At 68.4% G+C, this 113,031-nt stretch carries 100 protein-coding genes, 1 tRNA gene and 1 pseudogene (1 of these 102 only partly in view); 69 read left to right on the forward strand and 33 right to left on the reverse strand.

Features of this window, described 5'->3' with window-relative positions:
• From IHD13_RS03195 to hutI, 3 genes and pseudogenes are all read right to left on the reverse strand, one after another.
• Window positions 1-383: pseudogene (locus tag IHD13_RS03195) on the reverse strand (urocanate hydratase); the annotation flags it as partial.
• A gap of 48 nt (window positions 384-431) precedes the next feature.
• On the reverse strand, window positions 432-1,373 hold the full coding sequence (gene hutG, locus IHD13_RS03200) for a formimidoylglutamase (protein WP_195859597.1): 942 nt from the start codon (window positions 1,371-1,373) through the stop codon (window positions 432-434).
• A complete protein-coding gene (gene hutI / locus IHD13_RS03205) occupies window positions 1,366-2,583 on the reverse strand; it encodes an imidazolonepropionase (protein ID WP_195859598.1) in 1,218 nt (405 codons plus the stop codon). The genes hutG and hutI overlap by 8 nt, the downstream gene beginning before the upstream one ends.
• 332 nt (window positions 2,584-2,915) lie before the next feature.
• Here hutI and IHD13_RS03210 point away from each other — a divergent pair, with 332 nt between their 5' ends.
• Window positions 2,916-4,247, forward strand: a complete 1,332-nt coding sequence (locus IHD13_RS03210) for a YjiH family protein (RefSeq protein ID WP_326838303.1) — start codon at window positions 2,916-2,918, stop codon at window positions 4,245-4,247.
• Between the two features lie 74 nt (window positions 4,248-4,321).
• Here IHD13_RS03210 and hutC read toward each other — a convergent pair whose 3' ends face one another.
• Window positions 4,322-5,038 (reverse strand): histidine utilization repressor, encoded by a 717-nt coding sequence (hutC, locus tag IHD13_RS03215; protein WP_195859600.1) that lies wholly within the window; start codon window positions 5,036-5,038, stop codon window positions 4,322-4,324.
• A 237-nt stretch (window positions 5,039-5,275) separates the two neighbouring features.
• Between hutC and IHD13_RS03220 the strand changes: the two genes are divergently transcribed.
• The gene (locus IHD13_RS03220) at window positions 5,276-6,664 is read left to right on the forward strand and encodes a metal-dependent hydrolase family protein (RefSeq protein WP_195859601.1); all 1,389 of its coding nucleotides are present in this window, start codon (window positions 5,276-5,278) and stop codon (window positions 6,662-6,664) included.
• A 16-nt stretch (window positions 6,665-6,680) separates the two neighbouring features.
• On the opposite strand, the gene holA is transcribed toward IHD13_RS03220, so the two are convergent.
• The 3 genes from holA to leuS are packed head-to-tail and all read right to left on the reverse strand — an operon-like array spanning window position 6,681 to window position 10,851.
• Window positions 6,681-7,739, reverse strand: coding sequence for a DNA polymerase III subunit delta (holA, locus tag IHD13_RS03225; protein ID WP_195859602.1), 1,059 nt, complete (start codon window positions 7,737-7,739; stop codon window positions 6,681-6,683).
• Window positions 7,740-7,745: 6 nt separating this feature from the next.
• On the reverse strand, window positions 7,746-8,234 hold the full coding sequence (locus tag IHD13_RS03230; RefSeq protein WP_195859603.1) for an LPS-assembly lipoprotein LptE: 489 nt from the start codon (window positions 8,232-8,234) through the stop codon (window positions 7,746-7,748).
• Window positions 8,235-8,268: 34 nt separating this feature from the next.
• The gene (gene leuS, locus IHD13_RS03235; protein ID WP_195859604.1) at window positions 8,269-10,851 is read right to left on the reverse strand and encodes a leucine--tRNA ligase; all 2,583 of its coding nucleotides are present in this window, start codon (window positions 10,849-10,851) and stop codon (window positions 8,269-8,271) included.
• A gap of 195 nt (window positions 10,852-11,046) precedes the next feature.
• On the opposite strand from leuS, the gene IHD13_RS03240 reads away from it, so the two are divergent.
• The gene (locus IHD13_RS03240; protein WP_195859605.1) at window positions 11,047-11,559 is read left to right on the forward strand and encodes a zinc ribbon-containing protein; all 513 of its coding nucleotides are present in this window, start codon (window positions 11,047-11,049) and stop codon (window positions 11,557-11,559) included.
• A gap of 25 nt (window positions 11,560-11,584) precedes the next feature.
• Here IHD13_RS03240 and IHD13_RS03245 read toward each other — a convergent pair whose 3' ends face one another.
• Window positions 11,585-12,931 carry a hypothetical protein gene (locus tag IHD13_RS03245; protein WP_326838304.1) on the reverse strand — a complete coding sequence of 449 codons (1,347 nt, stop codon included), beginning with the start codon at window positions 12,929-12,931 and terminating at the stop codon, window positions 11,585-11,587.
• A gap of 198 nt (window positions 12,932-13,129) precedes the next feature.
• Between IHD13_RS03245 and IHD13_RS03250 the strand changes: the two genes are divergently transcribed.
• Entirely contained in the window at window positions 13,130-14,452 is a 1,323-nt protein-coding gene (locus IHD13_RS03250) for an acyltransferase family protein (protein ID WP_195859606.1), read from the forward strand.
• Here IHD13_RS03250 and IHD13_RS03255 read toward each other — a convergent pair.
• Window positions 14,449-15,342, reverse strand: a complete 894-nt coding sequence (locus tag IHD13_RS03255; protein ID WP_195859607.1) for a LysR family transcriptional regulator — start codon at window positions 15,340-15,342, stop codon at window positions 14,449-14,451. The two genes, IHD13_RS03250 and IHD13_RS03255, sit on opposite strands and share 4 nt — an antisense overlap.
• A 375-nt stretch (window positions 15,343-15,717) precedes the next feature.
• Between IHD13_RS03255 and leuC the strand changes: the two genes are divergently transcribed.
• From leuC to IHD13_RS03340, 17 genes are all read left to right on the forward strand, one after another.
• Window positions 15,718-17,163 (forward strand): 3-isopropylmalate dehydratase large subunit, encoded by a 1,446-nt coding sequence (gene leuC, locus IHD13_RS03260; protein WP_195859608.1) that lies wholly within the window; start codon window positions 15,718-15,720, stop codon window positions 17,161-17,163.
• A gap of 3 nt (window positions 17,164-17,166) precedes the next feature.
• Window positions 17,167-17,814 (forward strand): 3-isopropylmalate dehydratase small subunit, encoded by a 648-nt coding sequence (gene leuD / locus IHD13_RS03265; RefSeq protein WP_195859609.1) that lies wholly within the window; start codon window positions 17,167-17,169, stop codon window positions 17,812-17,814.
• A gap of 36 nt (window positions 17,815-17,850) precedes the next feature.
• Window positions 17,851-18,930: a 3-isopropylmalate dehydrogenase gene (gene leuB, locus IHD13_RS03270; protein WP_195859610.1), complete on the forward strand. Its 1,080-nt coding sequence runs from the start codon at window positions 17,851-17,853 to the stop codon at window positions 18,928-18,930.
• A gap of 91 nt (window positions 18,931-19,021) precedes the next feature.
• Entirely contained in the window at window positions 19,022-20,137 is a 1,116-nt protein-coding gene (asd, locus tag IHD13_RS03275; protein WP_195859611.1) for an aspartate-semialdehyde dehydrogenase, read from the forward strand.
• 165 nt (window positions 20,138-20,302) lie between these two features.
• On the forward strand, window positions 20,303-22,741 hold the full coding sequence (locus tag IHD13_RS03280) for a FimV/HubP family polar landmark protein (RefSeq protein WP_195859612.1): 2,439 nt from the start codon (window positions 20,303-20,305) through the stop codon (window positions 22,739-22,741).
• Between the two features lie 7 nt (window positions 22,742-22,748).
• A complete protein-coding gene (truA, locus tag IHD13_RS03285; RefSeq protein WP_195859613.1) occupies window positions 22,749-23,669 on the forward strand; it encodes a tRNA pseudouridine(38-40) synthase TruA in 921 nt (306 codons plus the stop codon).
• A 5-nt stretch (window positions 23,670-23,674) separates the two neighbouring features.
• A complete protein-coding gene (locus IHD13_RS03290) occupies window positions 23,675-24,319 on the forward strand; it encodes a phosphoribosylanthranilate isomerase (protein ID WP_442786559.1) in 645 nt (214 codons plus the stop codon).
• Window positions 24,320-24,329: 10 nt separating this feature from the next.
• Window positions 24,330-25,544, forward strand: a complete 1,215-nt coding sequence (trpB, locus tag IHD13_RS03295; protein ID WP_195859615.1) for a tryptophan synthase subunit beta — start codon at window positions 24,330-24,332, stop codon at window positions 25,542-25,544.
• A 10-nt stretch (window positions 25,545-25,554) separates the two neighbouring features.
• Window positions 25,555-26,358, forward strand: a complete 804-nt coding sequence (trpA, locus tag IHD13_RS03300; RefSeq protein ID WP_195859616.1) for a tryptophan synthase subunit alpha — start codon at window positions 25,555-25,557, stop codon at window positions 26,356-26,358.
• A gap of 74 nt (window positions 26,359-26,432) precedes the next feature.
• Window positions 26,433-27,389 carry an acetyl-CoA carboxylase, carboxyltransferase subunit beta gene (gene accD / locus IHD13_RS03305; protein WP_195859617.1) on the forward strand — a complete coding sequence of 319 codons (957 nt, stop codon included), beginning with the start codon at window positions 26,433-26,435 and terminating at the stop codon, window positions 27,387-27,389.
• 3 nt (window positions 27,390-27,392) lie between these two features.
• Window positions 27,393-28,670 carry a bifunctional tetrahydrofolate synthase/dihydrofolate synthase gene (folC, locus tag IHD13_RS03310; RefSeq protein ID WP_195859618.1) on the forward strand — a complete coding sequence of 426 codons (1,278 nt, stop codon included), beginning with the start codon at window positions 27,393-27,395 and terminating at the stop codon, window positions 28,668-28,670.
• Window positions 28,671-28,737: 67 nt separating this feature from the next.
• Entirely contained in the window at window positions 28,738-29,418 is a 681-nt protein-coding gene (locus IHD13_RS03315) for an SPOR domain-containing protein (RefSeq protein WP_195859619.1), read from the forward strand.
• Window positions 29,419-29,422: 4 nt separating this feature from the next.
• Entirely contained in the window at window positions 29,423-29,986 is a 564-nt protein-coding gene (locus IHD13_RS03320) for a CvpA family protein (RefSeq protein WP_195859620.1), read from the forward strand.
• 82 nt (window positions 29,987-30,068) lie between these two features.
• A complete protein-coding gene (gene purF / locus IHD13_RS03325; RefSeq protein ID WP_195859621.1) occupies window positions 30,069-31,592 on the forward strand; it encodes an amidophosphoribosyltransferase in 1,524 nt (507 codons plus the stop codon).
• Window positions 31,593-31,602: 10 nt separating this feature from the next.
• Window positions 31,603-32,796 carry an O-succinylhomoserine sulfhydrylase gene (locus IHD13_RS03330; RefSeq protein WP_195859622.1) on the forward strand — a complete coding sequence of 398 codons (1,194 nt, stop codon included), beginning with the start codon at window positions 31,603-31,605 and terminating at the stop codon, window positions 32,794-32,796.
• 189 nt (window positions 32,797-32,985) lie between these two features.
• Entirely contained in the window at window positions 32,986-33,531 is a 546-nt protein-coding gene (locus IHD13_RS03335) for a cytochrome b (protein WP_195859623.1), read from the forward strand.
• 70 nt (window positions 33,532-33,601) lie between these two features.
• Window positions 33,602-34,183 (forward strand): YceI family protein, encoded by a 582-nt coding sequence (locus IHD13_RS03340; protein ID WP_195859624.1) that lies wholly within the window; start codon window positions 33,602-33,604, stop codon window positions 34,181-34,183.
• A gap of 67 nt (window positions 34,184-34,250) precedes the next feature.
• Here IHD13_RS03340 and IHD13_RS03345 read toward each other — a convergent pair whose 3' ends face one another.
• The gene (locus IHD13_RS03345) at window positions 34,251-35,042 is read right to left on the reverse strand and encodes a 2OG-Fe dioxygenase family protein (protein WP_195859625.1); all 792 of its coding nucleotides are present in this window, start codon (window positions 35,040-35,042) and stop codon (window positions 34,251-34,253) included.
• Window positions 35,043-35,330: 288 nt separating this feature from the next.
• Between IHD13_RS03345 and IHD13_RS03350 the strand changes: the two genes are divergently transcribed.
• The 3 genes from IHD13_RS03350 (at window position 35,331) to IHD13_RS03360 (ending at window position 40,121) form a co-directional block, all read left to right on the forward strand.
• The gene (locus IHD13_RS03350) at window positions 35,331-37,274 is read left to right on the forward strand and encodes a putative bifunctional diguanylate cyclase/phosphodiesterase (protein ID WP_326838305.1); all 1,944 of its coding nucleotides are present in this window, start codon (window positions 35,331-35,333) and stop codon (window positions 37,272-37,274) included.
• Between the two features lie 129 nt (window positions 37,275-37,403).
• Complete coding sequence (locus IHD13_RS03355; protein ID WP_195859715.1) at window positions 37,404-38,690, forward strand: MATE family efflux transporter; 1,287 nt, start codon at window positions 37,404-37,406, stop codon at window positions 38,688-38,690.
• 171 nt (window positions 38,691-38,861) lie between these two features.
• Window positions 38,862-40,121, forward strand: a complete 1,260-nt coding sequence (locus IHD13_RS03360) for a D-amino acid dehydrogenase (RefSeq protein WP_195859626.1) — start codon at window positions 38,862-38,864, stop codon at window positions 40,119-40,121.
• Window positions 40,122-40,209: 88 nt separating this feature from the next.
• Here IHD13_RS03360 and IHD13_RS03365 read toward each other — a convergent pair whose 3' ends face one another.
• The 4 genes from IHD13_RS03365 to phhA all read right to left on the reverse strand — a co-directional run bounded on the left by IHD13_RS03365 (window position 40,210) and on the right by phhA (window position 44,347).
• On the reverse strand, window positions 40,210-41,712 hold the full coding sequence (locus IHD13_RS03365; RefSeq protein ID WP_195859627.1) for an NCS2 family permease: 1,503 nt from the start codon (window positions 41,710-41,712) through the stop codon (window positions 40,210-40,212).
• Between the two features lie 268 nt (window positions 41,713-41,980).
• A complete protein-coding gene (locus IHD13_RS03370) occupies window positions 41,981-43,168 on the reverse strand; it encodes an amino acid aminotransferase (RefSeq protein WP_195859628.1) in 1,188 nt (395 codons plus the stop codon).
• Window positions 43,169-43,507, reverse strand: a complete 339-nt coding sequence (locus IHD13_RS03375; protein ID WP_195859629.1) for a 4a-hydroxytetrahydrobiopterin dehydratase — start codon at window positions 43,505-43,507, stop codon at window positions 43,169-43,171.
• 30 nt (window positions 43,508-43,537) lie between these two features.
• Window positions 43,538-44,347 (reverse strand): phenylalanine 4-monooxygenase, encoded by an 810-nt coding sequence (gene phhA / locus IHD13_RS03380; RefSeq protein WP_195859630.1) that lies wholly within the window; start codon window positions 44,345-44,347, stop codon window positions 43,538-43,540.
• Window positions 44,348-44,636: 289 nt separating this feature from the next.
• Between phhA and IHD13_RS03385 the strand changes: the two genes are divergently transcribed.
• Both IHD13_RS03385 and IHD13_RS03390 read left to right on the forward strand, forming a co-directional pair.
• Window positions 44,637-46,223, forward strand: a complete 1,587-nt coding sequence (locus tag IHD13_RS03385; RefSeq protein ID WP_195859631.1) for a sigma-54-dependent transcriptional regulator — start codon at window positions 44,637-44,639, stop codon at window positions 46,221-46,223.
• A 31-nt stretch (window positions 46,224-46,254) separates the two neighbouring features.
• The gene (locus tag IHD13_RS03390) at window positions 46,255-46,845 is read left to right on the forward strand and encodes a hypothetical protein (RefSeq protein ID WP_195859632.1); all 591 of its coding nucleotides are present in this window, start codon (window positions 46,255-46,257) and stop codon (window positions 46,843-46,845) included.
• Between the two features lie 151 nt (window positions 46,846-46,996).
• On the opposite strand, the gene IHD13_RS03395 is transcribed toward IHD13_RS03390, so the two are convergent.
• A complete protein-coding gene (locus tag IHD13_RS03395; protein ID WP_195859633.1) occupies window positions 46,997-48,964 on the reverse strand; it encodes a RecQ family ATP-dependent DNA helicase in 1,968 nt (655 codons plus the stop codon).
• Window positions 48,965-49,073: 109 nt separating this feature from the next.
• Between IHD13_RS03395 and IHD13_RS03400 the strand changes: the two genes are divergently transcribed.
• From IHD13_RS03400 to IHD13_RS03420, 5 genes are read left to right on the forward strand one after another with little or no spacing between them, the layout of a single operon-like run.
• Complete coding sequence (locus IHD13_RS03400) at window positions 49,074-50,501, forward strand: hypothetical protein (protein WP_195859634.1); 1,428 nt, start codon at window positions 49,074-49,076, stop codon at window positions 50,499-50,501.
• On the forward strand, window positions 50,502-51,335 hold the full coding sequence (locus IHD13_RS03405; protein ID WP_230086117.1) for a hypothetical protein: 834 nt from the start codon (window positions 50,502-50,504) through the stop codon (window positions 51,333-51,335). It begins immediately after the preceding gene.
• A complete protein-coding gene (locus tag IHD13_RS18415) occupies window positions 51,332-56,212 on the forward strand; it encodes a hypothetical protein (protein WP_195859635.1) in 4,881 nt (1,626 codons plus the stop codon). Before IHD13_RS03405 ends, IHD13_RS18415 begins: the two co-directional genes overlap by 4 nt.
• Window positions 56,209-57,342: a Wadjet anti-phage system protein JetD domain-containing protein gene (locus tag IHD13_RS18530; RefSeq protein ID WP_195859636.1), complete on the forward strand. Its 1,134-nt coding sequence runs from the start codon at window positions 56,209-56,211 to the stop codon at window positions 57,340-57,342. The genes IHD13_RS18415 and IHD13_RS18530 overlap by 4 nt, the downstream gene beginning before the upstream one ends.
• Window positions 57,339-57,734 carry a group II truncated hemoglobin gene (locus IHD13_RS03420; RefSeq protein ID WP_195859637.1) on the forward strand — a complete coding sequence of 132 codons (396 nt, stop codon included), beginning with the start codon at window positions 57,339-57,341 and terminating at the stop codon, window positions 57,732-57,734. The genes IHD13_RS18530 and IHD13_RS03420 overlap by 4 nt, the downstream gene beginning before the upstream one ends.
• 114 nt (window positions 57,735-57,848) lie before the next feature.
• Here IHD13_RS03420 and IHD13_RS03425 read toward each other — a convergent pair whose 3' ends face one another.
• The 3 genes from IHD13_RS03425 to cfa all read right to left on the reverse strand — a co-directional run bounded on the left by IHD13_RS03425 (window position 57,849) and on the right by cfa (window position 60,668).
• A complete protein-coding gene (locus IHD13_RS03425; RefSeq protein ID WP_195859638.1) occupies window positions 57,849-58,775 on the reverse strand; it encodes a sensor domain-containing diguanylate cyclase in 927 nt (308 codons plus the stop codon).
• A 582-nt stretch (window positions 58,776-59,357) separates the two neighbouring features.
• Entirely contained in the window at window positions 59,358-59,492 is a 135-nt protein-coding gene (locus IHD13_RS18420; RefSeq protein ID WP_268246209.1) for a hypothetical protein, read from the reverse strand.
• Window positions 59,493-59,516: 24 nt separating this feature from the next.
• Window positions 59,517-60,668 (reverse strand): cyclopropane fatty acyl phospholipid synthase, encoded by a 1,152-nt coding sequence (cfa, locus tag IHD13_RS03430; RefSeq protein WP_195859639.1) that lies wholly within the window; start codon window positions 60,666-60,668, stop codon window positions 59,517-59,519.
• A 127-nt stretch (window positions 60,669-60,795) separates the two neighbouring features.
• Here cfa and IHD13_RS03435 point away from each other — a divergent pair, with 127 nt between their 5' ends.
• Entirely contained in the window at window positions 60,796-61,098 is a 303-nt protein-coding gene (locus IHD13_RS03435; RefSeq protein ID WP_195859640.1) for an MTH1187 family thiamine-binding protein, read from the forward strand.
• Between the two features lie 81 nt (window positions 61,099-61,179).
• Here the strand turns inward: IHD13_RS03435 and IHD13_RS03440 are convergent, their stop codons facing one another.
• Entirely contained in the window at window positions 61,180-62,100 is a 921-nt protein-coding gene (locus IHD13_RS03440) for a LysR family transcriptional regulator ArgP (protein WP_195859641.1), read from the reverse strand.
• 95 nt (window positions 62,101-62,195) lie between these two features.
• Between IHD13_RS03440 and IHD13_RS03445 the strand changes: the two genes are divergently transcribed.
• The 28 genes from IHD13_RS03445 (at window position 62,196) to IHD13_RS03575 (ending at window position 95,056) form a co-directional block, all read left to right on the forward strand.
• Window positions 62,196-62,804 carry a LysE/ArgO family amino acid transporter gene (locus IHD13_RS03445; protein WP_195859642.1) on the forward strand — a complete coding sequence of 203 codons (609 nt, stop codon included), beginning with the start codon at window positions 62,196-62,198 and terminating at the stop codon, window positions 62,802-62,804.
• 232 nt (window positions 62,805-63,036) lie between these two features.
• Window positions 63,037-64,143 carry a 4-hydroxyphenylpyruvate dioxygenase gene (hppD, locus tag IHD13_RS03450; protein WP_195859643.1) on the forward strand — a complete coding sequence of 369 codons (1,107 nt, stop codon included), beginning with the start codon at window positions 63,037-63,039 and terminating at the stop codon, window positions 64,141-64,143.
• A 159-nt stretch (window positions 64,144-64,302) separates the two neighbouring features.
• Window positions 64,303-65,763, forward strand: a complete 1,461-nt coding sequence (locus IHD13_RS03455) for a sodium-dependent transporter (RefSeq protein ID WP_195859644.1) — start codon at window positions 64,303-64,305, stop codon at window positions 65,761-65,763.
• Window positions 65,764-65,943: 180 nt separating this feature from the next.
• Window positions 65,944-66,810 (forward strand): uroporphyrinogen-III C-methyltransferase, encoded by an 867-nt coding sequence (gene cobA / locus IHD13_RS03460; RefSeq protein WP_195859645.1) that lies wholly within the window; start codon window positions 65,944-65,946, stop codon window positions 66,808-66,810.
• Between the two features lie 112 nt (window positions 66,811-66,922).
• Complete coding sequence (locus IHD13_RS03465; RefSeq protein WP_195859646.1) at window positions 66,923-68,647, forward strand: ATP-binding protein; 1,725 nt, start codon at window positions 66,923-66,925, stop codon at window positions 68,645-68,647.
• Window positions 68,640-69,371, forward strand: a complete 732-nt coding sequence (locus IHD13_RS03470; RefSeq protein ID WP_195859647.1) for a response regulator — start codon at window positions 68,640-68,642, stop codon at window positions 69,369-69,371. The genes IHD13_RS03465 and IHD13_RS03470 overlap by 8 nt, the downstream gene beginning before the upstream one ends.
• A 160-nt stretch (window positions 69,372-69,531) precedes the next feature.
• A complete protein-coding gene (locus tag IHD13_RS03475) occupies window positions 69,532-70,545 on the forward strand; it encodes a tripartite tricarboxylate transporter substrate binding protein (protein ID WP_195859648.1) in 1,014 nt (337 codons plus the stop codon).
• 72 nt (window positions 70,546-70,617) lie between these two features.
• On the forward strand, window positions 70,618-71,100 hold the full coding sequence (locus IHD13_RS03480) for a tripartite tricarboxylate transporter TctB family protein (RefSeq protein WP_195859649.1): 483 nt from the start codon (window positions 70,618-70,620) through the stop codon (window positions 71,098-71,100).
• 24 nt (window positions 71,101-71,124) lie between these two features.
• On the forward strand, window positions 71,125-72,621 hold the full coding sequence (locus IHD13_RS03485) for a tripartite tricarboxylate transporter permease (protein WP_195859650.1): 1,497 nt from the start codon (window positions 71,125-71,127) through the stop codon (window positions 72,619-72,621).
• Window positions 72,622-72,782: 161 nt separating this feature from the next.
• On the forward strand, window positions 72,783-74,588 hold the full coding sequence (locus IHD13_RS03490; protein ID WP_195859651.1) for an acyl-CoA dehydrogenase C-terminal domain-containing protein: 1,806 nt from the start codon (window positions 72,783-72,785) through the stop codon (window positions 74,586-74,588).
• A gap of 20 nt (window positions 74,589-74,608) precedes the next feature.
• Window positions 74,609-74,734 (forward strand): hypothetical protein, encoded by a 126-nt coding sequence (locus IHD13_RS18425; protein WP_268246210.1) that lies wholly within the window; start codon window positions 74,609-74,611, stop codon window positions 74,732-74,734.
• 263 nt (window positions 74,735-74,997) lie between these two features.
• The gene (gene atzF, locus IHD13_RS03495; RefSeq protein WP_195859652.1) at window positions 74,998-76,830 is read left to right on the forward strand and encodes an allophanate hydrolase; all 1,833 of its coding nucleotides are present in this window, start codon (window positions 74,998-75,000) and stop codon (window positions 76,828-76,830) included.
• Window positions 76,827-80,492 carry an urea carboxylase gene (gene uca, locus IHD13_RS03500; RefSeq protein ID WP_195859653.1) on the forward strand — a complete coding sequence of 1,222 codons (3,666 nt, stop codon included), beginning with the start codon at window positions 76,827-76,829 and terminating at the stop codon, window positions 80,490-80,492. The genes atzF and uca overlap by 4 nt, the downstream gene beginning before the upstream one ends.
• Window positions 80,492-81,217 carry a GntR family transcriptional regulator gene (locus IHD13_RS03505; protein ID WP_230086118.1) on the forward strand — a complete coding sequence of 242 codons (726 nt, stop codon included), beginning with the start codon at window positions 80,492-80,494 and terminating at the stop codon, window positions 81,215-81,217. Before uca ends, IHD13_RS03505 begins: the two co-directional genes overlap by 1 nt.
• Window positions 81,218-81,287: 70 nt before the next feature.
• Window positions 81,288-82,619 carry an urea ABC transporter substrate-binding protein gene (gene urtA, locus IHD13_RS03510; RefSeq protein WP_195859654.1) on the forward strand — a complete coding sequence of 444 codons (1,332 nt, stop codon included), beginning with the start codon at window positions 81,288-81,290 and terminating at the stop codon, window positions 82,617-82,619.
• Window positions 82,620-82,788: 169 nt separating this feature from the next.
• A complete protein-coding gene (gene urtB, locus IHD13_RS03515) occupies window positions 82,789-84,342 on the forward strand; it encodes an urea ABC transporter permease subunit UrtB (RefSeq protein WP_230086127.1) in 1,554 nt (517 codons plus the stop codon).
• Between the two features lie 3 nt (window positions 84,343-84,345).
• Entirely contained in the window at window positions 84,346-85,491 is a 1,146-nt protein-coding gene (urtC, locus tag IHD13_RS03520; RefSeq protein WP_195859656.1) for an urea ABC transporter permease subunit UrtC, read from the forward strand.
• Window positions 85,488-86,321, forward strand: a complete 834-nt coding sequence (gene urtD / locus IHD13_RS03525) for an urea ABC transporter ATP-binding protein UrtD (RefSeq protein ID WP_195859657.1) — start codon at window positions 85,488-85,490, stop codon at window positions 86,319-86,321. Before urtC ends, urtD begins: the two co-directional genes overlap by 4 nt.
• Window positions 86,321-87,019 carry an urea ABC transporter ATP-binding subunit UrtE gene (urtE, locus tag IHD13_RS03530; RefSeq protein ID WP_195859658.1) on the forward strand — a complete coding sequence of 233 codons (699 nt, stop codon included), beginning with the start codon at window positions 86,321-86,323 and terminating at the stop codon, window positions 87,017-87,019. The genes urtD and urtE overlap by 1 nt, the downstream gene beginning before the upstream one ends.
• A gap of 232 nt (window positions 87,020-87,251) precedes the next feature.
• Window positions 87,252-88,139 (forward strand): urease accessory protein UreD, encoded by an 888-nt coding sequence (locus tag IHD13_RS03535; RefSeq protein WP_195859659.1) that lies wholly within the window; start codon window positions 87,252-87,254, stop codon window positions 88,137-88,139.
• A gap of 19 nt (window positions 88,140-88,158) precedes the next feature.
• Entirely contained in the window at window positions 88,159-88,461 is a 303-nt protein-coding gene (locus IHD13_RS03540) for an urease subunit gamma (RefSeq protein WP_195859660.1), read from the forward strand.
• A gap of 148 nt (window positions 88,462-88,609) precedes the next feature.
• The gene (locus IHD13_RS03545; RefSeq protein ID WP_195859661.1) at window positions 88,610-88,930 is read left to right on the forward strand and encodes an urease subunit beta; all 321 of its coding nucleotides are present in this window, start codon (window positions 88,610-88,612) and stop codon (window positions 88,928-88,930) included.
• Window positions 88,927-90,630, forward strand: coding sequence for an urease subunit alpha (ureC, locus tag IHD13_RS03550; protein WP_195859662.1), 1,704 nt, complete (start codon window positions 88,927-88,929; stop codon window positions 90,628-90,630). The genes IHD13_RS03545 and ureC overlap by 4 nt, the downstream gene beginning before the upstream one ends.
• A gap of 245 nt (window positions 90,631-90,875) precedes the next feature.
• Complete coding sequence (ureE, locus tag IHD13_RS03555; RefSeq protein ID WP_195859663.1) at window positions 90,876-91,397, forward strand: urease accessory protein UreE; 522 nt, start codon at window positions 90,876-90,878, stop codon at window positions 91,395-91,397.
• Window positions 91,387-92,082 (forward strand): urease accessory protein UreF, encoded by a 696-nt coding sequence (locus IHD13_RS03560; RefSeq protein ID WP_195859717.1) that lies wholly within the window; start codon window positions 91,387-91,389, stop codon window positions 92,080-92,082. Before ureE ends, IHD13_RS03560 begins: the two co-directional genes overlap by 11 nt.
• A gap of 122 nt (window positions 92,083-92,204) precedes the next feature.
• Window positions 92,205-92,846, forward strand: coding sequence for an urease accessory protein UreG (gene ureG, locus IHD13_RS03565; RefSeq protein WP_195859664.1), 642 nt, complete (start codon window positions 92,205-92,207; stop codon window positions 92,844-92,846).
• 43 nt (window positions 92,847-92,889) lie between these two features.
• On the forward strand, window positions 92,890-93,498 hold the full coding sequence (locus IHD13_RS03570; RefSeq protein WP_230086119.1) for a HupE/UreJ family protein: 609 nt from the start codon (window positions 92,890-92,892) through the stop codon (window positions 93,496-93,498).
• A 139-nt stretch (window positions 93,499-93,637) separates the two neighbouring features.
• Entirely contained in the window at window positions 93,638-95,056 is a 1,419-nt protein-coding gene (locus IHD13_RS03575; RefSeq protein ID WP_195859665.1) for a phospholipase D family protein, read from the forward strand.
• A 104-nt stretch (window positions 95,057-95,160) separates the two neighbouring features.
• Here IHD13_RS03575 and IHD13_RS03580 read toward each other — a convergent pair.
• From IHD13_RS03580 to bioB, 6 genes are all read right to left on the reverse strand, one after another.
• Window positions 95,161-95,245 (reverse strand) — tRNA-Leu (locus IHD13_RS03580).
• A 59-nt stretch (window positions 95,246-95,304) separates the two neighbouring features.
• A complete protein-coding gene (bioD, locus tag IHD13_RS03585; protein WP_195859666.1) occupies window positions 95,305-96,009 on the reverse strand; it encodes a dethiobiotin synthase in 705 nt (234 codons plus the stop codon).
• A gap of 48 nt (window positions 96,010-96,057) precedes the next feature.
• A complete protein-coding gene (locus IHD13_RS03590) occupies window positions 96,058-96,870 on the reverse strand; it encodes a methyltransferase domain-containing protein (RefSeq protein WP_195859667.1) in 813 nt (270 codons plus the stop codon).
• A complete protein-coding gene (locus IHD13_RS03595; RefSeq protein WP_195859668.1) occupies window positions 96,867-97,565 on the reverse strand; it encodes an alpha/beta fold hydrolase in 699 nt (232 codons plus the stop codon). Before IHD13_RS03595 ends, IHD13_RS03590 begins: the two co-directional genes overlap by 4 nt.
• Window positions 97,562-98,722: an 8-amino-7-oxononanoate synthase gene (bioF, locus tag IHD13_RS03600; protein WP_195859669.1), complete on the reverse strand. Its 1,161-nt coding sequence runs from the start codon at window positions 98,720-98,722 to the stop codon at window positions 97,562-97,564. The genes IHD13_RS03595 and bioF overlap by 4 nt, the downstream gene beginning before the upstream one ends.
• Entirely contained in the window at window positions 98,722-99,783 is a 1,062-nt protein-coding gene (gene bioB, locus IHD13_RS03605) for a biotin synthase BioB (protein WP_195859670.1), read from the reverse strand. The genes bioF and bioB overlap by 1 nt, the downstream gene beginning before the upstream one ends.
• Window positions 99,784-99,859: 76 nt before the next feature.
• Between bioB and IHD13_RS03610 the strand changes: the two genes are divergently transcribed.
• On the forward strand, window positions 99,860-100,561 hold the full coding sequence (locus tag IHD13_RS03610; RefSeq protein ID WP_230086120.1) for a ComF family protein: 702 nt from the start codon (window positions 99,860-99,862) through the stop codon (window positions 100,559-100,561).
• 91 nt (window positions 100,562-100,652) lie between these two features.
• Window positions 100,653-101,648 (forward strand): serine/threonine protein kinase, encoded by a 996-nt coding sequence (locus tag IHD13_RS03615; RefSeq protein ID WP_195859671.1) that lies wholly within the window; start codon window positions 100,653-100,655, stop codon window positions 101,646-101,648.
• Window positions 101,649-101,740: 92 nt separating this feature from the next.
• Here IHD13_RS03615 and IHD13_RS03620 read toward each other — a convergent pair whose 3' ends face one another.
• Complete coding sequence (locus IHD13_RS03620; RefSeq protein ID WP_195859672.1) at window positions 101,741-102,292, reverse strand: hypothetical protein; 552 nt, start codon at window positions 102,290-102,292, stop codon at window positions 101,741-101,743.
• Window positions 102,293-102,655: 363 nt separating this feature from the next.
• On the opposite strand from IHD13_RS03620, the gene folE reads away from it, so the two are divergent.
• From folE to IHD13_RS03640, 4 genes are all read left to right on the forward strand, one after another.
• A complete protein-coding gene (gene folE / locus IHD13_RS03625; protein WP_195859673.1) occupies window positions 102,656-103,213 on the forward strand; it encodes a GTP cyclohydrolase I FolE in 558 nt (185 codons plus the stop codon).
• Window positions 103,214-103,243: 30 nt separating this feature from the next.
• On the forward strand, window positions 103,244-103,654 hold the full coding sequence (folX, locus tag IHD13_RS03630) for a dihydroneopterin triphosphate 2'-epimerase (RefSeq protein WP_195859674.1): 411 nt from the start codon (window positions 103,244-103,246) through the stop codon (window positions 103,652-103,654).
• Between the two features lie 91 nt (window positions 103,655-103,745).
• On the forward strand, window positions 103,746-104,222 hold the full coding sequence (locus IHD13_RS03635) for a hypothetical protein (protein ID WP_195859675.1): 477 nt from the start codon (window positions 103,746-103,748) through the stop codon (window positions 104,220-104,222).
• Between the two features lie 61 nt (window positions 104,223-104,283).
• On the forward strand, window positions 104,284-105,741 hold the full coding sequence (locus tag IHD13_RS03640; RefSeq protein WP_195859676.1) for an NAD-dependent succinate-semialdehyde dehydrogenase: 1,458 nt from the start codon (window positions 104,284-104,286) through the stop codon (window positions 105,739-105,741).
• Window positions 105,742-105,866: 125 nt separating this feature from the next.
• On the opposite strand, the gene groL is transcribed toward IHD13_RS03640, so the two are convergent.
• The 3 genes from groL to IHD13_RS03655 all read right to left on the reverse strand — a co-directional run bounded on the left by groL (window position 105,867) and on the right by IHD13_RS03655 (window position 108,591).
• A complete protein-coding gene (gene groL / locus IHD13_RS03645) occupies window positions 105,867-107,504 on the reverse strand; it encodes a chaperonin GroEL (RefSeq protein ID WP_195859677.1) in 1,638 nt (545 codons plus the stop codon).
• A 66-nt stretch (window positions 107,505-107,570) separates the two neighbouring features.
• Window positions 107,571-107,864 (reverse strand): co-chaperone GroES, encoded by a 294-nt coding sequence (locus IHD13_RS03650; protein WP_195859678.1) that lies wholly within the window; start codon window positions 107,862-107,864, stop codon window positions 107,571-107,573.
• 211 nt (window positions 107,865-108,075) lie between these two features.
• Window positions 108,076-108,591: an FxsA family protein gene (locus IHD13_RS03655; protein WP_195859679.1), complete on the reverse strand. Its 516-nt coding sequence runs from the start codon at window positions 108,589-108,591 to the stop codon at window positions 108,076-108,078.
• A 175-nt stretch (window positions 108,592-108,766) separates the two neighbouring features.
• On the opposite strand from IHD13_RS03655, the gene IHD13_RS03660 reads away from it, so the two are divergent.
• Window positions 108,767-109,528 carry an SDR family oxidoreductase gene (locus tag IHD13_RS03660; RefSeq protein ID WP_195859680.1) on the forward strand — a complete coding sequence of 254 codons (762 nt, stop codon included), beginning with the start codon at window positions 108,767-108,769 and terminating at the stop codon, window positions 109,526-109,528.
• Between the two features lie 46 nt (window positions 109,529-109,574).
• On the opposite strand, the gene IHD13_RS03665 is transcribed toward IHD13_RS03660, so the two are convergent.
• Window positions 109,575-109,841, reverse strand: a complete 267-nt coding sequence (locus tag IHD13_RS03665; protein ID WP_195859681.1) for a ComEA family DNA-binding protein — start codon at window positions 109,839-109,841, stop codon at window positions 109,575-109,577.
• 198 nt (window positions 109,842-110,039) lie between these two features.
• Between IHD13_RS03665 and pyrF the strand changes: the two genes are divergently transcribed.
• Window positions 110,040-110,741: an orotidine-5'-phosphate decarboxylase gene (pyrF, locus tag IHD13_RS03670; protein ID WP_195859682.1), complete on the forward strand. Its 702-nt coding sequence runs from the start codon at window positions 110,040-110,042 to the stop codon at window positions 110,739-110,741.
• A gap of 13 nt (window positions 110,742-110,754) precedes the next feature.
• Here pyrF and lapB read toward each other — a convergent pair whose 3' ends face one another.
• From lapB to IHD13_RS03685, 3 genes are read right to left on the reverse strand one after another with little or no spacing between them, the layout of a single operon-like run.
• Window positions 110,755-111,936 (reverse strand): lipopolysaccharide assembly protein LapB, encoded by a 1,182-nt coding sequence (lapB, locus tag IHD13_RS03675; RefSeq protein WP_195859683.1) that lies wholly within the window; start codon window positions 111,934-111,936, stop codon window positions 110,755-110,757.
• The gene (locus IHD13_RS03680; protein ID WP_195859684.1) at window positions 111,937-112,242 is read right to left on the reverse strand and encodes a LapA family protein; all 306 of its coding nucleotides are present in this window, start codon (window positions 112,240-112,242) and stop codon (window positions 111,937-111,939) included. It abuts the gene before it with no gap.
• A 52-nt stretch (window positions 112,243-112,294) separates the two neighbouring features.
• Window positions 112,295-112,591, reverse strand: coding sequence for an integration host factor subunit beta (locus tag IHD13_RS03685; protein ID WP_230086121.1), 297 nt, complete (start codon window positions 112,589-112,591; stop codon window positions 112,295-112,297).
• A gap of 191 nt (window positions 112,592-112,782) precedes the next feature.
• On the opposite strand from IHD13_RS03685, the gene IHD13_RS03690 reads away from it, so the two are divergent.
• Window positions 112,783-113,031: the 5' portion of an FAD assembly factor SdhE gene (locus tag IHD13_RS03690; RefSeq protein ID WP_195859686.1), read on the forward strand. The gene runs 45 nt beyond the window's last position; only the first 249 of its 294 coding nucleotides appear in the window; it begins with the start codon at window positions 112,783-112,785; its stop codon lies beyond the right edge, outside the window.

Below are 113,031 nucleotides of genomic sequence, written 5' to 3' on the forward strand. Positions count from 1 at the left end.
AGGCCTTTCTTATCCAGCTCGTTGAAATGCTCCCAGTTGGCCCAGGCCGGCACCAGGTTGGAGTTGGCGATCAGCACGCGCGGCGCGTCCTTGTGGGTCTCGAAGACCCCCACCGGCTTGCCGGACTGCACCAGCAGGGTCTGGGTGTCTTCCAGGCGGCGGAGGGTCTCGACGATGGTGTCGTAGCACTGCCAGTCACGGGCGGCACGGCCGATGCCGCCATAGACCACCAGGTCCTCGGGGCGCTCGGCCACGTCCGGGTGAAGGTTGTTCATCAGCATGCGCAGCGGCGCCTCGGTGAGCCAGCTCTTGCAGCTGAGCTCGGTGCCGGTGGGGGCGCCGATCTGGCGGGACGGGTCGTGACGGGGATCGCGTTGAGTCATGGGAGTTGCCTCGTGGTTCGGTCGTTCGGTGATGGGGTGTCGTGACGATCAGAGCGTTAGGTGATGAATCAGCCGCGCCGCCGCCCGGGCGGTGCGGTTATCGATATCGACGTCGGGGTTGAGCTCGGCCAGGTCGATCAGCGCCAGCTTGCCGCTGTCGCGCACCCGGGTGAGCAGCGGCTCGATCAGGGCCAGCGGCACGCCGTGGGCGGCGGGGGCGCTGACGCCGGGGGCCTCGCAGGCCGGCAGCACGTCGATATCGATGCTCAGGTAGAGGAGGTCGCACTGGCCGATAAAGGCGGTGAGCTCCTCGGCGAGGCTGTCCAGGCGGGCCGCGGTGATCTCGTGGTCCTCGCGGACCAGCACGTCGAGCTCGGCGGCCCGGTTGAACAGCGCCCGGGTGTTGGCGGCCCGGCTGACGCCCAGGCAGGCGTAGCGGAAGGGCCAGCCGCGGGCCTCGCAGGCCTCGGCGATCTGGGCGAAGGGCGTGCCGGAGGAGCGCACATGACGCGGGTCGCGCAGGTCGAAGTGGGCATCGAAGTTGATGATGCCGACCGTCGGTGCCGGGCCATCGCCGGCTTCCAGGTGGCGGGCCAGGCCCGACCAGCTGCCGAAGGCCACCTCGTGGCCGCCGCCCAGCACGATGGGCAGGTGACCCTGGGCCATTAGCCCGGCGACTCGCTCGGCCAGCCGCGCCTGGGCGGTTTCCATGTCGCTGTCGCCATGGCAGGCGATATCGCCGGCATCATAGGCCGGAGCGCGACGGTGCCAGGACAGCGGCGCCAGGGCCTTGCGCAGGGCCCGGGGGCCCTTGGCGGCGCCGATACGCCCCTGGTTGCGGGCTACGCCGGCATCGCAGGCGAAGCCCACCAGGGCCACGCCCGGGGCGGCGCTGGCCTCGAGCGGCTCGATCACCTGGTGCCAGCGCAGGCTATCCGCCTCGGGATCCTCGCGGCCGGCCCAGGGGGACATATCGATGGGCTTAGTCATGGGTCACCTCGCCGTTAACGACCCGCTGGCGCAGGCGCCCGGGCTGGACCGCATAGGCCAGGGCCGCCGGGGTGTCGACGCTCCACAGGCAGAGGTCCGCCGGGGCGCCGGCCTCGATACGGCCGAGGCCGCGTTGGGCGAGTCCCAGGGCTCGGGCGCCATGGGCGGTCATGCCGGCCAGGGCCTCCTGGGGCGTCAGGCGGAAGAGGGTGCAAGCGAAGTTGAGCATCAGGGTCGGATCGAAGATCGGCGAGCTGCCCGGGTTGGCATCGGTGGCCACGGCCATGGGCACGCCGGCGTTACGCAGCGCCTCGATGGGTGGCAGCTTGGTCTCGCGCAGGGTGTGGAAGGCGCCGGGCAGCAGCACGGCGACGCTGCCGGCCTGCTTCAGGGCGGCCACGCCGGCGTCGTCCAGGTACTCGATATGGTCGGCGGAGAGCGCCCCATGACGGGCCGCCATGGCGCTGCCCCCCAGGTTGGAGAGCTGCTCGGCGTGGGCCTTGATGGGCAGGCCGTGAGTCTCGGCGGCCTCGAAGACCCGCTCGCACTGGGCCACCGAGAAGGCGATGCGCTCGCAGAACACATCCACCGCATCCGCCAGGCCCTCGGCGGCGGCGGCCGGGATCATCTCCTCGCAGACCAGTCGGATGTAGCCGTCGCTGTCGCCCTGGAACTCCGGGGGCAGGGCATGGGCGCCGAGCAGGGTGGTGACCACCCGCACCGGCAGGGCCTCGCCCAGGCGCCGGGCGACCCGCAGCATCTTCAGTTCGTCGGCGACCGTCAGGCCATAGCCGGACTTGATCTCCACCGTGGTGGCGCCCTCGGCCATCAATGCCTCGAGGCGCGGGCGGGCGGCGGCGAAGAGCGCCTCCTCGCTGGCCTCGCGGGTGGCGGTAACGGTGCTGATGATGCCGCCGCCACGGCGGGCGATCTCCTCGTAGCTGACGCCTTCCAGGCGCTGCTCGAATTCGTCGGCCCGGGAGCCGCCGAAGACCAGGTGGGTATGGCAGTCCACCAGGCCGGGGGTCATGACGCCGCCGCTGGCCATCAGCTCGCAGCCGGCGAGGGTCTCGGCGTCGAGCTCGCTCATCGGCGCGACCCGCTCGATGCGCTCGCCGGCCACGATCACCCCCATGGGGGCGGGCTGGGTCTGCAGGCCATCGAAGAGAGTGATATCGCGCCAGAGGCGGCGAGTGGCTTGGGATGGCATAACGGCCTCCTCACTGGGCTGGGTTATGTATATACAATTAGCCTAGCCCGAAAAGCCCGTCAAGTCATCCCGTCGCGGCGGAGCAAACAGGACCTGGTCTCTTTGGGCGAGACTGTCTTTAATTTTACCAAATACAATAGCTTATGTTTCTATCGGCGCGATGTGGAGGCATCGGAAGGGGAGGGGTTAAGACCAAAGTCTAAAGGGTTGGGGTGGGCGGTTGGGCGGGGTTTTGTCTATTGTATTGTATATACATGGCAAGGACGCCTTTCCCTGCCCCGAGGCTCTTTGCCCAGAGACCCGGGCCAACAATCACAAGCGAGGCTTCACCCGTGGACACTTCTCCCCCCAAGGCAACACCGGCGCGGCGAGGCTCCGTCGCCACCATTCTCAAGCTCTTCGTGCCCAGCCTGCTGGGTATCCTGATCTTCTTCGTGCCCATCGAACTCGGCGGACGCAGCACCATCCTGCTCGACCATATGGTCGGCGGGGCGCGCAGCCTGCTCGGGGACTTCAGCGGCTTCTACGCCCTGGCGCTGATCGTGGCCGGGGCCGCCTACCCGCTGCTCAAGGGGTACTGGCGGCGCAACCTCACCGAGCGCATCTTTACCGTCCTGAAGATCGCCGGGGTGGCCGCGGCGCTGATGGCACTGACCGGCTGGGGGCCGGCCTTCCTCCACGAGCCGGACATGCTGCCCTTCCTGTTCGACAAGCTGGTGATCCCGGTAGGCCTGATCGTGCCCATTGGTGCGATCTTCCTGGCGCTGTTGATCAGCTATGGCCTGCTGGAGCTGATCGGCGTGCTGGTTCAGCCGGTGATGCGCCCCATCTGGCGCACGCCGGGGCGTAGCGCCATCGATGCGGTGGCCTCCTTCGTGGGCAGCTACTCCATCGGCCTGCTGATCACCAATCGGGTCTATCAGGCGGGGCAGTACTCGGCCCGGGAGGCGGCGATCATCGCCACCGGCTTCTCCACCGTCTCTGCCACCTTCATGATCATCGTCGCCCGCACCCTCGATCTGATGGGTGTGTGGAACTTCTACTTCTGGCTGACGCTACTGATCACCTTCATCGTCACCGCCATCACCGTGCGCCTGCCGCCCCTCGCCGGCATGAGTGACGACAAGCGCGATGGCGAGCCGGAGTCCGTGCCCGGCAAGCGCCTGGCCACCGCCTGGCGGACCGGCCTGGCGGTCGCCGAGAAGGCCCCGGGCCTGCATCGCAGCGTGGCGCTCAACTTCAAGGAGGGGCTGGTAATGGCCATCAGCATCCTGCCGTCGATCATGTCGGTGGGCCTGGCCGGCCTGCTGGTGGCCAAGTACACCCCGCTGTTCGCCTGGCTGGGCTGGCTCTTCTATCCCTTCGTGGCGGTCTGGGGGCTGGCCGATGCGCCGGCCCTGGCCCAGGCGGCCGCCTCGGGGCTCGCCGAGATGTTCTTGCCGGCGCTGCTGATGGCGGAGGCGGAGTTCGTGGCGCGCTTCGCCGCCGGGGTGGTCTCGGTCTCGGCGGTGCTGTTCTTCTCCGCCTCGATCCCCTGCATCCTCTCCACCTCTATTCCGCTCTCGGTGGGGCGCATGCTGGTGATCTGGTTTATCCGTGTGGCGCTGAGCCTGACCCTGGCGATCCCCACCGGCTATCTGGTGCAGGCGCTGGCTGGCGTGTAGCGCCCGCGCTTTCGGCACAACGAAAAACGCCTCCCCGGCCTGGCCGGGGAGGCGTTTGCGTTTCCAGCGCCCGCCTAGTCGCGGCGGCTACTGACCGTGGAGCGCAGCTTGTAACGGTCGCCGGGGTGAATCAGCCGCGCATAGCTGATCAGCTGTTCGCCGGACCAGGTGCGGCGCACCATGCTCAAACAGGGGGTGGCGGTATCGATGGCCAGCCAGTCGGCGGTCTGGGCATCCACCAGCACCGCCTCGACGATATGCTCGATATCGGTGATCGGGCAGGCCGCCACCAGCACCTCGTTGGGGGTCTGGCGGTCGAAGTCGCTGGCCAGGTAATCGGGCACCCAGCGCGGGTTGACGTAGCGGTTCTCCAGCTGGATGGGCACCTCTTCCTCGTAGTGCACCAGCAGGGTATGGAAGACCCGGCTGCCCAGGCGCATGCCCAGGCGCAGGGCCACCTCGTCGTCCGCCTCGATCGCTTCCCGGGTCAGCACCTCGTTGCGGTAGGCGTGGCCCCGGCCACGTACCTCCTCGGCAATGTTGTGCACGTCGAGCAGCGGCGACTCCGCCTTGCGATCGGTGACGAAGGTGCCGAGGCCCGGCTGGCGGGTCAGGTAGCCCTTCTGCACCAGGTCGCGGATCGCCTTGTTGGCGGTCATGCGGCTGACCCCGAAGTCCCGGGCCAGTTGCTCCTCCGGGGGAATCTGGTGGTGGGCCGGCCAGTCGCCGCCGTGGATCTTCTCCAGCAGGTGTTGCTGGATCTGCAGGTAGAGCGGGGGAGAGCTACCCATGGGGTCGGTGTCCTTGCGCCTCGGGCGAATGTCTATACAGCTAGTCTACCCGCTGTGTCTTCGCCAGGCATCCCCGCCGGTTGCCGGTGCGGATGCCTGGCCTACACTGGATGAGTCATGCCTGATAAAAGGACCTTATGGATGGTCGCTCCCGCTTGTCATCATCATCTCCATGCCGGTGGGCATGGCCCCTGCTGCTGCGGGTCACCGCTCTTGCAGCGCTTTCACCAGCGCATCATGGCAGACCTCTCCCGCCGTCACTTCCTGGGCGGCAGCGCCGCCGTGCTGGCACTCTTCACCGGCCTGCGGGCGCCCCAACTGGTGGCCGAGTCCGACCGCCAGCCTCGGGGACCGCTGCTGTTGACCGGGTTGCGCCTCTTCGATGGCAGTGGCGGGGCGCTGCGCGACGGCCTGGCGTTGCGAATCGAGGAGGGGCGCATCACGGCGATCCTCTCGGCGGAGGAGGGCGCCCGACTCGAGCTGGAGGGGGAGCGCATCGATTGCGGCGGCCGGGTGGTGATGCCGGGGCTGATCGATGCCCATTGGCACAGCACCCTGGCGGCGATCACCCAGGCCGCCGCCATGACCGCCGACGTGGGCTATATCCACCTGGTCGCGGCCCGGGAGGCGGAACGCACCCTGTTGCGGGGGGTGACCACGGTGCGCGATGCGGGCGGTCCTTCCTTCGCCCTGAAGCGGGCCATCGACGAGGGACTGGTGGCCGGGCCGCGCATCTTCCCCTCCGGGGCGATGATCTCCCAGACCTCGGGGCACGGGGATTTTCGCATGCGCCACGAGGTGCCCCGGGGAAGCACCACGCCGCTCAACGAGATCGAGCGCCAGGGGGTGGCGACCATCGCCGATGGGCCGGCCGAGGTGCTGCGCCGGACCCGGGAGCAACTGATGCTGGGGGCCTCCCAGATCAAGCTGATGGCCGGTGGCGGGGTCGCCTCCACCTATGATCCCCTGGACAGCACCCAGTACCGGGAAGAGGAGTTGCGGGCGGCGGTGGAGGCGGCCGAGGACTGGGGCACCTATGTGATGACCCATGTCTATACGCCGCGAGGCATCCAGCGGGCGATCCGCGCCGGGGTGCGCTGCATCGAGCATGGCCAGCTCGCCGACGAGGAGAGCGTGCGCATGATGGCGGGGGAGGGGGTCTGGTGGAGCCTGCAGCCTTTCCTGATGGACGAGGACGCCAATGTCTATCCGGACGAGGCGCGCCGGGAGAGTCAGCGGCTGGTTTCCGAGGGTACCGTCAGGGCCTATGCCCTGGCCGAGCGCTTCGGCGTCAAGACCGCCTGGGGTACGGATATCCTCTTCAGCCCCCAGAATACGCCCAGCCAGGGGCGCCAACTGGCCAAGTTGACCCGCTTCTACGACCCCCTGACGGTGCTGGCCATGGCCACCGGCAACAATGGCGACCTGCTGGGGCTCTCCGGGCCCCGTAGCCCCTACCCGGGGCGCCTGGGACGGATCGAGGAGGGGGCCCTGGCGGACTTGCTGGTGGTGGATGGCGACCCGAGCCAGGGCCTCGATTTCCTGGCCGACCCGGACACCCACCTGCGCCTGATCATAAAGGGCGGGCGGATCTACAAGGACAGCCTGGGGCAAGCCAGGGCCTGAGGTCATATCTTCGACGTCAGCCCACCTTGTAGGCGTAGGGGGACTCGGCCAGCGGGCCGCGTCCTCCGGCCAGGGTCAGCGCCAGGTCGTGGAGGCCATCCCATAACGGCACCGGGCTTGCGCCCTTGATGGCCAGGTCGAGGCGCTGGGCGAACAGCAGCAGCTTGTGCAGCCGCCTGGTGGGCAGGCGGTTCAAGGCCTGCTGGTAGGCGGGGCGGCGCTTGTCGAAGATCGGCGGCTTCTGGGCCTTGCAGGCGTGCTCGAAACTCTGCCCCTGGTCCAGGTGCTGGTAGAGGGAGAGCAGGGTGCGCAGCTCGCGGGTCAGCACCCAGAGCACCAGGGTCGCCTCCACCCCTTCGCCGCGCAGCCCGGCGAGGATCCGCGAGGCGCGCTCCCGCTCGCCGCGCAGGCAGGCGTCGCTCAGGGTGAAGATATCGTAGCGGGCGCTCTCCTCGACGCCGCCGGCGATGGCCGCGGCATCCAGGCGCGCCCCGGGCGGCATCAGCAGGGCCAGTTTCTGCAGCTCCTGGTCGGCGGCCAGGAGGTTGCCCTCGGTGCGCTCGCCGAGCAGGCGGGCGGCCTCCATGTCCAGGCTCAGGCCATGGTGGGCGGCCCGGTCGCGCAACCAGAAGCCCAGGCGCTGATGATCCACCGGCCACACCGGGACGAACAGGCCGAGCTTGTCGAGGGCCTTGAACCAGGCGCTCTTCTGCTCGCGGAAGTCGAGCTTGCCCATGCTCAGCAGGAGGATATTGTCGCTGCCCGCGAGCCCCTCGGCATAGGCCTTGAGGGCCTTGGCGCCCTCCTGGCCCAGCTTGGCGCCGCCCAGGCGTAGCTCGATCAGCTTGGAGGAGGCGAACAGCGACAGGCTGGCACTGGCCTCCAGCAGCTGGCTCCACTGGAAGCCGTTCTCCACATGCAGCACCTCCCGCTCCTCCACGCCCCGGGCACGGGCGGCGCCGCGCACGGCGTCGCAGGCCTCCTGGTGCAGCAGGGGCTCCTCGCCGGCGACGATCACCACCGGTGGCAGGCGCTTGGCCAGCGCCTCGGGAAGCTTGTCGGGAAAGACCTTCATCTCACCTCACCGCTGGGCCAGGGGACGCAGGCGATCGAGCAGCCGCGAGGCGGCCTCGCGGCGCAGGTTGGCCTCGGCCTCGCGACGCTGGTCGTCCGCGGCCAGCAGGTTGGCCTCGTTGATATGCAGGCGCTGGCTGACGCTGAGGGTCTCCTGGGGCAGCAGGTAGGCGCCGTCCTCGACCCGCTGCACCGAGAAGGGCGCCTCGAGGGTCAGCTCGACCTCCCGGTTGCCGCTCTCCACCAGGCCCAGGGCGCGTTCGCGCAGGCGCTCGGCTCCCAGGTTGAGGCGTAGCGGCGCCGTGTCGTCCAGGCGGGTGCCGCCGCGCTCGAGGCGCTGACGCACCGCCTCGGCCAGGTCGTCATTGGCGGCGGCCAGGTGCAGGGCTTCCGGGCCGCTGGCCGCATCGAGGCCGCGCAGTTGGAAGCCGCAGCCACCCAGGCCGAGGCCGGCGACGCCGGCCAGGGTCAGGCGCAGAAAGTGACGCCGTTGCATCTTGGCTCTCCTTGGCCCATGGGAGGGGTGGGCCCTAGCCCACCACGATATTGACCAGCTTGCCGGGCACCACGATCACCTTGCGGATCGTCTTGCCCTCCAGGTGGCGCTGGACGTTTTCGGCGCCCAGGGCCTCGGCCTCCACCGCCGACTTGTCGGCGTCCGGGGCCACCTCGATGCGTGCCCGCAGCTTGCCGTTGACCTGCACGACGAGCTCGATGCTGTCGCGGGCCAGGGCGGACTCGTCGAGGCGCGGCCAGGCGGCGTCGATGGCCGGCCCGTCGTGGCCCAGCTCGGCCCAGAGGGCGTGGCTGATATGCGGGGTGATGGGGGCCAGCAGCAGCACGCAGGCCTCCACCGCTTCCCGGGCCACGGCCAGGCCCTGGGGCGACGAGTCATCGAACTTGCCGAGGGCGTTGGTCAGCTCCATCACCGCGGCGATGGCGGTATTGAAGGTGGTGCGGCGACCGATGTCGTCGCTGGCCTTCTTGATGGTCTCGTGGGTCTTGCGGCGCAGGTCGCGCTGGGCATCGCTGAGGTTGGCGGTATCCAGGGGCGCCGGCTCGCCGGCGGCCAGGTGCTCGCTGGCCAGGCGCCACAGGCGCTTGAGGAAACGGTTGGCGCCCTCGACGCCGGAGTCGGACCACTCGAGGGACTGCTCGGGCGGGGCGGCGAACATCATGAACAGGCGCACGGTATCGGCGCCGAAGCGCTCGATCATCGACTGGGGGTCGACGCCGTTGTTCTTCGACTTGGACATCTTCTCGATGCCACCCATCTGCACCGGCTGGCCATCGGCGATCAGCACCGCGCTCACCGGGCGGCCCTTGTCGTCGCGCTTGACCTCCACGTCGGCGGGGTTGAACCAGGTCTTGGCGCCGTTGGCCTCCTCCCGGTAGAAGGTCTCGGCGATTACCATGCCCTGGGTCAGCAGGCGCTGGAAGGGCTCGTCGGAGTCGACCAGGCCGAAGTCGCGCATCAGCTTGTGGAAGAAGCGCGCATAGAGCAGGTGCAGGATGGCGTGCTCGATGCCGCCGATATAGAGGTCCACCGGCAGCCAGTAGTTGGCGCGCTCGTCGAGCATGGCGTCCGGGTTGTCGGCGCAGCAGAAGCGCGCGTAGTACCAGGAGGACTCCATGAAGGTGTCGAAGGTGTCGGTCTCGCGCACCCAGCCATCGCCCAGGTCGGAGAATTCCGGCATCTTCTTCAGCGGCGAGCCGGAGGCGTCGACGGTGACTTCCTGGGGCAGGGCCACCGGCAGCTCGTCGTCGGAGAGCGGCACGGTCTGGCCCTCGGGGCCGTACTTGACCGGAATCGGCGCGCCCCAGTAGCGCTGGCGGGCCACGCCCCAGTCGCGCAGGCGGAAATTGGTCTTGACCTCGCCGACGCCCTTCTCGGCGAGCCTGGCGGCGATGGCATCGAAGGCCGCCTCGAAGTCGAGGCCGTCGAACTCGCCGGAGTGGATCAGGCGGCCGTACTCCACGTAGGCGCCCTCGGAGAGGTCCGGGGCCTGGCCGTTCTCGTCGGCAATGACCGCCTCGATGGGCAGGCCGTACTTGGTGGCGAACTCCCAGTCGCGCTGGTCATGGCCGGGCACCGCCATCACCGCGCCGGTGCCGAACTCCATCAGCACGAAGTTGGCCACATAGACGGGGACCTTGCGGCCGGTCAGCGGGTGCACCGCCACCTGTCCGGTGGCCATGCCCTTCTTCTCCTTGGTGGCCAGCTCCGCCTCGGAGGTGCCGCCCCGGGCGCACTCCTCGCAGAAGGCGGCAAGCGCCGGGTTGCCCTCGGCGGCGGCCTTGGCCAGCGGATGACCCGCGGCCACCGCCACATAGGTGACCCCCAGCAGGGTATCGGGGCGGGTGGTATAGACGGACAGCGGCTCGGCGGGAGAGCCATCGGCGGCCTGGATGGCAAAGCTCAGTTCCACGCCCCGGGACTTGCCGATCCAGTTGCGCTGCATGGTCTTGACCTGCTCGGGCCACTCGACCTTATCGAGGTCGGCCAGCAGCTCCTCGGCATAGTCGGTGATCTTGAGGAACCACAGCGGGATCTCCTTGCGCTCCACCAGGGCGCCGGAACGCCAGCCGCGGCCCTCGATCACCTGCTCGTTGGCCAGCACGGTCTGGTCCACCGGGTCCCAGTTGACGGTGGACATCTTCTTGTAGACCAGTCCCTTCTCCACCAGCTTGGTGAAGAACCACTGCTCCCAGCGGTAGTAGTCGCTGTCGCAGGTGGCGAACTCGCGGCTCCAGTCGTAGGCGAAGCCCAGGGCCTGGAGCTGGTTGCGCATGTAATCGATGTTTTCGTAGGTCCACTTGGCCGGCGGTACCTGGTTCTTGATGGCGGCGTTCTCCGCCGGCATGCCGAAGGCGTCCCAGCCCATGGGCTGCAGGACGTTCTTGCCCTGCATGCGCTGGTAGCGGGAGACCACGTCGCCGATGGTGTAGTTGCGCACGTGACCCATGTGTAGCTTGCCGCTGGGGTAGGGGAACATCGACAAGCAGTAGAACTTCTCGCGATTGGCGTCCTCGACGGCCTTGAAGCACTCGTTCTTCACCCAGAACTGCTGGGCATCGCGTTCGATCTCATGGGGGTTGTACTGTGCGTCCATCGGTTCGGTCTGTCACCTTGTGGAGGGGGATGGCGTAAGCGTTGGCGCGGTCCGGGCGCCGCCGTGCGTAGACTGTGTTACAACTGGTGTAACGGCGGCTTGGCACCATCGAATGGGGCACAAGCATACCTTAGTAAGGTCCTGTCAGGTAAGGGCCTGGCCCGGCGCCAGGCCGGTGGAACCAAGGAGCGCACCATGAGCGAGCAGAAAGAGCGGGAACATCGGCTGCGGGAAGGTTATGAGCGCATGCTGGCGTGCCTTCAGCATGGCGCCGACGAACTCTCCTGGGAGGCCCTGCAGCAGGAGCTGGACGAGGCGGTGGAGTTCGAGGCGGAGCTCGAGGAGTTCACCAAGGACGAGCTCTCCCTGCTGCGGGCCTGGGTGGAGCGCGACCTGCGCGAGATGCGCCGCTACCTGGCGGCGAGCGGCAAGGGGGTGGCCAGTTGGCTGGGCATCGACCTCTCGGTGCTGTCGCGCAAGGTCACCGATGCGCTCTTCTCCATCGCCGACCGCTCGGTGATCGAACGCGAGCGGCTCACTGACGACCTGGAGGCGGCCCGGGCCGATTATGTCGAGGGAGAAATCGCCGCCCCCGGGCGCATGGCCTGCGTGCACTGCGGTGCCACCGTGGAGCTGGAGAGCGTGACCCGCATCGAGCCCTGCCATCAATGTGGGCACCGCTACTTCGCCCGGGCCTCGGAAGCGTAGGAGGACGGCTAGGGGGGGCACCCGGTCATGTGGGGAGTAGCCGATCCAGGACCAGGATAATGCCCACCACCAGTAGCGACATCAGTGCCGCATAGGTCAGGTTGTGGCGCATCATGGTGTAGCCACTGGTGCCGTAGCGCCCCTGCAGGGAGAGGTTGATTCCCGACAGGGGCCCCACGGCGGTACCCACCCCCCAGGCCGCCAGGGCCACGAAGCCCAGCAGGGTCAGGCGGCTGCCCTCCAGGTCGAGCAGCGAGGCCAGGGTCGAGACCCCGATGATGGGGTGCAACCCGGCGATGGCGCTGGCGATGATCGCCAGGTAGCTGAGTGCCGCCTCCCTGGCGCCGAAGTGGGCGAAGAGCACCCAGTCCCCGCCGCTGGCGGCACGCACCCAGGTGGAGAGCCCCTGGGTGAAGAGGCCGGCACACAGGAACAGCGAGATCTCCCCGCGCATCGCCGGCAGTCGCTGGCGGGCATGATCCAGGGTGCGTCGGGCGGTCCAGCGAGGCCCCCGGGGCAGGTTGCTGGCCAGGGCCACCGCCGGCAGCAGGAAGGTGATCAGGCTGACGATGGAGAGCCCCGGGGTCAGCCCGTAGTGGAAGAGCAGCACCAGGGCCGCCATGGCGCCGGGCATCAGCAGGTTGGTGGGCGTCAGGGCGTGGCCCGGGGTCTCGGTGAGGTCGAAGCGTCGCCCCAGCTCCAGGCAGGTGAGCAGCCCCGAGAAGAGCGCCAGGGGCAGGCCGAAGGCAAGGATCCAGCCGTAGCTCATGCCGGGAGCCACGGTGAGCACCACCCCCATGGAGGCGAAGAAGGGCGACCAGAGGGCGGCGCTGGAGAGGCCGCGGTTGAGGGTCAAGAGTTGTGGCGTGGTCAGCTCGCCCCGGGCGCGCAGGCGATCCCCCACCATAAAGACCGTGGAGAGGTTGAGGATGGCGCCGAGCAGATGCACGCTGAGCCAGGTATGGGCGATGCCCCGGCGGCCGGTGACCCGCCGCCGGGGCGCCGCCGGTGGCCGGGTGCCGAGCAGGCCGAGGAAGCTCACTCCCACCAGCATGGCCACCACATAGACATTGCCCTCCAGGCTGCGGGCCCAGTCGATGGTCGCCCCATGGCGGAGCTGGCTGAACAGCAGGAAGCCGCCCCCCAGCAGGGCCAGGGCACCGGCCTGGAGTCGGTTGCGCCGGGGAATATCCCGCCACAGCAGCAAGGTCGCGGCCCAGAACAGATAGCTGATCCCGGCGGCCGGCATCGGCAGCGGCGTGAAGTAGAGGATCTGGGTGATCAGGCCCAGCAGCAACAGCAGGCCGGCGATCACCCGGCGCGGCGTGGGGCGGGGTGGGGTGGCCTGGGGGGCGGGAGCCGGTCGTGACACGGGGCCTCACTTGTACAAGAACATCGGACAACGGGAAGGTCGATGCAAAGGTTAGCATCCTAGGGAAGTCCCTCTGAGGCGGCAAGTACCGGCTTGACTCGCCGCAGCGGAAGGAAGAGAGTGTTATAAAACGCTGTTCGATTACTCTCTGTCGCCACTCGCCGGCCAAGCACCTGCCCGATATCGAAGGAGCGAGTCATGTCGTCAGCACGAGCCCCCAGTGACGCCACCTCCCGGGACCGCTATCCCGACGCCCTGCGTGCCGGTGCCCTGCTGGTGGTGGTCTTCGGCCACTGGCTGGCGACCCTGCCGCGCCTCGAGGAGGGACTGATGGTGGCCACCGACCACCTGCTGGTGGCCTGGGCCGGCGCCGGGGCGCTGACCTGGGTGTTGCAGGTGGTGCCGCTGTTCGTCTTCGTCTCGGCGGCGGTCAGCGCCGAGGGGGCCCAGCGGCGGCTGAGTCAGGGCGATCGACAGCTCCACTGGTGGGCGGGGCGCGCCCTGGGGCTGGCGCGGCCCACCGTCACCTACCTGGCGGTGTTGGCGGCGTTGAGCCTGGTGGCCCTCGTGACCGGCGGGCGCTTCCTGGGCCTGCTCAACCACTCCCTGACCATTCACCTGTGGTTTCTGATGATGCTGCTGGGGGTGCAGGCGCTGCTGCCCCTGGGCGTCTGGGCCGATAACCGCTGGGGCCTCAAGGCGGTGGTGGCCCTGGTGGTGATCGCCGCCAGCATCGACCTGCTGCGTGCCGGGATCACCGCCCCCGGGCAGCTCCTGAGCCTGGGCGAGCGGGTCACCGCCAGCGCCGGCGGTATCGGCTGGCTCAGCGTGGTGGCGGTGTGGCTGCTGCCCCAGCAGTTGGGCATCGCCTGGCGGCGCGGGCGCTTCGCGGGGGCCGGTGTGGGGGCCGGCCTGCTGCTGCTCGGCCTGGGGTGGCTGGCCGCCGCCGTGGCCAGTGGCTATCCCCTGGCGATGGTCGACGGTCGCGTCGGCGACCCCAGCAACCTGTTGCCGCCGACCCTGGCCCTGGTGGGGGTGATGTGGCTCCAGGTGGGGGCGGTGCTGCTCTTCGAGTCGCCGGCGCGGCGCTTGCTGGCCCGGCGTCCCATCGACCGCCTGGTCACCCTCCTCGGCGCCCTGGGCATGCCGCTCTATCTCTGGCACAAGCTCGCCGAGTTGCCGGCGGCCTGGGTGGGGGAACGCCTGGGACTGCCCATCGATGCCGGGGTGCCCGGGGAGGCCGGTTTCTGGCTGGGGCGTCTCTGGTGGCTGCTGCTGTGTGCCCTGACGGTGGCCCCGGTGATGGTGGCGGTGGTGAGCTTCGAGGTGCGGCGCAAGCGGGGCCTGGTCCAGGCCGGCGCCACGCCGGTGATCCTCGCCGGCGGCGCGGCCCTGCTGGGCGGGCTCCTGCTGAGCCTGGCCCTGGGCGCCATGCCCGGTGCCCTGTTCGGCCTGGCGGGGGTGGCCGCCGCCTCCTGGCTGCTGCGGGTGCATCCGCAGCCGGCGGAGGCATCGGGCTAGCCCCAGCGCCTGGCCTCGGGGCTGCGGGCGTCCTCCAGCATCGCCAGCATGGAGCGGGCGGCATTGGAGAGGGTGCGGCTCTTGTGCATCAGGTAGCCCAGGGGGCGCTGGATGGGCCGGTGGTCGATGGGCAGCACCTCGATCTCGTCGTCGATCAGGCTCTCCGGCAGCACGCTCCAGCCCAGGCCGATGGCCACCATCATCTTGAGGGTCTCCAGGTAGTTGGTGGAGAGCGCCACCTGCACCTTGAGCCCTTCCCGGGCGAAGGTGTCGACGACGATGCCGCGGGTAAAGGTCAGGTGCCCCGGCAGCACCGCATCGAAGGTGGAGAGGGCCGCGAGAGGCAACTGCTTGCGCCCGGCCAGGGGGTGGTCGCGGCCGCAGACGAAGCGCAACTGGTCGACCCAGACCGGTACCACGGTGAGGTCGGGGGCGGGGGAGGGGGCCAGGGTCACCACCGCCAGTTCCAGTTCGCCGTCGAGCACGTCCTGGTAGGCCTGCTCCGAATCGAGGAAGCGCATGTCCAGGCGCACCTCCGGATGGGCCTGGGTATAGGCCTTGAGGATCGGCGGCAGGCGGTGCAGGCCGATATGGTGGCTGGTGGCCATGGTCAGGCTGCCGCCCACGTCGCCGCTGAGGTTGCCGATGGCGCGGCGGCTGTCGTCCACCATCACCAGGATCTGGCGGGCCCGGGGCAGCAGCAGGCGACCCGCCTCGGTGAGGCTGACCCGGCGACCGATGCGGTCGAAGAGGCGGGCGCCGACCTGATCCTCCAGGCCGGCGATGCGCTTGCTTACCGCCGGCTGGGTGAGGTGCAGGTGTTCGCCGGCCAGGGAGAAGGAGCCGTGGTCGGCCACGGCGAGAAAGGCCTGAAGGCTCTGGGTATCCATTGCAAGGCTCCGAACGGTGTAGAGCGTGGATAAGTGCTTTCTTGAGGGGCGGGGCTACTCTGGGTAAGGCCATCGCAAAGACGCTGTGAACCCTTCCCTGGGCGCTCGACTTTTTCCTGCGGCGCTTCGCTATCCTGCTCCGCTTGCAGGGCCGGGGTAGGCCCTCCATGGCCTACCCGTTCGGAGGCATGCTCCTCACCCCTGAAAAAGACGCTTTGCTTTGGCCTTCCCCAGCGCCCCTTGTGCAACAATTCATTATATTCCATGTTGGAATCCAAAGGATAAAGAACATGAATTGATTTTATGGGTGGCGCCCCCTAGTCTCGAGGCATCAGAGAAGCGCGGGCAACGAGCCCGCCCCTGGAGGAGACCCCCATGGCAGGCCAGACGCTCTACGACAAGTTGTGGTCACAGCACCTGGTAAAGGAACGTGACGACGGTACCGCCCTGATCTATATCGATCGCCACCTGCTCCACGAGGTGACCTCGCCCCAGGCCTTCGAAGGCCTGCGCCTGGCGGGCCGCAAGCCCTGGCGCCTGGACGCCAACCTGGCCACCCCGGACCATAACGTGCCCACCACCGTGGTGGAGCGGGCCCGGGGCAACGCCGGCATTCAGGACCCGGTGTCGCTGATCCAGGTGCAGACCCTGGACGACAACTGCGAAGCCTTCGGCATCGAGGAGTTCAAGATCAACGACGCCCGCCAGGGCATCGTCCATGTGGTGGGCCCGGAGCAGGGCGCCACCCTGCCGGGCATGACCGTGGTGTGCGGCGACTCCCACACCGCCACCCATGGCGCCTTCGCGGCCCTGGCCCACGGTATCGGCACCTCCGAGGTGGAGCATGTGCTGGCCACCCAGTGCCTGCTGGCCCAGAAGATGAAGAACATGCTGGTGCGGGTCGAAGGCGAGCTGGGCCTCGGCGTCACCGCCAAGGACATCGTGCTGGCGGTGATCGGCGAGATCGGCACCGCCGGCGGCACCGGCTATGCTATCGAGTTCGCCGGCAGCGCCATCCGCGGCCTCTCCATGGAAGGCCGCATGACGGTCTGCAACATGGCCATCGAGGCGGGGGCCCGGGTCGGGCTGATCGCGGTGGATGACACCACCATCGACTACCTCAAGGATCGCCCCTATGCCCCCAGCGCTGCCCAGCGGGAGGCCGCCGTGGCCGACTGGCGTGGCCTGGTCTCCGACGAGGATGCGGCCTTCGACAAGGTGGTGGAGCTGGATGCCGCCGCCATCGAGCCCCAGGTGACCTGGGGCACCAGCCCGGAGATGGTCACCGGCGTCTCCGGCGAGGTGCCCGACCCCGAGGCCGAGGCGGATGCCACCGTGAAGAGCGGCTACCAGCGCGCCCTCGAGTACATGGGCCTGGCCCCCAGGCAGAAGATCACCGACATCAAGCTCGACAAGGTGTTTATCGGCTCCTGCACCAACTCGCGCATCGAGGACCTGCGCGAGGCCGCCAAGGTGGCCAAGGGCAAGAAGGTCGCCGACTCCGTCCAACTGGCTATGGTGGTGCCGGGTTCCGGCCTGGTGAAGCGCCAGGCCGAGGCCGAGGGACTCGACAAGATCTTCGTCGAGGCGGGCTTCGAATGGCGCGAGCCGGGCTGCTCCATGTGCCTGGCCATGAACGCCGACAAGCTGGGCGCCGGCGAGCATTGCGCCTCCACCTCGAACCGCAACTTCGAGGGCCGCCAGGGCTACGGCGGGCGCACCCACCTGGTGAGCCCGGCCATGGCCGCCGCCGCCGCCATCGCCGGTCACTTCGTCGATGTGCGTACCCTCGAATCGAACCGCGCCGCCCAGGAGGCCTGAGTCATGCAGAAATTCGAACGTCAGCAGGGGCTGGTGGCGCCCCTCGATCGGGCCAACGTGGACACCGACCTGATCATTCCCAAGCAATTCCTCAAGTCGATCCAGCGCAGCGGCTTCGGCGTCAACCTCTTCGACGAGCTGCGCTACCTGGATGAGGGCCAGCCGGGCCAGGACTGCTCGCAGCGTCCCCTCAACCCCGACTTCGTGCTGAATCAGGCGCGCTACCAGGGGGCCAGCGTGCTGCTGGCGCGGCGCAACTTCGGTTGCGGCAGCTCCCGGGAGCACGCCCCCTGGGCCCTGGCCGACTTCGGCTTCCGGGTGGTGATCGCGCCGAGCTTCGCCGATATCTTCTACAACAACGCCTTCAAGAACGGCATCCTGCTGATCACCCTGCCGGAGGAGGCCGTCGGCCGGCTGTTCCGGGAGGTGGAGGCCAGCGAGGGCTATCGCCTCGACGTGGACCTGGAGCAGCAGCGCATCACCACCCCGGGTGGCGAGATTCTCGAGTTCGCGGTGGACGCCTTCCGCAAGCACTGCCTGCTCGAGGGGCTCGACGATATCGGCATCACCCTGCAGGACGAGGACGCCATCCGCGCCTTCGAAGAGAAACACCGCGCCGCCCGCCCCTGGCTGTTCCGCCAGGCCGGTTGAGCCGCCCATTCATCGATGCAAGGGAAGAGACACCTGATGAGCCGCAAGATTCTCGTTCTGCCGGGCGACGGTATCGGTCCGGAAATCACCCGCGAGGCGGTCAAGGTCCTCAAGGCCTGCCAAGCCAAGGGCCTGGACGTGACCCTGGAAGAGGGCCTGGTGGGGGGCGCCGGCTACGACGCCCACGGCGAGCCGCTGCCCGCCGTGACCCTCGACAAGGCCAGGGCCGCCGACGCCATCCTGCTGGGGGCCGTGGGTGGCCCCAAGTGGGACACCCTGGAGGACCTCTCCAAGCGTCCCGAGAAGGGGCTGCTGGGCCTGCGCAAGAACCTGGGGCTGTTCGGCAACCTGCGCCCGGCGCTGCTCTATCCGCAGCTGGCCGAGGCCTCGACCCTCAAGCCCGAGGTGGTCTCCGGCCTGGATATCCTGATCGTCCGCGAGCTCACCGGCGGCATCTACTTCGGTCAGCCCCGGGGCATCGAGGAGCGTGACGGCGAGCGGGTCGGCTTCAACACCTATGTCTACTCGGAGTCGGAGATCGAGCGCATCGGTCGCCTGGCCTTCGAGATGGCCCAGAAGCGTGGCAAGAAGCTGTGCAGCGTCGACAAGGCCAACGTGCTGGAGGTGACCATCCTGTGGCGCGAGATCATGGAGCGCCTGGCGCCGGAGTACCCGGACGTGGAGCTCTCGCACATGTACGTGGATAACGCCGCCATGCAGCTGGTGCGCGCCCCCAAGCAGTTCGATGTCATCGTCACCGGCAACATGTTCGGCGATATCCTCTCGGATGCCGCCGCCATGCTCACCGGCTCCATCGGCATGCTGCCGTCCGCGTCCCTCAACGAGAGCGGCCAGGGCATGTACGAGCCCTGCCACGGCAGCGCCCCGGACATCGCCGGCCAGAACATCGCCAATCCGCTGGCCACCATCCTCTCGGTGGCCATGATGCTGCGCTACTCTCTGGGGGAGACCGTCCTGGCCGAGCGGATCGAGACCGCCGTGGGGCAGGTGCTCGACCAGGGCCTGCGTACCGCCGATATCGCCTATCCGGGCACCCGCCAGGTTTCCACCACCGAGATGGGCGACGCCGTACTGGCCGCCTTCGAAGCGCTTTAATCGCGCCCTCGGTATCGTTGCGCCCGTGGCACCCGCGGGCGCTTCCTCCCCCTGAGCGGGGAGGCACACTTATTTTCAGGAGGACATTCACATGTTGAAAGTCGGTTTTGTCGGTTGGCGTGGCATGGTCGGTTCCGTGCTGATGCAGCGCATGGTGGAAGACGGAGACTTCCAGGGCATCGAGCCCATCTTCTTCACCACCTCCCAGGTCGGCCAGCCGGGGCCGGATGTCGGCGTGGAAGTGCCCCCCCTCAAGGATGCCTTCGACCAGGCGGCCCTCAAGGCCCTGGATGTGGTCATCACCTGCCAGGGTGGCGACTACACCCAGGCGGTCTACCAGGACCTGCGCCAGGCCGGCTGGAAGGGCTACTGGATCGATGCCGCCAGCACCCTGCGCATGGCCGACGAGGCGACCATCGTCCTCGACCCGGTCAATCGCCATGTGATCGATGCCCAGCTGGCCAAGGGCGCCAAGACCTTCGTCGGCGGCAACTGCACCGTATCGCTGATGCTGATGGGTCTGGGCGGGCTCTTCGAGGCCAATATGGTCGAGTGGATGACCTCCATGACCTACCAGGCCGCCTCCGGCTCCGGCGCCAAGCACATGCGCGAGCTGCTCAACCAGATGGGCGCCCTGCGCGACAGCGTGGCCGACGAGCTGAGTGATCCGGCCAGCGCCATCCTGGATATCGACCGCAAGGTCACCGCGGCCATGCGCGGCGGCGACTTCCCCACCGAGAACTTCACCGCGCCCCTGGCCGGCAGCCTCTTGCCGTGGATCGACGTCAAGCGGGACAACGGCCAGAGCAAGGAAGAGTGGAAGGGCAGCGTCGAGACCAACAAGATCCTCGGCCTCGACAACAACCCCATCCCCATCGATGGCCTCTGCGTGCGTATCGGCGCCATGCGCTCCCATAGCCAGGCCTTCACCATCAAGCTGAAGCAGGACGTGCCCCTGGACGAGATCGAGGAGCGCATCGCCAAGCACAACGACTGGGTCAAGGTGGTGCCCAATGACAAGGAGGCGACCATCGCCGACCTGACCCCGGCGGCCGCCACCGGCACCCTGACCATTCCGGTGGGGCGCCTGCGCAAGCTGGCCATGGGCGGCGACTATCTCTCCGCCTTCAGCGTCGGTGACCAGCTGCTGTGGGGCGCCGCCGAGCCCCTCAAGCGGATGCTCAAGATCCTCCGCGAGCAGCAGTAAGCACGGGGATCACCAAGATCGCAAAACGCCTCCTTCGGGAGGCGTTTTGCATCATGGCTTTCTTGTACAGCGGCCGTTGAAAGGCGTCGGCAGGGGCGAAGCGGGGCGATGTATCCCAAGTGTTACACTGACAAACAGTGACGCTTCAGCCATAGGTGGGCCGCCATGAAACGCAAGCTCAAGGGTGCCGTGCTGCTCGGTCTCTCCCTGGCCACTCCCCAGGCCCTGGCCCTGGGGGTCGGGGCCCTGGAGGTGCACTCCCATCTGGGGGCGCCGCTGGAGGCCAGCCTTCCCCTCTATGACACCCAGGGCCTCGACCCGGCGGCCTTCCAGGCGCGCCTCGCCGACGCCCAGACCTATGCCCGGGCCGGCCTGGCCCGGACCCCGCCGCTCAGCAGTCTCGACTTCCGGGTCGAGCGTCGCGGCGCCCGCCTGGTGCTGGTGCTCGACTCGCGCCAGCCGATCAACGAGCCCTACCTGGACCTGCTGATCGACCTGGAGTGGCCGGGCGGCCAGCAGTTGCGCCAGATCACCCTGCTGCTGGACCCCCCGGACTATCGCCCGCTGATGGAGCCTTCCGTCCCCCGGGTACCTGCGGCGCCGTCTCCCGCCGTCGTGCCGCCGTCACCGCCCTCGGCGGCAGTCTCGCCGACGACGCCATCCCCGGCGGCCCAGGCCCAGGGCGATCCTGCCTTCGTGCGCTCCGGGGATACCCTCTGGGCGGTGGCCAGCCGACTGCGCCCGGATAGCGGCATCGATATGCAGCAGATGATGCTGGCCCTGGTGGCGGCCAACCCGGAGGTATTTCCCCACGGCAATATCAATCAGATGCGCGCCGGCTTCACCCTGAGGGTGCCGGAGCGCGAGGCCCTGGTGGCGATCTCGCCGGCCGAGGCCAGCCGCCTGGTGCAGGCCCATCACCAGGCCTGGGCCAATCGCAGCGGCGGGGTACCGGCGCCGGTGGCCATGCCGGCACTGGCCGCGGCGGTGGCGCCGGCTGCGGGGGACGATGCCTTGGATACCGAGGCCGTGGAGAGCGAGGCGAGCGTGCCTGAGGAGGCCGGAGCCCCCGCCGTGCCGGCGCCTTCCGTGAGTCAGGAAGAGGAGGCGCCGCCGACACCGGAGCCAGCGGAGTCGCCGGCGGCAGAGCCGACACCGCCCGCCTTCCAGGAGGACGAGGAGGTGGTGGCGCCGCGCCTGGTGCTGTTGAGTGATGCCGAGCTGGCGGCGGAGCAGGCGGCTCGGCAGGGGGATGAGGCGGAGGCCGTCGAGCCGGCCTTCGGCGATGCCGCCGGGGAAGTCGAGGAGCCGGCCCTGGCCGAGGTGTCGGAGGAGGCGCCGCTGGCCGGGGAGGAGAGCCCCGGCCCGGCCCAGGTCGACGAGCCGCTGCTGGCCCAGGTGATCGCGGAGGAGGGGGGCGGGAGTGCCGGGGCGCTGGCCGAGTTGCGCGACGAGCGCGATGAACTGCGCGACGAGATCGGTGCCCTGCGCGACGAGATGGCCGCCCTGCGTGAGCAGCTGGCGGCCCTGGCCGCCGGCAGCGGCGGGGCCGATGGGCCCGGTCTCGGCGGCGTCGTGCCTCCCGATAGCGCCACGCCCACCGAGGGCGCGGTCGCGACCGGCAACGAGCCCTGGTGGGGGGCGCTCTGGGCCGGGGCCCGGGATCATACCCTGGCCCTCGGCGGTGCCGCCCTGGCGCTGCTGCTGGCGCTCTGGGCGCTGCTGCGCCGGCGTCGTGAGGAGGATGAGGGGCAAAGCTTCGCCGAACTCTATGCGGCGAGCCCGGCACCGCAGCCTTCGCCCGCCCCGGCGGTCACCGGCCAGGCCCAGCCCGGACGCCACGCCATGCCGGAGACACAGGCGATCAGCGAGGCGGATATCTTTATTGCCTATGGTCGTTACGACCAGGCCCGGGAGCTGCTGGAGGCAAGCCTGGCCAGGGACCCGGGTCGCGATGACCTGCGCCTGAAGCTGATGACGGTGCTGGTGGAGCAGCGTGACTGGGTGGCGGCGCGCTGCGAGGGCGACCGGCTGGAGGCCCATGGTGACCCGGCCCTGGCTCCCGAACTGGCCCGCCTGCAGGCCCGTATCGGCATGGAGGAGGGCGAGGACGGTGCCGCGTCGGCGGGATCTCGAGCCCCCGGCGCCCCGGACGCCGAGGCGCCCCGGTCCGAATCGTCGGAGCGCAGCGTCGATGAGGCTCCCGCCCAGGATGGGGGGAGCGAGTCCGTTGCCCCGGAGGACGAGGCGGTAGAGCGAGTCATCGATTATCGGCCCCCGGAGATCGAGCCGGTCGAGCCCCGGCCCGAGACGCCTCGGCAGCCCGAGGTGGCCTTTACCCCCGAGGCGTCGGAGAGGGGGCCGGCCAATGGGGAGATTCCCCATGACTGGGAGGTGGAGGAACTGGCGTTACCGGCCGCGGATCTGGATAATGGAGACTCCGCCGCTGCCCCGGCAGCGCAGCGGCTCCTGGCCGAGGCCCACGCCTTGCTCGAGACGGGCGAGCGCGAGCGGGCCGCCGAGCTGCTGGCCCGCGTCGTGGCCGACGGCGATGACCAACGACGGGAGCAGGCGCGGGCCCTGATCGCCCAGCACAACCTCTGATGAGCCGATGCCCCTGTTCGAGCCCCTAGACGAGACCCGCCCCCTGACCGGACGCCTGGCCCTGGGCGTGGAATACGATGGCAGCGCCTACTGCGGCTGGCAGCGCCTCAAGCATGCCGCCTCGGTGCAGGCCTCCCTGGAGGAGGCCCTGTCGCGGGTCGCCGCGGCCCCGGTCAAGGTGCTGTGCAGCGGCCGCACCGACAGCGGCGTGCACGCCACCCGCCAGGTGGTGCACTTCGACCCGCCGGCACCCCGCTCCCAGAAGGCCTGGGTGTTCGGCGTCAATGCCAACCTGCCGCGGGATATCGCCGTGCGCTGGGTGCATGCGGTCCCCGACGACTTCCATGCCCGCTTCAAGGCCCTGGCACGGCGCTACCGCTACGTGATCCTCAACCAGCCGAGCCGCCCGGTGCTGGAGCGTGCCAACGTCACCTGGTGCCGCGACCCCCTGGACGCCGAGGCCATGCACCGCGCCGCCCAGGTGCTGGTGGGCGAGCACGATTTCTCCAGCTTTCGCGCCGCCGGCTGCCAGTCGAAGAGCCCCTGGCGCCATCTGCACTTTATCGAGGTGCACCGCCATGGCCCCCTGGTGGTGATCGACGTCCAGGGCAACGCCTTCCTGCACCATATGATTCGCAATATCGCCGGTGCCCTGGTGGCGGTGGGGCGCGGCGAGCAGGGCGAGGGCTACCTGGCCGAGCTGCTGACCCTCAAGGATCGCGCCCAGGGCGCCGTGACCGCCCCGGCCTGCGGCCTGCACTTCGTCGACTCCCTCTATGACGAGGCCTATGGGCTGCCCCGGGAGCCTCTGGGCCCCAGCCTGCTGGCCTTCCTGGGCGAGTGGACCGGCGAGCGTCCCCTGCCCGACTGTCCCATGGTCGAGTACCGCCGCGGCCGTCCGGTCGCGGCCCTGAGCAGCGAGGAGTGATGCCCATGTGGCAACGTACCCGGGTCAAGATCTGCGGGCTGACCCGCGAGGCGGACGTGGACGCCGCCGTGGCCGCCGGCGCCGATGCCCTGGGCTTCGTGATGTGGCCGGGCAGCAAGCGCGGCATCGATCTCGAGCGCCTGGCCGCCCTGAGCGCCCGGGTGCCGGCCTTCGTCACCCGGGTGGGGCTCTTCGTCGACCAGGACCCCGAGTGGATCGCCCGCTGCGCCGAGCACCTGGACCTGCTGCAGCTCCACGGCAAGGAAACCCCGGCCTTCTGCGCGGCCCTGCCGCGGCCCTGGATCAAGGCGCTGCGCATGCGCGAGGGGCTCGACCTGCATCAGGCGGCGGCGGATTACGCCGGTGCCCGGGCCCTGCTGCTGGACGCCTACAAGCCCGGCGTGCCGGGGGGTACCGGCGAGACCTTCGACTGGTCGCGGATCCCCGCAAGCCTGGCAAAACCTGTTATTCTCGCGGGAGGCTTGAGCGCCGACAATGTCGGCCAGGCGATCGCCGCGGTGCAGCCCTTCGCCGTCGATGTCTCCGGCGGGGTGGAGAGTGCCCCCGGGGTCAAGGACCCCGCCAAGATCGCAGCCTTCCTGCGCCAGGTATTCCTGAGCCATCCCATCCAAGCCCAAGCGACCCTGTGAGGTGTCTTTCGTGACCAAGTTCAGCGACCTGACCCGACTGCCCGACGCCCGCGGCCACTTCGGCCCCTACGGCGGCCGGTTCGTCTCGGAAACGTTGAGCTTCGCCCTGGAGGAGTTGGAGAGCATCTACGCGAGCCTTCGCGACGATCCCGACTTCCAGGCCGAATTCGACCGTGACCTGGCCCACTATGTGGGTCGTCCCTCGCCGCTCTATCACGCCGAGCGATGGTCACGGGAGCTGGGGGGCGCGCAGATCTGGCTGAAGCGGGAAGACCTCAACCACACCGGCGCCCACAAGGTGAACAACACCATCGGCCAGGCCCTGCTGGCCAAGAAGAGCGGCAAGCCGCGGGTCATCGCCGAGACCGGCGCCGGTCAACACGGCGTGGCCACCGCCACGGTGGCGGCGCGCCTGGGCCTCGAGTGCGAGGTCTACATGGGCGCCGAGGACGTGGAGCGCCAGAAGCTCAATGTCTACCGCATGCAGTTGCTGGGGGCCAAGGTGATTCCGGTGGAGTCCGGCACCCGCACCCTCAAGGACGCCATGAACGAGGCGCTGCGCGACTGGGTCACCAACGTCGACAACACCTTCTATATCATCGGCACCGTGGCCGGTCCGCACCCCTACCCGATGCTGGTACGCGACTTCAACGCCGTGGTGGGCCGCGAGGCGCGCCGCCAGTCCCTCGAGCAGATCGGCCGCCTGCCGGATGCCCTGGTGGCCTGCGTGGGCGGCGGCTCCAACGCCATGGGCCTCTTCTACCCCTTCGTCGAGGACGACGAGGTGAAGATGTACGGGGTCGAGGCGGGAGGCGATGGCCTCGAGACCGGGCGCCACGCCGCGCCGCTCGCCTCCAACGCGCCCCGGGGCGTGTTGCATGGCAACCGTACCTACCTGATGTCCGACGAGGCGGGGCAGGTCAGCGATACCCACTCCATCTCCGCGGGTCTCGATTATCCGGGCGTTGGCCCCGAGCACGCCCTGTGGAAGGACGTGGGCCGGGTCGAGTACGTGACCGCCAACGACGATGCCGTGCTCGAGGCGTTCCGCGAGCTGACCCGGGTCGAGGGCATCATGCCGGCGCTGGAGTCCGCCCACGCCCTGGCCCATGCCAAGGTGCTGGCGCCGACCCTGCGCCCCGACCAGCATATCGTGGTCAACCTCTCCGGCCGCGGTGACAAGGACATCATGACCGTCGCCAAGCTCGACGGCATCGTACTCTAAGGACGCCCCGATGAATCGTATCGACCAACGTTTCGCCGATCTCAAGGCACAGGGCCGCAAGGCCCTGATTCCCTACCTGACCGCCGGGGACCCGGGGCCCGAGCACACCGTGGGCTTCATGCATGCCCTGGTGGAGGCGGGGGCCGACGTGATCGAGCTGGGGGTTCCCTTCTCCGACCCCATGGCCGACGGCCCGGTGATCCAGAAGGCCTGCGAGCGGGCCCTGGCCAAGGGCGTGCGGCTGAGTCACCTGTTCGAGATGGTCGCCGAGTTCCGTCGCCAGGACGCCACCACCCCGGTGGTGCTGATGGGGTACCTCAACCCCATCGAGCGGCTGGGCTATGCGGCCTTCGCCGATGCCGCCGCCGAGGCCGGCGTCGATGGCGTGCTGATCGTCGACATGCCGCCGGAGGAGGCCGAGGAGCTGGGGCCGATTCTCAAGGCCCGCGGCCTGGCGATGATCTTCCTGGTCGCCCCTACCACCTCCGAGGCTCGGGCCGCTACAATATGCGCCCATGGCGAGGGCTACCTCTACTATGTCTCCCTCAAGGGGGTGACGGGGTCGGCCAATGTGGATGCCGGCGACGTGGCCAGCCACCTCGCGCCGCTGCGCGGCCTGACCGAGCTGCCGCTGTGCGTCGGCTTCGGGATTCGCGATGGCGCCTCGGCGGCGGCGGTGGGCGGGGTCTCCGACGGGGTGATCGTCGGCAGCGCCCTGGTCAGCCGGATCGCCGAAGGGGCCGCGGCCCCGGAGCGCATCGCCCCGGTTTTGAAGAAGGTGCTCGGCGAGATGCGTCAGGCCCTGGATGCCTGAGCCGCCGCGGCGCTCGTATTGACTCACTGCAGGCCCGGCGATTGCCGGGCCGCCTATGATGGAACTCTTCTGTTATGAGCTGGCTTGACAAGATCGTGCCGTCCATGGGGCGCATTCAGCGCAAGGATCGCCGTGCGAGCATTCCCGATGGCCTGTGGCGCAAGTGCCCGAAGTGCGAGGCGGTGCTCTACCTCCCCGAGCTCGAGAAGCATCACAACGTCTGTCCCAAGTGTGACCACCACCTGCGCCTGACCGCCCGCAAGCGGCTGCAGTGGTTCCTCGACAAGGAAGGCCGCGAAGAGATCGCCGCCGACCTGGAACCGGTGGATCGCCTCAAGTTCCGCGACTCCAAGAAGTACAAGGATCGCCTCACCGCGGCCCAGAAGAGCACCGACGAGAAGGATGCCCTGGTGGCCATGCGCGGTAGCCTGGATGGCCTGCCGGTGGTGGCGGTGGCCTTCGAGTTCACCTTCATGGGGGGCTCCATGGGCGCCGTGGTGGGCGAGAAGTTCGTGCGCGCCGCCAGCGTGGCCCTGGAGGAGGGCATCCCGCTGGTCTGCTTCTCCGCCTCCGGCGGGGCGCGGATGCAGGAGGCGCTCTTCTCGCTGATGCAGATGGCCAAGACCTCGGCGGCCCTGGAGAAGCTCAAGCAGGCCGGCGTGCCCTATATCTCGGTGCTCACCGACCCGGTCTATGGCGGCGTCTCCGCTTCCCTGGCGATGCTTGGTGACCTCAACGTGGCCGAGCCCAATGCGCTGATCGGCTTCGCCGGTCCGCGGGTCATCGAGCAGACCGTGCGCGAGAAGCTGCCGGAAGGCTTCCAGCGCAGCGAGTTCCTCCTCGAGCATGGTGCCGTGGACATGATCGTCCATCGTAACGAGATGCGTGTCCGCCTGGGCGGCGTGTTGCGCAAGCTGACCGCCCAGCCGTCGCTGGCCGAGGCCGAGGCGGCCCCGGTCGTCGAGGCGGCCCCGCTGGCCGCCGAGCCGGAGGCCGATGCCGGCGACGACAGCGCCCAGGACGCCCGCTAAGCAATGAGCGACTGCCCCGCGACCCTCGACGCCTGGCTGACGCGCCTCGAGCGCCAGCATCCGGTCAGCATCGACCTGGGCCTGGAGCGGGTGGCTCGGGTCGCCCGCCGCCTGGGCCTCGACGCTGGCCCCATCGCCGAGCGGGTGATCACCGTGGCCGGCACCAACGGCAAGGGCTCCACCGTGGCCATGCTGGAGGCCCTGGCGCGTGCCCATGGGCTGACTACTGTCAGCTACACCTCGCCGCACCTGCTGCGCTACAACGAGCGGCTGCGCTTCGACGGCGCGGAGGCCGATGACACCACCCTGATCGCCGGCTTCGCGGCGGTGGAGGCGGCGCGCCTCGATGGCGAGGCGGTGAGCCTCACCTATTTCGAGGCGGGCACCCTGGCCGCGCTCTGGGCCATTGCCCGGCGCCGTCCGGCGATGGCCATCCTCGAGGTGGGCCTGGGCGGACGCCTGGATGCGGTCAATGTGATCGACCCGGACGTGGCGGTGGTCACCACCGTGGCCCAGGACCATGCCGCCTTCCTGGGCGATGACCTGGAGGGCATCGGCCGTGAGAAGGCCGGCATCCTGCGCGCGGGGCGTCCGGCGGTGCTGGGCAGTCCCCGCCTGCCGGCCAGCGTCGCCGAGGTGGCCGATGGACTGGGCGCACCCCGCTATACCCTGGGCGAGCGCTACCACCGCGAGGCCAGCGGTGACGGCTGGGCCTGGCAGGGCCTGAACGCCGCCGGCGAGGTCCTGCGACTCGAGGCGCTGCCCGATCCGGGCCTGCCCCTGGACAATGCCGCCACGGCGCTGCAGGCGCTGAGCCTGGCCGGCGTGGCCCTCGAGGCCGCGGCCTGTCGGCAGGCCCTGGCCGGCGTGACCCTGGCCGGGCGGATGCAGTGGCGGGGCCAATGGTGCCTGGACGTGGGGCATAACCCCCATGCCGCGGCCTATCTCGCGGCGCGCCTCGCCGAGCGCACCCTGGCCCCGGGCGCCAGGCGTTATGCCCTGCTGGGCATGCTCGGTGACAAGGACGCCGAGGGAGTCGTCGCGGCCCTGGCGCCGGTGATCGATGGCTGGGTCTGTGCCACCCTGGAAGGAGAGCGGGCTCGCTCGGCCGCCGCCCTGGCCGAGGTGGTGCGGGGCGCCGGCGGCGAGGTGCTTGCCGAGCTCGACTCGCCCCGGGTCGCCGCCGACTGGCTCGCGGCGCGGCTGGACGAGGCCGATGAGGTGCTGGTCTGCGGCTCCTTCTTTACCGTGGCCGACGTCTTGGCCGGCTGGCAGTCATGATCGTTACCCGGGTCGAGGGGCTGGCCGGCTGGGCCGCCACAAGGATCCAGGATCGGGGGAGGTTCCGATGAAGTATGGAATGCGTGAGCGCCTGAGCGGTGGCTTGATCCTGATCGCCCTGGGGGTGATCTTCGTGCCCATGCTGTTCGATGAACCCGCGCCCCGGGAGGAGCGCCCGCGGCCGGTACTGACCATCGAGCAGCCCATCGAGGTGGATCGCACCCCGGTGGCGGAGCCCGCGCCCCCGGCGAGCCTCGCGGGGAGCGGCGAGGCCGGCGGCGATGCCGATGAACCGAGCGCATCGACGGGGTTGACGGCACTGCCCGAGGCGCCGGCGGTCGATGCGCCCGCGGTGGACGAGTCCGCCGCCGCGCCGGAGGTGGCCTCCACCCCCGAGCCCCAGGCCGTCCCGGAGTCCGAGCCCGAAATGGCCTCGGCGCCCAGCGAGCCGGCATCGGATCCCATCGCCGAGCTGGCCCAGGCCGCCCAGAGTGGCGGTGGGTCCCCGGCTCCGGCGGCGGGCGACTGGGCGGTGCAGGCGGGCAGTTTCGGTGAGCCGGCCAATGCCGAGCGCCTGGAGCGTCAGCTCGGTGAACAGGGCTTCAACGCCTATCGGCGGCCCCGGGACAACGGCCTGACCACCGTCTATGTGGGGCCCTTCGAGAGTTCCGAGGCGGGGGAGCGGGCCCGTGGCGAGCTCAAGGAGAAGGCCAATATCCAGGGGCTGCTGATCCGGGTGAGGGAGTAACGCCATGACGCTGACCTGGCTCGACTGGGCCTTCCTGGCGGTGCTGGCCATCACCATGCTGACCGGCTTCATGCGCGGCCTGGTGCGCGAGGCCCTGGGCCTGGGGGCCTGGATCCTGGCGCTGCTGGCGGCGCGTTTCCTGGCCGAACCGGTGGCGGAGCTGCTCAGCGGGCTGATCGACAGCGCCGATGCCCGCCTGGTGCTGGCCTTTATCCTGGTGATTCTCGGCGTGGTGATCGCCAGCGGTATCGTCATTCGCCTAGTGCACGCCGCCGTGGAATGGGTCGGCATGGGCTTCTTCAACCGGCTGATGGGGGCCGCCTTCGGTACCCTCAAGGGCGGCGCCATCCTGGTGCTGGCCACCATCCTGATTTCCCTGACGCCCCTGGCCCAGCTCGAGGCCTGGCAGCAAGCCGAGCTGCGGCCGCCCTTCGAGGAGCTGCGCGACTGGGCGGTGAGTCAGTTCGAAGCCTGGGAATTCAACGAACCCGAGCGCCTGGAGCAGTGGCGCGAGCTCTCCCTGCCGGAGTCGCGGGGTGGGGAGACGGAGCCGACCGAGACCCCCTGAGGGCGGCGGCAAGAATTTACCGCCGTGGCCCCGGCCGCGGTGGGTCAATGCAAGCGAGTCAATGCAAGCGAGGTAAGGCGGAATGTGCGGTATCGTGGGCCTTATGGCCAATCAGGCAGTCAATCAGGCGCTCTATGATGCCCTGACGGTCCTCCAGCACCGAGGGCAGGATGCCGCCGGTATGATGACCTGGCATGAGGGCCGCTTCCTGCTGCGCAAGAGCAATGGCCTGGTGCGGGACGTCTTCCATACCCGCCATATGGCGCGCCTCAAGGGCAACCTGGGCATCGGCCATGTGCGCTATCCCACCGCCGGCTCCTCCAGCGAGGCGGAGTCGCAGCCCTTCTATGTCAACTCCCCCTACGGCATCACCCTGGCCCACAACGGTAACCTGACCAACTCGGACCAGCTCAAGCAGGAGCTCTTCTCCACCGACCTGCGCCATATCAACACCAGCTCCGACTCCGAGGTGCTGCTCAATGTCTTCGCCCATGAGCTGGGCAAGCAGGGGCTCTACCTGTCGCCGGAGGATGTCTTCGACGCGGTGCGTCGGGTGCATCGCCGCTGCCAGGGCGGCTATGCGGCGGTGGCGATCATCAACGGTTTCGGCATGGTGGCCTTCCGCGACCCCCACGGCATCCGCCCGGTGGTCTACGGCGCTCGCCAGGACGAGGGCGGTCACCAGGAGGTGATGATCGCCTCCGAGTCGGTGGCCCTCGATGTGGGCGGTTTCGAACTGCATCGCGACCTGGCCCCGGGCGAGGCGATCTTCGTCGACATGGCCGGTGAGATCCACACCCAGCAGTGCGCCGATGCCCCGACGCTGGCGCCCTGCATCTTCGAGCACGTCTACCTGGCGCGCCCCGACTCCATCCTCGACGGGGCCTATGTCTACGGCACTCGCATGCAGATGGGCCGCAAGCTGGGCGATCGCATCCTGCGCGACTGGCCGGAGCACGATATCGACGTGGTGATCCCGATCCCTGATACCTCGCGCACCTCGGCCCTGGAGCTGGCCCAGCACCTGGGGGTCACCTTCCGCGAAGGCTTCATGAAGAACCGCTATATCGGCCGGACCTTCATCATGCCGGGACAGACCCAGCGCAAGAAGTCGGTACGCCAGAAGCTCAACGCCATCGATATCGAGTTCAAGGGCAAGAACGTGCTGCTGGTGGACGACTCCATCGTGCGTGGTACCACCTGCAAGCAGATCATCCAGATGGCCCGGGAAGCCGGCGCCAACAAGGTCTACTTCGCCTCTGCCGCGCCGCCCGTGCGCTACCCCAATGTCTACGGCATCGACATGCCGGCGGCCAACGAGCTGATCGCTCACGGGCGCAGCGAGGCCGAGGTGGGCGAGCTGATCGGCGCCGACCGCATCTTCTATCAGGACCTCGAGGACCTGAAGAGCGCCTGTCGCGAAGTCAATCCGGCGATGCAGGAGTTCGATTGCTCGGTGTTCGACGGCAACTATGTGACCGGCGATATCGACGACGCCTACCTGGCGGCCCTGGAGGCCTCCCGCAATGACAGCGCCAAGCAGCAGAGCGCGGGGGACCATGCCCTGGTGGGGATGCATAACCAGGACGACGATATCGACGATTAAGGGGCAGGGCATGGATCACAATCAACCGTACGACGCCGACTGGGCGCTGGAGACCCTGGCGATTCGCGCCGGCCACCGGCGCACCGCGGAGCAGGAGCACGGGGAGCCGATCTTCCCCACCTCCAGCTTCGTCTATGGCAGCGCCGCCGAGGCGGCGCGCAAGTTCGGCGGCGAGGAGCCGGGCAACGTCTACTCGCGCTTCACCAACCCCACGGTGCGTACCTTCGAGGAGCGCCTGGCGGCCCTGGAAGGCGGCGAGCGCTGCGTGGCCACCGCCTCCGGCATGGCGGCGATCCTCGCCACCGCCCTGGCGCTGCTGAAGGCGGGTGACGAGATCGTGGCGTCGCGCTCGTTGTTCGGCTCCACCGTCAGCCTGTTCGACAAGTACCTGGGCAAGTTCGGCATCACCACTCGCTATGTGGAGCTGGCCGACCTGGATGCCTGGGAGGCCGCCATCACCCCGGCCTCCCGGCTGCTGTTCGCCGAGACCCCGTCCAACCCCCTCTCCGAGCTGGTGGATATCGCCGCGCTCGCCGAGATCGCCCATCGCCATGGGGCGCTGTTGGCCATCGACAACTGCTTCCTGACTCCGGCGCTGCAGCAGCCCCTGGCGCTCGGTGCCGACCTGGTGATCCACTCCGCCACCAAGTACCTGGATGGCCAAGGGCGTGCCATCGGTGGCGCCGTGGTGGGGCGTCATGCCGAGCTGGAGGAGCTGTTCGGGGTGGTGCGCACCTGTGGTCCCTGCATGAGCCCCTTCAATGCCTGGGTCTTCACCAAGGGGCTGGAGACCCTGGGGCTGCGCATGCGCGCCCACTGCGACCAGGCCCTGGCCCTGGCCCAGTGGCTCGAAGCGCACCCGGCGGTGACCCGGGTCTACTACAGCGGCCTGGCGAGCCATCCCCAGCATGCCCTGGCGAGCCGCCAGCAGCAGGGCTATGGCGCCGTCCTGGGGGTCGAGGTCAAGGGCGGTCGCGAGGGCGCCTGGTCGGTGATCGATGCCACCCGGCTGCTCTCCATCACCGGCAACCTGGGCGACGTCAAGACCACCATCACCCATCCCGCCACCACCACCCATGGGCGCCTGAGCGATGCCCAGCGGGAGGCCGCCGGCATCAGCCAGGGACTGATCCGCATCGCCGTGGGGCTGGAGTCGCTGGAGGATATCAAGGCGGACCTGGCTCGCGGCCTGGATGCCCTTTAAGGCCTGTTAGCATGCCCTGAAACGACGCTCGCCCCGCCCCGCGGGGCGAGCGTCGTTTCGGGCAGCGAAGGAAAAGTTCCCCGATCACTGTTTCCTTGCGGGAAATAATCCCTTTACCCATCCTGGGGATGCATCCCGCTCCTCGAGTGATTAAGCTTCGCCTTATCATTTGTCGAGAGGACGCCGAGGATGTGGCGCAATCACCGTAGCGGCTGGGGCTGGATCACCATCGCCATGCACTGGGTCAGTGCCGTGGGGATCATCGGGCTCTTCGTGCTGGGCTGGTGGATGACCGACCTCGGCTACTATGACGCCTGGTATAACCTGGCGCCCTGGTGGCACCGCTCCCTGGGCATGTTGCTGCTGGGGCTGACCCTGGCCCGGTTGGTCTGGCGCCTGGTCCAGCCGGCGCCCCGGGTGCCCGGCGGCCGGCTCGAGCGCCTGGCCGCCCACCTCGGCCATATCGGCCTCTACGGGCTGATGCTCACGGTGATGGTCAGCGGCTACCTGATCTCCACCGCTCGTGGCCGGGGCATCGACGTCTTCGGCTGGTTCGAGGTGCCGGCGCTGATCAGCGGCCTGCCCAACCAGGCGGCCCTCGCCGGCGAGGTGCACTGGTATAGCGCCCTGGCGCTGATGATCCTGGCCGGCCTGCATGCCCTGGCCGCGCTCAAGCACCACTTCCTCGATCGCCATGATGTCCTGGCACGCATGCTGGTGGCGCGTTCTCGCTGACCTTCACCCCTCGAGATGGCGCCGTTCGGCGGCGCCGGATCGTTTCGTATCAAACCGCAAGGAGAGACCCATGCTGAAGAAGACCGCCCTGGCCACCCTGGCCGCCGCTTCCCTGATTCCCCTCAGCCAGGCCCAGGCCGCCGACTACGTGATCGATACCGAAGGGCAGCATGCCTTCGTGCAGTTCAAGATCAACCACCTGGGCTACTCCTATATCCTCGGCAACTTCGAGCGCTTCGAGGGTGAATTTCACTACGACGCCGATGCCCCCGAGGCGTCCAGCGTCGCCATGGAAGTGCAGGTGAACAGCCTCAACACCAACCATGCCGAACGCGATCGTCACTTCCTCAGCGATGACTTCCTGAGCGCCGACAGCTACCCCACCGCGACCTTCGTCTCCACCGGTTTCGAGCCCAATGGCGAGGGCGAGGGCGTGCTCAGCGGCGAACTGACCCTCAAGGGGCAGACCCAGGACATCGAGATGCCGGTGACCCTGATGGGCGAGGGCGAGGATCCCTGGGGCAATTACCGCGCCGGCTTCGAGGGCAGCACCACCCTGACCCTGGCCGATTACGGTATCGACATGAGCGCCTTCCCGGAGGTGATGCAGGAGCTCGAGCTCTACGTCACCTTCGAGGGCATTCGCCAGTAAGCGGGCATGCCCCCAGCAAAAAATTCGCCGGCTCCTTAGGGAGCCGGCGTTTTTTTATTGCTGACGGTTATTGGGGATCGAGCACGGCATCCGGGAAGAAGCGCTTGAGCATCTTGTTCTGGAAGGGATCCACGAAGCGACTGTTGATGATGACGATAAAGCGCTCGAAGGGGGCCTCAGGCGCCACCTGGTGCAGGGCATCGGCGCTATGGAAGAGCCGGTCGTCGCGCAGATGGAGGATCTCCCCCGGAGCCAGGGTATGTTCCATCAATACCCGGCTGCCCGCCTTGTCGGCATAGAGTCGGCTGGTGCCGCCGGCCACGTTGTCGCGATTGAGCACCAGGATGCTCAGGAAGCGGCAGCCGTCGGCATGGATGCCCTGGCCCTGGAGGGGGTCATGGGTGCCTTTGCCGCGCACCCCGGTGATCTGCATCAGGATCGGTTCCTTGGGGCCGAGGCCCCAGAGGCGTGCCCAGTGGCGCACGAAATCGTGCACATCGGCGCGTTCCAGGAACTCTTCCTCCAGGCTCGGGTAATAGCGCAGCTTGTCGGCCATGCTTTCGGCATCGTTGAAGCGGCCCCCCTGAGCCATGGGGCAGTCGCCCATGACCTCGACCTCGCCATCCTCGGCCACCGAGAGCCAGGCCATGCGCTTCCAGCGGCGGTTGACGTAGGGGTCCCGGGGCAGGGTGGCCAGGAAGGTCCCCCAGGCATCCAGGTCGAGGCGTGGCGAGAGGTCGGTGACGCACCAGTCCTGGTGAGACAGGGTCTGGGTGACCTCGGGCTGCCAGTAGGGGGTGGGGCTCTCGCTGATCAGGGTCGAGAGATCGAAGCCGTGCTTGAGGCTTTCCTGTTTCATGGGTCTATCCTCGCTGGGAAGTGCCGCCGGGTGGCGGCATCAGGGTGGGAGCCGTTGCCGTAGCAACAGCTAAAGCGTGAAAACAAGTGATACGAAATGTCAAAGAAATGTATCTAAGGAGTGGTTTCCCAGGAGGCGACCGGAGGATCCCATGGCCGATGTCGCTGCGTTGGAGAGGCGCCAGGCGAATGCTCGGCGACCTGCTAGGTTAAGTAAGAAGGAGTCCACGCGATCCGGGCGCAATGCGGTAGAATTGCGCTTTTCATTGACCCTGAGTGGATAAGACTCGTGCCGGAAAAGTCCCGCCCTTTCCACGGCCCTTCGGCCGGCTGGCTGTGCCTGGAATCCTTGCTGCTAGCGGGATTGCTGCTGGGGTTCCTGGCTCTCGGCGTCTATGCCTGGCCGGCGCCACTGATGAGCCTGGTGGCGGTGGCGGGCGTGCTGGGCTCGTCGCTGCTGCTATGTCGCTGGCAGGGCCGTCGCCGTCCTGTCGAGGCATCGCGGCAGCTGGTGGATGTGCAGCGTCGTCACAGCGAGAGCGAGCAGCGCTTTCGTGCCCTGCTGGAGAGCCTGCCCAAGGTGGCGGTGCAGGGCTATGACCGGCAGCGACGGGTGATCTACTGGAACGCCGCCAGCACCCGGCTCTACGGGTACCTGCCGGAGGAGGCCCAGGGGCAGCTACTGGAGGACCTGATCATCCCCGATGCGATGCGCGAGGGCGTGATCCAGGCCCACCATGCCTGGGTGGAGCGGGGCGTCGAGATCCCGGCCTCGGAGCTCGAGCTGCGCCACAAGTCCGGTGCTCCGGTGGCGGTCTTCTCCCACCATGTGATGCTCGGCGAGCAGACCGAGGACCCGCTGATGTTCTGCGTCGACGTCGATCTTTCGGTACAGAAGCAGGCCCACCGTGATCTGGAGTTCGTGACTCGCTTCGACACCCTGACCCTCTTGCCCAATCGCCGCGCCTTCGAGACCGAGCTGGAGGAGCAGCTGGAAGTCTGCCGCCGCCAGGCTCATGGCCTGGCGGTGCTGTTTATCGACCTGGACGGCTTCGCCGAGATCAATGACGCCCAGGGCTATGCCCAGGGGGACATGCTGCTGCGTCAGGTGGCGCGTCGGCTGCGCAACTGCCAGCGTAGCTCCGATCTCTTGTCGCGCTTCGGCAGCGACGAGTTCGTGATGGCCTTCGGGCAGCTGCGGGACGACAGCGATGCCATGCGCCTGGTGGACAAGGTGCTGCATGCCTTCCTGCTGCCCTTCCAGGTGGGGGAGCGAGAGGTGCATATCACCGCCAGCCTGGGAATCGGCCTGTTTCCCGATAACGGCACCACGGCCCTGGAGCTGATCCACAATGCCGACGTGGCCAAGAATCGTGCCAAGCTCTCCGCCACCCAGCACTACTGGTTCTTCAATCAGAAGTTGCAGGACGAGCTGGTTCACGAGCATCAGATGGTGGAACGCCTGCAGCAGGCGTTGCGCCTGGGCGAGTTGCAGCTCTTCTACCAGCCCCAGGTATCGGCGGTGAGCGGCCGGGTGGAGCAGGTGGAGGCGCTGCTGCGCTGGTTCCCCCGGGAGGGGGGCGTGGTATCACCGGCGGAGTTCATCCCGGTGGCGGAGCGCTCCCAGCTGATCGAGCGCATCGGCGACTGGGTGATCGAGGAGGCCTGCCGCCAGCGCGCCGAGTGGAAGGCCGAGGGCCTCGAGGAGTATCGCATCGATATCAACCTCTCCGGACGCCAGGTGGCCCATCCGGAGCTCTTTACCCGGCTGGAGGCGGCGCTGGAGCGCCATGGCCTGGAGCCCAGCGACATCGGCATCGAGCTCACCGAGAACGTGCTGATCAAGGCCAATACCGGCCTGCTCGACAACCTGCGGCGCCTCTATCATCGCGGCATGAAGATCGCCATCGATGACTTCGGCACCGGCTACTCCTCACTGAGCTACTTGAAGCTCTTCCCGGTGACCGCCCTCAAGGTGGATCGCAGCTTCGTCCACGATGCCCCGGATCAGCCCAGCGACCGGGCGATCATGGCCGCGGCGGTGTTCATCGGCCACCAACTGGGCCTGGAGGTAGTGGCCGAGGGGGTCGAGAACGAGGAGCAGCTGGAGCTGGTGCGGGAGCTGGGCTGTGACCTGGTGCAGGGCTACTACTGCTTCAAGCCGATGAGCGCCGACGATGCCCGCCGCCTGCTGGGGGCCCTGGTCATCGATGGGGATGGCCTGACCAACTGACGCGACCTGCCGCGGAGGGGGGAGAGGCGTTACACTAGCCGGCTAACGTTTCATCCCGGAGCCGACGTGTCCGTATCCACCACCGCCTCGCCGAGCCTGGCCCGCCAGCTCTGGCGCCAGACCTGGCCGATGACCCTCGGGGTGCTGGCCCTGCTGGGTTTCCAGCTCACCGACAGCGCCTTTATCGCCCGCCTGGGGACCGCCCCCCTGGCGGCCCAGGCCTATACCTTTCCCCTCAGCTTCCTGATCATCGGCATCCAGGTGGGCCTGGGTATCGCCATCGCCGCGCTGATCTCTCGTGCCCTGGGTGCCGGCGAGACCCAGCGGGCCCGCCGCCTGGGCAGCCTGGTGCTGCTACTGGGCGCCGCCGTGCTGGGGGGCCTGGCGCTGCTGCTGTGGTGGCTCCAGGTGCCGGTCTTCACCCTGCTGGGGGCCGATGACCTCACCCTGGGGTTGATCCGCGCCTACTGGGCGCCGCAACTGCTGGCCGCCTGGCTGGGGGCCCTGCTCTATTTCGGCTATAGCCTCTTCCGCGCCCATGGCGACACCCGCCTGCCCGGCAAGCTGATGGTGGTGACCAGCCTGGCCAACCTGGTGCTGGATCCGTTGCTGATCTTCGGCCTAGGCCCCTGGGAGGGCTGGGGCCTGCCCGGGGCCGCCTGGGCCTCGGTGCTGGCCTTCGCCCTGGGCCTGGTCATCGTGGCGCGCCGCTTGACCGGCCGGGCCTGGCTCACCGTCGAGGGGTTGGTCGAGGAGGCGCGGCGCTCGATCCGACCCTTCCTGGGGATCGCCGGGCCGGCCATGGTCGGGCAGATGATGCCGCCCCTGGCGGCCATGCTGGCGATCGCCGTGGTGGCCACCCTGGGGGAGGCCAGCGTGGCCGCCTGGGGCCTGGCCAGTCGCCTGGAGACCCTCTCCCTGGTAGTGGTGCTGGCGCTGACCATGTCGCTGCCCCCCTGGCTAGGGCGTTGCTATGGTGCCGGCGACTGGGCCCAGGTCGATCGTCTGATCCGCCTGGCGGTGCGGGTGGTGGTGGGCTGGCAACTGGTCCTGGGTGGCCTGCTGGCCCTGCTCGCGCCCTGGGTGGCGGCGGGCCTCTCCGGCAACCCCGAGGTCCAGGAGGACCTGGCCCTGCTGATTCGCTTCTTGCTGCCCAGCTATGCGCTGCTGGGACTGTGCATGCTGATGGTCTCGGCGGGCAATGCCCTGGGCTGGCCGCTGCGTTCCATGCTGATGTCGGCGGCACGTCTCTTTCTCTGCTATCTGCCCTGCCTGTGGCTGGGGGCACGGCTGGGGGATCTGGTGGGCCTGGCGGCGGGGGCCGCCCTGGGCAACCTGCTGGCCGGGGCCCTGGCCTGGCAGTGGAGTCGGCGCCTGCTGCGGGCTCGCATGAATCGTCTGGTGGAAACTATTTAAAAACACTGTTCTATAAAAATATTAAACCGGATTGTCTTGGATATTTAACGTTAAGGCATAATGAAAGATTAATATTTGGAATATTTTTCTGTCTTCATCGACCTATACTGCGGCCATTGCGCCGGCAGTCGCCGGCCAACCCGAACAATGGCATGACAAGAGGGGTAGGCGATGAAGGTCCTGATTCTCGGCAGCGGCGTCGTAGGTGTTACCAGCGCATACTATCTGGCCCGTCAGGGGCATGAGGTCACGGTGGTCGACCGCCAGGAGGCGCCGGCCATGGAGACCAGCTACGGCAACGCCGGTCAGGTCTCCTTCGGCTTCTCTTCCCCCTGGGCCGCGCCGGGGATTCCCCAGAAGGCGGTGAAGTGGATGTTCCAGGAGCACGCCCCGCTGAAGATCCAGCCCAAGATGGATCCGGCCATGGCGCGCTTCATGATGCAGATGTTCAACAACTGCACCGCCGACCGCTATGCGGTGAACAAGGAGCGCATGGTGCGGGTGGCGGAGTACAGCCGCCACTGCATCGATACCCTGCGTGCCGAGACGGGCATCCGCTACGAGGATCGCCAGCGTGGCCTGCTGCAGCTGTTCCGCCATGACTATCAGGTGGAGGCCGTGGCCAAGGACATGAAGGTGCTCGAGCAGTGCGGCGTGCGTCACGACCTGCTCGACGCCGAGCAGATCAAGGCGGTGGAGCCGGCCCTCAACCGGGTGCCGGGTAAGTTCGTTGGCGGCCTGCACCTGCCCGATGACCAGACCGGCGATTGCCACCTCTTCACCAACCGCCTGGCCGACTACTGTCGCGACCAGCTCGGTGTCGAGTTCCGCTTCGGTGTGACCATCGAGCGTATCAAGCGCAGCGCCGGCCGGGTGGAGAGCGTGGTGACCAGCGCCGGCGAGCTCACCGCCGACGCCTATGTGGTCTGCCTGGGCAGCTTCTCACCGATGCTGGTCAAGGACCTGGACATTCGCCTGCCCATCTACCCGGTCAAGGGCTACAGCCTGACCATCCCGGTGGTGGACGATGGCGGCGCCCCCCAGTCCACGGTGATGGACGAGACCTTCAAGGTGGCGATCTCGCGCTTCGACGACCGCATCCGGGTCGGCGGCACCGCCGAGCTGGCCTCCTACGACCTGAGCCTGCTGGAGAAGCGCCGCGCCACCATCAGCATGGTGGTGAAGGACGTCTTCCCCGAGGGCGGCGACATGGCCCGGGCGGAATTCTGGACCGGCCTGCGCCCCATGACCCCGGACTCCACGCCGATCATCGGCGGCACCCGGTACGACAACCTGTGGCTCAACACCGGCCATGGCACCCTGGGCTGGACCATGAGTTGCGGCTCCGGCCAGCTGCTCGCCGACCTGATGGGCGGGCGCAGCCCCGGCATTGACCCCAAGGGACTGGACGTGGCCCGCTACGCGGCCTGATCACCACTCCGAATAGCCGCTGTCCCGAAACACGAACGGCCCCGCCAAATTTGGCGGGGCCGTTTGCGTTGGGGCATTTGCCCAAGGGTTAGTCGCCGGAGGGCAGGGGACGCTCCTGCTTGGCGCCCTGGAAGGCGAAGTAAGCAAAGAAGGCCGCCATCACCACATAGCCCAGGGCGAAGTCCGGGGCGGCATTGAAGGCCAGCTTGGGAGCGTGCATCAGCCCCACGAAGGAGAAGCCCGCCGCCACCAGGGCGAAGGCCGCGGCGCGGCGGAACTGCTGGTCGATCACCGAGACGGTCATGGCGCCGAGCATGATGGCGGTGAACATGGCGCCCTGGCCCAGGGGCACGATGCCGCTGGAGATGCCGGCCACCGTCTCCTCGGCGGCGCGGCCGAAGCGGGTCATCACGTAGTTGGCGAAGTAGGGCAGCATGGCCAGGGCCACCGCCGGATAGTAGCGGGTGTCGTTGGTCTGGAAGGCAGTGGCGATCATCGACATGCCGACGAAGACCAGGATCGGCGCCACCACCGAGACCGGGATGATGGCCGCCAGGACGGCGATCAGGCCGAACATGGTGGCGATGGCATAGACGGCCCCATTGAGGATGCTGTAGCCACGCCCGGCCCCCATCCACTTGGCCCCCACGGTGGCGATATAGACCGTGGTGGGGAAGACCCCACCGAACAGGGCGCCGAGCATGGTGCCCACGCCATCCACCGCCTGACACTCGCGGACGTCATAGCGGTCACCGGCGGCCTCCATCGCCTCCACGTTGTTCATGGTCTCGATGGCGTTGTAGAGGGTGATCGGCAGTACCACGGTGAGGATCGCCAGCATGCTGGTGAAGAGCAGTCCCAGCCCCTCGAACCAGGCCATGTTGGGCAGCAGCGGATAGAAGCCCAGGTGGGTGAAGGCGTCGCTGAACTGGCCCTCCTCGGTGGCGCCGATCAGGTAGGCCAGCACCGAGCCGATGATGATGGCGAACAGCGAGGTGGGCAGCCGGAAGGGCATGGCCACCCGGGCCACCAGGCCGACGATGATGATCGCCAGCACCAGCAGGCCCACCACCGGTATCTCCAGGGTCTTGAAGAGCATCTCGCCGGCGATAAAGGTCAATGCCACCCCGGCCACGGCGCCCAGCATGGCGGCCCGCGGCAGGTTGCGCTGCACCCAGCGGCCGACCAGGCTGATCACCGCCTCGATGGCGCCACTGATAAAGCAGGCCGCCACGGCCACTTTCCAGGCCAGCTCGGCGTCGCCGGTCAACTGCTTGGCGGGTAGCAGCACGCCGAACAGGAAGACGAACATCACCGGAGTGGAGATGCCGTAGGAGAGGGCGGTGACGTCGGCGCGGTTCTCCTTGCGAGCCAGGCGCGCGGCGCTATAGGCGTAGTAGAAGTTGCCCACCATCACCGCCACGGCGGCACCGGGCAGCACCTGGCCGAAGACGATGGAGGCCGGGAAGCCCAGGCCCAACATGGTGATGGCGATGATCACGAAGTTGGCAATATTGTTCTGGAAGAGGGCGAAGAAGGCATCGGTGTCCTCCTTCTTGTACCAGGGGTAATGCACGGCGGGGGTGGTCATAGTGGCCTCGTTTTATTGGACGTTGTGCAAGGCAAAGGCTTGATTAGCGGAGTCAGTCTGACCTAGAACTGACCGCTTGGTCAATTTCTGCTTGCCTGGGGCGTCCGGCGATGGTAGGCGGCGGATTCTAACCCACTGATAAACCAGCGCAAGCTATGCCGCTTATCATCCTGGCGAGGAGTAAGGAGTAAGGCGTGAGGCGTAAGGCGTGAAAACACCCAGCCCGGGCCAAGGCCCAGGCTGGGGAGGTCTCTGGAGGGCTGGCGGCTTAGTTGACCGCGGCGATGGCCTTGGCCAGATACTCCAGGTTCTCGGTGGAGAAGCCCGCCACATTGGCGCGGCCGGAGCGCACCATGTAGATGCCGAACTCGTCGCGCAGGCGGTCCACCTGCTCCGGGGCGAGGCCGGTGTAGGAGAACATGCCGCGCTGCTCGCCCACGCAGGCGTATTTCTCGGCCAGGCCATGGGGCTTGAGGGCCGCCACGAAGTCCTGGCGCAGGCCGTTGATGCGGTCGCGCATCTCGGTGAGCTCCGTGCGCCACTGGGCGGCCAGTTCGGCGGACTCGAGGATCTCGGTGACGATGGCGCCGCCGTGGGAGGGCGGGTTGGAGTAGTTCTCCCGGGCCACGATGGCCATCTGGGAGCGTACGTTCTCCATCTGCTCGTTGGTCTTGGCCACGGCGATCATGGCGCCGGTGCGTTCGCTGTAGATGCCGAAGTTCTTGGAACAGGAGCTGGTGATCAGCACCTCGTCCAGGTTCTCGGCCAGCAGGCGCACGCCGAAGGCGTCCTCGTCGAGGCCCTCGCCGAAGCCCTGGTAGGCGAAGTCGACCAGCGGCAGCAGCTCGCGCTCCTGGACCACCGCCAGCACCTGACGCCACTGGTCCTGGGAGAGGTCGAAGCCGGAGGGGTTGTGGCAGCAGGCGTGGAGCACCACCACGTCACCCACCGGGATCTCCTTGAGGGCGGCCAGCATGCCGGCGAAGTCGAGGCGGTTCTCGGCATCCACGTAGGGGTACTTGCCGAGCTTGAGGCCGGCGGCCTCGAAGATGCCCAGGTGGTTCGGCCAGGTCGGGTCGCTGACCCAGATGCCCTTGCCGGGCAGCTGGCTCTTGATGAAGTCGGCGGCCAGGCGCAGGGCGCCGGTGCCGCCCGGGGACTGGGTGGCGCTGGCGCGGCCGGCGTCCAGCACCGGGGAGTCGGCACCGAAGATCAGCGGCAGGATCACCTTGCCATAGCGGGGGTCGCCATGGGAGCCGATATAGGTCTTGGTGGTCTCGTTCTTCAGCAGCAGCGCCTCGGCCTCCTTGACGGCGCGCATTACCGGGGTGTTGCCCTTGGCATCACGATAGACCCCGACCCCCAGGTCCACCTTGTTGGGGTTGGTGTCCTTGTTGAAGGCCTCGATGAGCCCGAGGATGGCATCCCCGGGCACCCGCTGAATCTGCTCGAACATTTACGCTGCTACCTCGTCGGTTCTGGCGGCTAGGATGAAGTCGTTCTTGTGCAGGCCCTTCATCTCGTGGGACCACCAGGTCACCGTGACCTTGCCCCACTCGGTGAGCAGGGCCGGATGGTGACCGGCGGCCTCGGCGATCTCCCCCACGCGATTGGTGAAGGCCAGGGCCTGCTGGAAGTTGCGGAAGGTGAAGACCCGCTCCAGCTGCATGATGCCATCGCGCTCGATGATCTGCCACTGGGGCAGGTCGGCCAGGTAGGTGTCGCGCTCCTCCGGGGTCACATGGGGGGCATCCCAGCGGCAGGCCTCGCAGTGTTGCCGGGCAAGTTCGCTCATGGCGTGGCTCCTGATCGGTCGGAAGGTGGCTTAATGGGTGGCCTGAGACTCGCTCGCCGCCTCCTCCTTGGGGGGAAAGCGGGGCGGGTAGAGGCCCAGCGCCATGGCCTGATGGACCAGCGCCATGATGTCACGCCGGGCCAGTTCCTGCAGGCTTTCCAGGCTATCGAGAACATAGTAGAGGGGCTGGAGAATATCGATGCGATAGGGGGTGCGCAGGGCGTCCAGGGCATCGAAGGGATAGTGCTCGGGGACCGCCGAGAGGGCGTAGCGGGTCTCCCTGGGGGAGGAGAGGATGCCGCCGCCGTAGATGCGCCGCCCCTGGGGCGTTTCCACCAGGCCGAACTCCACCGTCATCCAGTAGAGGCGTGCCAGGTAGACTCGCTCGGCGGGGCCCGCCGCCAGGCCCAACCGGCCATAGGTGGCGGTGAAATCGGCGAAGCCCGGGTGGGTGAGCATGGGGCAGTGGCCGAAGAGCTCGTGGAAGATGTCCGGCTCCTGCAGGTAGTCCATCTCCTCGGGGGTGCGGATAAAGGTGGCCACCGGGAAGCGCCGGTCGGCCAGCAGCTCGAAGAAGGTATCGAAGGGGATCAGCGCCGGCACCGGGGCGGTGCGCCAGCCGGTGGCGGCCTCCAGCACGCGATCCACCTCGGCCAGCTGGGGGATGCGCTCCCGGGGTAGGGCGAGTCGCTCCAGGCCGTCCAGGTAGGCCTGGCAGGCGCGCCCGGGGAGTAGTTCGAGCTGGCGCCGGATCAGGGCCTGCCAGGTGGCGTTTTCCACCTCGCTGTAGGCGATATGGCCGCGGGCATCGGGTTGGTGGGCCTGATACTGGGTCGTCATGGGGCACCTCCGGCCTGGCCGTGGACGCACTTGCAGTGTAGACGGGCGCTGGCGGGGCCCGGTGGCGTACCGCCCCGGGGCGGCCATGGCACCGGGGCCCGTACCGTCAACCTACCCTTACGACCGGCGCCGCCGCCGGGGCGTTCCTCTTCGTGGGATGGCGGCGGCGGAAGTGGCTTGCCAGGTGCCTGGGGCGGTGTCACGATATCTTTACAAACCGGTCAGGCAGGCGTGACGCCAAAAGCGCGTCAGGGGCCGCTTTTTACGACAAGTGCTTGATGAGAGCGTTATGCGATTAAAGTTTCACTGCCAGAACCGCATCGGCATCCTGCGGGATATCGTCGCCCAGTTCGCCGACTATGGGGTCAACGTGGCCCGGGGCGAGGTGGGGGGCGACCACGGCAACACCATCTATCTCTACCTGCCGCAACTGCTCAATGCCCAGCTGGCGACCCTCAAACCGGCGCTGGAGCAGATCCCCGGGGTTTTCGGCGTCAAGCGGGTCAGCCTGATGCCCAGCGAGCGCCGCCACCTGGAGCTGGATGCGCTCTTGTCGTCGCTCTCCGACCCGGTGATGTCCATCGACATGGAGGGCCATATCGTCGCCGCCAACCGCGCCGCGGGGCAGATGCTGGGAGTGCGGGTGGACGAGGTGCCGGGGCTCTCCCTGGACCGCTACCTGCCGGATCTCGACCTGCCGGCGCTGATCCGCCGCAACAACGCCCGGGTCAATGGCCTGCGCCTCAAGCTCGGCGAGGCCACCTACCTGGCAGATATCTCGCCGCTGCACAGCGACAAGGACGACGACGTGGCCTCCCTGGCCGGCGCCGTGGTGACCCTGCATCGGGCCGACCGCATCGGCGAGCGCATCTACCAGGTGCAGCGCCAGGAGCTGCGCGGCTTCGATGCGCTCTTCCAGGCCAGCCCGCGGCTCGCCGCGGTAATCCGCGAGGCGCGGCGCATGGCGCCCCTCGATGCCCCCCTGCTGATCCAGGGCGAGACCGGTACCGGCAAGGAGCTGCTGGCCCGGGCCTGTCACCTGGCCAGCCCCCGCGGCCAGGCGCCCTTTATGGCGTTGAACTGCGCCGGCCTGCCGGAGTCGATGGCCGAGACAGAGCTGTTCGGCTATGCCCCCGGCGCCTTCGAGGGCGCCCGCCCGGAGGGCAAGCTGGGGCTGCTGGAGCTGACCGCCGGCGGCACCATCTTCCTCGACGAGGTGGGGGAGATGAGCCCGCGGCTGCAGGTGAAGCTGCTGCGTTTCCTGCAGGACGGCGGCTTTCGCCGCGTGGGCAGCGACGAGGAGACCTACCTGGACGTGCGGGTGATCTGCGCCACCCAGCAGGACCTGCCGGCGCTATGCGCCGAGGGGCGCTTCCGGGAAGACCTTTACCACCGCCTCAACGTGCTCTCCCTGACGGTGCCGCCGCTGCGCGACTGCCTGGACGGCATCGAGCCCCTGGCCGAGCACTTCCTCGACCGCGCCGCCCGCCAGATCGGCTGCCCCCTGCCGCGGCTCTCCGTCGAGGCCCTGGCGCGGCTGGCCGGCTACCACTGGCCGGGCAATGTGCGTCAACTGGAGAACGTGCTCTTCCAGGCGGCCTCCCTCTGCGAGGGCGAGGTGATCGAGGCGGGGCACCTGCGCCTGCCGGCGGTGGGCAGGCGCCAGGGACTGGACGGCATCGACCTGGAGGGTCCGCTCGCCGATATCCTCGGCGAGGTGGAGCGCCGGGTGCTGGCGGCCCTCTACCCCCAGTACCCGTCGAGCCGCCAGTTGGGCAAGCGCCTGGGGGTCTCGCATACCACCATCGCCAACAAGCTCAAGCGCCACGGCATCGGGGGGGAGGAGCCGGGAAGCACGAAAGAGGGAAGCCAGTAGAAGGAAGACAGACGACAGAAGGAGGCCGCCGATGAAGCTACCGCGCTGGCTGAAGCTGACCTTTAGCCTCTGGATCCTGGGTTGGGCGCCGGCCTATGCCTGGCTGCTGGGGCCCCAGAACTTCTTCTGGCTATGCAACCTGGCCAGTTTCCTGCTGCTGGTCGGCCTGTGGCGGGAGAGCCGCCTGCTCTGTTCCATGCAGTGGCTGGCGGTGGCCCTGGTGGGGCTGCTGTGGGGCCTGGACGTGGCGGGGGCGGCGCTGTTCGGTGTTCACCCCATCGGCGGCACCGAGTACATGTTCGACCCGGACCATCCCGCCCTGGCCAAGGCGCTCTCCTTCTATCACCTGGTGTTGCCGGCGGTGGCGGGGTTCGCCGTCTGGCGGCTGGGCTACGATCGCCGCGCCCTGGGTGGCCAGGCCCTGCTGACGGCGCTGGTGATCCCGCTGACCTATCTCCTTACCGAGGCCGAGCGCAATATCAACTGGGTGGAGGGGCCCTTCGGGGTGCCCCAGGAGACCCTGGCCCCCATCCTCTACCTGCCGCTGTTGATGATCCTGTGGCCCCTGGCCCTCTATCTGCCCGTGCACCTGGCCACCCTCTGGGCAGGCCGACGGCGTTAAGGTTTGTGGGCCAGGCCCGGTGCCTTCACTCTGCCCGTGCACCTGGCCACGCTCTGGGCAGGCCGACGGCGTTAAGGTTTGTGGGCCAGGCCCGGCGCCTTCACCCTGCCCGTGCATCTATTGACCCTGGCGGCCGCCGCTTGCGGCGGTATTAATGCTCCTGGGCCAGGCCCAGCGCCGCCACCGCCTCGCGGGCCCGGCCATAGGGCTGGGCCTCGAGGGCGGCGAAGCCGTCCAGGCGGCGCGCCTTGAGGCGGGTCAGCCAGGGGCTGGTCAGGCCGCACAGGAAGCGGGTCAGCAGCGCCGCCGTGGCCGGCAGGCCGGCCTCGTCCAGGGCCGCGAGCAGCGGTCGGCAGAGCGCTGCCAGGGCCTCGCCGGAGGGCGGGGGCGGGGTGTCTGGTGCCGGCAGCCGGGCCGGCTGGCCCGCACAGGCGGAGCAGTGGCCGCACTGCTCGGGGGCCCGGGTGTCGCCGAAGTAGGCGGCCAGGCGCCGGCTCAGGCAGCCGTCGCTCTCGAACAGCGTCAGCATGGCGCCCAGCCGCTCCAGTTCCGCCCGCTCCTTGTTCAGGAAGTGGGCGTGGAGCTCGTCACTCAGGGCCTCGATCGCCACTTCGCCGGTCACCGCATAGACCTCGGTGAGTCCCTTGCTCTCCAGGCGAATCCAGCCCTGCTCCTGGAAGTACTCCAGGGCCTTGAGAACCCGCTCGCGACGCACGTCGAGGCCCCGCTCGGCGCCCAGGCGCGCCAGGGTCTCGAGGTTCAGGGCGTGCCAGCGGCGCGCCTTGGGGGCGGCCTCCAGCAGCGCCTCGACGAAGGCCCGGCGCTCCCCCTGGAAGCGCTCGGCCAGCGCCGCCGACTCGGTCAGGCACTCGAAGCGGTAGTCGGCGAAGTAGCTGTAGCGGGGGGCGATCACTCCGCGCAGCTCCAGCTGCACCAGCAGGGTCTTCAGCGGCAGGGGGCGAATATCGCTCTCCTGGGCCAGGGCGTTCAGGGTCAGCTCCCACTGGGGGCCGGCGGCGGCGATCTCGCCCAGCACCCGGCGGATCCCCAGGCGGGTGGGGGTGTCGCCGTAGACGAAGTTCTCGAGCACGGTGAGGGCGCTGCGATCGCCCAGCATCAGACAGCGGGAGGGGCCGCCGTCGCGGCCGGCGCGGCCGATCTCCTGGCTGTAGTTCTCGATCGACTTGGGCAGGTCGAAGTGCACCACGTTGCGGATATCGGCCTTGTCGATGCCCATGCCGAAGGCGATGGTGGCGACGATGCAGTTAAGCTCGCCGCCCATGAAGGCGGCCTGGATGGCGTCGCGGCGCTCATGATCCAGGCCGGCATGGTAGGCCCGGGCGGCCAGGCCGGCCTTGTCCAGGTAGGCGGCCAGGCGTTCGGCGCCCTGCTGCAGGGTCACGTAGACGATGGTGGGCTCGGGGGCGGGGCCGGTCAGCCGCGGCGTCAGCCAGCTCGCCAGCCGCCGGGCGCGTTCCGCCTCGGGGGTGGGATGCACACCGAGATGCAGGTTGGGGCGATAGAAACCGGTGGTGGTGACGTCCTCGGCGGCGATGCCGAAGGCGTCGCGCATGTCCTCGATGACCCGCGGCGTGGCGGTGGCGGTGAGCAGCAGCACCTGGGGAATGGCGAACTCCCGCTGGTAGGCGGGCAGCTTCAGGTAGTCGGGGCGGAAGTTGTGTCCCCACTCCGAGAGGCAGTGGGCCTCGTCCACCACCAGCAGCGAAATCGGCAGGCCGCGGATAAAGGCGCGGAAGCGCTCGTTCTTGAGGCGCTCCACCGAGACCATCAGGATGCGGATCTCGCCCTGGCGTACCCCCGCCATCACCCGCGCCGCCTCCTCGCGGCTCTGGGTGGAGTCGAGGCTCGCCGCGGCGATGCCGTGGCGGGTCAGGAAGGCGAGCTGGTCCTGCATCAGTGCCAGCAGCGGCGAGACCACCAGGGTCAGGTGAGGCAGGTGCAGGGCGGGCAGCTGGTAGCAGAGCGACTTGCCGGCGCCGGTGGGGAAGATCGCCGCCGCCGAGCGACCGGCGACGATGGCCTCGATCACCGGGCGCTGGCCGGGGCGCAGGCTGTCGTAGCCGAACACCCGCTTCAGGGTACTGTCGACGGGGTCCATGGCGAGGCTCCTCATCCTTGACGTGACTGAACCTCTTATCTTACACGCCTGGCCATGACCCGACCCGGCAGCCTTGGCATAATGGCCGTTTTGGCCTCAGGGAAGACCCATGACCGCCTGGAGCAAGTTGCTGGTCGCCACCACCCGGCTGATCGATCTGCACGACAGCGCCCACGAGCCCGGCTCGCCCTTTATCCAGGTGACCCAGGAGCAGCGCCGCGGCCTGCGCGACGGCTACTGGCTCGACCTGGGCTGCCTGCTGCTGGATTACCTGCTGGAGATGGACTTCGCCACCAACAGCGCCTTCGTCACCCAGGGACGTTGCCTGGCCCACCTGCGCACCGCCTACCCGGCGCAGTATGGAGAACTCGCCCAGGACGACCTGGGCTTCGTCATCAATCTGCTCGCGACCCCCAGCGAGCTGCACTTCCGCCAGCCGGGGGAGGCCGAGGCGCGGCGCCGGCGCAGCACCAAGCGCACCGCCCTGATCGAGAAGCAGGGCCAGACCGGCCAGGTGCGGCTCACCGCCAGCGGTCGCCAGGCGGTGACCCTGGCCGGCCAGGTGGAGGACCTGCTCTATTCCGAGTACGACGCCGCCAAGGTGCTGGCGGCCCTGGCCCGCGGTGACTTCGCGCGGATTCCCGATATCACCAACCAGATCCTGCTGGCGATCCGCGGCCTGACCCAGGAGCTGCGCCGGGTGCGCGAGAACCCCACCCGGGAGGGCAAGCTGGCGGCGCTGCTGGACAACCAGCGCCACTACCACCATGCCCTCTCCACCATCCAGCAGACCCTGCTCGATGCCCGTGCCCAACTGGTCAGCCCGCAGCTCGGCGAGCGCTTCGCCGCCTGGTGCGAGGCCCAGCCGGACGGGGAGGCCTGGGACCTGCGGGTGCTCTCCGGGGCCATCGGCCGGGTGCTCACCGCCATCGAGAACCTCTCCCGGCGCCTCGCCGAGCTGCTCGCCGATATCGCCGAGGGGCGCATCCAGTCCATGGGCGTGGTGGATTTCACCGACCTGGCCCGGGGCCTGCTGGCGGTGCCGCCGGCGCCGGCGCTGCGCGATGCCCTGGTGGCGCGGCTGATGCCGCGATCGCCGCGGGTGGCCATGCCTCGGCCGGTGAGCCTGATTCCCCTGCTGGAGAGCCGTCGCGCCGAGGTCAGTCATGCCGCCCTGGTGTTCGACGCCGAGCCCGGGGCCACCCCGGAGGATCCGCTGCTGGCCCGCTTCCTCGAGGCCCGTGGCCCGGCCCTCAGGGCGCGCCTGGCCAGGGCGCCGTTGGCGCTGCCGGAGGCCCTGGACGAGGGCTGGCATCGCTTCGAGGAGGGCGACTGCCTGGCCCAACTGCTCAACACCTTCGTCGATACCGCCCTGCTGGATGCCCGGCTGCGAGTGGGCATCGAGCCGACTCCCTTCGAGGTGACCCTGGAGGATGGCCGGGTGATCCGCGGCGAGGTGACCCCCTCGCTGCGCCTGGCTTCTGCGCCCCTCGATGTCGTTTCCCCGAGTGCCGCCACCGCCAAGGATGAATGCTGAATGAACATGACCGAGATGGGCGAAGTGGTCGCCTACCTGTTGCGCTACCGCAGCGCCGAACGCAGTCCCGCCGGACGCAAGCGGCGTGCCGCCCGGGAAGGCCAGGTCTCCGAGCGGGATGTCTGCGCCCTGCTCGACGATGCCAGCGACACCGAGCGCGAGGGGCTGCGCGACTTCCTGGCCGGCATGGGGCTGCGCCTCACCGCCTTCGAGGCCGGGGACTATCCCGGCATCGCCCCGGGGTCCCGCTATTATGCGCTGCTGGCGGATCCGCAGCTGGAGCAGCCGCCGCTGTTCTCCCGGGAGGCGATCTTCGAGGCCCTGCGCCTGCGCCAGGAGAGCCGCGGCGAACTGGCCCAGTGGTACCTGCAGCTGTGGCTGCTGATGCAGGCCCTGCTCTATACCCGCTACAACCGGGCACTCTCCGATGTCAGCCGTTACCAGGAGGCGACCTTCGCCAGCGGCGAGCTGCTGGAGCTGCTGCGCGACCAGCTCGAGGCCCTGCGCGACCTGGGCGAGGCGGCCCCGGAGACCAGTCGCGCCCTGCTCGAGGAGCGCGGCGAGGACCTCAGCCGCCGGGTGCGCGCCTTTATCGACCTGCAGGTGCGCGCCGGCCTGCTGGAGGCTCCCCGGGACGAGGCCGGGGAGGGCGATATCTGGCAGCAGACCCTGCTCGGGGCCCTGGAGGCGGAGCAGGTGGGCATCCACCAGTTGGCCCATCTGCAGGCCCTGGCCCGCGGCGCGGCGGGTGAGGCAGCGGAGAGCGACGGCGAGGAGAGGGACACCGAGGCGTCGGATGCCGAGGAAATGGATGCCGAGGAGGATCGGGCATGAGCGTGATCAATCGTATCGAGGTGGCCAACCTGCTGAACAAGCATGGCGATATCGCCTCGCCCTGGGACGCCAAGATGCGTCACCTGCTGCTCGACCTGCGCGGCCAGTCCAGCGCCATCAGCATGGAGAACGGCTTCGGCAAGACGACCCTGGCGGAGGCGCTGATCGGCCTGCTCTCCCGGGACAAGACGCTGCTGTCGCGCACCCGGCGCAAGTGTTCCCCGGCGGCGGTGAGCGGGGCGGGGCGCAGCTGGAGCCATCTGCGGGTGGAATTTCGCGCCCAGAGTGGCGCGCCCGGCCAGGGCGACATGCTGGCCGCCGCCGGCGACGAGGTGGCCGGCGAGACCTTTGTGTTCGGCTTCTACGGCTACAGCGACGGCAGCGGCCTCTCCTTCTATCACTACCCGGGGCGCCTGGAGGCGGTACCGGTGCACCATGTCACCGCCGACGGCAAGCTGGCCCTCTATGCCAACAGCGACGTCAAGGCGGCGATGGCCGCCCAGGGCGTGCGCCTGACCCACAACCGGGAGGAGTGGCTGGAGGCGGTGGGCGCCCATGTCTCGCGGCGCGAGCTGGCTCAACTGGCCGCCTTCCAGAAGGAGGGCGGCGCCGACAAGAGCCAGATCTTCAATGCCATCAAGCCCCGCGGCGGCGAGAAGGCGGACCAGGCCTTCTTCTTCGAGGTGCTGGCGCCGGAGATCCTCTCCGGCGCCATGCGTGGCGAGACCGACGAGAGCGAGGAGCTGATCGAGGAGGTGATCCTCAACTCGGGCACCAATATCGCCGAACTGCGCCATCGCCTGGAGGAGGCGGAGCGCGACCAGCGACGTGCCGCCGACAAGGTGGCGAGCCTGGCCGAACTCGACGATCAGGGGCGGGCCCTGGCCGAGGCGCGCCGCGAACTGGAGCGTCTGGACGCCGACCTGGCCGGTCTGGAGCGGCTGCTCGGGGGGCAGGCCCAGGGTGGCCTGCCGGGGCTGCCACGGCGCCCCGACGTGGCGGATGAGGCGGATGCGCTGACGCCCGAGATCGTCGCCGGCTGTGCCTGGGGCCTGGGCGATACCGGGCGGCCGCGCATCGCCACCGCCCTGCTGGCCCGGCTCAGCGGCGAGAGCGAACGCCGGGTGCGTCAGGCGCTCCAGGAGGGCGGGGCCCGCCTGGAGGGGCATCGACGCCTGATTCACCTGCCCGAGGCGGCCTGGCTGCAGGGGCGCGAGCCGACCCATGTGGACTTCGCCACGGCCCGGGGCTGGCTCGCCGAGACCCTCGCCTTCGCCGACGATGTGTCCCGCCAGCGCGCCCTGACCACGCTGGAGGCGGCGGCGGAGGCCTTCGAGGCCCTGGATGGCAACCTCTTCCGGGAGGAGGTGATCGCCGATCGCACCTACCAGGAAGAGCTGGGCCGGGAACTCCACGAGCTGGAGGCCCGGGGCGAGGCCCTGGAGGAGGAGGCGGAGCGGCTGGCCAACCAGCAGAAGGATTTCATCGACAACCAGAGCTTTTATGCCCAGGCCCTGGAGGAGGGGCTCTTCGCGGAGGCGGAGCTGGAGGCGCCCGAGCAGACCGCCGAGGCCAGCCGGCGAGAGGCCGAGGCGGCCCGTCGGGCCCTCAACGACCACCTGGGACGGGTCGGCGAACTCCGGCAGGTGGCGGCCTGGCATGCCGACTTCCGGCGCCAGCACCCGGATGCCTCCCCCGCCGAACGGCTGGAGGAGAAGCAGGCCCGGGAGGCGAGCCTGGAGGAGGCCGCCGAGGCGGAGCGCGAGGCCCTGGGCCCGCTGGTGGAGCGCTGTGACGACCTGCGCCGCCAGGCTGAGACGCTGCGCGACGAACAGCAGCGCCTCGGCGGCGAGCAGGGCCTGCTCGCCCAGGGCCAGGGACCCTGGCAGGCCTTCGTGGCGGGCTGGCCGGAGGCCTCGCCCCAGGGCTTCTGGACCCGTCGCAAGACCGAGCTGGCGGAGCTCGAGGCCGAGTGTCGCCAGGCCCGCCGTGACCTTGACGAGGCCCAGCGTGACCAGGCTCGCCTGGCGCCCCTGGCCGAGGCGGCGCGTCACTATGCCGAACTGCATGGCGACGAGGAGCCGGTGCACCTGCGTGGCCGCCTGCAGGCCCGAGCCCGGGAACTGGACGACGAGTCGCACCGCCTGGACCAGGAGGAGACGAGACTGCGCGCCTTGCATCAGGCGCGACTCGACTTCGCCGAGCGCAGCGATCTGGCCCCGGAAGCCTGGCTCAAGGATGCCCGGCGCCGGTACCCGCGGCTGCTGGGCGAGGCCGAGGCGCTGGATGCCGGCATCGCCCAGCGCGAGGCCTACCTGGCCAGCCTGGCCGGGGACCCGCTGGAGCGGCGGGCCGTGGAGGCCGAGGCCGAGCGCCGGCTGAGCGAGGCGGGGATCGCCTGGCGGCCCCTGCACGAGGTGCTCAACGATCCCCAGGCCGACCCGGCGCGGCGTCGCGACTGGCTGGTGCAGGCCGCCGGGGTGCTCTTCGCCCCGGTGGTGGAGGGTCAGGCCGCCGCCGAGGCCGCCGCCGGCGAGTTCGATGAGGCGGGCCTGGCCCTGCCGGTGCTGGAGGCCGGGCAACTGGCCCGGCGCTTGGCCGCTGGCGAGCCGCCCCTGGGTGCCGTGCAGGGCCTCGAAACGCTCGCGGTCAAGGCGGCCCTCGACCCGCGCTATCTCGACGAGCTGCGCGAGGCCACCGAACGGCGCCTGGCGGCGGATCGGGAGCGGCGGGCCGCCCTGGCCGAAGAGTGCGTGCGCCTCGACCCCCACGGCGAGACCTTCGCCCTGGCCCTGCAGGCCCAGGCCGCGGACGAGGCCGGCGTGGTGGAGGCCCTGGAGCGGCTGGCGACCCGGCGGGAAGCGCTCGACACCCAGCGGGCCGAGCTGGCGCCGCGCCTCACCGAGGCGGCCCTGGCGGCGATCGACGATTATCAACGCTATCTCCAGGAGGGCGGCGAGGTGGCCCTGGAGGCGGCCGCCGAGGCGCGCCTCACCGCCGAGGCGAGACTGGCCGACTCGCTACCCCGCCATAAGGCGGCGGAGGCCGAGTTGGCGGCCCATGGCAAGACCTGGCTGGCGGCGGAGCAGTTCGCCGATGCCGGTGGTGTCGAGCGCCTGGCGGCCCTGGAGGCACGACTCTCTGCCCTGGCGGCCGAGCGCGAGACCCTGCGGGCCCAACTGGCCGAGGTGGAGGCGCGGCGCGACGCCGGCGAGCGTCGCCTGGAGGAGCTGGTGGCGGCGCGGCGTGGCCTGTTCGGCGATGGCGAGCGGGATCGCCTGCGCGCCCTGGCCCGTTTCGAGGCCGAGGGTGGCGATGCCTTTATGGCCGGTGCCAGCGAGGCGCAGGCGCGTCTCGAGGACGAGCTGGCCCGGGCGACACGCCGCGCCGATTTCGACTTCGCGCGGATTCGCGCCTACCTGGCGGTGCGCGATGCCGGCGGTGGCGGCCAGCGGCTGACCCGCGAGCTGGCGCGGGTCAAGCGCGAGCGCAGCGAATTGCGCGAGACTCTCAAGGCAAAGCGCGACGAGCGCGAGGCCCTGGCGCAGCGCCTGAGCGCCCTGACCCAGGCCCTGGGTTGGGTCGATCAACTGGCCGGCGAGTGGCTCAGGGTGGTGCGTGAGTTGCCCGAGGGCTGGGCACGGCGCCTGGCGGCCCTGGAGGACCTGGACGAGGCCGCCCAGTGGCCGCCGGAGGCGGAGGCCTGGGAGGCGCGTCAGGCGGCCCTGGCGCGCTGGCGGCAGTTGGCGGTCGAGACCGAGGCCCTCGAGCTCCCGGCCCTGGAGGCCTGCCAGCAGGCCCTGCTGGATGCCCTCGGCGAGCTCAACCTCGGCGAGCGGGCGCGTAACCGGGAGCGCCAGGCGCGCGGCGTGGCACAACTGGCGGAGCGCCTGGCCGAGGCCCTGGATGCCGCCGCCCAGAGCCAGCGCTTCAGCGACACCGAGCGAGCCCGGCTGGCGGCCTTCCAGGACGCCGGCGCCGCCGCCCTGGAGGACCTGGCGGCGCTGCACGGGCAGCTCCAGGAGCAGCTCGCGTTGCACCAGGGCCGAGTGACGCGGCTGCAGGAGTCCCGCGAGCAGATCGAGGGCACCCTGGTGGAGCGCCTGAGCTCGATCATCGGCGATGCCGCCGGCAACCTGGATATTCTCAAGCGGGTGGCGCGCAGCCACGGTGAGGGGGGCGCCTTCTTCGAGGTCAAGGCGTCGCTGATCGGTCCCGAGGCCCTGAGCGAGCTGATCCGCGGCCTGCTGGTGGAGATCGACGAGCACCAGGCGCTGCTGCAGCGCCGCGCCGAGCGCGATGGCGGCGAGCCGCGGCGCCGCGACGAGGACTTGCTGCGACAGATCCGTCGGCGCATCTATCGGGGCCTCTTCCATGAGGTGTCGATCCGCCTCAAGCATGAGGCGATCCGCCCCCATGGGCGGCTCTTCTCCCTCAACGAGGACATGTCCGAGGGGCAGCGCGAGGCGGTGTCGCTGATGTGGCTGGTCAAGCTCTCCGAGTTCGCCATCGAGCGGGAGTTGCGGGAGCTGCCCGGCCACCACAAGCGCCGCGCCCGGGCCAGTCGCGAGAGTGTCATCCTGCTCGACGGCCTTTTCTCCAAGCTCTCCCATCGCCGCCTGATCCAGGACTCCCTGGAATCGCTGCGCAACACCCGGGGGCGCTTCCAGATGATCGGCCTGATCCACAACCCCAACTACGAGAACGACTCGGGCATCTTCCCCACCTACCTGGTGGGCAGCGTGATCGGCGGTGCCCAGGGGCAAGGGGGCCATGTGATGGTCCGCGACGGTCGCATCACCGAGCCCGAGGCCCTGGGGCGCTCCAGCGGCGAGGCCAGCCTGTTCGGTATCCATATCAGCGAGCCGGCCTCGTGAGCGAGGCCCGGCAACGATTGCTGTCAACGCTGGAGGCGCCGGCCCGGGAGCTGCTGGCGTGGATGGAGGCGGCCTGGCTTCGCCATTATCGGCGCCATGGGTCCGGCAAGCGCTGGCAGGCCACGACGCTGGTGGCGCGCCTGATGACACTGGAGGCCTGCCGGACCCAGCTGGAGGCGCGCCAGTACCTGGAACGTCTGCAGCGGGCTGGGATCCTGGCAGTCGCGGATGGGGTGAGCCTGGCACCTCGCTTGGGGCTGAACCCCCGGGTCGGGCTGGATCCCCACTGGACCGAGGCGCTGGTGCGAGGACTACCCCGGGCCGCGGTCGAACTGGGGCTGACGCCGGCGCAGGCTCGAGCTTGGGAGCGCGCCCTGGAAGGGGCTCTGGGTGGCTGGTCGGCTTCGGACCAGATGGCCTTGGTTGCGGGGTTGCGATCCCTGGCCGCGGCGCTGCCGGCCGCCTATGACCTGGGGGCCTATCGTGCCAGCGCCTGTTATTTGTTGGGCAGCAGCAAGCTGCTGACTGCGTTGCCCCAGGAGTTACTGATCGCTTTCGGCATTCAGGTGTCAGCGTTCCGTCTTCCGGTGACCTGGGTGCTGGCCAGTGGGCCCCGATCCCCTCGGGGACTCCTGTTGATCGAGAATCCCCAGAGTTTTTCCCAGGCTTGCGAGCTGGGCATCGATGATGAGCTGGCGTTGATTTGCAGCTTCGGTTATGGCCTCTCCCTGGGCGAGGCGCTGTCACGGCCTGAACGAATCCGGCTGGTGGGGCCTCGATTGCCCGGGGCCTCGCTGAAGGCCCTGCTGACCTTGCCGAATATGACCTACTGGGGAGACCTGGATCCCGAGGGGCTGCGGATTTATCGGGCCCTGAAGCGGCACCTGCCACGGCTCGCGCTATCGGCTCTCTATGAACCCATGATAACGACGTTGCAGGCGGCCCAGGGACATCCGCTGGATGCCTTGACCGGCAAGGCGGGGCAGGTGCCGGGGCAGGGGTGGCAGCGTGGTCTCGATCAGGAGTGGGTCGAGGATGCCACCCTTATGCGCTTGGCGGGACTGGCCCTGGATACTCGTGTGGAGGCCGCCTGGCTCGAAGCTATCGACACTAATGAGAAGAGCCAATGACGACGTTATTCGGGGTAGGCGATAGCACCCTGCGGGCCCTGGGGGGCGAGGCGGCGGTGGAGGAGCTGGTGGGGCGTTTCTATGCCGCCATGGAGCGCCTGCCGGAGGCGCGGCGCATTCGCGCCATGCACCCGGCATCGCTCGACGAATCCCGGGACAAGCTCGCCACCTTCCTGGTCGGCTGGATGGGCGGTCCTCGGCGTTATCGGGAGCGCTTCGGTCCCATTGCCATTCCCGCCGCCCATCGCCACCTGGATATCGGTCCCGAGGAGCGGGACGCCTGGCTGGCCTGCATGGCGGTGGCGCTTCGCGAGATGGGCGTGGCGGCGGATCTCGAGGCCTACCTGCTGGCGCAGCTGCACCATCCCGCGCAGATGTGCCGGACGCGCTAGTCGTCCGGGGCGTCGATGGCGCGATTGCGCCCCGATGCTGCGGAGATGTGCCGGACGCGCTAGTCGTCCGGTGCGTCGATGGCGCCCCGATGCTGCGGAGATGTGCCGGACGCGCTAGTCGTCCGGGGCGTCGATGGCGCGATTGCGCCCCGACTCCTTGGCGACATAGAGGTGGCGGTCGGCGCGGTCGATCAGCGCCTCGCGGCTTTCGCCGATACGATACTCGGCGATGCCCAGGCTGATGGTCACTCGCTGTGGAAAGAGCCCGAAATCGTGGTCGGCGACCCTTTCGCGCAGGCGCTGTGCCACCGCCAGGGCCTGGGGGCGCGGCGTCAGCGGCAGCAGGACGGCGAACTCTTCGCCACCCAGTCGGGCCAGGGTATCCTCGCCGCGCAGTTCCTCCTGGCAGAGGGCCGCCAGCCGGCACAGCACCTCGTCACCCCTGAGATGGCCCCAGCTGTCATTGACGCGCTTGAAGTGGTCCAGGTCGAAGAGGATCAGTGACAAGGGCGTGCCATGGCGGCAGCTCAGGGCGAGCTGGTAGTCGAGGCAGCTCATCAGCTTGCGCCGATTGGGCAGGCCGGTCAGCTCGTCGGTGTCGGAGAGCTCGCGAAGATGCGCCTGATGGGCGATCTGTTCGCTGATATCGACCATGACGCCGTGCCAGAGGGTACCGTCGCCATGGGGTTCCGGCTGGGCGCGCACGCCGAACCAGGCCTCGCCGCCCTTGGGGCGGTTGAGGCGAAACTGGGTCGCCATCAGGCTCAGGCTCTTGGCCGAGCGCTCCACCGCCACCATCAGGCGGGGAAAATCGTCGGGATGGACCCGATCGAAGGCGTGGCGGCCATCCTCGGCGAGTCGCAGCCGCTGTTGGGCATCGCCCAGCACCGGGCTGTCGGCGCCGGCGATATAGGGGAAGCGGATCCTTCCCTCGGCACTGCGATAGCATTGGAAGATCAGTCCCGGCAGGCGGGCACTCAGGATCGCCAGCCGCTGTGCGGCCTCCCCGGGGCGTTCCAGGGTGGTGGAATCGAAAGGCATGGGCCTTCCCTGCGTGTGATGTTCTTATTATCCATCGTTCATTGACGATGGGTTTATTAGTTTTTATCGAACCGAATATCCTACCCGTGGTAGGCGGCGAGGCTATCCTCTCTTGGAAGTAGGCTATCTTACACTATCCATGTAAGAGATTGGCCATGGTTGGTGGGTGCGCCAGTCCGGCTGCTATAGCGCTTTCAGCGGGGGCGTCGTAGTCGTAGCGGAACATGCGCCCCGGCGCAGGTCCTGTGTTCCTCGAATGAGCCAATCAGCGAGGGGCGTCGTAGCGGCCGGGGCGTCCGCGGGAGAAGACCACCTGCCAGAGTTGCATATGGCGGGCACGGAAGCCGCCGGCACAGGCCGACAGGGTCGTAGAGAGCCGGAACAGGCGCCCCGGCGCAAGTCCTGGGCTCCTTGAATGAGGTATCAGCGTGGAGCGTCGTAGCGGCCGAGGCGGCCCCGGGAGAAGACCACCTGCCAGAGTGGCATATGGCGGGCACGGAAGCCGCCGGCACAGGCCGACAGGGTCGTAGAGAGCCGGAACATGCGCCCCGGCGCAAGTCCTGTGCTTCTCGAATGAGCTGATCAGCGGGGGGCGTCGTAGCGGCCGAGGCGCTCGCGGGAGAAGACCACCTGCCAGAGTGGCATATGGCGGGCACGGAAGCCGCCGGCATAGACGGAGAGGCGTAGTAGAGAGCTGGAACAGGCGCCCCGGCGCAAGTCCTGGGCTCCTTGAATGAGGTATCAGCGTGGAGCGTCGTAGCGGCCGAGGCGTCCACGGGAGAAGACTACCTGCCAGAGTTGCATATGGCGGGCACGGAAGCCACCGGCACAGACTGACAGGTAGTACCGAAACATGCGCCGGGTGCGTTCGTTATAGTTGTCGGCGATCTCGTGCCAGTGCTCATCGACATTGGCCAGCCAGGCCATCAGGGTACGGTCGTAGTCGGGGCCGAAGTTCTGCCAGTCCTCCATCATCAGGTGCGCCTCGCTGGCCTTGGCGATGTGCATCGCCGAGGGCAGTATTCCGTTGGGGAAGATGTACTTGTTGATCCAGGGGTCGGTACTGATGTCGGAGTTGTTGGAGCCGATGGTGTGGAGCAGGAAGAGGCCCCCGGCATCCAGTAGCCGCTCCACGGTCTGGAAGTAGGTGGGGTAGTTGCGGTGGCCCACGTGCTCGAACATGCCGATGGAGACGATGCGGTCGTAGTGGCCCTCCAGGTCGCGGTAGTCCTGCAGGCGGATCTCCACCGGCAGGCCCTCGCAGCGCTCACGGGCCAGGGCGGCCTGCTCCTTCGAGATGGTGATGCCGGTGACCTCCACGCCGTGGTGGCGGGCGGCATGTTCGGCGAAGCTTCCCCAGCCGCAGCCGATATCCAGTACCCGCATGCCCGGCTGCAGGTCGAGCTTGCGACAGGCCAGCTCCAGTTTGGCCCGCTGGGCCTCGTGCAGATTCCTGGCCTCCTTCCAGTAGCCACAGGAGTAGCACATGGTGGGATCGAGCATGCGCTCGAAGAGGTCGTTGCCCAGGTCATAGTGGGCCTCGCCGACGATATAGGCGCGGGCCTTGCTCTGCAGGTTGAAGAAACCCGACTGCAGCCGATACATCAGCCGTTCGGTGGGCGTATGGGCGCGTTCGCCCAGGCCGTGCAGCAGCAGGCGACAGGTCATCTCGTCGATACGGTCGCACTCCCACCAGCCATCCATATAGGCTTCGCCCAGTCCCAGGGTGCCCTGATGAAGCACCCGGGAGAAGAAGTCGGGGTGATAGACCCGCAGGTCCCAGGGCTGGTCGCCGTTGAGGGTCACGCCGGAACCTGTCAGCAGCTGTTCGATAATGCGTCTGGCGCGAGTATCCGGCAGGGTAAGGGGGGCGATGTGGGTGTCACTGGTCATGGCGTCCTCCTGGGCCTGGTGGGAGCATGGGCTGGCTCCGCGGCTGCCGGCAACTTAGGATTGAGCATAGTTCAAGCGACTAATCCTTGGTAATCAAGGCATTTCCAACGATAAGGAGAGGCGTGATATGCAAGTCATGGTGGATCTCTGCGTGGTGCCCCTAGGCGTGGGCGTCTCGGTATCCCCCCAGGTGGCGGCCTGTCAGCGGGTCATTCAGGCCTCCGGGCTGAGTCATCGTATGCACGCCTATGGCACCAATATCGAGGGGCCCTGGGATGAGGTGATGGCGGTGGTGAAGCGCTGCCATGAGGTGGTGCACGAGATGGGGGCGCCGCGCATCACCTCGACCCTCAAGGTGGGCACCCGCATCGATCGGACGCAGTCCATGGATGACAAGGTGGCCAGCGTGGAGGCGTTACTTAAAGAGTAGACACCACTCCCCCAGGCTAGGCTCCGTACGAAAACTGGCTGCGCTCGCCGACGTCTCGTAGGCAACCTGATGATGCCCCGCCTAGCGCGGGGCATCGTCGTCTCTGGGCAGCGCTTCCAGCCAGTCGCCACTGTGTCTGAGCAGGTGGCCGGTCAGGGCCTCCAGGGTCTCGCCCCCTTGACGCCAGTGATGCCAGTAGAGGGGGACCTCGATGCGGCGCGTCGGGTCATCGGGGCCGGGCAGTTCCACCAGGCGACCCTCGGCCAGTTCCCGGGTCACCTGGCGCTCGGGGATCATGCCGTAGCCGAGCCCGGCGAGCGCCATGCCCACGAAGCCCTCCGAGGAGGGGCAGAGGTGGTGGGGAAAGGGCTCATGGAAGCCGTGACGGGCCAGGTAGCGATGCTGCAGGCGATCGTCCGGGCCATAGACGATGGCCGGGGCCCTTCGCAGGGCGTCATGGCTGAGCCCTGCGGTGAAGTGCCGTGCCACGAAGTCGGGGCTGGCCAGGGCGCGATAGCGCATCTGGCCCAGGGCATGGCTGCGGGCGCCCTGGACCGGGCGCGGGCTATCGCAGAGACAGCCCGCGACCTCGCCGTCGCGCATGCGTTTGAGGGCCACCTCCTGGTCCTCCACCAGCAACTCGAAGAGCAGCCGCCGTTCGCGGCAGAAGGTCGCCATGCTGGCGGGCCACCAGGTGGCCAGGCTGTCGGCATTGATCGCCAGGCGCAGGCGTGGCTCCGCTTCGCCCAGGGTCGGCACCTGGTCCAGCAGGTCATGTTCGAGCAGGCGTACCTGGCGAGCATGATTGAGCAGACGGCGCCCGACCGGAGTCGGGGCGAGGCGGGGACCGCGCACCAGTACCGGCTGGCCGAGGCGAGCCTCCAGCAGCTTGATGCGTTGGGAGACCGCCGACTGGGTCAGTCCCAGTCGCTGGGCGCCGCGTTCGAAGCCACCCTGGTCCACTACCGCGGTCAGGGCCTCGAGAAGCTTGTAGTCGAGCATTAGTTTTTCTTCTTTCTCATTCGGTGAATTAATTTTATTGATTCATGGTGTCACTCTAGCCTGGGCGCTCCAGTTTCGCATCGAGGAAAGGTGACGTGTGGAGTTCGCTGTTTCATGGGGTGGTGGTGGGGGCCGGGCTGATCATCGCCATCGGGGCCCAGAATGCCTTCGTGCTCAACCAGGGCTTGCGCCGGGAACACGCCTACCTGGTGGCCGCTATCTGTGCCCTCTGTGACTGGCTGTTGATCGGTTTCGGCGTGTTGGGGGTGGGGGCCCTGCTGGCCCAGCAGCCGGCCCTGATCGTCGTGGCGCGCTGGGGTGGGGCCCTGTTCCTGGCCTGGCAGGCGGGGCTGGCACTGCGTCGGGCCGCTGGGGCCCAGGGGTTGGTGGGACCTGGCACGACGCTACGCTCTCGCCGGGTGGTGGTCCTGACCACCCTGGCGGTGACCCTGCTCAATCCCCAGGTCTACCTCGACACCCTGCTCTTGCTGGGAACCATCGGTGCCCTCCAGCCCAGTCCGCTGGGGTTCATGATAGGGGCGGCCCTGGCCTCCTGTGCCTGGTTCTTCGGCCTGGTGGGGGCCGCTGCCTGGCTGGCGCCCCGCCTGGCCAGTCCCAGGACCTGGCGACTGATCGATCTGGGGATCGCCGCCATGCTGGGCTGGGTGGCCTGGCAACTGGCTAGCGGGAGCATGCTGGCATAACGTTGTCACGTTTTCTTTACGGCCTGTCAGGTCGTCGCACCACTCGGGGGGCGCTATCCGGCGGGGGGCGGGGGGTGTAAGAAGAAGTTTACGTCAGGTGCCGCTGGGCGCCGGGAATTGCTGGGCCTTGCCGGCGATGGTGCCATTCCCGGCGCGCCTCCCGGGCCCTAGCCTGTAGCCATCCCGCCCGGTGATGACCGGGTCAAGACGACACAACAACCGGAGGCTCACCATGAACGCCGTGGCACAGACCCAGACGACCGCCCAGGTCTCGCCCCATAACCCCATCGGCACCAATGGCTTTGAATTCGTCGAGTTCACCGCCCCGGATGCCGCAGGCATCGAGGCCCTGCGTGGGCTCTTCACCCAGCTGGGCTTCACCGAGACCCGCAAGCACCGCTCCAAGCAGGTGTTCCTCTTCCAGCAGGAGGGGGTGAACTTCGTCCTCAACGCCGAGCCGGGCAGCCATGCCGCCGAGTTCGCCCGCGTCCACGGCCCCAGCGCCTGCGCCATGGCCTGGAAGGTGGCCGACGCCAAGCAGGCCTACGAACACGCCCTGGCCAATGGCGCCGAGGCCATGGAGAACCCGGTGGGCCCCGGCGAGGTGGGGATTCCCGCGGTCAAGGGCATCGGTGGGTCGCTGCTCTACTTCGTCGACGACCAGCTCGACGACCAGGGGCGCACCATCTATGACATCGATTTCGAGGCCATCGACGGGCGTACCGCTCAGGATAACAGCGTCGGTCTCAAGGTCCTCGACCACCTGACTCACAACGTGGACCGCGGCCAGATGGACGTCTGGGCCGACTTCTACACCCGCATCGCCAATTTCCGCGAGATCCGCTACTTCGATATCGAAGGCAAGATGACCGGGCTCTTCTCCCGGGCCATGACCGCCCCCTGTGGCAAGATGCATATCCCCATCAACGAGTCCGCCGACGACAACTCCCAGATCGCCGAATTCCTGCGCGAGTACAACGGCGAGGGGATCCAGCACCTGGCCATGGCCACCGACGATATCTACGCCACCGTCAAGGCGCTCAAGGCCAAGGGTGTCACCTTCCTCACCACCCCGGACACCTACTACGAGAAGGTCGATGCCCGGGTCCCCAACCACGAGGAGAACCTCGAGGAGCTGCGCGAGCTGAGCCTGCTGGTGGACGGTGCGCCGGACCAGGGCGTGCTGCTGCAGATCTTCACCGAGACCGTGATTGGTCCGATCTTCTTCGAGATCATTCAGCGCAAGGGTAACGACGGCTTCGGCGAGGGCAATTTCAAGGCCCTGTTCGAATCCATCGAGGAGGATCAGATTCGCCGCGGCGTGCTCAAGGCCGACTAAGCGATACCGCCGTCCCGATTCGGGGCGGCGGTTTTGCTACAAGTCAGGCCTTAGTGTCAAGCTTGGTGGTATAAACAGATTTTCCATTTGGTCTAATGGCTAGATAGCGACAAATAACGCTAAAATCATCGACAACAACAAGTGCTGTAAGGTATCCCGATGACGACGACAAATGATGCACCCAAGACCCTCTGGCTTGGGCGATGGGGTTTCGTGCTGGCGGCCACCGGTTCCGCGGTGGGCCTGGGCAATATCTGGAAGTTTCCTTACATCACCGGCGAGTTCGGCGGTGGTGCCTTCGTGCTGGTCTACCTGGCCTGCATCCTGGCGGTGGGCGTGCCCATCATGATGGCGGAGATCAGCTTCGGTCGGCGTGGCCGTGGCAGCCCCATCGATGCGATTCGCCGGGTGGTGCAGGAGTCCGGCGGCGGCAGCTTCTGGTCGCTCTTCGGCTGGATGGCCATGCTCTGCGGCTTCATGATCCTGACCTTCTATGTGGTGGTGGCCGGCTGGTCCTTCTCCTACCTGTGGAAGATGCTCAGCGGTGGCCTGGCGGGCTCCAGCGTCGGTGACATGGCGGCCATCTTCGAGGCCAATAACGCCAACCCCTTCAGCCTGGGCGCCTGGAGCACCCTGGTCACCGTGCTGACCATGGTGATCGTCGGCAAGGGCGTGCAGGCGGGCATCGAGCGCAGCGTCAGCTGGATGATGCCCGGCATGGTGGTGATGCTGGCGATCCTGATCGTCTACGGCATCTTCTCCGGTGGCTTCGGCGAGGCCTTCGCCTTCCTGTTCTCCTTCAATACCGACGGCCTGACCAGCGAAGGGCTGCTGGCGGCCCTGGGCCATGCCTTCTTCACCCTCTCCCTGGCCTCCGGTGCCATCCTCACCTATGGCTCCTACCTGCCCAAGGGACACTCCATCGCGCGCACCACCTTCAGCGTGGCCATCGCCGATACCGTGGTGGCGCTGATGGCAGGCCTGGCGATCTTCCCGATCATCTTCGCCAACGGCATGAGCCCGGGGGGCGGCCCGGGGCTGATCTTCATGAGCCTGCCGCTGGCCTTCCAGGCCATGCCGCTGGGCACCCTGTTCGGCATCCTCTTCTTCCTGATGCTCTCTATGGCGGCGTTGACTTCCTCCATCTCGATGATCGAGGCCACCGTGGCCTGGCTCACCGACAACAAGGGGCTGTCCCGCAAGCAGGCTTCCTGGGGCGTGGGGATCGTGCTGTGGCTGGTCAGCACCCTGGCGATGCTCTCGTTCAACTGGGGCGCCGACTGGACCCTGGCCGGGCGTAACTTCTTCGACTGGCTCGACTACCTCACCTCGCGCTGGATGATGCCCCTGGGTGGCCTGGGTACCGCCTTGATGGCCGGCTTCCTGCTGCGCAACGAGCTGTTCAAGGAGGAGCTGGGACTCTCCAACGTTCAGCACGCCCTCTGGCTGTTCATGATCCGCTACGTCAGCCCGCTGGGCATCGTGCTGATCTTCGTCGATGCCCTGGGCCTGGCCAGCCTCAACCTGGCCGCCCAGTGGCCCTGGCTGCTGGCCCTGTTGATCGCCTTCACCGCGGTGGGCGAGCTGGCCAGCCCACGGCTCAAGCGCCAGTTCTCCTGAGTCGCGACGACTCTGCTGGTCCTGCGACCCCCGCCTGGTGCGGGGGTCGTCTTTTTTGGCTAAGCTGCGGCGCCATGGTGATTGGCCGGATAGGGCACAAGACCTTATATTTGGCTATAAGAAATCCTTTCTATCGATTAAAATAGAATATATCGACCCGCGCGCCCCAGGAGCCCGACCATGATCGCCAGCGATGCCCCCGCCACCGATGCCCAGCGCCTGGCGCTGCTGCGCGACTTCCCCCGCGGCCAGGTGACCCTGGTGGGGGCGGGGCCCGGTGATCCGGAGCTGCTGACCCTCAAGGCCCTCAAGCGACTCCAGGTGGCGGAGGTGATCCTCCACGATCGCCTGGTCAGTGCCGAGATCCTGGCCCTGGCCAATCCCCAGGCGCGCTGCCTCTATGTGGGCAAGGCGCGCTCGCAACATAGCCTGCCTCAGGAGGGCATCAACCAGGCCCTGGTGGAGTGGGCCCAGCAGGGCAAGCGGGTGGTGCGCCTCAAGGGCGGCGATCCCTTTATCTTCGGCCGCGGCGGCGAGGAGCTGGAGACCCTGGCCGCGGCCGGCGTGGCCTTCGAGGTGATCCCCGGGGTGACCGCCGCCGCCGGCTGCGGCGCCTATGCGGGCATTCCCTTGACCCATCGCGATCACGCCCAGTCGGTGCGCTTCGTCACCGGCCATCTCAAGGACGGCAGTTGCGACCTGGACTGGCCGGCCCTGGCCCGGCCGGGACAGACCCTGGTCTTCTATATGGGCCTGGGCAGCCTGGAGATTATCCGCACCCAGCTGCAGGCCCATGGCATGGCCGCCGAGACACCGCTGGCGCTGGTGGAGCAGGGCACCACGGCGCGCCAGCGGGTGCACCGGGGGACCCTGGCCGCGTTGCCCGAGGCGCTGCGCTCGGGGGCGGTGCGGCCGCCGACCCTGATCATCGTCGGCAGCGTGGTGAACCTCCATGACCGCCTGGCCTGGTTTCGTGGCGACAGTGCCAGCCAGGGCTGGGAGGAGGGCAAGCACCCCACCCCCCAGGCCAACAGTCGCAGCGCCTGAGCCGCACCCTCGGCCCTTGATACCCGGCCGCCGCAGCCCCCGATCTGGCCCCGGCGCTTGATACCCCGCGGCCGCATGCGACAATGTCCGCACCCTCGATGCGGACTCTGCTATGGCCACTCCACTCCCAGATGCCCTGTCATGGCGCCGGCGCGGTCAGCGTCGGCGTCGCCTGCGCAGCTTTCGCCTGCAGGTGATGCTGCTGGTGGGAGCCCTGCTGGCGGGCATGCTGCTGGCCCAGGGCGCCTACCTCAATCACCGCAAGGCGGAGATCATCGCCGATCAGATGGGGCAGCGGGCCCTGGCGGTGGCGCTGAGCGTGGCGGCGATTCCCGAAGTGATCGCCGCCTTCGATCGCGCCGATCCCAGCGTCACCATCCAGCCCATCGCCGAACGTATCCGTCGCGAGACCGGCGCCCGCTACGTGGTGGTGGGGGACCGGCAGGGCATTCGGCTGGCCCATCCGCTGCCGGAGCGCCTGGGGCTACCCATGGTGGGTGGCGACAACGACCGGGCGCTGGTTCACGGCGAGTCCTATGTCTCCGAGGCCACCGGCTCCCTGGGCGAGGCGATCCGCGGCAAGACCCCGGTGGTCGATGGCCAGGGCAATATCGTCGGCATCGTCTCGGTGGGCTTCATGCTCAACCGGGTGGCCATGGACGTGGGGCGCTACACCGGCCTGAGCTGGGCACTGGTGGCACTGATGGTGGTGCTGGGTTTCGCCGGGGCCTATGGGCTGTCGCGTCACCTCAAAAAGGTGATCCTGGGGCTCGAGCCCCACGAGATCGCCCGCCTGGCCATGGAGAAGGAGGCGATCCTGCAGTCGATTCACGAGGGCATCCTGGCCATCAATCGGGAGGGGCGCATCACCCTGGTCAACCAGCAGGCGCGGCGTTTCCTGGGCCTGCCCGACGAGCGTCAGGTGCTCGGCGAGCCGGTGCAGGAGGTGGTGCCCAACTCGCGGCTGCTGGAGGTGCTGGAGCGGGGCGAGCAGCAGTTCGACCAGCAGATGTGGCTGGGCGATCACCCCGTGGTGGTCAACCGGGTGCCGGTGCGCTACGACGGCCAGATCGAGGGGGCCGTGGCCACCTTCCGCAGCCGCCGCGAGATCGTCGAGCTCTCCCAGGCCCTGAGCCAGGCGAGTCGCGACGTGGACATGCTGCGTGCCCAGGCCCATGAGTTCTCCAACAAGCTCTACACCATCGCCGGTCTGCTGCAACTGGAGCGGGTCCGCGAGGCCCTGGCGCTGATTCACCAGGAGAGCGCCCAGCAGCAGGCGCGGATGAGCTTCCTGCGCGACCATGTGGCGGATCCGGTGCTCAGCGGTACCCTGCTGGGCAAGCTGACCCGAGCCCGGGAGCTGGGGGTGACGTTGGAGATCGATCCCGACAGTTCCCTGGGGGCGCCCCTTACCGCCACCGGCCAGGAGGTGCTGATGAGCGTGATCGGCAACCTGCTCGACAACGCCTGCGATGCGGCCCTGCAGAAGGGGGGGCAGGGCGGTGATGGCGAGCCGGGCGAGGGGGCTCGGGTGCGACTCTTCTTCACCGACCTGGGCGAACAACTGCTGATCGAGGTGGAGGATAACGGCCCCGGGGTGCCCGTCGAGCGGGCCGCGACGATCTTCGAAGAGGGTTTCTCCACCAAGCCCGGCAAGCACCGCGGCATTGGCCTGGCCCTGGTGGCCCGGTTGTGCCGCCAGCACGGTGGCGAGATCACCCTGGAGGAGAGCGAGCTGGGCGGCGCCGCCTTTACCGCGGTGCTCGACAAGTCGCTGTGCCAGGCCCCGGCCGCCAGCGATCCCCCGTCGATAGCACAAGGATACGTCGATGAGTGAACCCGAGTACGGCATCCTGATCATCGAAGATGATTTCCGTATTGCCGAGATCCATCGCGCCTTCGTGGAGCGCAGTCCCGGCTTCCGCGTCATGGGCGTGGCCAAGAGCGCCGCCGAGGCCCGCACCCTGCTGGCCGAGGTCGGTGACGCCATCCAGCTGGTGCTGCTGGACGCCTATATTCCCGATGTCCGGGGGCTGGAGCTGCTGTGGGAGCTCAGGCGCGATCATGGTCACCTGGATATCGTCATGATCACCGCCGCCAAGGAGGTGGAGACCATTCAGGAGGCGCTGCGGGGCGGGGTCTTCGACTACCTGATCAAGCCCAGCGAGGAGTCGCGCATGGCCCAGATGCTGGCGCGCTTTCGCGACGAGCGCTCGGCCCTGGCCGGCAAGGCGGAGATGAGCCAGGAGGAACTCGACCGGGTGATGGGCCGGGGGCGCGCCGCGAGCGAGGTGGCGGGGGGCTCCCGGGGACTGCCCAAGGGCATCGATCGCCTGACCCTGGCCAAGGTGGTGGAAGGGCTCGAGGCCCTCGGCGAGCCCGCCACCGCCATGCAGGCCGCCCGACAGATCGGTGCCAGCCGTTCCACGGCGCGGCGTTACCTGGAGTTCCTGGTCTCGGTGGGCGTGGCAGCGGCGGAACTGGGCTATGGTGATGTGGGGAGGCCCGAGCGGCGCTATCGCCTGGTGGGCAGCGCCATACCCTGGCTGGAGGCGCCTTGAGCGCCGGGGTCAGGGTGCCGTGAACAGAATGGACAAAATGGCCAGAATGCTCGTTTTGTCCTTTATGGTCACAAGCTTGTTGAGGTAAAGGGGCTCTCCTAAGGTTCGGTGGTACGCCCAAGGGCGACTCACAACAACAGACCTAACGTCGGAGAACGCCATGACCGCCACGCCCCTCACTTCTCGCAAGCCCGGCCTCAAGCGCCTCGCCCTGCTGGCCCTGCCGCTGGCCGCTCTGGCCGGAACCTCTACCGCCCAGGCCGACTGGGAGCCGACCCGCCCGGTGGAGTTTATCGCCCCCGCCAACCCCGGCGGTGGCTGGGACACCCTGGTGCGCACCGTTTCCCGGGTGCTCCAGGAGGAGGGCCTGGCCGAACGCAACTTCGCCCCCATCAATGTGCCGGGGGGCGGCGGTGCCGTGGCCTGGGCGCAGATCGCCCGGGACGGCGGCAACCCCCATAAGCTGTTCGCCACCAGCCCGCCCATCATCCTGGTGCCCCTGGCCGGCACCTCGCGCTTCGACCACAGCGACTTCACCCCCATCGCCCGGCTGATCACCGATTACTCCATCGTGCTGGTGCCGGCGGACTCCGAGTACCAGGACCTCAACGACCTGCTCGAGGCGGTGCGCGAGAACCCCAGCCTGAGCATCGGTGGCGGAAGCGCCCCGGGTTCCATGGATCATATCTCCATGGCCGGCCTGGCCGCCGCCGCGGGCCTGGAGGCGGCCAGCGTCAACTATATCGCCTTCTCCGGCGGGGGCGAGGCCATGACCAACCTGATGGGCGGCCATGTGGCGGCGGTGATCACCGGCGCCGGCGAGGCCGCCGGCCAGCTGGGCGAGGGCAGCGGGATTCGCGCCCTGGGGGTCTCTTCCCCCGAGCGCCTGAGCGGCGTGCTCGCCGAGGTGCCCACCTACCAGGAGCAGGGCATCGACTACGGCTTCGATATCTGGCGTGGCGTCATGGGCACCCCGGACATGCCGGAAGAGGCGGTGGCCTACTACGAGGCGCTGTTCGTCGAGATGCTCGAGACCGAGGGCTGGCAGCAGGCCCGCGATCAACTGGGCTGGCTCGATGCCTACCAGGATGGCGAGACCTTCGGCGCCTTCCTCGATGCCCAGCGCGAGCAGTTCAGCGAGATCCTCGGCGACCTGGGCCTGCTGGGCCGCTGATCCCTCGCCTCTCCTTCCCGACTCAAGCCGCGCCGGCGGGGCCTCGTCCCGCCGGCGCGAGGTGGCACTCCCATGACACGACTCAATACCAATCAGATCCTGGCGATCCTGATCGCCCTGCTGGCCCTGGGCTACCTGGCCATGGCCTTCCAGATCCCCAGCTTCCCGCTACCACGGCCGGTGGATTCCGACCTCTTTCCCAAGGTGCTGGGCTTCGTGTTGCTGGGCCTGGCGGGGCTGCTGTTCCTGGAGCGCCCCGGCGTCGATGAGGTGCCCCATGAGCCCAGCGCCGAGGAACGGGCGCTGCCGCTGTTGCTGCGGCCCTGGTCGCGGGTGGTGATCACCGCCCTGGCGATCGCCGCCTATGCGCTGCTGCTGGTGCCCCTGGGCTTCGTGCTGACCTCCACGGCACTGGTCTTCGGCCTGGCTCGTTACTACGGCTACCGCCGCTACGGCGTCAACCTGGCGACCGCCCTGGGCGTGGTACTGGTGCTCTACCTGCTGATGACCCGGGTCATGGACGTCTACCTGCCTACCGGCCCGCTGCCCCTGTGAGCCCCAGCCCGAGAGAGCCTGCCCATGGAATCCTTGAATAACCTGATGTATGGCTTCGGCATCGCGCTGGAGCCGATGAACCTGGTCTATGTCTTCGCCGGGGTCTTCGCCGGCACCATCATCGGCATGTTGCCGGGGCTCGGCCCCATCAGCGCCCTGGCGCTGATGATCCCGCTGACCTTCGCCATGGAGCCCTCCTCGGGACTGATCCTGATGGCGGGGGTCTACTATGGCGCCATCTTCGGTGGCTCCACCTCCTCGATCCTGCTCAATGCCCCCGGCGTGGCGGGTACCGTCGCCACCTCCTTCGACGGCTACCCCCTGGCCAAGCAGGGGCTGGCCGGCAAGGCCCTGGCCATCGCCGCCTACGCCTCCTTCGTCGGTGGCACCATCTCCATCGTCTTCCTGATGTTGGTGGCGCCGCTGCTCGGCAAGGTGGCGGTCAGCTTCGGCCCCGCCGAGTACTTCGCGCTGATGGTGCTGGGCCTGACCGCGGTGGTCTCGCTCTCCGACAAGTCCCTGGTCAAGGGGCTGATCGCCGCCGTGGTCGGGGTGATGATCTCGATCATCGGTATCGACCTGCAGACCGGCACCGAGCGCTATACCCTCGGCACCCTGCACCTGCTCGACGGCATCGACTTCCTGGTGGTGGCGCTGGGCATCTTCGCCCTGGCCGAGGTCTTCTACATGCTGCTGCGGGGCGGGGGTGGCAAGGAGCAGCCACGCAACGCCATCGGCTCCCTGAAGCTGTCGAAGTCCGAGGTCAAGGACATCGCCCCGCCCATCGGGCGTAGCTCGGTGCTGGGCTTCTTCACCGGGGTACTGCCCGGGGCCGGGGCCACCATCGGCTCCTTCCTCGGCTACAGCATGGAGAAGCGCCTGGCCAAGGACGGTGACACCTTCGGCAAGGGCAATATCAAGGGGGTGGCCGCCCCCGAGGCCGCCAACAATGCCGCCTGCACCGGCTCCTTCGTGCCGCTGCTGACCCTCGGCGTACCGGGGTCCGGCACCACGGCGGTGCTGCTCGGCGCCCTGCTGGTGATGGGCGTGACTCCGGGGCCGGCGATGCTGGTGGACCGTCCGGACGTCTTCTGGGGGGTGATCGCCAGCATGTACATCGGCAATATCTTCCTGCTGGTGCTCAACCTGCCGCTGATCCCACTGATCGCCAAGATCCTCGATATGCCGCGGCCGCTGCTGCTGGCGCTGATCCTGATCTTCTGCATGGTGGGGGTCTACGGCATGAGCTTCAGCATCTTCGACTTGCTGCTGCTGCTCGGCTTCGGCCTGATTGGCCTGGGCATGCGGTTGTTCGGCTTCCCCACCGCGCCGCTGATCCTGGCGCTGATCCTCGGCGATATCATGGAGGAGTCGATGCGCCGCGCCCTGCAGATCTCCGGCGGCGACTGGATGACCTTTATCGACAAGCCGATCTCCCTGGCGCTGCTGGTGGTGGCGGCCCTGTCGCTGACCCTGCCGCTGATCAAGAAACTGGTGGTGGCGCGCCGCGCCCGGGTCTGAGCCAGCTCGACTCTGCCTGCCCATCGACGGGGCCGCGCCTGGCGCGGCCCCGTCGTCGTCTGCGCCCAAGGTCGGTATGACAGGGCGGGCCTGGGGCGCTATGATTGAAACAAGTGTTTTAATTTTCCATCGCTTTCAATCGCCACTCCAAGGAGAGCCCCATGGCCAGCTACCGCGCCCCGCTCCGTGACATGCGCTTCATCCTCAACGAGGTCTGCCAGGCCCCCGAGGCCTGGGCCGCCATGCCTGCCACCCAGGCCCTGGATGCCGGCCTGGCTGAGGCGATCCTCGAGGAGGGGGCCCGGGTCACCGGCGCCGAGCTCTTCCCCCTCAACCAGAGCGGCGACGCCGAGGGGTGTCGCTTCGAGGGCGGTGAGGTGCGCACCCCGGCGGGTTTCCAGGCCGCCTTCGCGACCCTGGCCGAGGGCGGCTGGTTCGGCCTGGGGGGCAACCCGGAGCATGACGGCCAGGGCATGCCCAAGCTGCTCACCGTGGCCTTCGAGGAGATGCTCTACGCTACCAATACCGGCTTCGCCCTCTATCCGGCGCTGAACAGCGGCGCCACCCTGCTGCTCGACAGCCACGCCGATGCGGCCACCAAGGCGTGCTATCTGCCGAGGATGTATGCCGGCCAGTGGCTGGGCACCATGTGCCTCACCGAACCCCACTGCGGCACCGACCTGGGGCTGATCAAGACCCGCGCCGAACCGCTGGATGAGGGGCGCTATGCGATCACCGGCACCAAGATCTGGATCACCGGCGGCGAGCACGATATGGCCGAGAACATCGTTCACCTGGTGTTGGCCAAGTTGCCGGACGCCCCGGCGGGCTCCCGGGGTATCTCGCTGTTCCTGGTGCCCAAGTTCAAGGTCGACGACCAGGGCGAGCTCGGCGAGCGCAATGCCCTGAGCTGCGGTGGCCTGGAACACAAGATGGGCATCAAGGGCAGCGCCACCTGCGTGATGAACTTCGACGGCGCCGAGGGCATCCTGATCGGTGAGCCCCACCAGGGCCTGGCGGCCATGTTCACCATGATGAACTACGAGCGCCTCTCCATCGGCATCCAGGGCCTCGGCCTCGGCGAGGTGGCCTACCAGAGCGCCATGGACTTCGCTCGGGAGCGGCGCCAGAGCCGCGCCCCGAGCGGGCCGGCCGAGCCCGAGGCCGCCGCCGATCCCATCCTGGTGCATCCCGATGTGCGCCGCATGGCCCTTGATGTGCGGGCCTGGAACGAAGGCGGTCGCGCCTTCACCGCCTTCGTCGCCGGTCAGCTCGACCTGGCCAAGTTCCACCCCGAGGCGGCGGTGCGGGAGGAGGCCGATGCGCTGGTGGCGCTGCTCACCCCGGTGGCCAAGGCCTTCCTCACCGATCGTGGCTTCGAGGCCACGGTCACCGCCCAGCAGCTCTATGGCGGCAACGGCTACTGCGTGGAGTGGGGCGCCGAGCAGTACGTGCGCGATGCGCGCATCGCCATGATCTACGAGGGCACCAACGGCATCCAGGCCATGGACCTGGTGGGACGCAAGCTGGCCCGCAACCGCGGCGCCTACCTGACCCGCTTCGCCGCGGCCATGCGCGCCGACCTGGCCGCGGGGGGCGACGCCGAGATCGCCGATTTCCGCGATGCCGCCGGCCAGGCCCTGGCCCGCCTCGAGGCGGTCAGCGATGGCCTGCTGGCACGCGGAGCCACGGATCCCAACGAGCTGGGGGCCGCCGCCACCGACTATCTGGAGCTGCTGGGCCTGGTCGCCTACGCCTGGATGTGGTGGAAGATGGCTCGGGCCGCCCGCCACGGCCTGGCCGCGGACGGCGCCAGCGGCGAGGCCTTCTATCGCGCCAAGCTGGCGGTGGGGCGGTATTTCCTGAGCCGCCAGCTGCCCAAGACGCTGACCCTGGAGGCACGCATCCAGGGCGGTGTCGAGCCACTGATGCACCTGGCCGAGGAGGCCTTCTACCCGGTCGATTGATTCACGGCCCGAGCGCCCCGGTGGGGCGCTCTTTATTCGGCCTTAGCCGCCAGCTGCCCAAGACGCTGACCCTGGAGGCACGCATCCAGGGCGGCGCCGGGCCGCTGATGGGCCTGGCCGAGGAGGCCTTCTATCCGATCGATTGATGGATCGATTCCCCCATGATGCAGCCGCCAGGGCGTCCGAGAGGACGCCCTGCTGCGTTCTCGGCGCTACTCGGCCGATGGTGGTGCAATGCCACCGGGTCATGCACCCCGATGGTGGGGTGGGGCCATGGCACCGGGGGTGCCTGAGGTCGGGGCGCCTGCTTAATCCATTGATTTTAAATATTTAATTTTCTGTCCGCCCGTCTTGGCGCGATTCATGCCCTTCTCCTTGTATACCAGTTGGCATACCACAAGGAGGCGTGATGTTACCGCAGCTAGAGGGCATCGGTTGGACCCTGGGACGTTGGCAGAAGGCGCAGCGGGACGGGCGGGGACTGGAGCGACTGCAACGGCTCTCCCTGGCGCTCGATGCCGAGGACCCGGCATGGATCGAGCGGGTGGATGCCGAGCGTCTGGAGGCGCAGTGGGTCGCCCTCGCGGCCCGGGAGGCGAAGGGAGAGGCGCTGCCGCTCTATGGCGTGCCCTTCGCCATCAAGGACAACATCGATGCACGGGGCTGGCCGACCACTGCGGCCTGCCCGGCGTTCGCCTATCGGGCCGAGCAGGATGCCGGCGTGGTGGCACGGCTGCGTGAGGCCGGGGCGATCCTGATTGGCAAGACCAACCTCGATCAGTTCGCCACCGGCCTGGTGGGAACTCGCTCACCCTATGGCGCGGTGCCCAACACCTTCGATGCCCGCTATGTCTCCGGGGGCTCCAGCTCGGGGTCGGCCTCGGTGGTGGCTCGAGGGCTGGTGCCCTTCGCCCTGGGCACCGATACCGCGGGGTCGGGACGGGTGCCCGCCGGCTTCAACAACATCGTCGGCCTCAAGCCGACCCGTGGCTGGTTGTCGACCTCGGGCGTGGTGCCGGCTTGCCGCTCCCTGGACTGCGTCTCGATCTTCGCCCTGAGCGTCGAGGATGCCGCCTGGGTGGCGGCATTGATCGGGGAGGGCGGCGAGGATGCCCGTGACCCTTATGCGCGCCTCGATCCCCGAACCGCCCCGGCGGCCATGCCCCGGCGCCCGAGGCTGGCGATTCCCGACACCCTGATCTTCTTCGGTGACCGGCAGATGCAGGCCGCCTTCGCCCGGGCCCGGGAGACGCTCGGGGAGCTGGCGGAATTGGTCGAGATCGATTTTCGTCCCTTCGCCGAGCTGGCCGAGCTGCTCTATCGGGGACCCTGGGTCGCCGAGCGCACCCATGCGGTCGGCGAACGCCTGCTGGCGCACCCCGAGTGCCTGGATCCGACGGTGGCCGCCATCGTTCGCCAGGGCCACGACTACGATGCCCTGGCCACCTTCGAGGCCGACTATCGACGCATGGCCCTGAGCCGGGAGATTCGCCAGGCGCTGGCCGAGGTGGACGCCCTGGTGGTGCCGACCTCGCCGACGCTGCGCACCCTCGCCGAGATGGCGGAGGAGCCGATTCACTACAACAGTCAATTCGGTACCTACACCAACTTCACCAACCTGGCCGACCTCTGTGCCCTGGCGCTGCCCGCGCCCTGGCGCGACGACGGCCTGCCCGCAGGCATTACCCTGATCGCCCCGGCCTGGCACGACCGTGCCCTGGCCGATTTCGGGTGCCGCTGGCAGGCGCACTGCGCCTTGCCTCTGGGCGCCACCGGGCTGGCCTGGCACGAGGCCGCCGAGTCGCCGGTGGCTCGGCCCTCGCCAGCGGCCGGCTGGGTGCGCCTGGCGGTGGTCGGCGCCCATCTCACCGGCATGCCTCTCAATCACCAGCTCACCAGCCGGCGGGCCAGCCTGGTCGAGGCCACTCACACCGCCCCGGAGTATCGGCTCTACGCCCTGGCCGGCACCGTGCCGCCCAAGCCGGGGCTGGCGCGCGACCCGCGCCATGGCGCTGCCATCGCGGTGGAGCTCTGGGACCTTCCCTTGGCGAATTTCGGTGAATTCGTCGCCGAGATCCCGGCGCCGCTGGGCATCGGGACCCTGCGCCTGGCCGATGGCCGCGAGGTCAAGGGCTTCATCTGTGAGCCCTGGGCGCTGGAGGAGGCCACCGATATCACCCATTTCCAGGGGTGGCGTGCCTACATGGCCCACCGTCAAGCCGAGCCGGAGGTGCTGTCATGAGTCCGCTGTCGTCGCCCCGCTTCACCAAGGTGCTGGTCGCCAACCGTGGCGAGATCGCCTGTCGCGCCTTGCGTACCCTGCAACGGCTCGGCATCACCGGGGTGGCGGTCTATGCCGAGGATGACCGCGATGCCCTGCATGTGCGTCAGGCCGACGAGGCGATCTCTCTGGAGGGGCGCCGGGCCGAGGAGAGCTACCTCGCTATCGATAAGATCCTCGCCGCGGCGCATCGCAGCGGTGCCCAGGCGATCTATCCCGGCTATGGCTTCCTCTCCGAGAGTGCGGAGTTCGCCCGGCGCTGCGAGCAGGAGGGCATCGCCTTCGTCGGCCCGACTCCCCGACAGATCCAGGATTTCGGCCTCAAGCACCGTGCCCGCGAGCTGGCCGAAGGGGCCGGGGTGCCGTTGCCGCCGGGCAGTGGCCTGCTCGATGACGTCGAGCAGGCGCTCGAGGCGGCCCGCGAGATCGGCTACCCCGTGATGCTCAAGAGCACCGCCGGTGGTGGCGGTATCGGCATGACCCGCTGTGTCGACCCGGCGGCACTGCGCGAGGCCTTCGATGGCGTGGCGCGCCAGGGCCAGCAGTATTTCGGTGACGGCGGCGTCTTCCTGGAGCGCTGTATCGATCGCGCCCGGCACGTGGAGGTGCAACTGCTCGGCGATGGCCAGGGGCGGGTGGTGGCCCTCGGCGAGCGTGACTGCTCGCTGCAGCGCCGCCATCAGAAGGTGGTCGAGGAAACGCCGGCGCCGCGCCTGCCGGCGGCGACCCGTCAGGCACTCCTGGCCGCCGCGGTGCGGCTGGGCGAGAGCGTGGCCTATCGCAGTGCCGGCACGGTGGAGTTTATCTATGACGAGGCCGCCAACGCCTTCTACTTCCTCGAGGTCAATACCCGCTTGCAGGTGGAGCATCCGATCACCGAGGCCGTGACCGGTCTCGACCTGATCGAGCAGATGCTGCGTGTCGCCGCCGGCCAGCCCCTGGGGGCGGAGCTCGACACGATCGCTCCCCAGGGGGCGGCCATCGAGGTGCGCCTCTATGCGGAGAATCCGCTCAAGGCCTTCCTGCCTAGCCCGGGCACCCTGGATGAGGTGCACTTCCCGCGCTTGCCGGGGGTGCGTATCGACGGCTGCGTGGAGAGCGGCAGCGAGGTGCCGTCGGGCTTCGATCCGATGATCGCCAAGCTGATCGCCCATGGGGCGGATCGCGATGAGGCCCTGGCTCGCCTGGAGGCGGCCCTGGATGCCACCCGGCTCTATGGCATACCCACCAACCTCGACTACCTGCGCGCCGTGGTACGCGACCCGGCCTTCCGGCGTGGGGAGGTCTCGACCCGGGCCCTGGATGCCTTCCATTTCCATGGCCGCAGTCTCGAGGTGGTGGTGCCCGGCACTTACACCAGCGTCCAGGACGTGCCCGGCCGGCTCGGTTACTGGGATATCGGAGTACCGCCCTCCGGCGCCATGGATGATCGCGCCCTGCGGCTGGCCAATCGTATCGTCGGTAACCGGCCCGAGGCGGCGGGGCTCGAGTGCACCCTGGAGGGACCGACCCTGCGCTTCCATAGCGATGCCATGATCGCCCTGACCGGGGCCCCGGCCCCGGCGACCCTGGATGGCGTGCCGGTGGCCTTCCATGCCCCGGTGGCGGTCGCCGCCGGCCAGACCCTGGCGGTGGGGCGGGCGGAGGCGGGGTGTCGTACCTACCTGGCGCTGCGCGGGGGGCTGGACGTTCCGCTCTACCTGGGCAGTCGTTCCACCTTCGCCCTGGGGCACTTCGGGGGGCATGGCGGCCGGGTGCTGCGTGCCGGCGACTTCCTCGACCTGATGCGCGAGCCCCTGGTGGCCTGTGAGCCGATGGCCGCCCCCGAGGGTCTGGTGCCCGACTATGGCCGAACCTGGCAGATCGGGGTGCTGCTCGGCCCTCATGGGGCGCCGGACTTCTTCACCGAGCCGGCCATGGCGACCTTCTTCGCCAGCGAGTGGGAGGTCCACTACAACGCCAATCGGCTCGGGGTGCGCCTGGTCGGGCCGACCCTGGAGTGGGCGCGACGCGATGGTGGCGAGGCCGGCCTGCACCCCTCCAATGTCCACGACTGCGAGTATGCCATCGGCGCCATCAACTTCACGGGCGATAGCCCGGTGATCCTGATGAAGGACGGCCCTAGCCTGGGAGGCTTCGTCTGCCCGGTGACCATCGCCCGGGCGGAGTTGTGGAAGGTCGGGCAGGTCAAGCCGGGCGATCGGATCCGCTTCGTGGCCATCGATGTGGCCCGGGCCGTGGCACTGGAGCGCGCCTGGGACCGGGCGCTGGCGACACTCACTCCCCCCGCCGCCGAGTGGCGGGCGCCGCTGCCCCATGAGCCGGCCCTGCTGGCGGTGTCGGACGACGGCGGCTCGCCCTGCGTGCTGGCATCGCTGGCGGCCCGCGACGGCCGGCCGGCGGTGGCGTACCGCCAGGCCGGGGATGGCTATGTGCTGCTGGAGTACGGGGAGAATCGCCTCGACCTGGTCAATCGGGTGCGGGTGCATCTGCTGATGGAGGCGATCCAGGCGGCGGCCCTCGATGGCGTCCTGGAGCTAGCCCCCGGGGTGCGCTCCTTGCAGATCCGCTACGACGGCCAGCGGCTGCACCAGGCGACCCTGATCGAAGCGCTGCTGCGCCTGGAGGAGGCGTTGCCGGATCCGCGGACGGTCAGTCTGCCCAGCCGGGTGCTGCACCTGCCCATGGCCTTCGAGGACTCGGCGACCCTGGAAGCGGTCCAGCGCTACCGTGAAACGGTGAAGGACACCGCCCCCTGGCTGCCCAATAACGTCGACTTCCTGGCTCGCATCAATGGCGTCAGCCGGGAGCAGGTGCGGCGCACCCTGCACGAGGCCCGTTATCTGGTGCTGGGGCTGGGAGACGTCTATCTGGGGGCGCCTTGTGCCGTGCCCCTCGACCCCCGGCATCGCCTGCTCAGCTCCAAGTACAACCCGGCCCGCACCCATACCGCCGAGGGAACCGTGGGGATCGGCGGCATGTACCTGTGTATCTATGGCATGGATTCGCCGGGGGGCTACCAACTGGTCGGGCGTACCGTGCCGATCTGGAACACCCACTGCCGCAACCCGCAGTTCGCGGAGGGGGCACCCTGGTTGCTGCGTTTCTTCGACCAGGTGTGCTTCTACCCGGTCGATGAGGCCGAGCTGGCCACCCTGCGCGAGGACTTTCGCGAGGGACGCCTGGCGCTGCGCATCGAGGCGTCGACCTTCGACGTGGGCGAGTACCTGCGCTTCCTCGATGACCAGGCGCAGAGCATCGCCGATTTCCAGGCCAATCAGCAGCGGGCATACCGCCAGGAGGTGGGACGCTGGAGTGCCGAGGACATCGCCCCTAAGGCGCTGTCGAGCGTCCCCGTCGTCGCCGAGGATGCCCTGGAGGAAGGGGCCGAGGCGGTGACGGCCGAGATCGCCGGTACCGTCTGGAAGTGCCTGGTCGCACCCGGCGCCCGAGTGGTCGAGGGCGAGCCATTGATGGTGCTGGAGGCGATGAAGATGGAGGTGGTGGTGACGGCCCGCGCCACCGGCCGCCTGGGCAGCGTCGACTGCACGCCGGGCATGGCGGTACGCCCCGGGGATCGCCTGGCGGTGATCGAGCCCCTGGAGAGCGAGGTGCAGGCCTGATGGCGGCGATGCATACCCGGCGCCGGGCGGGAGCGTCCCCGACCCTCTCCGAGCGGATCTATGCGCAGCTCAAGCAGATGATCTTCGACTTCGAGCTGCTGCCCGGTGACCTGTTCAGTGAGGCCGATATCGTCGCACGCGTCGGGGCCAGCCGGACCCCGGTGCGCGAGGCCCTCCAGCGGCTGCGCCGCGAAGGCTACCTGGAGGTGCACCTGCGCAGCGGCTGGCAGGTCCGGCCGCTCGACTTCCGCACCCTGGAACAGCTCTATGACGTGCGCATCGTGCTGGAGTGCGCGGCCCTGGAGCGGCTCTGTGCCATGGCCGAGCCGCCACCGGCGATCGTCGCCCTGTGTGGCGTCTGGGACGTGCCACTGGCCCGGCGGCGTGGCGACGAGGCGCTGAGCGAGGAGGACCGGGCGTTCCATACGAGCCTGGTGGCGGCCGCCGGGAACGACGAGATGGCACGGATCCATCGCGACGTCAGCGAGCGGATCCATATCGTGCGGCGCCTGGACTTCACCCAGGCGGCGCGCATCTCGGCCACCTATGACGAGCACGCGGCGATCCTCGAGGCCATCGTCCGGCGCCGTGCCGATCTCGCCAAGCGCTTGATGAGTGACCATATCGCGGTCAGCCGCGACGAGGTCCGCAAGATCACCCTGCATATGCTGCACGAAGCCCGTGAGCGGCATGCCAGGGAGGAAAAGGCGTGGGGAACCCCATGACCCCGCGCTCCGACAGCCAAGCGCAGGCCCCGTGCCTGTCGACAACACCCATGACCCTCAGGAGAGTCCCATGACCCCGAGTCACAACAACAAGATTCTGGCCGCTTCGGCCCTGGCCCTGTCGATCGCTGGCGCGAGTGCCGCCCAGGCCCAGGACGCGGATCCCATCCGGATCGGTATCCTGCACTCCCTCTCCGGCACCATGGCGATCAGCGAATCGACCCTCAAGGACACCGTGGAGATGCTGATCGATCAGCAGAACGCCGAGGGTGGCCTACTGGGCCGGCCCCTCGAGGCGGTGGTGGTGGATCCGGCCTCCAATTGGCCGCTGTTCGCCGAGCGCGCCCGGGAGCTGCTCGCCCAGCACGAGGTGGACGTGGTCTTCGGCAACTGGACCTCGGTGTCGCGCAAGGCGGTGCTGCCGGTCTTCGAGGAGCTCAATGGCCTGCTCTTCTATCCGGTGCAATACGAGGGCGAGGAGTCCTCGGAGAACGTCTTCTACACCGGGGCGGCGCCCAACCAGCAGGCCATTCCGGCAGTGGAGTACCTGATCAACGAGGTGGGCATCGAGCGCTTCGCCCTGTTGGGTACCGACTATGTCTACCCGCGCACCACCAATCGCATCCTCGAGGCCTACCTCCAGGAGGAGCATGGGGTGGCGGACGACGACATCCTCGTCGACTACACCCCCTTCGGCCACTCCGACTGGCAGAACATCGTCGCCGAGGTACGCCGTTTCGGCGCCGAAGGCAAGCCCACAGCGGTCATTTCCACCATCAACGGCGACGCCAACGTGCCCTTCTACCGGGAACTGGCCAACCAGGGCATCGATGCCGCCGACATCCCGGTGATCGCCTTCTCGGTAGGCGAGCAGGAACTGACCGGCATCGACACCGCTCCGCTGGTGGGTCACCTGGCCGCCTGGAACTACTTCATGAGCGTCGACACCGACACCAACTACGACTTCATCGACGCCTGGATCGACTGGACCGGCGACGAGGAGGCGGTCACCAACGATCCCATGGAGGCTCACTATATCGGCTTCAACATGTGGGCGGAGGCGGTGCGCAAGGCCGGCACCACCGATGTCGACGCCGTCAAGGACGCCATCATCGGGGTCACCGTGCCCAACCTCTCCGGCGGCTATGCGGCGATGATGCCCAACCACCACATCACCAAGCCGGTGCTGATCGGCGAGGTGCAGGACAATGGCCAGTTCGACATCGTCTGGCAGACGCCTTCCTCCGTGGCCGGCGACGCCTGGTCCGACTACCTGCCCGGCTCCCGGGACCTGATCAGCGATTGGCGCGCCCCGCTGCGCTGCGGCAACTTCAACGTGGCCACCGGCAGCTGTGGTGGCAGCAACGCCGCCGCCGAGGCCGAGGCGGCGCTGGCCGAGTGAGCCCCATCCCCCGCCGGCCCGGCGGGGGAGCACGCCTGCCCATGAATTCCGACTACCGAGGAAAGCCCCGATGAGCAATGTCCCCCGGTCACGGCCGGTCGAGGCAAGGGGTGGCGCGGCCAGCGGCCCGATCCACCACGCCTTGCTGCTTCTGCTGTTATGCCTGCTGATGCTACCCGTCGGCGCCCAGGCCCAGGGCGAACGGGATGCCGAGGCCATCGCCCTGCTGGAGGCGCTGGACGTGCGTGCCTATGCCGACAAGGCCCGCGCCATCGAGGCCATCGTCGGCAGCGACGATCCCCGCGCCCTGGACTGGCTCCAGGCGCTGCTCGATGGCCGCCTGCAGCGCACCGAAGCGGGGCGCTTCGTGGTGGTGCTCGACAACCGCGGCCGCGACTGGCCGGTAGCGGATGCCCTGAGCGGCGAGGCGTTGGGCGAGATGTCACGCCGCGAGCTGGACCGCATCGGCATCAACAACGCCCTGCGCAACCAGCTGCGCAGCGCCATCGCCGTGGTCGACCTCTACTCCCCGGATCTCGACCTGCGGCGCGCCTCCGCCGAGCGGCTGCTCGGCGAGGTGGACGCCGACCTGGCCGTGCCCCTGGCCACGGTGATCGAGGCCGAAACGGATAGCGGGGTGCGCCAGCGGCTGGTCCAGGCCCTGGCCATCTACCGCCTGGAACAGGGCGAGGTGGCCGCCGTGGCCGACCTGGAGGGCAGCCTGCACCCCCGGGTCCGCGTCGCCCTCAACGGCGCTGCCAATGGCGACGACCCGGTGCTGGCCGATGCCGCCCGCCATGCCCTGAATGGCATCGAGCAGATGCTCAAGCTCAACCGCGCTGCCGAGACCCTCTACTTCGGCCTGTCGCTGGGCTCGGTACTGGTGCTGGCAGCGATCGGCCTGGCCATCACCTTCGGGGTGATGGGGGTGATCAACATGGCTCACGGCGAGCTGATCATGCTCGGCGCCTACACCACCTGGGCCATGCAGCAGCTGCTCCCCGGCCAGCCCGGCCTGGCGCTGCTCTTGGCGATTCCCGCCGGTTTCCTGGTGGCGGCGCTGGCGGGGGTGGCCATCGAGCGCGGGGTGATCCAGTTCCTCAAGGGGCGACCCCTGGAGACCCTGCTGGCCACCTTCGGTATCAGCCTGATCCTCCAGCAACTGGTGCGCACCGTAATCTCGCCGCTCAACCGCACCGTGGTGACCCCGGAGTGGATGAGTGGCTCCCTCGCCATCAACGATGCCCTGTCGCTGACCCTCAACCGCCTCTATGTGCTCGGCTTCGCCCTGCTGGTGTTCGCCGCCCTGATGCTGATCATGCGCCGCAGCCGGCTCGGGCTCGAGGTGCGCGCCGTGACCCAGAACCGTGCCATGGCGCGGGCCATGGGGATCCGCGCCACCCGCGTCGATATCCTCACCTTCGCCCTGGGCTCCGGGGTGGCGGGACTCGCCGGGGTGGCGCTCTCCCAGCTCACCAACGTCGGCCCCAACCTGGGCCAGAACTACATCATCGACTCCTTCATGGTGGTGGTGTTCGGCGGGGTGGGGAACCTCTGGGGCACCCTGGTGGCGGGCCTCTCGCTGGGCGTCATCAACCAGGTGCTGGAGCCCTGGGCCGGTGCCGTGCTGGCCAAGATCATCGTGCTCGTCTTCATCATCCTGTTTATCCAGAAGCGCCCCCGCGGACTCTTTCCGCAGAAGGGCCGGGCGGCGGAGGGCTAACCGATGCATTCATCAACGTCGTGGCTGACACGACCCTTTCATGAGCGCTCGACGCGCCTCTTCCTCGGCGTGCTGCTGGCGGCCCTGGTGCTGGTCACGGTGCTGCATGTCGCCGTGCCCCAGGGGCACCCGCTGCACGTCAATGCCTATACCGTCAATCTCTTCGGCAAGTACCTGAGCTATGCGCTGCTGGCGGTGGCGGTGGACCTGGTGTGGGGCTACCTGGGGATCCTCAGCCTCGGCCATGGCGCCTTCTTCGCCCTCGGCGGCTACGCCATGGGCATGTACCTGATGCGCCAGATCGGTGACCGCGGCGTCTACGGGCACCCGGAGCTGCCGGATTTCATGGTCTTCCTCGACTGGCAGAGCCTGCCCTGGTACTGGGCCGGTTTCGACATGGCCTGGTTCGCCTTCCTGATGGTGCTGCTGGCGCCGGGGGCCCTGGCCCTGGTGTTCGGCTTCCTGGCCTTCCGCTCCCGGGTCACCGGGGTCTACCTCTCCATCATCACCCAGGCGCTCACCTTCGCCCTGATGCTGGCCTTCTTTCGCAACGAGATGGGCTTCGGTGGCAACAACGGCCTCACCGACTTCCGCGAGATCCTCGGCTTCAACCTGAGAAGCGACGCCACCCGCCTGGGGCTCTTCATCGCCAGCGGCGTGGCGTTGGCCCTCGGCTATGTGCTGTGCCGGGCCATCGTCGGCAGCAAGCTCGGCCGGGTCTGCGTGGCCACCCGCGACGCCGAGGCGCGCACCCGCTTCCTCGGTTATCGGGTCGAGCGCGTGCAGCTGTTCGTCTTCGTGGTCTCGGCGATGCTGGCGGGGCTGGCCGGCGCCCTCTATGTCCCCCAGGTGGGGATCATCAACCCCAGCGAGTTCTCGCCGCTGTTCTCCATCGAGATCGTGCTCTGGGTGGCACTCGGCGGCCGGGCGACCCTCTACGGGGCGGTGATCGGGGCGATCCTGGTCAACTACGCCAAGACGGTGTTCACCGGGGTGATGCCCGACGCCTGGCTGTTTGCCCTGGGTGGGCTCTTCGTGCTGGTCACCGTCCTGTTGCCCAAGGGCGTGGCGGGGCTGCTCGCCTATCGCGTCCAGGGCCGGCGTCGCCGGCATGACGAGGGAACGGCCGGCAAGGAGGTCTCCGCATGAAACTGCTGCAACAACTGGCCGATCGCGATCGCGTCTTCGATTTCCTGGTTCCCGCCGCCTCCCCGGTGGACGTGCGCCATGGTCCCATCCTCTACCTGGAAGACGTCACGGTGAGCTTCGATGGTTTCAAGGCCATCGACAACCTCAACCTGACCATCGATGACGGGGAATTGCGCTGCATCATCGGCCCCAATGGCGCCGGCAAGACCACCATGATGGACATCATCACCGGCAAGACCTGTCCCGACCAGGGCTCGGTGTGGTTCGGCAGCCGCCATGATCTGCTGACCCTGAACGAGCCGGAGATCGCCAGCCTCGGCATCGGCCGCAAGTTCCAGAAGCCCACGGTCTTCGAGGCGCTCAGCGTCTTCGAGAACCTGGAGCTGGCGATGGCCGCCGACAAGCGCATCCTGCCGACCCTCACCGCCCGCCTGAGCGGTGAGATTCGCGACCGTATCGACGAGGTGCTGGCCACCATCGGCCTGGGCGAGCTGCGCCAGCGGCCGGCGGGGATCCTCTCCCATGGCCAGAAGCAGTGGCTGGAGATCGGCATGCTGCTGATGCAGCGGCCGCGCCTGCTGCTGGTGGATGAGCCGGTGGCCGGCATGACCGAGCAGGAGATGGAGCGTACCGCCGAGCTCCTGACCGGGCTCGCCGGCGAGCAGTCGGTGGTGGTGGTGGAGCACGATATGGGCTTCGTGCGCTCCATCGCCCGCACCGTCACGGTCCTGCACCAGGGCAGCGTGCTGGCGGAGGGAACCATGGACCAGGTGTCCAGCGACCCCAGAGTCATCGAGGTCTACCTGGGTGCCGAGGAGGAGATCGCCTGATGCTCGAGATCGACCAACTGAACCAGTACTACGGCGAGAGCCACACCCTCTGGGACCTGGACCTGGCGGTGCCGGCGGGGCAGTGCACCTGCGTGATGGGCCGCAACGGCGTCGGCAAGACCACCCTGATGAAGGCGATCATGGGGGAGGTGGCGGTGGCCTCCGGCAGCCTCCGCTACGCCGATGACGTGGAGCTGACCCACCAGCGCGTCGAGGCGCGCTCGCGGCTCGGCATCGGCTACGTGCCCCAGGGCCGCCAGATCTTCCCGCTGCTGACGGTGGAGGAGAACCTGCGCACCGGCCTGGCCGCCCGCGGCGACGGCCGCCGCACCATTCCGGAGCGTATCTACGAGCTCTTCCCGGTGCTCGAGGAGATGCGCCACCGCCGCGGTGGTGACCTCTCCGGGGGCCAGCAGCAGCAACTGGCCATCGGCCGGGGGCTCGTCATCGAGCCGCGCCTGCTGATCCTCGACGAGCCGGGGGAGGGCATCCAGCCCAATATCGTCACCCTGATCGGCGAGGTGATCCGCCGGCTGATCGCCGAGGATGGCCTCACCGTGCTGCTGGTGGAGCAGAAGCTGCCCTTCGCCCGCAAGTATGCCGATCGCTTCGTGATCCTGGATCGCGGTCGGCCGGTGGCCAAGGGTGAGATCGGCGAGCTCAGCGATGGCCTGATCAAGGCGCACCTGACCGTCTAGCCACTCGCCTGGAGCGGGAATGCACCTCGACAGTGCCTGTCGGCCTGGTTGGTGCGCCATATTGGTGCTTGCTGGGAGCCGTCATGGCCTCTTCGTGGTGCGGCGCGATGTTTGAATACCGTCGTGTATACAATATAGGGTTTTGATTCTTATGAATAAAAACAGAAATTCACCAGATTGGTACGAGGCTTGCTGAGTGTCTGCGAAACGCCAGCCAATAGGATGCTTGCCGATGACGGCTTCCTTGCCAGTCACCTCGCCAGGCCTCGACTCCGGCCACCGCTTCGATGCCGGCCGCCGCTGGGTGGCATCGCTGGAGCTCGGCTTCGCGGCGCGCCAGGGGGCCACGCGAATGGTCAGGGCGCGTCATCAGGGGCCGCTGCGGGTCCAGCGTCCCTTCTATCCGGAGGGGCGCGACGAGGCCTGCCATGTCTACCTGCTGCACCCCCCCGGTGGCCTGGTCAGCGGGGATGCGCTGACCATCCGGGCCGAGGTCGGGGCGGGGGCCCGGGCGCTGCTGACTACGCCGGCCGCCAACAAGCTCTACCGGGCCGATAGCCTGGGCGTGGCCTGGCAGCAGCATACCGAGCTCGAGGTGGCCGATGGCGGGGTCCTCGAATGGCTGCCCCAGGAGACGCTCGCCTTCGACGGTTCCCGGGGCGAACAGCGCACCCATATTGCCCTCGAGGGTAACGCTCGCTGCCTGGGCTGGGAGGTGCTGGCCCTGGGGCGACCGGCGAGCCGCCTGCCCTATGTCACCGGTTGCATCGAGCAGCGCTTTGCCCTGCATCGTGACGGCCGACCCCTCTGGCTGGAGCGCCAGCCGCTGGACCCGAGGCATCCGCGCTTCCGCGGGCGCTGGGGGCAGGGCGGCGCCAGCGTCCAGGCGACCCTCTGGGCGGTGGGGCTGAATGATGAGCCCGAGGCCATCGAGGCGCTGCGCGAGGCCTTGCCGGCCGGCCCATGCTGGGCGGTGACGCTGCGCCACGGGGTGCTGCTGCTGCGCTACCTGGGCCAGGAGCGCAACGCGGCCTGGGCGCTGTGCGAGGCCGCCTGGCGAGTGCTGCGGCCTCGGCTTATCGGACGTGAGGCGCATCCGCCACGCATCTGGTTTACCTGACACTTGCCTGGAGAGGCCCATGGAACTGACCCCGAGAGACAAAGACAAGCTGATGCTCTTCCTGGCCGCCCAACTGGCCGAGCGCCGCCGCGGCCGTGGCCTGAAGCTCAACTACCCCGAGGCGGTGGCGCTGATCAGCTTCGAGATCATGGAGGGCGCCCGGGACGGGCGCAGCGTGGCCGAGCTGATGAGCCATGGACGCGAGATCCTCGGCCGCGACGACGTCATGGAGGGGGTGGCCGAGATGGTCCACGAGGTGCAGGTCGAAGCCACCTTTCCCGATGGAACCAAGTTGGTCACCGTTCATAGCCCCATTGTGTAGCGCAGGACGAAATGGCTGCGCTCGGCCATACGGCGTTGAACATCGGCTCGCCATGCTCATTGAGCACCCAGTCAACTCCGCTGGCTCGCCGCTGTTCGCCTTGTCTGGCCATCGCTCGCTCATTTCAGCAACGTTGTAAGGAGGCGTAATGATTCCGGGTGAGTATCAATTGCAGGGCGGCGAGATCGAACTCTGCCCGGGGCGCGAGCGGCTCGCCCTCGAGGTCGCCAATACCGGGGATCGGCCGATCCAGGTCGGCTCCCACTACCACTTCGCCGAGACCAATCCGGCGTTGCTCTTCGATCGCGCCAAGGCGCGTGGCTATCGCCTGGACGTGGCCGCCGGTACGGCGATCCGCTTCGAGCCGGGGCAGACCCGCGAGGTGACCCTGATTCCCTTCGCCGGACGCCGCCATATCTATGGCTTTCTTGGCCAGGTCATGGGACGCCTGGAGGAGGACGCGCAATGAAGATCTCGAGACAGGCCTATGCGGAGATGTACGGCCCCACGGTGGGCGACCGGGTGCGTCTGGGGGATACCGAGCTATGGATCCAGGTGGAGCGCGATGCCACTCACTATGGCGAGGAGGTGAAGTTCGGCGGTGGCAAGGTGATCCGCGACGGCATGGGCCAGAGCCAGCGCCACGATGACGCCGTGATGGATACGGTGATCACCAATGCCCTGATCCTCGACTGGTGGGGTATCGTCAAGGCCGATGTGGGGCTCCAGGGCGGCCGTATCGCGGCCATCGGCAAGGCCGGCAACCCCGATACCCAGCCTGGGGTGGAGATCGTGATTGGCCCGGGCACCGAGGTGATCGCCGGCGAGGGCATGATCCTTACCGCCGGGGGCATCGATTCCCATGTCCACTTTATCTGCCCCCAGCAGGTAGAGGAGGCGCTCGCCAGTGGCATTACCACCCTGCTCGGCGGCGGCACCGGGCCCGCCACCGGCTCCAAGGCCACCACCTGCACGCCGGGGGAGTGGCATCTCGGCAAGATGCTCCAGGCCGTCGATGAGCTGCCGATGAATATCGGCCTGCTGGGCAAGGGCAATGCAAGCCTGCCGGAGGCCCTGGAGGCCCAGCTGGAGGCGGGGGCCATGGGGCTCAAACTGCACGAGGACTGGGGTACCACCCCGGCGGCCATCGATTGCTGCCTCTCCGTGGCCGAGCGCTATGACGTCCAGATCGCTATTCATTCGGATACCCTGAACGAGTCGGGCTTCGTGGAGGAGATGCTGGCTGCCTTCAAGGAGCGTTGCATCCACACCTACCATACCGAGGGTGCCGGGGGCGGCCATGCGCCGGATATCCTCACCGCCTGCGCCAAGCCCTATGTGTTGCCGTCCTCCACCAATCCGACCCGGCCCTACACGGTCAACACCGTCGATGAGCACCTCGACATGCTGATGGTGTGCCACCACCTGGACCCCAAGATTCCCGAGGACGTGGCCTTCGCCGACTCGCGGATCCGCCGCGAGACCATCGCCGCCGAGGACATCCTCCAGGACCTGGGGGTGATCTCGATGATCTCTTCCGACTCCCAGGCCATGGGGCGGGTCGGCGAGGTGATCTGCCGCACCTGGCAGACCGCCCACAAGATGAAGGTGCAGCGCGGCCTGCTACCGGAGGACCAGGCGCTTGGCGCCGACAACTTCCGGGCCCGGCGCTATATCGCCAAGGTCACCATCAACCCGGCCATCACCCATGGCATCGCCCATGAGGTGGGCTCCATCGAGGTGGGTAAGCTCGCCGACCTGGTGCTCTGGAGCCCGGCCTTCTTCGGCGTCAAGCCGGCGCTGATCCTCAAGGGGGGCATGATCGCCATGGCGCCCATGGGCGACCCCAATGGTTCGATCCCCACGCCCCAGCCGGTGCACTACCGGCCGATGTTCGGCGCCTTCGGCCGGGCCGCCAGCGAGACCCGGGTCAGCTTCGTCAGCCAGGCGGCGCTGGATGCCGGGATCAAAGAGCGTCTGGGCCTCGCGAGCCGGCTGGTGGCCTGCCGCGATGTCAGGGGGGTAAGGAAAGGGGATATGAAGCTTAACGACGCCTGCCCGGAGCTTAGCGTCGACCCCCAGACCTACGAGGTGCGCTGTGACGGCGAGTTGTTGACCTGTGAGCCGGCCACGGAGCTGCCGCTGGCTCAGCGCTATCACCTGTTCTGATGACCATGGTGAAGCGGACGCCTATGCATGAGGGCCAGCCTGTCGGCGCGAAACCTCGCGTGGCCGCTGGTGACCCGGACGAAGCGACGCGGGCGATCTTCAGGGATGAAGATCGAGGAAAGCCGGCACAGGGATGTGCCGTCTTTCCGACCGCGGGAGTCCGTCCGGGGCGCCAGGGTTTCGGACACGTGGCGTTGAGTGAGACAGGGCTGGCTCGTCTCGAGATACCAGAGGAGCGGTTATCAATGCTGAAACTGATTGAACGGCTGGGGCCCATCGCGGCGGACCGGGCCACCGATACCCTGACGCTGCCCTATGAGCGGCGCGTGCTGGGCCGCCTCAAGGCAGAAAGCGATAGCGGCCGCGAGCTGGGGCTGTTCCTCGACCGTGGGCCGGTGCTGCGCGACGGCGAGGGGCTGCGCGGTGAGGGCGGCGAGATCGTGCGGGTGAGCGCGGCCGACGAGCCGGTGGTCACCGCCCGGGTGGCCGCCGGCCTGCCGTTGGCGCGGCTCGCCTACCATCTGGGCAACCGCCATGTGCAGCTGGCCCTGGGCGGGGACGCGCGGGGCGGTTACGTGCGCTTTCCGCCGGACCATGTGCTGGAGGCGCTGGCCGAGCGGCTGGGCGCGAGCCTGGAGCGGCACGAGGCCCCCTTCGATCCGGAGCCCGGGGCTTACCAGCAGTCAGGCGGGCATGAGCACTCCCATGGGCATGGACATCAGCACCATGATCATGACCACGAGCATCGGCACCCCCATGCCCACTGAGTCGGGCGGAGGGCAGGGCGATGATCTGGCGCTGCTGGGCCTGCTGCAGCTGGTTAGCCCGGCGCTGCCCATCGGTGCCTTCGCCTTCTCCCAGGGGCTGGAGAGCGCCTTCGAGCTGGGCTGGGTGACGGACGAGGCGAGCCTCGGCGATTGGCTGGAAGGCGTGCTCGACGATGGCCTGACCCGCTGCGAGCTGCCGGTGCTGGCGCGTCTGCAATCGGCCTGGGCCGAGGGCGATCACGACGCCCTGGTGGCGTGGGACCGGTGGCTGGCCGCCAATCGCGAGACGGCGGAGTTGGCCGCCGAGGATAGGCGGCTCGGGGCGTCGCTCACGCGGCTGCTGAACAGCCTGGGGCTCACGCCAGACGAGCCGGGGCTCCCCACGGAGGCGGGCTATGTGACGGTCTTCGCCTGGGCGGCCCGGGTGCGTGGCATCGCCCCGCGCCAGGCGCTGCTCGGCTTCGCCTGGGCCTGGCTGGAGAATCAGCTGGCGGTGGCCTGCAAGGCGCTGCCGCTTGGCCATACCGCCGCTCAACGTCTGGTGGAGCGGCTGCGTCCGGCCCTGGTTCACGCGGTGGACGAGGCGCTCTCGCTCGGTGACGACGAGCTCGGCCCGGCGCTGCCCGGCCTGGCACTGGCCAGCGCCCAGCACGAGACCCAGTATTCGCGGCTGTTCAGAAGTTAGCGCCGAGCGCCAAGTTAGGCCGGGGCGTCAGGGTTTCGGACGCGTGCGTGGTGAGTCCAGTGAGTCGCTCATGCCGAAAGGCCGACAGGAAGACGACGAAAGAGTGCATAAGGAGACACGATATGACCCATTGTTTACGCGTTGGCGTCGGCGGCCCGGTGGGCTCCGGCAAGACGGCCCTGCTCAAGCAGCTCTGCCTGGCGCTACGCGACCACTACGATATCGCCGTGGTCACCAACGATATCTATACCCGCGAGGACGCCGACTTCCTGCTCAAGCACGAGGCGCTCGCCGCGGATCGCATCCTCGGCGTGGAAACCGGCGGCTGTCCGCATACCGCCATCCGCGAGGACGCCTCCATGAACCTCGCCGCCATCGACGAGCTGCAGGGGCGCCACCCCAACCTTGAGCTGGTGCTGGTGGAGTCCGGCGGCGACAACCTCTCGGCCACCTTCAGCCCCGAGCTCTCCGACCTGACCCTCTACGTGATCGACGTCTCCGCCGGTGACAAGATCCCTCGCAAGGGAGGACCCGGCATCACCAAGTCGGATCTGTTGATCATCAACAAGATCGATATCGCCGAGCAGGTGCATGCGTCCCTCGAGGTGATGGAGCGCGACTCGAAAACGATGCGCGGCGAGCGCCCCTTCGTCTTTACCAATCTCTATGACGGCGTCGGCCTGGAGACGATCATCCAGTTCATCCTCGAGCGCGGCATGCTGCCGGAGCGCCGGCCGCCGGAGCGCCGGCCGCAGTCCGCCTGAGACGTATCATCGACACAGAACCCCCGGCAAGGAGATCGCCACCATGTTCCACACCCCGACCCGTCTCACGACCCCCGCCATGCGTGCCGCCCTGGCGGCTGCGCCCCTGCTGCTGTTCGCCGGGACCGCCCTGGCGCATCCGGGGCACCACCACCATGAGGGTGGCTTCGCCGCCGGCCTGGCCCACCCGCTGCTGGGGCTCGATCACCTCCTGGCGATGCTCGCCGTGGGTCTCTGGAGCCTGCGCCAGTCCCGGGCCCTGAGCCTGGGGGCGCCCCTGCTGGCCGCCGCCGGCATGCTGCTGGGGGCCGGCCTGGCCTGGGCCGGCATCGCCCTGCCCGGGGTGGAATTCGGCATCGCCCTGAGCGTGCTGCTGGCGGGCGTACTGATCGCCGCCCTGGTGCGGGTGCCTGCCCTCGTCGGTGCCGGGGTGATCCTGCTGTTCATGCTCTTCCACGGCCACGCCCACGGCAACGAGATGCCCCATGGTGCCTCCATGCTGGCGTATCTTGCGGGCTTTACTCTGGCGACCCTGGCAATCACCTTCGCCGGGCGCCTGGCCGGTGGCTGGCTGATGGCCCGTGATAACCGGATTCTGCGTGGGCTGGGCGTCGCCCTGGCCGGCCTCGGGGCGCTCTTCGCCTTCGGTTGACCGTGTCTTGGCATCGGTTGCGCGCCCGGCCTTGGCCGGGCGCGCTGCGTTTCGGCGCGGAAGCGGCTATGCTGGCGACGCGGCAGCGGGCCGCAGTTTATCGGGTAGGGAGACCGGGATGGCAACGCGGAGGCGGCCTATGTGGCCCTGGGTATTGGGAATGGTCCTGCTGGCCTGGGTGGCCATGGGCCTCTGGCAGAGCCTCAAGCCGCTGCCGGAAGGCCTTGGCCGAGCCTGGCCGGTGCGCGGCGTCGAGGAGGTGCATTTCCTCGCCGACCGCACCTGGTATGACGCCGAGGGACGGCGCCACCAGGAGCAGCAGATCTTCGACGAGGTGCTGGCGATGATCGGCCAGGCCCGGCGCCTGGTGGTGGTGGACATGTTCCTGTTCAATGACTTCGCCGGTGAGGCCGCGGGGGAGGGCTTCCGACCGCTTTCCGGCGAGTTGAGCCAGGCGCTGCTGGCCCAGAAACGCCGTTACCCCGAGCTCGAGGCGGTGGTGATCACCGACCCGCTCAATACCCTCTACGGGGGCCTGGCCCTGGAGCACCTGGAGGCGCTGCGCGAGGCAGGAGTTCGGGTGGTGGAGACCGACCTGACCCGGCTTCGGGCCTCCAACCCCCTGTGGTCCGGGGGCTGGCACCTGGGGCCCCGCTGGTTCGGCAACAGCAGTGAGGCGGGCTGGCTGCCCAATGCCATGGGGCCGGGCCGGGTCACCTTGCGCAGCTACTTGAGTCTGCTCAACTTCAACGCCAACCATCGCAAGACCCTGGTGGTGGATCGCGGCGACGACTGGGTGGGGCTGGTCACCTCCGCCAACCCCCATGATGCCAGCAGCCGGCATGGTAACGTGGCCCTGCGCTTCCGCGGCGCGGCGGCCCTCGACCTGCTGGCCAGCGAAGGGGTGGTCGCGGCCTGGGGTGGGGTGGCACTTCCCGAGCCGACGCCAGTCCCCGAGCCGGCGTCGGAACTGGCCCTGCAGCTATTGACCGAAGGCGCGATCCGCGACGCCCTGTTGGCCACCATCACCGCCGCCGAGGCGGGGGATCGCCTCGACCTGGCGGTCTTCTACCTCGCTCATCGCGGAGTGATCGAGGCCCTCGCGGCGGCCCAGGCCCGCGGGGTGGCGGTGCGGGTGCTGCTGGACCCCAATCGGGACGCCTTCGGCTTCGCCAAGAATGGTATCCCCAACCGGCCGGTGGCCGAGGAGCTGGCCGTGGCCGGGGTGGCGGTGCGCTGGTGCCTGACCCGCGGCGAGCAGTGCCACAGCAAGCTGCTGCTTCACCGCCCCGCCGGAGAGAGGGAAGCGACCCTGATCCTCGGCTCCGCCAACTTCACCCGGCGCAACCTGGACGATCTCAATCTGGAGACCAGCGTGCGCCTGGTCGGCTCGGCGCAGGCTCCGGCCCTGGTGGAGGCCGCCGCCTTCTTCGAGTCGCGCTGGGAGAACGGCCCCCGGGGCCAGACCAGCCAGCCGCTGAACGGGGAGGAGACGGTGGGGCCCTGGATGCGCTGGCGCTACCGTGTAATGGAGGCCACGGGGCTATCCACCTTCTAATTCGCCGGAAACGACGACGCCCCGCATCAGCGGGGCGTCGTCCGTATTCGAGTTCGCCGATCGTGCCATGGCGAGATGGCTAAGGCGTTGAAAACAGAGAAATATGGTGCGGATGGGGAGACTTGAACTCCCACGCCCGAAGGCACCAGAACCTAAATCTGGCGTGTCTACCAATTCCACCACATCCGCGGGGTGAACGGAGCCCGTTGGCTCGTCGACAGGGCCCCATATTCTAGGTGAATAGTGCCTCAAGTCAAGGCGTTATTGGCTTCCCCGGGGAGCCGCAGATGGGCCGCGGCGGCGCTCGCCAGGGCCTGGGGCGAGCCCCTCCCCAGGGGCGGCACCACCCCCAGGCAGGGCTCGGGCAGGTGGTGGCGCAGGCAGGCCAGGTTGGCGGCCTGCTCGGCCATGTCGGCATCGATGCCGTTGGCCACCCAGCCGGCTAGGGTCAGGCCATCGGTGCGGATCGCCTCGGCGCTGAGCCGGGCGTGATTGATGGCGCCCAGCTTGAGCCCCACCACCAGGATCACCGGCAGCCCCAGGCGCGCGGCCAGGCCGGCCAGGTCTTCCCGGTCGTTGAGGGGCACCCGCCAGCCCCCGGCGCCCTCCACCAGGATCAGGTCCCGGGGCAGCGCCAGGCTCGGGGCCAGGGCCCCGGCCAGGCCGGTCAGGGTCAGGCGCTCGCCGGCTTGCTCCGCCGCCAGGTGGGGAGCGATGGCGGGGGCATAGGCGTGGGGGTTGATGGCGGCATAGTCCATGGCCGGAGTGCTGACGGCCTGGAGGGCCAGGGCATCGGCGTTACGCAGGCCCTGCGGGGTCGCTTCGCAGCCGGAGGCCACCGGCTTGAGGCCCAGGGTGGTGAGGCCGGCGCCTCTCGCCCGGGCCAGCAGGCCGGTGGCCACCAGGGTCTTGCCAGCGTCGGTATCGGTTCCGGTAATAAAGTAGGTGTTCATTATCGGCTCATTTATCGAGGATCGAGCATTGGCCCGTGCGGGTCCGATTTATCTGTCGAGGATCAGGGTCAGGCGTTGGTAGCTGACCGGCAGACCCGCGGGCTCCCGCAGGCCCTCGAAGCGCTCTCGGGCCCGGGCCAGGTCGGCGCGGCCCAGGCGCGGCGCGTCCTTGTCCGGGGCCACCTGGGCGCCGACCCCCTTGATGGAAGCCATCACCGCCGCCAGGTCCGGGTAGAAGAAGCGCTCCCGGGCGCTCTCCAGGCGCACCCGGGCAAAGCCGGCTCGCCGGGCCGCTGCCTCGAGCCCCTCCGCATCGATGAAGTCGAGCAGGGCGGCGGGGCGGCCGGGTCGCGACCAGGCCATGGCCACTTCGGCCAGGGTGCCGGGGCCCAGGGTATTGATCAGGGCACGGCCACCGGGGCGAAGTACCCGTCGTGCCTCGGCGAGCACCGTCGTGACGTCCGGGCACCACTGGATCGCCAGGTTGGAGAAGAGCAGGTCCAGGCTGCCGTTGGCCAGGGGCAGGGCGGCGGCATCGCCGGGCACCCAGGCGATGGCCTCGCCGTGCCGGCGCCGGGCTTCGGTGAGCATGGCCGGGGCCAGGTCGAGGCCGATCACCCGGGCCATGGGGTAGTGAGCCGCCAGGCGAGCGCTCCAGTGGCCGGGGCCGCAGCCCAGATCGAGGATCGTCTCGGCATGTGCCGGCAGGTGGCGCCAGAGGTGCTCGCCGAGGGCGGCCTGGGCCGCGGCGCGTCGGCAGTAATGGGGGGCCGCGCGGCCGAAGGCCCGGGCCACCCGGCGCCGCCAGTCCGGCGGCTCGGCGCCTCGCTCGTCGGCCTGGGTGGGCAGGGGAGCGGTCATGCGCCGACCTCCAGGGCCAGGCCCTCGAGATGCTGAACCAGTACCGCCGGGTGGCTCAGGTGGGGGCAGTGGCCGGCCTCGGCGAGCAGCATCTCGTCCGCCAGTGGTGCCGGAAGCAGCGGATCCCGGGTGCCGCGCAGTCGTCGGATGGGACAGGGCGGGGCAGCCAGTGTCGCGCTGATATCCAGGCTTGCCAGTTGATCGAGGCCGGCCGCCAGGGTGGCCTGGCCGGCGCGGGGCGTCTCCCCGAGCAGGTCTCGGAGCCGCCGATGGGCCTGGCGAGGCCCCGGCTCGCCGCTCAGCTGATGGCGCAGGAAGTGGCGCCAGGTGGCGTGGGGGTCCCGTTGGAAGGCACGTTGGAAGCTGGCGAGCTCCGCCGGCGATACCGGTCCGGCGGTGAAGCGTGGGGCGCAGCCCAGCAGCACCAGGCCCCTGGGCGGGGGGAGGTGATCGAGCAGTGCGGCAGCCAGCAGGCCACCCAGGGACCAGCCGACCCAGAGCGCGTCGCGGGGCAGGGCCTCGGCCATGGCCGCGGCGAGCCTGTCGAGGGCGCCGGGCGTGGCCAGGGCGGGAGCCTCGCCGTAGCCGGGCCAATCGGGCGTCGAGACCTCTACCCCGGCGGACCAGTGGGGCGTCAGGGGCTGCCAGATACGCGCATCGCAACCCCAGCCGGAGAGTAGCACCAGGTGACTCACGGCAGTGGTTCCGGGTCGGCGGTGAGCAGTTCGGCGAGCCGCTCCAGCAGCTCGTCGATATCCTCCCGGCGGTGGCCGCTGGAGAGGGTGATGCGCAGCCGTCCCTGGCCCTGGGGGACCGTGGGTGGGCGAATGGCGCCGACCATGAAACCGGCTTCCCGCAACGCCAGGCTCCAGCGCATCACCCGGGCGCTGTCGCCCAGCAGCAGGGGCTGGATGGGGGTCGGCGAGGGCAGTAGCGGCAGCTTCAGCTCGGCGGCCCGGGTTCGGAAGTGGTCGAGATGCGCCTGCAGTCGCCGGCGACGTTCCGGTTCCGTCTCGAGGATATCCAGGGCGCGCAGGGTCGCCATGGCCATCCCGGGAGGCTGGGCGGTGGTGTAGATATAAGGGCGGGCAAACTGGATCAGGGTGTCGATCAACAGGTCATCGCCGGCCACGAAGGCGCCGGCGGTGCCCAGGGCCTTGCCCAGGGTGCCGACCAGTATCGGCACCTGCTCGGCATCGAAGCGCCGACCCACGCAGCCATCGCCATTCTCGCCCAGTACCCCGATCCCATGGGCATCATCGATCATCAGCCAGGCGTCGTGACGGGCGCAGGCCGTCGCCAGGCCATCGATATCCGCCATATCACCGTCCATGCTGAAGACGGCATCGCTGACCACCAGGCGTGGCCCGCCCTCCTCGGCTCGCCCGAGCAGGCGATCCAGGTCGGCCAGGTCGCGGTGGTGGAAGCGGCGGCTGCGGGCCCCGGCCAGCTGTGCCCCGTCCAGCAGGGAGGCGTGGTTGAGGCGGTCCTGGAAGATATGGGTCTGGCGGTCGCAGAGGGCCTGGAGGGTGCCGAAATTGGCCATGTAACCGGTGGAGAAGAGCAGTGCCCGGGGACGACCGGTGAGATCGGCGAGTCGCTCCTCCAGCAGTTGATGGGGCAGCAGGTGGCCATTGACCAGGTGTGAGGCCCCGGCTCCGCTACCGAAGCGCCGGGCGCCCTGGGACTGGGCTTCGGCCAGCCGCGGGTCCCGGGCCAGGCCCAGGTAGTCGTTGCTGGCGAAGTCGCGCACCCGGCTGCCCGGGGCCGGCGTCATGGTGAGCCGTTCGCGCCATAGCCCCGCTTCACGCTGCCGGGCGAGGCGCGACGAGAGTCGCTGCCGCCACGCCATCAGGCCACCGTGGCGTCGTAGTAGAGGCCGGCGCCGGCCCGGCGCTGCATGGCTGTCTCCAGGGCCGCGGCCTGCTCGTGGTCGTCGCTGCAGGTCTCGCGCTGCTCCGGGTGCAGGCCGAGGCGCTCGAAGAGGCGCTTGTCCCGAGCCGCTTCGGGATTGTCGGTGGTCAGCAGGCGTTCGCCGTAAAAGATCGAGTTGGCGCCGGCCAGGAAGGCCAGGGCCTGGGTACTGTCGTCCATCTGTTCGCGTCCTGCGGAGAGTCGCACATGGCTTCTTGGCATCAGGATACGCGCCACGGCGATGGCGCGCACGAATTCGATGGGATCCAGGTTGTCGACGTCTTCCAGGGGGGTGCCGGGTACCTTGACCAGCATATTGATCGGTACCGATTCCGGGTGCGGGTCGAGGCGGGCCAGTTGCTGGAGCAGGGCGGCCCGGTCGCGCCCCGATTCGCCCATGCCGAGGATGCCACCGGAGCAGATCTTCATGCCGGCCTCGCGCACATGGCCCAGGGTCTCGAGGCGATCGGCATAGCTGCGGGTGGTGATGATCTCGCCGTAGTACTCCGGGGAGGTGTCCAGGTTGTGGTTGTAGTAGTCGAGGCCGGCCTCGGCCAGGCGCCGGGCCTGGGCGTCGTCGACCATGCCCAGGGTCATGCAGGTCTCCAGGCCCAGGGCCTTGACCCGCTTGACCATCTCCAGCACCACCGCCAGGTCCTTCTCCCGCGGGCTGCGCCAGGCCGCACCCATGCAGAAGCGGCTGGCGCCGGCGGCCTTGGCGGCCTCGGCCTGGGCCACTACCTTCTCGATCTCCAGCAGCTTCTCCTTGTCCAGCCCGGTGGTGTAGTGCCCCGACTGGGGACAGTACTTGCAGTCCTCGGGGCAGGCACCGGTCTTGATCGAGAGCAGGGTGGAGACCTGCACCGCATTGGCATCGAAGTGGGCGCGGTGCACCTGCTGAGCCTGGAACAGCAGGTCATTGAAGGGCAGGGCGAAGAGCGCCTCGATCTCGTCCACCGACCAGTCGTGGCGGGGTGGGGTGGGGCTGGCTAGAGTCATGGTAGGGCTCGCGGCTGACTGAGTTAACTATATGAGTCACTTTGGGTTGACCACGATGATAGGGCGTGGCCACGTCTTGTCAACTTCGATCGTGCCTTGGGTTGACCGGGTGCTGCGTCATGCCCTGCCGGGGCGCTGTGCCTTCTGCCTGGGCCCGGCCGGCCGTCGGGGGCCCTGGTGTCACGACTGCCTGCTGGCCCTGCCCTGGAACCTGCCGGCCTGTCCGCGCTGCGGCGAGCCCCAGCCGGGGCAAGGGCTGGGCAGGCCCTGTGGCACCTGCCTGCGGCGGCCGCCGGCCTTCGACCTGACCCGGGCGCCGCTGCGCTATGAGAACGAGGTGAGCGGTTTGATCCGGGCCTTCAAGTTCCATGCTGCGCCCCGGGCCGGCAGCGTGCTGATGGAGCTGTTCTGGCGTGGCCTGCCGACCACGCCGGTGGAGGCGCTGGTGGCGGTGCCCCTGCATGACCGACGCGCCCGGCAGCGCGGCTTCAACCAGGCGGACTGGCTCGCCCGGCGCCTGGCGCGACGCCTCGAGCTGCCACTGATCGGGGCGGGGCGCCTGCGCGACACCCTGAGCCAGCGCGGCCTCGATCGCCCGGCGCGCCGGAGCAACCTGCGCCGGGCCTTCCGGGTCGAGGCGCCATTGCCGGCGCGGGTCGCCCTGGTGGATGACGTCATGACCACCGGGGCGACCCTGGATGCCCTGGCGATCGCCTGCCGCCGGGCCGGCGCCGAGACGATCGAGGCCTGGGTGATGGCACGCACGCCGCTGGAATAAGCCTCGCGCTCTCCTGGAATAAGCGGCGATGAGAGGCCATGGGGCTGCTATCATGGCCAGACCCTCTCCCAGCACCAGCAAAGGACGCGCCATGACGCCGGATCCACACCCCTTCGAATCCCTCTCGCCGGCTCGGGTGGTCGAGGCGGTGGAGTCCCTGGGCTTCTGGCTGCCCGGTGAGCCCTTCGCCCTGAACAGCTACGAGAACCGGGTCTTTCAGCTGCATGACGAGGAGCGCCGGCGCTGGGTGGTGAAGTTCTACCGCCCCAACCGCTGGGCGGATGCGGCGATCCAGGAGGAGCATGACTTCCTGGCCGAGCTGGTGGCCGAGGGCGTGCCGGTGGCCGCCCCCTGGCGCAGTGACCAGGGCACCAGCCTGCATCGCCATCAGGGCTTCCGCTTCGCGCTCTTCCCGCAGCTGCCGGGGGGCGCCCCGGAGCTCGATAACCCGGATCATCTGTTCGCCCTGGGCGAGCTGATCGGGCGCCTGCATGCGGTGGGACAACGCGGCGAATTCGTTCATCGGCGGCGGCTCGAGCCCGGCCCGCTCGCCGAGGAGAGCCGTCGTATCGTGCTCGACGGGCCCTGGCTCAATGCCCGCCAGCGTCGGGCCTATGAACGCATCAGCGGTGAGCTGGCGGTGGCCATCCTCGAGCGGCCCTGGCCCGAGAGCGCGATGATTCGCGCCCATGGCGATTGCCATCTGGGCAATATGCTCGGCCGCGACGGCGACTTTGCCCTGGTCGACTTCGACGACTGCCTGATGGCCCCGGCGGTGCAGGATCTCTGGATGCTGCTCAGTGCCCAGCACGAACAGGAGTGGCAGATGCAGCTCTCGGAACTGCTCGAGGGGTATGAGCAGGCCTGCGATTTCGACCGCCGCCAGTTGCGCTGGATCGAGGCGTTGCGGGGGCTGCGCCTGATGCGCCATAGCGCCTGGCTGGTGGCGCGCTGGGAGGATCCGGCCTTCCCGCGGGTCTTCCCCTGGGTCGCCGAGGCGGGATACTGGGATCAGCATATCCGCGACCTGGAGCAGCAGTGCCTGGCCTTGAACGCCCGGCCACGCTGGCTGGCGGGGCCGGAGTAACGCCGGCTAGCCCGTATCGGGAAGCAGTAACGCCGGAGGCCCAGCCAGGTTGGCTGGGCCTCCGATGCAATGGACGGCGGAGATCACGGCGATCAGGGGGCCTCGGCAGCCTCTGCCTGACGACGTTGCTCATTGATGCGTGCCGATGGATTGTCCTGGGGCTCCAGGGTCAACTCGCCACCCAGCTGCAGGGTAAAGGCCCGGGAGGGCTCGAGGCGTGCCTCGCTGCACTGGGCGTCCACGCAGGCATTCAGCCCGAAGCGGCCGTCGTCGTCGTAGGCGCTGGCGGACAACTCGCCGCTGAAGATCTCGCTCTCGCTGCCCTGGGTGGCGATGCAGGTCAGGGTGCGGGCCGAGACCCGCAAGCGGTCGCCGTCCAACAGGCCGTCGGCGGTGATCAGGCAGTGAGACGGCAGGGCATAGTCGCCGGCGGCATCGGCCACCGGGCGCAACAGCATATCGCTGTAGCGTGGAGCGTCGGCGCTGAAACCGACGGACTCGATAACGGCGACCTCGATCACTGCCTCATCGGGCAGGTAGAGGGTGTCGGCTTGGGCGACCTCAGCACTCAGGCCGGCACTCAGCAGCAGTGACGCTGACAGGCCGGAGAGCAGGGAGGTGAGCCGAAGGGGGCGGTGTGCCATGGCGGGACTCTCAATATGCAGGCAATAACCAATAGCAGGCAACAAGGCGTGATTCCAAGGCTCCCATGCTAGCACATCTCCTTGTCCGGCCGCAGGGCGGCGAGGCCGGCGTGACATTATGTCACGCGAGCGTGGCAGGGCGCGGATGGCGTCATCGCGGCGCGAGAAGACCTGCGGGGCCGGCGCCCATGCGCTAGAATCCCCCCCTTGACCGAGCCCGGCTCGGCGGATAGGCGCGTGGCGCTGGCATCACCAGTGGATCGCTGTCGCCCCGAGGATGCCCGCTAGGGCAGATATTCATTGTACAAAACCTGTACCCGCTGCAATAATCTGTAGCGATATTTTCGACAAGTGGGCTACACCATGACTGAAGCACTCGCCGAACACTACCGCCAGATCATCCTCGGCCTCGGGGAGGATCCCGAGCGAGAGGGGCTGCGCGACACCCCCAAGCGCGCCGCCAAGGCGATGCAGTTCCTGACCCGGGGCTATGAGCAGTCCCTGGAAACCCTGGTCAACGGCGCCGTTTTCGAGTCCGAGACCGACGAGATGGTGCTGATCAAGGATATCGAGCTCTACTCCCTGTGCGAGCACCACCTGCTGCCCTTTATCGGCAAGTGCCATATCGCCTACCTGCCCAACGGCAGGGTGCTGGGCCTCTCCAAGTTTGCCCGCATCGTCGACATGTTTGCCCGGCGCATGCAGATCCAGGAGAACCTGACCCGGCAGATCGCCGAGGCGGTGCAGCAGGTGACCCAGGCCCGCGGCGTGGCCGTGGTGATCGAAGCCAAGCATATGTGCATGATGATGCGTGGCGTGGAGAAGCAGAACTCGAGCATGACCAGCTCGGTGATGCTGGGTGCCTTCCGCGAGAATGCCCCGACTCGCCAGGAGTTCCTGACCCTGATCAATGGCCGCTGAACGCCCTGACGCCGGAGGAGCCTAGCCACCATGCCCATGCACTCGTTGAATGATCAGCACCTCGATCATGACCTGGCAACCATCCGCATCAAGAACCTGCGGCTGCGTACCTATATCGGCATCAAGGAGGAGGAGATCGCCAATCGCCAGGACGTGGTGATCAATGCGGTGATTCGCTATCGGGCCGCCCGAGCGGTGCAGTTCAACCATATCGATCAGGCCCTCAACTACCGCACCATCACCAAGCACCTGATCGCTCATGTGGAGGAGAACCGTTTCCTGCTGCTGGAGCGCATGACCCGCGAGGTGCTGGATATCATCATGTCCTACGAGCAGGTACTGACCGCCCAGGTGGAGATCGACAAGCCGCATGCCCTGCGCTTTGCCGACTCCGTCTCCATCACCCTCTCCGACTCTCGAGAGGCGCCCTTCCAGGGATGATCCCGGTCATGATATCGGTCCGCTGCGGGGTTGGTGCCGCGGCCGATTCGTCTTAGCATGGGGGGAGACCACCAGCCAAGGGAGACTCGCCTTGAACGGCGACATCATTGCCTTCGACGACACCACCCAGTCGGGTGAAATCGCCGCCGCCGATGGCCGGCGCTATGCCTTCGACCTCAGTGGCTGGCGTGGCCGGGGGCTGCCCGCCGCCGGCCAGGAAGTGGCCTTCACGCCCCGGGAGGGCCAGGCCGTGCAGGTGATCCTGCGCCCCGTGCCCCAGCAGAAAGCTCGCCCGGCCTCGCCGGAATCGATGGGGCGACGGCCACGCTATTCCGGCTGGAGCATCGCCGGCCTGGTGATGGCCTTTCTCTCACTGTTCCTCGATGGCCAGGTGCCGCTGCTGGGGGCCGCGGCGGCGGCCTGTGCCTGGTTGGGCCTGCGCCAGATCCACCGTGAGCCGAGCCGCTATCGGGGCCGGCTGTTCAGCTGGTTGGCCATTGCCCTGGCCCTGCTGGTGGCGGTGCTGGGTGCCCTGGTCGACCCCAGCACGGCGGCGCCGGTGAGCTAGGCGTCCCCCCTTTTTTCTCCCCGGCGGCATGGGCCGCCGGCTTCCCGGGAAGGAGCGAGCTATGGAATCCCTGCAAGAGAGTACCCTCTACCGGCCCTTCGCCTATATCGACGGCAGTTGGGTCGCGGCCGACAGCGGCGAGCAGATCGAGGTGATCAACCCGGCCACCGGCAAGCGTATCGGTCAGGTGCCGCGCCTGGGGCGCGGCGAGACCGAGCGCGCCATCGAGGCCGCCGAGGCGGCCTTCCCCGCCTGGCGCGCCCTGACCGCCCTGGAGCGGGCCGACATCCTGATGAAGTGGCATGACCTGATGCTGGAGCATCAGCAGGAACTGGCCTGGATCATGACCCTGGAGCAGGGCAAGCCCCTGGCCGAGGCCGCCGGCGAGATCGCCTATGCGGCCAGCTTCCTGCGCTGGTTCGCCGAGCAGGCGCGGCGGATCAGCGGCGAGACCCTGCCCGCCGCCAAGCCCAATCAGCGTATCCTGGTGACCAAGCAGCCGGTGGGCGTGGTGGGGGCCATCACCCCCTGGAACTTCCCCGCCGCGATGATCACCCGCAAGGCCGGCGCCGCCCTGGGGGCGGGCTGTCCCATCGTCATCAAGCCGGCCAGCCAGACGCCCTTCTCGGCCACCGCCCTGGCACTGCTGGCGGAGTGGGCCGGGGTCCCCCGCGGCGTCTTCAACGTGGTGCCCGGCAAGGCCAGCGAGATCGCCGCGGCCCTCACCGAATCCCCGGCGGTGCGCAAGCTCACCTTCACCGGCTCCACCGAGGTGGGGCGTACCCTGATGGCCCAGGCCTCCCGGCATATCCAGAAGCTCTCCCTGGAGCTGGGTGGCAACGCGCCCTTTATCGTCTTCGAGGACGCCGACCTGGATGCCGCCGTCGAGGGCGCCATGGCCGCCAAGTTCCGTAACGCCGGCCAGACCTGCGTCTGCACCAACCGCTTCCTGGTCCAGACCAGCGTGATCAACGCCTTCTGCGAGAAGCTGGCGGCGGCCATGAACAGCGAGCTCAAGGTGGGTAACGGCGCCGAGGCCGGCATCAATATCGGTCCGCTGATCGATGACAAGGCAGTGGCCAAGGTCGCCGAGCATGTCCACGACGCCGTGGACAAGGGCGCCGAGCTGCTGCTGGGGGGCAACCGCCATCCCCTGGGGGGCAACTTCTTCACGCCCACCCTGATCAACTTCGCCAGTGCCGAGATGAAAGTGGCCAGCGAGGAGACCTTCGGGCCCCTGGCGGCGGTCTTCCCCTTCGAGGACGAGGAGGATGCCGTGGCCCAGGCCAACGCCACTGAATACGGCCTGGCGGCCTACTTCTACTCCCGGGACCTGAGCCGGGTATGGCGGGTCTCCGAGGCGCTGGAGTATGGCATGGTGGGGATCAACACCGGCCTGATCTCCAACGCCGCGGCGCCCTTCGGCGGCGTCAAGGCCTCCGGCCTGGGCCGCGAGGGCGGTCATCAGGGCATGGAGGAGTTCCTCGAGACCAAGTACCTGTGCATGGAGCTGGAATAAGCGCCAGCCCCTGATACTCACCCAAGCGCCAGGCCCCGAACGGGGCCTGGCGCTTTTTTCAGGCCATGAAAAAACCCCGCCGGCGAAAACCGGCGGGGTCGATCAGGCGGGTTGCCCGGGTCGGCTTACATCATGCCGCCCATGCCACCCATGCCACCCATGTCCGGAGCGGCGGCTTCTTTCTCTTCCGGATCATCGGCCACCATGCACTCGGTGGTGATCATCAGGCCAGCCACGGAACCGGCGGACTGCAGGGCAGAGCGGGTCACCTTGGCCGGATCCAGCACGCCCATCTCGAAGAGGTCGCCGAACTCACCGGTCTGGGCGTTGTAGCCGAAGTTGCCCTCGCCGTCCTTGACGCGGTTGATGACCACGGAGGCCTCTTCGCCGGCATTGGTGACGATCTGACGCAGCGGGGCTTCCATGGCGCGCAGGGCCAGGGTGATGCCGTGGGTCTGGTCGTCGTTGTCACCGGTCAGGCCGGCCACCTTGGTCAGCACGCGCACCAGGGCGGTACCACCCCCCGGTACCACGCCTTCCTCGACGGCGGCGCGGGTGGAGTGCAGGGCGTCCTCGACGCGGGCCTTCTTCTCCTTCATCTCCACTTCGGTGGCGGCACCGACGCGGATCACGGCGACACCGCCGGCCAGCTTGGCGACACGCTCCTGGAGCTTCTCACGATCGTAATCGGAGGAGGTCTCCTCGATCTGGGCGCGGATCTGGTTGACGCGGGCCTCGATGTCGCCCTCGGCACCGGCGCCGTCGATGATGGTGGTGTTTTCCTTGGACATGGTCACGCGCTTGGCGCTGCCCAGGTGGTCCAGGGTGGCCTGCTCGAGGTTCAGGCCCACTTCCTCGGAGATCACGGTGCCGTTGGTCAGGATGGCGATATCCTGCAGCATGGCCTTGCGACGATCGCCGAAGCCCGGCGCCTTGGCGGCGGCGACCTTGACGATACCGCGCATGGTGTTGACCACCAGGGTGGCCAGGGCCTCGCCTTCGATGTCCTCGGCGATGATCACCAGCGGCTTGCCGGCCTTGGCGACGGCTTCCAGCACCGGCAGCAGCTCGCGGATGTTGGAGATCTTCTTGTCGACCAGCAGCAGGAAGGGGTCTTCCAGCTCGACGGCCATGGTGTCCTGGTTGGTGACGAAGTACGGGGAGAGGTAGCCGCGGTCGAACTGCATGCCCTCGACGACTTCCAGCTCGTCTTCGAAGCCACGACCCTCGTCGACGGTGATCACGCCTTCCTTGCCGACCTTCTCCATGGCCTCGGCGATGATCTCGCCGATGCGCGCGTCGCCGTTGGCGGAGATGGTGCCGACCTGGGCGATCGCCTTGGAGTCGGTGCAGGGCACGGCCAGGGCCTGGATCTCCTTGACCGCGGCGATCACGGCCTTGTCGATGCCGCGCTTGAGGTCCATCGGGTTCATGCCGGCGGTCACGCCCTTCAGGCCTTCATTGACGATGGCCTGGGCCAGCACGGTGGCGGTGGTGGTGCCGTCGCCGGCCACGTCGGAGGTCTTGGAAGCGACTTCCTTGACCATCTGGGCGCCCATGTTCTCGAACTTGTCCTTCAGTTCGATCTCCTTGGCCACGGAGACGCCGTCCTTGGTGACGGTGGGGGCGCCGAAGGACTTCTCGAGCACCACGTTGCGGCCCTTGGGCCCCAGGGTGGCCTTCACGGCGTTGGCGAGGACATCCACGCCACGAGCCATGCGCTTACGGGCGTCGTCGGAAAACTTGACCTGTTTCGCTGCCATTTTCGTTACTTCCTATGAATCGGTTGTCAAACAAGAACGCTAACGTCGTTTGGCGGGCTCTGGGGCTTAGCCTTCCACCACGGCGAGGATGTCGGACTCGCTCATGATCAGGACCTCTTCGCCGTCGATCTTCTGCTTCTCGACGCCGAAGCCCTCCTTGAAGATCACGGTGTCACCGACCTTGACGTCCAGGGGACGCACTTCGCCGTTATCGAGAATCCGGCCGTTACCGACGGCGAGCACTTCGCCACGTGTCGGTTTTTCCTGGGCGTTGCCCGGAAGCACGATGCCGCCAGCGGTCTTCTGTTCTTCTTCCACGCGACGGATGATGACGCGATCGTGCAGAGGACGGATGTTCATTGCTCACGTACTCCTGATGGTTGGCTGTGTCACGCTTGGCGTGACGGTGGTCGTTACCGGCTTCGCAGCAGGGCCGCGAAGTGAAGGCGGTTGCCTTCCGTGTCGCTGGCTCGTCGCCGGGGCGCCGAGCCGAAACCGTTGCTAGCCCAACAGTGGGGGCGGGTGAATGGCTTTCAAGGCCTGTCGCGAAAATTTTTTCATCGAGGGCCGCTCAGCGGCGAGACTCTCCGCGGGGAATAAAGTCGCCTTCCAGGGGGGCATCCTGATGCGCGTTCCGATCGCCGCCTGCATCGCCCTCACGCCCGGCCTGCTGCCAGTCGTCGGCATGGGGGCGCCGGTGGGTCTGGGAGTTGCCGGCACCCATCGACGCGGCCTGGAAGCGTAGCCCCAACCGCGCCAGGCCCTTACCGAGCAGGCGCCGGGCATCGGGCACCAGGCATAGCAGGCCCAGGCCGTCGGAGAGGAAGCCCGGGGCCATCAGCAGGGCGCCGCCGAAGATCAGTGCCGCCCCGGTCAAGAGCTCGCCGGTGGGGACCTCGCCCCGGGCGAAGCGCTCCTGGGCCCGGGCCAGGGTGGCTACGCCCTCGCGGCGAATCAGGTGCAGGCCGATGAAGCCGGTGGCCAGCACCATCAGCAGGGTGGTCAGCAGGCCGATCTGGCTGCCTACCGAGAAGAGGATAACGAAGTCGAGCAGGGCGAAGAGAGTGAAGAGAAGTAGAAAAGGCATGGTGCCTCCGGCGGTGTCGATGGATTGAGTAGTGAGGGTGGCTGGAGGCAATTTCAAGGCATTCTCCCTGTGCGAGTTTTTCAACGCGTGCTAGCTTATAGAGGTTGCTGCGTTGCACAAAAAAATGAGATGGCGGCCGGGTCGCCATCTACCCTGACTATCGAGGAGAACACTCATGCAGATGGACAAGGCGGTGATCGCCATTACCGGTGGGGCCCGCGGCCTGGGGCTGGCCATGGCGCGGCGGCTCGGGCAGCAGGGGGCCCGGTTGGCGTTGCTGGATCGCGAGGCCGAGGCCCTGGATGCCGCCGTGGGGACGCTGGCCGACGCCGGTGTCGAGGCCCAGGCCTTCGTCACCGATGTGGCCGACGAGGGCTCGGTGACCCTGGCCTTCGCCGATATCGCCGAGCGAATGGGCCCGGTGCAGGGGTTGGTCAACAATGCCGGCATTACCCGCGATGGCCTGCTGATCAAGGCCAGGGACGGGAAGGTCGAGAAGGGGCTGTCGCTGAGCCAATGGCAGCAGGTGATCGACGTCAACCTGACCGGGGTCTTCCTGTGCGGTCAGGCGGCGGCCCTGCAGATGGTCGAGGCCGGCCAGGGTGGGGTGATCGTCAATATTTCCAGCATTTCCCGGGCCGGGAACATGGGCCAGAGCAACTATGCCGCGGCCAAGGCAGCGGTGGCGGCGTTGACCGTGACCTGGGCCAAGGAGCTGGCCCGCCACGACGTGCGGGTGGGAGCCGTGGCCCCGGGCTTTATCGAGACCGATATGACCGCGGCGATTCGTCCCGAGATGCTGGAGAAGATCGCCAAGGGGATCCCCCTGGGCAAGCTCGGTCAGCCGGAGGATATCGCCGAGAGCGTGGCGTTTATCTTCAACAATGCGTACTTCACTGGTCGCGTCATCGAGTGCGATGGTGGCCTGAGGATCTGAGAAGGAAGGAAGAAGAAGCCCGGGGGCCTGTGCCCCCGGGAGCGGCTCAGAACTCCAGTTGATCGCGCATGGCTTCGACGGTAGCCGGGCCGATACCGCTGACCCGGGTCAGGTCGTCGGGGTCGCTGAAGGGGCCGTTGGCCTCCCGGTCCTCGATGATGGCCTGGGCCTTGGCGGCACCGATGCCGGGCAATTCGGCGAGCATCTCGGCGTCGGCCTGATTGACATTGATGGGGGCCATCTCCTGGGCCAGGGTCAGCGGGGCCAGGCCCAGTAGCAGGGCGAATACCAGCCCCTTGAGGGTTGCTTTCATTACCCATCCTCCCTAATGGTTTGAAGTTCTTGTGTAACCGGTGGGTTACAAATTAACCCTAGCCCCTGAGCTTCTCCGTGCTGTCAGCCTTTAGCGATCTTCTCCGTGGGCGATTGGCGGCGCGTGCAGGCCGACGCGCCCCGGCGCGACTGGTATACTAAGGCGCCCTATCAACGCGCCGAGGAGATGCCAGCCCCCATGTCCACCGACTCCCCCCTGATCATTGCCCTGGATTTCCCGTCCCTGGACGCGGCCCTGTGCCTGGCCGACCGGCTCGACCCGGCGCGTTGCCGGCTCAAGGTGGGCAAGGAGCTGTTTACCCGCAGCGGGCCCGATGTGCTGGAGGCCCTGCATGGGCGTGGTTTCGAGGTGTTCCTCGACCTCAAGTTCCACGATATTCCCAATACCGTGGCCGGCGCCGTCCAGGCGGCGGCGGAGCAGGGCGTCTGGATGGTCAATGTGCATGCCGGAGGGGGGCGGCGGATGATGGAGGCGGCTCGGGAGCGGCTCGAGCGCCACGCTCTGTCGACCCAGCTGATCGCCGTCACCGTCTTGACCAGCATGGAGGCGGAGGATCTCGCCGAGGTGGGCGTGGCGGTCTCGCCGGCCCAGCAGGTGGAACGCCTGGCGCAGCTGGCCCAGGACAGCGGCATGCACGGGGTGGTCTGCTCGGCTCAGGAGTCGGCGCGGCTCCGCGAGCTATGCGGCGATGCCTTTCTCAAGGTGACGCCGGGGATTCGTCCCAGTTTCGCCGAAGCGGGGGATCAGCGGCGTATCCTCACGCCGGCCCAGGCCATGGCGGCGGGTAGCACCCACCTGGTGGTGGGGCGGCCGGTCACCCAGGCCGATGAGCCCATGGCGGCCCTGGCGGCCATCGAGGCCGAGCTGGCCGGGGCCTGAGCCTTCTCTTTGGTCACTCCCCTTCGATGCCGGTGACCGGTTTGGTGGTGCCCCACTGACGGCAACTGGGGCACTGCCAGTGCAGCTGTTCGCCGGCAAAGCCGCAACGACGGCAGCGAAAGCGGGGATGGCGGGCCAGCAGGGCCTCGGTGTGCTGCTTGAGCAGTTCGATGCGGCCTCGCTCTTCGGCATCGGCATTGCGCGCATAGAGATCCATCAGGTAGTCCAGGGCGCGCAGGCTGGGGGCACTCGCCAGTTGCTCGCGAATAAACGCCTCGGCGGCGGCATTGCCTTCCCGCTGTTGATGACTCTGCGCCAGGGCCAGCAGGGCGCTGGTGAAGGGGGCGCGCGCGATCAGTTCTTGCAGGTAGTGCTCGAAGCCCTGGGGGTCCTCCAGGCGGCGATACGCCTCTGCCAGGGGGTCGAGGATGATGGGGGCAAAATCGAGGTCCTGGTCGGGAATGCGCTTGAGTAGCTTCGCCTCGGCCTTATAGTGACCGGTGTCGTGCTCGAGGCGGGCCAGCAGCCAGGTGGCCCGAACGCACTGGGCGTCGATGCCGAGCGCCTGACGCAGGTGCTTGCGAGCCGGCCCGGGGCTGGCGCCCTGCAGCTCCTGCTCGGCCAGTTCACACAGCCAGTGACTGGCGGCTCGCCGCAGCCCCTCCTGGCGGCGTATCAGTTCGGGGACCGCCACCTCCACGGCCGCCTGCCACGCTTTCTCCCGCTCCAGCAGGTCCACCAGCAGGCGCTTGGCGGCCAGGCGCAACTCCTCGTCCTGGGCCTCGCGAATCAGTCCCTGGAGGAGGCGCTCGGCGCGGTCATGGAGGCCGAGCTTGAGGAAGTCGCGGGAGAGTTCCAGTTGCACGCGCTGCCCCTGGGCAGGGGTGAGGGCGGGGCGGGCCAGCAGGTTCTGGTGGATCTTCACCGAGCGATCGGCTTCACCCCGGGCACGGAACAGGCTGCCCAGGGCGATATGGGTCTCGATGGTATCGCTGTTGACCTCCAGGGCATTGACGAAGGTCTCGATGGCTCGGTCGGGCTCCTCGTTGAGCAGATAGTTGAGCCCCACGAAGTAGTCCCGGGACAGCCGCCCCTGGGAGGAGGCCTCGCCACGAACCGAGGCACTGCGTCGGCCCAGCCACCAGCCGATGGCCACCGCTGCCAACAACAGGGCCAGCAGCAGAAGATCCACCATTCAGGGTAGTTCCTTGAGCTCCTGGACGCGCAGCCGATCCAGCTCCTTGCGCTGCTGCTGATTGTGCCGCTGAGCACGAGTCAGCAGGGTGCGCAGGCGCAGATAGACACCGGTCATGGCCAACATGCCGAGCAGTACGCCACACACCAGGGCGGCCAGCAGCCACACCGAAAGGGAGGCTGGGGGGAGCTCGATCCAGATCAGGTTGAGGGGCAGGGCCTGTTGATTGTTGACGGCGAAGAGGATGCCGACCAATAGCACTGCCACCAGGATAATGGCCAAAATCACGCCTTTTAACCAACGCATGGAGCTTCCTTCGAGTCGTGTCTGTCGTCATGGCGCAGGGCGCCCTTCGCCCTCAGTACCCCAGGGCACGGCTGGCATTGACCTGCTCGCGCAGCTCCTTGCCGGGTTTGAAGTGTGGCACGAATTTGCCGTCCAGGGCGACCGGGTCGCCGGTCTTGGGGTTGCGGCCGACCCGGGGTTCCCGGTAGTGCAGCGAGAAGCTGCCGAAGCCGCGAATCTCGACACGGCCCCCGTCGGCCAGGGTGTTGGTGATGTCGTCGAGAATGATCCTGACGGCGGCCTCGACTTCCTTGATCGACAGCTCCGGCTGTCGCATGGCGATCTGCTCGATCAACTCGGACTTGGTCATCGGCGTTTCTCCAAGGGCAATGCCGTGTCTGCGGCTCTTGTTTGTTCTCAGCATACTGCGCAAATCTTGATAAAACAACGAACTACAACACGACCCTCGAAAAGGGGCTGGTCAGGGGCGAGGTTTGGGCTCGCGGCCGCCGCCTCGGTTATAATGCGGGAACATTCCCAAGACTTGTCCGAGGTTCTCCCTTGAGCGAAGCGACCCCCCTAGAAGATGTCGAACGCAAGCGGCTCTACTGGCACTCCCGGCGTGGCATGTGGGAGCTGGATCTGCTGTTGGTGCCTTTCCTCGAGCAGCGCTATGGCGAGCTCGATGGCGATGATCGTGCCGCCTACCGGGCCCTGCTGGAAGAGGAGGATCAGGACCTGTTCGTCTGGCTGATGCGTCGCGAGCCTCCGGAGGCCCCGGCGCTGCGGCGCATCGTTGGCTTGATCATC

Source organism: Halomonas sp. 328, from assembly GCF_015645095.1.
Lineage (GTDB): Bacteria > Pseudomonadota > Gammaproteobacteria > Pseudomonadales > Halomonadaceae > Bisbaumannia.

Coding starts and splice junctions, on each gene's coding strand:
- atzF (WP_195859652.1), top strand. CDS start 74,998: ATGTTACCGCAGCTAGAGGGCATCGGTTGGACCCTGGGACGTTGGCAG.
- IHD13_RS03685 (WP_230086121.1), bottom strand. CDS start 112,591: ATGACCAAGTCCGAGTTGATCGAGCAGATCGCCATGCGACAGCCGGAG.
- IHD13_RS03615 (WP_195859671.1), top strand. CDS start 100,653: ATGACGCCGGATCCACACCCCTTCGAATCCCTCTCGCCGGCTCGGGTG.
- IHD13_RS03665 (WP_195859681.1), bottom strand. CDS start 109,841: ATGAAAGCAACCCTCAAGGGGCTGGTATTCGCCCTGCTACTGGGCCTG.
- IHD13_RS03290 (WP_442786559.1), top strand. CDS start 23,675: ATGTGGCAACGTACCCGGGTCAAGATCTGCGGGCTGACCCGCGAGGCG.
- uca (WP_195859653.1), top strand. CDS start 76,827: ATGAGTCCGCTGTCGTCGCCCCGCTTCACCAAGGTGCTGGTCGCCAAC.
- bioF (WP_195859669.1), bottom strand. CDS start 98,722: ATGGCGTGGCGGCAGCGACTCTCGTCGCGCCTCGCCCGGCAGCGTGAA.
- IHD13_RS03535 (WP_195859659.1), top strand. CDS start 87,252: ATGACGGCTTCCTTGCCAGTCACCTCGCCAGGCCTCGACTCCGGCCAC.
- IHD13_RS03355 (WP_195859715.1), top strand. CDS start 37,404: ATGACCCTCGGGGTGCTGGCCCTGCTGGGTTTCCAGCTCACCGACAGC.
- cobA (WP_195859645.1), top strand. CDS start 65,944: ATGATCGCCAGCGATGCCCCCGCCACCGATGCCCAGCGCCTGGCGCTG.
- IHD13_RS03475 (WP_195859648.1), top strand. CDS start 69,532: ATGACCGCCACGCCCCTCACTTCTCGCAAGCCCGGCCTCAAGCGCCTC.
- IHD13_RS03315 (WP_195859619.1), top strand. CDS start 28,738: ATGAAGTATGGAATGCGTGAGCGCCTGAGCGGTGGCTTGATCCTGATC.
- IHD13_RS03375 (WP_195859629.1), bottom strand. CDS start 43,507: ATGAGCGAACTTGCCCGGCAACACTGCGAGGCCTGCCGCTGGGATGCC.
- IHD13_RS03465 (WP_195859646.1), top strand. CDS start 66,923: ATGGCCACTCCACTCCCAGATGCCCTGTCATGGCGCCGGCGCGGTCAG.
- hppD (WP_195859643.1), top strand. CDS start 63,037: ATGAACGCCGTGGCACAGACCCAGACGACCGCCCAGGTCTCGCCCCAT.
- IHD13_RS03345 (WP_195859625.1), bottom strand. CDS start 35,042: ATGAAACAGGAAAGCCTCAAGCACGGCTTCGATCTCTCGACCCTGATC.
- ureE (WP_195859663.1), top strand. CDS start 90,876: ATGCTGAAACTGATTGAACGGCTGGGGCCCATCGCGGCGGACCGGGCC.
- bioD (WP_195859666.1), bottom strand. CDS start 96,009: ATGAACACCTACTTTATTACCGGAACCGATACCGACGCTGGCAAGACC.
- IHD13_RS03340 (WP_195859624.1), top strand. CDS start 33,602: ATGCTGAAGAAGACCGCCCTGGCCACCCTGGCCGCCGCTTCCCTGATT.
- IHD13_RS03505 (WP_230086118.1), top strand. CDS start 80,492: ATGGCGGCGATGCATACCCGGCGCCGGGCGGGAGCGTCCCCGACCCTC.
- truA (WP_195859613.1), top strand. CDS start 22,749: ATGCCCCTGTTCGAGCCCCTAGACGAGACCCGCCCCCTGACCGGACGC.
- IHD13_RS03480 (WP_195859649.1), top strand. CDS start 70,618: ATGACACGACTCAATACCAATCAGATCCTGGCGATCCTGATCGCCCTG.
- urtA (WP_195859654.1), top strand. CDS start 81,288: ATGACCCCGAGTCACAACAACAAGATTCTGGCCGCTTCGGCCCTGGCC.
- leuC (WP_195859608.1), top strand. CDS start 15,718: ATGGCAGGCCAGACGCTCTACGACAAGTTGTGGTCACAGCACCTGGTA.
- IHD13_RS03230 (WP_195859603.1), bottom strand. CDS start 8,234: ATGCAACGGCGTCACTTTCTGCGCCTGACCCTGGCCGGCGTCGCCGGC.
- IHD13_RS03560 (WP_195859717.1), top strand. CDS start 91,387: ATGCCCACTGAGTCGGGCGGAGGGCAGGGCGATGATCTGGCGCTGCTG.
- IHD13_RS03435 (WP_195859640.1), top strand. CDS start 60,796: ATGCAAGTCATGGTGGATCTCTGCGTGGTGCCCCTAGGCGTGGGCGTC.
- IHD13_RS03490 (WP_195859651.1), top strand. CDS start 72,783: ATGGCCAGCTACCGCGCCCCGCTCCGTGACATGCGCTTCATCCTCAAC.
- IHD13_RS03255 (WP_195859607.1), bottom strand. CDS start 15,342: ATGGATACCCAGAGCCTTCAGGCCTTTCTCGCCGTGGCCGACCACGGC.
- ureC (WP_195859662.1), top strand. CDS start 88,927: ATGAAGATCTCGAGACAGGCCTATGCGGAGATGTACGGCCCCACGGTG.
- urtC (WP_195859656.1), top strand. CDS start 84,346: ATGCATTCATCAACGTCGTGGCTGACACGACCCTTTCATGAGCGCTCG.
- leuS (WP_195859604.1), bottom strand. CDS start 10,851: ATGGACGCACAGTACAACCCCCATGAGATCGAACGCGATGCCCAGCAG.
- hutI (WP_195859598.1), bottom strand. CDS start 2,583: ATGCCATCCCAAGCCACTCGCCGCCTCTGGCGCGATATCACTCTCTTC.
- IHD13_RS03250 (WP_195859606.1), top strand. CDS start 13,130: ATGTCGTCAGCACGAGCCCCCAGTGACGCCACCTCCCGGGACCGCTAT.
- IHD13_RS03240 (WP_195859605.1), top strand. CDS start 11,047: ATGAGCGAGCAGAAAGAGCGGGAACATCGGCTGCGGGAAGGTTATGAG.
- IHD13_RS03370 (WP_195859628.1), bottom strand. CDS start 43,168: ATGTTCGAGCAGATTCAGCGGGTGCCCGGGGATGCCATCCTCGGGCTC.
- IHD13_RS03280 (WP_195859612.1), top strand. CDS start 20,303: ATGAAACGCAAGCTCAAGGGTGCCGTGCTGCTCGGTCTCTCCCTGGCC.
- cfa (WP_195859639.1), bottom strand. CDS start 60,668: ATGACCAGTGACACCCACATCGCCCCCCTTACCCTGCCGGATACTCGC.
- urtB (WP_230086127.1), top strand. CDS start 82,789: ATGCTACCCGTCGGCGCCCAGGCCCAGGGCGAACGGGATGCCGAGGCC.
- lapB (WP_195859683.1), bottom strand. CDS start 111,936: ATGGTGGATCTTCTGCTGCTGGCCCTGTTGTTGGCAGCGGTGGCCATC.
- ureG (WP_195859664.1), top strand. CDS start 92,205: ATGACCCATTGTTTACGCGTTGGCGTCGGCGGCCCGGTGGGCTCCGGC.
- IHD13_RS03570 (WP_230086119.1), top strand. CDS start 92,890: ATGTTCCACACCCCGACCCGTCTCACGACCCCCGCCATGCGTGCCGCC.
- IHD13_RS03425 (WP_195859638.1), bottom strand. CDS start 58,775: ATGCCTTTCGATTCCACCACCCTGGAACGCCCCGGGGAGGCCGCACAG.
- IHD13_RS03545 (WP_195859661.1), top strand. CDS start 88,610: ATGATTCCGGGTGAGTATCAATTGCAGGGCGGCGAGATCGAACTCTGC.
- leuB (WP_195859610.1), top strand. CDS start 17,851: ATGAGCCGCAAGATTCTCGTTCTGCCGGGCGACGGTATCGGTCCGGAA.
- folE (WP_195859673.1), top strand. CDS start 102,656: ATGACTGAAGCACTCGCCGAACACTACCGCCAGATCATCCTCGGCCTC.
- urtE (WP_195859658.1), top strand. CDS start 86,321: ATGCTCGAGATCGACCAACTGAACCAGTACTACGGCGAGAGCCACACC.
- IHD13_RS03405 (WP_230086117.1), top strand. CDS start 50,502: ATGAACATGACCGAGATGGGCGAAGTGGTCGCCTACCTGTTGCGCTAC.
- IHD13_RS03400 (WP_195859634.1), top strand. CDS start 49,074: ATGACCGCCTGGAGCAAGTTGCTGGTCGCCACCACCCGGCTGATCGAT.
- asd (WP_195859611.1), top strand. CDS start 19,022: ATGTTGAAAGTCGGTTTTGTCGGTTGGCGTGGCATGGTCGGTTCCGTG.
- trpA (WP_195859616.1), top strand. CDS start 25,555: ATGAATCGTATCGACCAACGTTTCGCCGATCTCAAGGCACAGGGCCGC.
- groL (WP_195859677.1), bottom strand. CDS start 107,504: ATGGCAGCGAAACAGGTCAAGTTTTCCGACGACGCCCGTAAGCGCATG.
- IHD13_RS03540 (WP_195859660.1), top strand. CDS start 88,159: ATGGAACTGACCCCGAGAGACAAAGACAAGCTGATGCTCTTCCTGGCC.
- IHD13_RS03335 (WP_195859623.1), top strand. CDS start 32,986: ATGTGGCGCAATCACCGTAGCGGCTGGGGCTGGATCACCATCGCCATG.
- bioB (WP_195859670.1), bottom strand. CDS start 99,783: ATGACTCTAGCCAGCCCCACCCCACCCCGCCACGACTGGTCGGTGGAC.
- IHD13_RS03220 (WP_195859601.1), top strand. CDS start 5,276: ATGGCAGACCTCTCCCGCCGTCACTTCCTGGGCGGCAGCGCCGCCGTG.
- IHD13_RS03485 (WP_195859650.1), top strand. CDS start 71,125: ATGGAATCCTTGAATAACCTGATGTATGGCTTCGGCATCGCGCTGGAG.
- IHD13_RS03590 (WP_195859667.1), bottom strand. CDS start 96,870: ATGACCGCTCCCCTGCCCACCCAGGCCGACGAGCGAGGCGCCGAGCCG.
- accD (WP_195859617.1), top strand. CDS start 26,433: ATGAGCTGGCTTGACAAGATCGTGCCGTCCATGGGGCGCATTCAGCGC.
- purF (WP_195859621.1), top strand. CDS start 30,069: ATGTGCGGTATCGTGGGCCTTATGGCCAATCAGGCAGTCAATCAGGCG.
- urtD (WP_195859657.1), top strand. CDS start 85,488: ATGAAACTGCTGCAACAACTGGCCGATCGCGATCGCGTCTTCGATTTC.
- IHD13_RS03330 (WP_195859622.1), top strand. CDS start 31,603: ATGGATCACAATCAACCGTACGACGCCGACTGGGCGCTGGAGACCCTG.
- IHD13_RS03390 (WP_195859632.1), top strand. CDS start 46,255: ATGAAGCTACCGCGCTGGCTGAAGCTGACCTTTAGCCTCTGGATCCTG.
- holA (WP_195859602.1), bottom strand. CDS start 7,739: ATGAAGGTCTTTCCCGACAAGCTTCCCGAGGCGCTGGCCAAGCGCCTG.
- IHD13_RS03575 (WP_195859665.1), top strand. CDS start 93,638: ATGTGGCCCTGGGTATTGGGAATGGTCCTGCTGGCCTGGGTGGCCATG.
- IHD13_RS03320 (WP_195859620.1), top strand. CDS start 29,423: ATGACGCTGACCTGGCTCGACTGGGCCTTCCTGGCGGTGCTGGCCATC.
- folC (WP_195859618.1), top strand. CDS start 27,393: ATGAGCGACTGCCCCGCGACCCTCGACGCCTGGCTGACGCGCCTCGAG.
- IHD13_RS03660 (WP_195859680.1), top strand. CDS start 108,767: ATGCAGATGGACAAGGCGGTGATCGCCATTACCGGTGGGGCCCGCGGC.
- hutC (WP_195859600.1), bottom strand. CDS start 5,038: ATGGGTAGCTCTCCCCCGCTCTACCTGCAGATCCAGCAACACCTGCTG.
- IHD13_RS03640 (WP_195859676.1), top strand. CDS start 104,284: ATGGAATCCCTGCAAGAGAGTACCCTCTACCGGCCCTTCGCCTATATC.
- IHD13_RS03395 (WP_195859633.1), bottom strand. CDS start 48,964: ATGGACCCCGTCGACAGTACCCTGAAGCGGGTGTTCGGCTACGACAGC.
- IHD13_RS03385 (WP_195859631.1), top strand. CDS start 44,637: ATGCGATTAAAGTTTCACTGCCAGAACCGCATCGGCATCCTGCGGGAT.
- IHD13_RS03440 (WP_195859641.1), bottom strand. CDS start 62,100: ATGCTCGACTACAAGCTTCTCGAGGCCCTGACCGCGGTAGTGGACCAG.
- IHD13_RS03650 (WP_195859678.1), bottom strand. CDS start 107,864: ATGAACATCCGTCCTCTGCACGATCGCGTCATCATCCGTCGCGTGGAA.
- IHD13_RS03365 (WP_195859627.1), bottom strand. CDS start 41,712: ATGACCACCCCCGCCGTGCATTACCCCTGGTACAAGAAGGAGGACACC.
- IHD13_RS03655 (WP_195859679.1), bottom strand. CDS start 108,591: ATGCCTTTTCTACTTCTCTTCACTCTCTTCGCCCTGCTCGACTTCGTT.
- IHD13_RS03680 (WP_195859684.1), bottom strand. CDS start 112,242: ATGCGTTGGTTAAAAGGCGTGATTTTGGCCATTATCCTGGTGGCAGTG.
- IHD13_RS03470 (WP_195859647.1), top strand. CDS start 68,640: ATGAGTGAACCCGAGTACGGCATCCTGATCATCGAAGATGATTTCCGT.
- pyrF (WP_195859682.1), top strand. CDS start 110,040: ATGTCCACCGACTCCCCCCTGATCATTGCCCTGGATTTCCCGTCCCTG.
- IHD13_RS03420 (WP_195859637.1), top strand. CDS start 57,339: ATGACGACGTTATTCGGGGTAGGCGATAGCACCCTGCGGGCCCTGGGG.
- IHD13_RS18415 (WP_195859635.1), top strand. CDS start 51,332: ATGAGCGTGATCAATCGTATCGAGGTGGCCAACCTGCTGAACAAGCAT.
- folX (WP_195859674.1), top strand. CDS start 103,244: ATGCCCATGCACTCGTTGAATGATCAGCACCTCGATCATGACCTGGCA.
- hutG (WP_195859597.1), bottom strand. CDS start 1,373: ATGACTAAGCCCATCGATATGTCCCCCTGGGCCGGCCGCGAGGATCCC.
- IHD13_RS03620 (WP_195859672.1), bottom strand. CDS start 102,292: ATGGCACACCGCCCCCTTCGGCTCACCTCCCTGCTCTCCGGCCTGTCA.
- leuD (WP_195859609.1), top strand. CDS start 17,167: ATGCAGAAATTCGAACGTCAGCAGGGGCTGGTGGCGCCCCTCGATCGG.
- phhA (WP_195859630.1), bottom strand. CDS start 44,347: ATGACGACCCAGTATCAGGCCCACCAACCCGATGCCCGCGGCCATATC.
- IHD13_RS03360 (WP_195859626.1), top strand. CDS start 38,862: ATGAAGGTCCTGATTCTCGGCAGCGGCGTCGTAGGTGTTACCAGCGCA.
- IHD13_RS03455 (WP_195859644.1), top strand. CDS start 64,303: ATGACGACGACAAATGATGCACCCAAGACCCTCTGGCTTGGGCGATGG.